Source organism: Paraburkholderia suaedae (assembly GCF_040812055.1).
GTDB lineage: Bacteria > Pseudomonadota > Gammaproteobacteria > Burkholderiales > Burkholderiaceae > Paraburkholderia.
In genome coordinates this window covers 1-112,616 of record NZ_JBFOAH010000005.1, presented here as the reverse complement: position 1 = coordinate 112,616, position 112,616 = coordinate 1, and the positions used below count along the sequence as shown (strand labels likewise).

The 112,616-nt window shown below is 63.6% G+C and carries 99 protein-coding genes and 4 pseudogenes (1 of these 103 running past the window's edge); 49 read left to right on the top strand and 54 right to left on the bottom strand.

Translation table 11 applies throughout. The features are described 5' to 3' along the window. The 5 genes and pseudogenes from ABQJ48_RS09505 to ABQJ48_RS09485 all read right to left on the bottom strand — a co-directional run. Positions 1-323: the 5' end (the start) of an RNA polymerase sigma factor gene (locus tag ABQJ48_RS09505; protein WP_367837585.1), read on the bottom strand. The gene continues 964 nt to the left of window position 1, outside the view; only the first 323 of its 1,287 coding nucleotides appear in the window; the start codon lies at positions 321-323; the stop codon falls past the left edge of the window. A 4-nt stretch (positions 324-327) separates the two neighbouring features. Further along, a complete protein-coding gene (locus tag ABQJ48_RS09500; protein WP_367837583.1) occupies positions 328-735 on the bottom strand; it encodes a VOC family protein in 408 nt (135 codons plus the stop codon). 80 nt (positions 736-815) lie between these two features. Then, positions 816-1,229, bottom strand: coding sequence for a YciI family protein (locus ABQJ48_RS09495; protein WP_367837582.1), 414 nt, complete (start codon positions 1,227-1,229; stop codon positions 816-818). 148 nt (positions 1,230-1,377) lie between these two features. Next, a complete protein-coding gene (locus ABQJ48_RS09490; protein ID WP_367837580.1) occupies positions 1,378-1,731 on the bottom strand; it encodes a YciI family protein in 354 nt (117 codons plus the stop codon). A gap of 320 nt (positions 1,732-2,051) precedes the next feature. Then, positions 2,052-3,083, bottom strand: a pseudogene (locus ABQJ48_RS09485) (methyl-accepting chemotaxis protein); the annotation flags it as partial. A gap of 157 nt (positions 3,084-3,240) precedes the next feature. Between ABQJ48_RS09485 and ABQJ48_RS09480 the strand changes: the two are divergent. Then, on the top strand, positions 3,241-3,528 hold the full coding sequence (locus tag ABQJ48_RS09480; RefSeq protein ID WP_367837578.1) for a hypothetical protein: 288 nt from the start codon (positions 3,241-3,243) through the stop codon (positions 3,526-3,528). A gap of 986 nt (positions 3,529-4,514) precedes the next feature. Here ABQJ48_RS09480 and ABQJ48_RS09475 read toward each other — a convergent pair. After that, complete coding sequence (locus ABQJ48_RS09475) at positions 4,515-4,787, bottom strand: DUF1488 family protein (RefSeq protein ID WP_367837576.1); 273 nt, start codon at positions 4,785-4,787, stop codon at positions 4,515-4,517. 1,023 nt (positions 4,788-5,810) lie between these two features. Between ABQJ48_RS09475 and ABQJ48_RS09470 the strand changes: the two genes are divergently transcribed. Continuing rightward, on the top strand, positions 5,811-6,161 hold the full coding sequence (locus ABQJ48_RS09470) for a DOPA 4,5-dioxygenase family protein (RefSeq protein ID WP_367837575.1): 351 nt from the start codon (positions 5,811-5,813) through the stop codon (positions 6,159-6,161). A 69-nt stretch (positions 6,162-6,230) separates the two neighbouring features. Here ABQJ48_RS09470 and ABQJ48_RS09465 read toward each other — a convergent pair whose 3' ends face one another. The 4 genes from ABQJ48_RS09465 to ABQJ48_RS09450 form a co-directional block, all read right to left on the bottom strand. Continuing rightward, positions 6,231-6,542 carry a high-potential iron-sulfur protein gene (locus ABQJ48_RS09465; RefSeq protein ID WP_367837873.1) on the bottom strand — a complete coding sequence of 104 codons (312 nt, stop codon included), beginning with the start codon at positions 6,540-6,542 and terminating at the stop codon, positions 6,231-6,233. Positions 6,543-6,797: 255 nt separating this feature from the next. After that, a complete protein-coding gene (locus ABQJ48_RS09460) occupies positions 6,798-7,520 on the bottom strand; it encodes a PepSY-associated TM helix domain-containing protein (protein WP_367837574.1) in 723 nt (240 codons plus the stop codon). Then, positions 7,517-8,200, bottom strand: coding sequence for a Fe2+-dependent dioxygenase (locus ABQJ48_RS09455; RefSeq protein ID WP_367837573.1), 684 nt, complete (start codon positions 8,198-8,200; stop codon positions 7,517-7,519). Before ABQJ48_RS09455 ends, ABQJ48_RS09460 begins: the two co-directional genes overlap by 4 nt. A 67-nt stretch (positions 8,201-8,267) precedes the next feature. After that, the gene (locus ABQJ48_RS09450; protein WP_367837572.1) at positions 8,268-10,520 is read right to left on the bottom strand and encodes a TonB-dependent receptor; all 2,253 of its coding nucleotides are present in this window, start codon (positions 10,518-10,520) and stop codon (positions 8,268-8,270) included. A 363-nt stretch (positions 10,521-10,883) separates the two neighbouring features. Here ABQJ48_RS09450 and ABQJ48_RS09445 point away from each other — a divergent pair, with 363 nt between their 5' ends. Continuing rightward, complete coding sequence (locus tag ABQJ48_RS09445) at positions 10,884-11,879, top strand: aldo/keto reductase (RefSeq protein WP_367837570.1); 996 nt, start codon at positions 10,884-10,886, stop codon at positions 11,877-11,879. A 10-nt stretch (positions 11,880-11,889) separates the two neighbouring features. On the opposite strand, the gene ABQJ48_RS09440 is transcribed toward ABQJ48_RS09445, so the two are convergent. From ABQJ48_RS09440 to ABQJ48_RS09415, 6 genes are all read right to left on the bottom strand, one after another. Further along, positions 11,890-12,456: a YbhB/YbcL family Raf kinase inhibitor-like protein gene (locus ABQJ48_RS09440; RefSeq protein WP_367837569.1), complete on the bottom strand. Its 567-nt coding sequence runs from the start codon at positions 12,454-12,456 to the stop codon at positions 11,890-11,892. 39 nt (positions 12,457-12,495) lie between these two features. Then, positions 12,496-13,305: an ROK family protein gene (locus ABQJ48_RS09435; RefSeq protein ID WP_367837567.1), complete on the bottom strand. Its 810-nt coding sequence runs from the start codon at positions 13,303-13,305 to the stop codon at positions 12,496-12,498. Positions 13,306-13,348: 43 nt separating this feature from the next. Next, positions 13,349-14,962 carry a glucose-6-phosphate dehydrogenase gene (gene zwf / locus ABQJ48_RS09430; protein ID WP_367837566.1) on the bottom strand — a complete coding sequence of 538 codons (1,614 nt, stop codon included), beginning with the start codon at positions 14,960-14,962 and terminating at the stop codon, positions 13,349-13,351. 149 nt (positions 14,963-15,111) lie between these two features. Then, on the bottom strand, positions 15,112-17,910 hold the full coding sequence (locus tag ABQJ48_RS09425; RefSeq protein ID WP_367837564.1) for an MGH1-like glycoside hydrolase domain-containing protein: 2,799 nt from the start codon (positions 17,908-17,910) through the stop codon (positions 15,112-15,114). Positions 17,911-17,961: 51 nt separating this feature from the next. Further along, entirely contained in the window at positions 17,962-19,968 is a 2,007-nt protein-coding gene (locus ABQJ48_RS09420) for an amylo-alpha-1,6-glucosidase (protein ID WP_367837563.1), read from the bottom strand. A gap of 314 nt (positions 19,969-20,282) precedes the next feature. Then, positions 20,283-20,738, bottom strand: coding sequence for a putative periplasmic lipoprotein (locus ABQJ48_RS09415; protein WP_367837561.1), 456 nt, complete (start codon positions 20,736-20,738; stop codon positions 20,283-20,285). A gap of 434 nt (positions 20,739-21,172) precedes the next feature. Here ABQJ48_RS09415 and ABQJ48_RS09410 point away from each other — a divergent pair, with 434 nt between their 5' ends. Beyond that, positions 21,173-22,027 (top strand): oxidoreductase, encoded by an 855-nt coding sequence (locus ABQJ48_RS09410; protein WP_367837559.1) that lies wholly within the window; start codon positions 21,173-21,175, stop codon positions 22,025-22,027. Between the two features lie 69 nt (positions 22,028-22,096). Here ABQJ48_RS09410 and ABQJ48_RS09405 read toward each other — a convergent pair whose 3' ends face one another. The 4 genes from ABQJ48_RS09405 to ABQJ48_RS09390 all read right to left on the bottom strand — a co-directional run bounded on the left by ABQJ48_RS09405 (position 22,097) and on the right by ABQJ48_RS09390 (position 26,418). Next, the gene (locus tag ABQJ48_RS09405) at positions 22,097-22,510 is read right to left on the bottom strand and encodes a rubredoxin (RefSeq protein ID WP_367837872.1); all 414 of its coding nucleotides are present in this window, start codon (positions 22,508-22,510) and stop codon (positions 22,097-22,099) included. A gap of 345 nt (positions 22,511-22,855) precedes the next feature. Then, positions 22,856-24,109, bottom strand: coding sequence for a Rieske 2Fe-2S domain-containing protein (locus ABQJ48_RS09400; protein ID WP_367837558.1), 1,254 nt, complete (start codon positions 24,107-24,109; stop codon positions 22,856-22,858). 201 nt (positions 24,110-24,310) lie between these two features. Beyond that, positions 24,311-25,762 carry a glycosyltransferase family 2 protein gene (locus ABQJ48_RS09395; protein WP_367837557.1) on the bottom strand — a complete coding sequence of 484 codons (1,452 nt, stop codon included), beginning with the start codon at positions 25,760-25,762 and terminating at the stop codon, positions 24,311-24,313. Positions 25,763-25,818: 56 nt separating this feature from the next. After that, positions 25,819-26,418: a cytochrome b gene (locus ABQJ48_RS09390; RefSeq protein WP_367837555.1), complete on the bottom strand. Its 600-nt coding sequence runs from the start codon at positions 26,416-26,418 to the stop codon at positions 25,819-25,821. Between the two features lie 399 nt (positions 26,419-26,817). Between ABQJ48_RS09390 and ABQJ48_RS09385 the strand changes: the two genes are divergently transcribed. The 3 genes from ABQJ48_RS09385 (at position 26,818) to ABQJ48_RS09375 (ending at position 29,007) form a co-directional block, all read left to right on the top strand. Next, the gene (locus ABQJ48_RS09385; RefSeq protein ID WP_367837553.1) at positions 26,818-27,885 is read left to right on the top strand and encodes a DMT family transporter; all 1,068 of its coding nucleotides are present in this window, start codon (positions 26,818-26,820) and stop codon (positions 27,883-27,885) included. A gap of 173 nt (positions 27,886-28,058) precedes the next feature. After that, positions 28,059-28,262, top strand: a complete 204-nt coding sequence (locus tag ABQJ48_RS09380) for a DUF3562 domain-containing protein (protein WP_367837552.1) — start codon at positions 28,059-28,061, stop codon at positions 28,260-28,262. A 283-nt stretch (positions 28,263-28,545) separates the two neighbouring features. Further along, a complete protein-coding gene (locus tag ABQJ48_RS09375; protein WP_367837551.1) occupies positions 28,546-29,007 on the top strand; it encodes a GNAT family N-acetyltransferase in 462 nt (153 codons plus the stop codon). Positions 29,008-29,125: 118 nt separating this feature from the next. Here the strand turns inward: ABQJ48_RS09375 and ABQJ48_RS09370 are convergent. Next, positions 29,126-29,689, bottom strand: a pseudogene (locus tag ABQJ48_RS09370) (MFS transporter); the annotation flags it as partial. A gap of 128 nt (positions 29,690-29,817) precedes the next feature. Here ABQJ48_RS09370 and ABQJ48_RS09365 point away from each other — a divergent pair. Then, positions 29,818-30,865, top strand: a pseudogene (locus ABQJ48_RS09365) (porin). 132 nt (positions 30,866-30,997) lie between these two features. Here the strand turns inward: ABQJ48_RS09365 and ABQJ48_RS09360 are convergent. Continuing rightward, entirely contained in the window at positions 30,998-31,981 is a 984-nt protein-coding gene (locus ABQJ48_RS09360; protein WP_367837549.1) for an IclR family transcriptional regulator, read from the bottom strand. 224 nt (positions 31,982-32,205) lie between these two features. On the opposite strand from ABQJ48_RS09360, the gene ABQJ48_RS09355 reads away from it, so the two are divergent. Together ABQJ48_RS09355 and ABQJ48_RS09350 are read left to right on the top strand one after the other, a co-directional pair. Beyond that, entirely contained in the window at positions 32,206-32,493 is a 288-nt protein-coding gene (locus tag ABQJ48_RS09355) for a hypothetical protein (protein WP_367837548.1), read from the top strand. Between the two features lie 101 nt (positions 32,494-32,594). Further along, positions 32,595-34,283, top strand: a complete 1,689-nt coding sequence (locus tag ABQJ48_RS09350; RefSeq protein WP_367837547.1) for an acid phosphatase — start codon at positions 32,595-32,597, stop codon at positions 34,281-34,283. Between the two features lie 87 nt (positions 34,284-34,370). Here the strand turns inward: ABQJ48_RS09350 and ABQJ48_RS09345 are convergent, their stop codons facing one another. Continuing rightward, positions 34,371-35,045 carry a DUF4410 domain-containing protein gene (locus ABQJ48_RS09345; protein ID WP_367837546.1) on the bottom strand — a complete coding sequence of 225 codons (675 nt, stop codon included), beginning with the start codon at positions 35,043-35,045 and terminating at the stop codon, positions 34,371-34,373. A 163-nt stretch (positions 35,046-35,208) separates the two neighbouring features. Here ABQJ48_RS09345 and ABQJ48_RS09340 point away from each other — a divergent pair, with 163 nt between their 5' ends. From ABQJ48_RS09340 to ABQJ48_RS09315, 6 genes are all read left to right on the top strand, one after another. Continuing rightward, positions 35,209-35,568: a DUF3564 domain-containing protein gene (locus ABQJ48_RS09340; RefSeq protein WP_367837545.1), complete on the top strand. Its 360-nt coding sequence runs from the start codon at positions 35,209-35,211 to the stop codon at positions 35,566-35,568. A 389-nt stretch (positions 35,569-35,957) separates the two neighbouring features. Continuing rightward, positions 35,958-36,707: a DNA/RNA non-specific endonuclease gene (locus ABQJ48_RS09335; protein WP_367837544.1), complete on the top strand. Its 750-nt coding sequence runs from the start codon at positions 35,958-35,960 to the stop codon at positions 36,705-36,707. After that, a complete protein-coding gene (locus tag ABQJ48_RS09330) occupies positions 36,700-36,960 on the top strand; it encodes a hypothetical protein (RefSeq protein ID WP_367837543.1) in 261 nt (86 codons plus the stop codon). Before ABQJ48_RS09335 ends, ABQJ48_RS09330 begins: the two co-directional genes overlap by 8 nt. A 296-nt stretch (positions 36,961-37,256) precedes the next feature. Continuing rightward, on the top strand, positions 37,257-37,631 hold the full coding sequence (locus tag ABQJ48_RS09325; protein ID WP_367837542.1) for a hypothetical protein: 375 nt from the start codon (positions 37,257-37,259) through the stop codon (positions 37,629-37,631). A gap of 312 nt (positions 37,632-37,943) precedes the next feature. Next, positions 37,944-39,803, top strand: a complete 1,860-nt coding sequence (ilvD, locus tag ABQJ48_RS09320) for a dihydroxy-acid dehydratase (protein ID WP_367837541.1) — start codon at positions 37,944-37,946, stop codon at positions 39,801-39,803. A gap of 208 nt (positions 39,804-40,011) precedes the next feature. Then, positions 40,012-40,524, top strand: a complete 513-nt coding sequence (locus tag ABQJ48_RS09315; RefSeq protein WP_367837540.1) for an Mpo1 family 2-hydroxy fatty acid dioxygenase — start codon at positions 40,012-40,014, stop codon at positions 40,522-40,524. Positions 40,525-40,538: 14 nt separating this feature from the next. Here ABQJ48_RS09315 and rarD read toward each other — a convergent pair whose 3' ends face one another. Beyond that, positions 40,539-41,435 carry an EamA family transporter RarD gene (gene rarD, locus ABQJ48_RS09310; protein WP_367837538.1) on the bottom strand — a complete coding sequence of 299 codons (897 nt, stop codon included), beginning with the start codon at positions 41,433-41,435 and terminating at the stop codon, positions 40,539-40,541. A gap of 556 nt (positions 41,436-41,991) precedes the next feature. Here rarD and egtD point away from each other — a divergent pair. Next, on the top strand, positions 41,992-42,972 hold the full coding sequence (gene egtD / locus ABQJ48_RS09305; RefSeq protein ID WP_367837536.1) for an L-histidine N(alpha)-methyltransferase: 981 nt from the start codon (positions 41,992-41,994) through the stop codon (positions 42,970-42,972). Positions 42,973-43,052: 80 nt separating this feature from the next. Here the strand turns inward: egtD and ABQJ48_RS09300 are convergent, their stop codons facing one another. Beyond that, positions 43,053-43,346 carry an acylphosphatase gene (locus ABQJ48_RS09300; RefSeq protein WP_367837534.1) on the bottom strand — a complete coding sequence of 98 codons (294 nt, stop codon included), beginning with the start codon at positions 43,344-43,346 and terminating at the stop codon, positions 43,053-43,055. A gap of 131 nt (positions 43,347-43,477) precedes the next feature. On the opposite strand from ABQJ48_RS09300, the gene hpnA reads away from it, so the two are divergent. Further along, positions 43,478-44,488 carry a hopanoid-associated sugar epimerase gene (gene hpnA / locus ABQJ48_RS09295; RefSeq protein ID WP_367837533.1) on the top strand — a complete coding sequence of 337 codons (1,011 nt, stop codon included), beginning with the start codon at positions 43,478-43,480 and terminating at the stop codon, positions 44,486-44,488. 120 nt (positions 44,489-44,608) lie between these two features. Next, the gene (locus ABQJ48_RS09290; RefSeq protein ID WP_367837532.1) at positions 44,609-45,217 is read left to right on the top strand and encodes a hypothetical protein; all 609 of its coding nucleotides are present in this window, start codon (positions 44,609-44,611) and stop codon (positions 45,215-45,217) included. A 60-nt stretch (positions 45,218-45,277) separates the two neighbouring features. On the opposite strand, the gene ABQJ48_RS09285 is transcribed toward ABQJ48_RS09290, so the two are convergent. Then, positions 45,278-46,450, bottom strand: coding sequence for a glycosyltransferase (locus ABQJ48_RS09285; protein WP_367837531.1), 1,173 nt, complete (start codon positions 46,448-46,450; stop codon positions 45,278-45,280). Then, positions 46,450-47,316, bottom strand: coding sequence for a squalene synthase HpnC (gene hpnC / locus ABQJ48_RS09280; protein ID WP_367837530.1), 867 nt, complete (start codon positions 47,314-47,316; stop codon positions 46,450-46,452). The genes ABQJ48_RS09285 and hpnC overlap by 1 nt, the downstream gene beginning before the upstream one ends. Before the next feature lie 334 nt (positions 47,317-47,650). Between hpnC and ispH the strand changes: the two genes are divergently transcribed. Together ispH and hpnH are read left to right on the top strand one after the other, a co-directional pair. Then, the gene (gene ispH, locus ABQJ48_RS09275; protein ID WP_367837528.1) at positions 47,651-48,595 is read left to right on the top strand and encodes a 4-hydroxy-3-methylbut-2-enyl diphosphate reductase; all 945 of its coding nucleotides are present in this window, start codon (positions 47,651-47,653) and stop codon (positions 48,593-48,595) included. A 10-nt stretch (positions 48,596-48,605) separates the two neighbouring features. Next, positions 48,606-49,760: an adenosyl-hopene transferase HpnH gene (gene hpnH, locus ABQJ48_RS09270; RefSeq protein ID WP_367837527.1), complete on the top strand. Its 1,155-nt coding sequence runs from the start codon at positions 48,606-48,608 to the stop codon at positions 49,758-49,760. A gap of 110 nt (positions 49,761-49,870) precedes the next feature. On the opposite strand, the gene ABQJ48_RS09265 is transcribed toward hpnH, so the two are convergent. Beyond that, positions 49,871-50,476 (bottom strand): MlaC/ttg2D family ABC transporter substrate-binding protein, encoded by a 606-nt coding sequence (locus ABQJ48_RS09265; RefSeq protein WP_367837525.1) that lies wholly within the window; start codon positions 50,474-50,476, stop codon positions 49,871-49,873. A 213-nt stretch (positions 50,477-50,689) separates the two neighbouring features. Here ABQJ48_RS09265 and hpnN point away from each other — a divergent pair, with 213 nt between their 5' ends. Together hpnN and ABQJ48_RS09255 are read left to right on the top strand one after the other, a co-directional pair. Next, a complete protein-coding gene (gene hpnN / locus ABQJ48_RS09260; RefSeq protein WP_367837523.1) occupies positions 50,690-53,305 on the top strand; it encodes a hopanoid transporter HpnN in 2,616 nt (871 codons plus the stop codon). Between the two features lie 2 nt (positions 53,306-53,307). Further along, on the top strand, positions 53,308-54,318 hold the full coding sequence (locus ABQJ48_RS09255; RefSeq protein WP_367837521.1) for an MlaA family lipoprotein: 1,011 nt from the start codon (positions 53,308-53,310) through the stop codon (positions 54,316-54,318). Positions 54,319-54,354: 36 nt separating this feature from the next. On the opposite strand, the gene ABQJ48_RS09250 is transcribed toward ABQJ48_RS09255, so the two are convergent. From ABQJ48_RS09250 to ABQJ48_RS09220, 7 genes are all read right to left on the bottom strand, one after another. After that, complete coding sequence (locus ABQJ48_RS09250) at positions 54,355-55,089, bottom strand: phosphorylase (protein ID WP_367837520.1); 735 nt, start codon at positions 55,087-55,089, stop codon at positions 54,355-54,357. A 3-nt stretch (positions 55,090-55,092) separates the two neighbouring features. Next, positions 55,093-57,150, bottom strand: a complete 2,058-nt coding sequence (gene shc / locus ABQJ48_RS09245) for a squalene--hopene cyclase (RefSeq protein ID WP_367837518.1) — start codon at positions 57,148-57,150, stop codon at positions 55,093-55,095. Beyond that, complete coding sequence (hpnE, locus tag ABQJ48_RS09240; RefSeq protein WP_367837517.1) at positions 57,150-58,415, bottom strand: hydroxysqualene dehydroxylase HpnE; 1,266 nt, start codon at positions 58,413-58,415, stop codon at positions 57,150-57,152. Before hpnE ends, shc begins: the two co-directional genes overlap by 1 nt. Before the next feature lie 4 nt (positions 58,416-58,419). After that, a complete protein-coding gene (gene hpnD, locus ABQJ48_RS09235) occupies positions 58,420-59,268 on the bottom strand; it encodes a presqualene diphosphate synthase HpnD (RefSeq protein WP_367837515.1) in 849 nt (282 codons plus the stop codon). Positions 59,269-59,604: 336 nt separating this feature from the next. Continuing rightward, on the bottom strand, positions 59,605-60,543 hold the full coding sequence (locus ABQJ48_RS09230) for a sensor domain-containing diguanylate cyclase (RefSeq protein WP_367837514.1): 939 nt from the start codon (positions 60,541-60,543) through the stop codon (positions 59,605-59,607). Next, positions 60,540-61,163, bottom strand: a complete 624-nt coding sequence (locus ABQJ48_RS09225) for a chemotaxis protein CheC (protein WP_367837513.1) — start codon at positions 61,161-61,163, stop codon at positions 60,540-60,542. The genes ABQJ48_RS09230 and ABQJ48_RS09225 overlap by 4 nt, the downstream gene beginning before the upstream one ends. After that, entirely contained in the window at positions 61,156-61,524 is a 369-nt protein-coding gene (locus ABQJ48_RS09220; protein ID WP_367837512.1) for a response regulator, read from the bottom strand. Before ABQJ48_RS09220 ends, ABQJ48_RS09225 begins: the two co-directional genes overlap by 8 nt. Before the next feature lie 690 nt (positions 61,525-62,214). Here ABQJ48_RS09220 and ABQJ48_RS09215 point away from each other — a divergent pair. Further along, on the top strand, positions 62,215-64,524 hold the full coding sequence (locus tag ABQJ48_RS09215) for a hybrid sensor histidine kinase/response regulator (RefSeq protein ID WP_367837510.1): 2,310 nt from the start codon (positions 62,215-62,217) through the stop codon (positions 64,522-64,524). A 269-nt stretch (positions 64,525-64,793) separates the two neighbouring features. Next, positions 64,794-65,843 carry a hypothetical protein gene (locus ABQJ48_RS09210; RefSeq protein WP_367837508.1) on the top strand — a complete coding sequence of 350 codons (1,050 nt, stop codon included), beginning with the start codon at positions 64,794-64,796 and terminating at the stop codon, positions 65,841-65,843. 98 nt (positions 65,844-65,941) lie between these two features. Here the strand turns inward: ABQJ48_RS09210 and ABQJ48_RS09205 are convergent, their stop codons facing one another. Then, on the bottom strand, positions 65,942-66,496 hold the full coding sequence (locus ABQJ48_RS09205; RefSeq protein WP_367837507.1) for an NADPH-dependent FMN reductase: 555 nt from the start codon (positions 66,494-66,496) through the stop codon (positions 65,942-65,944). Positions 66,497-66,873: 377 nt separating this feature from the next. On the opposite strand from ABQJ48_RS09205, the gene ABQJ48_RS09200 reads away from it, so the two are divergent. The 3 genes from ABQJ48_RS09200 (at position 66,874) to ABQJ48_RS09190 (ending at position 68,310) form a co-directional block, all read left to right on the top strand. Beyond that, positions 66,874-67,086, top strand: coding sequence for a hypothetical protein (locus tag ABQJ48_RS09200; protein ID WP_367837506.1), 213 nt, complete (start codon positions 66,874-66,876; stop codon positions 67,084-67,086). A gap of 425 nt (positions 67,087-67,511) precedes the next feature. Further along, positions 67,512-68,120 carry an RNA polymerase factor sigma-70 gene (locus ABQJ48_RS09195; RefSeq protein WP_367837504.1) on the top strand — a complete coding sequence of 203 codons (609 nt, stop codon included), beginning with the start codon at positions 67,512-67,514 and terminating at the stop codon, positions 68,118-68,120. Continuing rightward, entirely contained in the window at positions 68,107-68,310 is a 204-nt protein-coding gene (locus tag ABQJ48_RS09190) for a zf-HC2 domain-containing protein (protein ID WP_367837503.1), read from the top strand. Before ABQJ48_RS09195 ends, ABQJ48_RS09190 begins: the two co-directional genes overlap by 14 nt. Positions 68,311-68,405: 95 nt before the next feature. Here the strand turns inward: ABQJ48_RS09190 and ABQJ48_RS09185 are convergent, their stop codons facing one another. Continuing rightward, positions 68,406-68,696 carry a DUF1272 domain-containing protein gene (locus tag ABQJ48_RS09185; protein WP_367837502.1) on the bottom strand — a complete coding sequence of 97 codons (291 nt, stop codon included), beginning with the start codon at positions 68,694-68,696 and terminating at the stop codon, positions 68,406-68,408. Between the two features lie 506 nt (positions 68,697-69,202). Here ABQJ48_RS09185 and ABQJ48_RS09180 point away from each other — a divergent pair. Beyond that, a complete protein-coding gene (locus tag ABQJ48_RS09180; RefSeq protein WP_367837500.1) occupies positions 69,203-70,186 on the top strand; it encodes a sulfonate ABC transporter substrate-binding protein in 984 nt (327 codons plus the stop codon). 53 nt (positions 70,187-70,239) lie between these two features. On the opposite strand, the gene arsC is transcribed toward ABQJ48_RS09180, so the two are convergent. Then, positions 70,240-70,599 carry an arsenate reductase (glutaredoxin) gene (gene arsC / locus ABQJ48_RS09175; protein ID WP_367837499.1) on the bottom strand — a complete coding sequence of 120 codons (360 nt, stop codon included), beginning with the start codon at positions 70,597-70,599 and terminating at the stop codon, positions 70,240-70,242. Between the two features lie 699 nt (positions 70,600-71,298). Beyond that, positions 71,299-71,493, bottom strand: coding sequence for a hypothetical protein (locus ABQJ48_RS09170; protein ID WP_367837498.1), 195 nt, complete (start codon positions 71,491-71,493; stop codon positions 71,299-71,301). Between the two features lie 448 nt (positions 71,494-71,941). On the opposite strand from ABQJ48_RS09170, the gene parA reads away from it, so the two are divergent. Continuing rightward, the gene (gene parA / locus ABQJ48_RS09165; protein ID WP_367837497.1) at positions 71,942-72,604 is read left to right on the top strand and encodes a ParA family partition ATPase; all 663 of its coding nucleotides are present in this window, start codon (positions 71,942-71,944) and stop codon (positions 72,602-72,604) included. Positions 72,605-72,629: 25 nt separating this feature from the next. Beyond that, positions 72,630-73,685, top strand: coding sequence for a ParB/RepB/Spo0J family partition protein (locus ABQJ48_RS09160; RefSeq protein ID WP_367837495.1), 1,056 nt, complete (start codon positions 72,630-72,632; stop codon positions 73,683-73,685). A gap of 91 nt (positions 73,686-73,776) precedes the next feature. Here the strand turns inward: ABQJ48_RS09160 and ABQJ48_RS09155 are convergent, their stop codons facing one another. After that, positions 73,777-75,126, bottom strand: coding sequence for a replication initiation protein (locus tag ABQJ48_RS09155; protein WP_367837494.1), 1,350 nt, complete (start codon positions 75,124-75,126; stop codon positions 73,777-73,779). Positions 75,127-76,981: 1,855 nt separating this feature from the next. Here ABQJ48_RS09155 and ABQJ48_RS09150 point away from each other — a divergent pair. Beyond that, positions 76,982-78,205, top strand: coding sequence for a DNA-binding protein (locus ABQJ48_RS09150; protein WP_367837492.1), 1,224 nt, complete (start codon positions 76,982-76,984; stop codon positions 78,203-78,205). 48 nt (positions 78,206-78,253) lie between these two features. Here ABQJ48_RS09150 and ABQJ48_RS09145 read toward each other — a convergent pair whose 3' ends face one another. The 3 genes from ABQJ48_RS09145 to ABQJ48_RS09135 form a co-directional block, all read right to left on the bottom strand. Further along, positions 78,254-79,336: a tyrosine-type recombinase/integrase gene (locus ABQJ48_RS09145; RefSeq protein ID WP_367837491.1), complete on the bottom strand. Its 1,083-nt coding sequence runs from the start codon at positions 79,334-79,336 to the stop codon at positions 78,254-78,256. A gap of 60 nt (positions 79,337-79,396) precedes the next feature. Further along, entirely contained in the window at positions 79,397-79,795 is a 399-nt protein-coding gene (locus ABQJ48_RS09140; protein WP_367837489.1) for a DUF2471 family protein, read from the bottom strand. A 165-nt stretch (positions 79,796-79,960) separates the two neighbouring features. Further along, positions 79,961-80,599, bottom strand: a complete 639-nt coding sequence (locus ABQJ48_RS09135) for a helix-turn-helix domain-containing protein (RefSeq protein WP_367837487.1) — start codon at positions 80,597-80,599, stop codon at positions 79,961-79,963. A gap of 162 nt (positions 80,600-80,761) precedes the next feature. Here ABQJ48_RS09135 and ABQJ48_RS09130 point away from each other — a divergent pair, with 162 nt between their 5' ends. Both ABQJ48_RS09130 and tdh read left to right on the top strand, forming a co-directional pair. Next, the gene (locus tag ABQJ48_RS09130) at positions 80,762-81,961 is read left to right on the top strand and encodes a glycine C-acetyltransferase (protein WP_367837486.1); all 1,200 of its coding nucleotides are present in this window, start codon (positions 80,762-80,764) and stop codon (positions 81,959-81,961) included. A gap of 12 nt (positions 81,962-81,973) precedes the next feature. Beyond that, a complete protein-coding gene (gene tdh, locus ABQJ48_RS09125; RefSeq protein ID WP_367837484.1) occupies positions 81,974-83,005 on the top strand; it encodes an L-threonine 3-dehydrogenase in 1,032 nt (343 codons plus the stop codon). Between the two features lie 38 nt (positions 83,006-83,043). Here the strand turns inward: tdh and ABQJ48_RS09120 are convergent, their stop codons facing one another. Next, positions 83,044-83,694: a YceI family protein gene (locus ABQJ48_RS09120; RefSeq protein WP_367837483.1), complete on the bottom strand. Its 651-nt coding sequence runs from the start codon at positions 83,692-83,694 to the stop codon at positions 83,044-83,046. Between the two features lie 107 nt (positions 83,695-83,801). Between ABQJ48_RS09120 and ABQJ48_RS09115 the strand changes: the two genes are divergently transcribed. From ABQJ48_RS09115 to ABQJ48_RS09105, 3 genes are all read left to right on the top strand, one after another. Then, positions 83,802-84,533: a TetR/AcrR family transcriptional regulator gene (locus ABQJ48_RS09115; RefSeq protein WP_367837482.1), complete on the top strand. Its 732-nt coding sequence runs from the start codon at positions 83,802-83,804 to the stop codon at positions 84,531-84,533. A 13-nt stretch (positions 84,534-84,546) separates the two neighbouring features. Then, positions 84,547-85,026 (top strand): nuclear transport factor 2 family protein, encoded by a 480-nt coding sequence (locus tag ABQJ48_RS09110; protein WP_367837480.1) that lies wholly within the window; start codon positions 84,547-84,549, stop codon positions 85,024-85,026. Between the two features lie 208 nt (positions 85,027-85,234). After that, positions 85,235-85,753, top strand: a complete 519-nt coding sequence (locus ABQJ48_RS09105; protein WP_367837478.1) for a hypothetical protein — start codon at positions 85,235-85,237, stop codon at positions 85,751-85,753. A gap of 72 nt (positions 85,754-85,825) precedes the next feature. Here the strand turns inward: ABQJ48_RS09105 and ABQJ48_RS09100 are convergent, their stop codons facing one another. Continuing rightward, a complete protein-coding gene (locus ABQJ48_RS09100) occupies positions 85,826-86,626 on the bottom strand; it encodes a YkgJ family cysteine cluster protein (protein ID WP_367837477.1) in 801 nt (266 codons plus the stop codon). An 875-nt stretch (positions 86,627-87,501) separates the two neighbouring features. On the opposite strand from ABQJ48_RS09100, the gene ABQJ48_RS09095 reads away from it, so the two are divergent. Next, on the top strand, positions 87,502-87,675 hold the full coding sequence (locus ABQJ48_RS09095; RefSeq protein WP_367837475.1) for a hypothetical protein: 174 nt from the start codon (positions 87,502-87,504) through the stop codon (positions 87,673-87,675). A 671-nt stretch (positions 87,676-88,346) separates the two neighbouring features. Here ABQJ48_RS09095 and ABQJ48_RS09090 read toward each other — a convergent pair. Together ABQJ48_RS09090 and ABQJ48_RS09085 are read right to left on the bottom strand one after the other, a co-directional pair. Then, positions 88,347-89,105, bottom strand: a complete 759-nt coding sequence (locus ABQJ48_RS09090; RefSeq protein WP_367837473.1) for an SDR family oxidoreductase — start codon at positions 89,103-89,105, stop codon at positions 88,347-88,349. 101 nt (positions 89,106-89,206) lie between these two features. Continuing rightward, on the bottom strand, positions 89,207-90,169 hold the full coding sequence (locus tag ABQJ48_RS09085) for a GlxA family transcriptional regulator (RefSeq protein WP_367837471.1): 963 nt from the start codon (positions 90,167-90,169) through the stop codon (positions 89,207-89,209). Positions 90,170-90,570: 401 nt separating this feature from the next. Here ABQJ48_RS09085 and ABQJ48_RS09080 point away from each other — a divergent pair, with 401 nt between their 5' ends. The 4 genes from ABQJ48_RS09080 (at position 90,571) to ABQJ48_RS09065 (ending at position 95,202) form a co-directional block, all read left to right on the top strand. Further along, entirely contained in the window at positions 90,571-91,542 is a 972-nt protein-coding gene (locus ABQJ48_RS09080; RefSeq protein WP_367837469.1) for a LysR family transcriptional regulator, read from the top strand. 104 nt (positions 91,543-91,646) lie between these two features. Then, positions 91,647-92,840 (top strand): CaiB/BaiF CoA transferase family protein, encoded by a 1,194-nt coding sequence (locus ABQJ48_RS09075; protein ID WP_367837467.1) that lies wholly within the window; start codon positions 91,647-91,649, stop codon positions 92,838-92,840. Then, on the top strand, positions 92,837-93,790 hold the full coding sequence (locus ABQJ48_RS09070) for a hydroxymethylglutaryl-CoA lyase (protein WP_367837465.1): 954 nt from the start codon (positions 92,837-92,839) through the stop codon (positions 93,788-93,790). Before ABQJ48_RS09075 ends, ABQJ48_RS09070 begins: the two co-directional genes overlap by 4 nt. A gap of 83 nt (positions 93,791-93,873) precedes the next feature. Continuing rightward, the gene (locus ABQJ48_RS09065) at positions 93,874-95,202 is read left to right on the top strand and encodes an MFS transporter (protein WP_367837463.1); all 1,329 of its coding nucleotides are present in this window, start codon (positions 93,874-93,876) and stop codon (positions 95,200-95,202) included. A gap of 414 nt (positions 95,203-95,616) precedes the next feature. Here the strand turns inward: ABQJ48_RS09065 and ABQJ48_RS09060 are convergent, their stop codons facing one another. Beyond that, positions 95,617-96,342 carry a GntR family transcriptional regulator gene (locus ABQJ48_RS09060; RefSeq protein WP_367837462.1) on the bottom strand — a complete coding sequence of 242 codons (726 nt, stop codon included), beginning with the start codon at positions 96,340-96,342 and terminating at the stop codon, positions 95,617-95,619. Positions 96,343-96,506: 164 nt separating this feature from the next. Between ABQJ48_RS09060 and ABQJ48_RS09055 the strand changes: the two genes are divergently transcribed. From ABQJ48_RS09055 to ABQJ48_RS09040, 4 genes are all read left to right on the top strand, one after another. Beyond that, positions 96,507-97,727 carry a pyridoxal-phosphate-dependent aminotransferase family protein gene (locus ABQJ48_RS09055; protein ID WP_367837460.1) on the top strand — a complete coding sequence of 407 codons (1,221 nt, stop codon included), beginning with the start codon at positions 96,507-96,509 and terminating at the stop codon, positions 97,725-97,727. 250 nt (positions 97,728-97,977) lie between these two features. Beyond that, positions 97,978-99,264, top strand: coding sequence for an MFS transporter (locus ABQJ48_RS09050; RefSeq protein WP_367837458.1), 1,287 nt, complete (start codon positions 97,978-97,980; stop codon positions 99,262-99,264). 46 nt (positions 99,265-99,310) lie between these two features. Further along, complete coding sequence (locus ABQJ48_RS09045; protein WP_367837456.1) at positions 99,311-100,060, top strand: 2-keto-4-pentenoate hydratase; 750 nt, start codon at positions 99,311-99,313, stop codon at positions 100,058-100,060. 56 nt (positions 100,061-100,116) lie between these two features. Beyond that, on the top strand, positions 100,117-103,137 hold the full coding sequence (locus tag ABQJ48_RS09040) for an FAD-binding and (Fe-S)-binding domain-containing protein (RefSeq protein ID WP_367837454.1): 3,021 nt from the start codon (positions 100,117-100,119) through the stop codon (positions 103,135-103,137). A gap of 34 nt (positions 103,138-103,171) precedes the next feature. Here ABQJ48_RS09040 and ABQJ48_RS09035 read toward each other — a convergent pair whose 3' ends face one another. Next, a complete protein-coding gene (locus tag ABQJ48_RS09035) occupies positions 103,172-104,062 on the bottom strand; it encodes an AraC family transcriptional regulator (RefSeq protein WP_367837453.1) in 891 nt (296 codons plus the stop codon). A 192-nt stretch (positions 104,063-104,254) separates the two neighbouring features. Here ABQJ48_RS09035 and ABQJ48_RS09030 point away from each other — a divergent pair, with 192 nt between their 5' ends. The 3 genes and pseudogenes from ABQJ48_RS09030 (at position 104,255) to ABQJ48_RS09020 (ending at position 106,273) form a co-directional block, all read left to right on the top strand. Then, positions 104,255-105,157 (top strand): DMT family transporter, encoded by a 903-nt coding sequence (locus tag ABQJ48_RS09030; RefSeq protein ID WP_367837451.1) that lies wholly within the window; start codon positions 104,255-104,257, stop codon positions 105,155-105,157. Positions 105,158-105,686: 529 nt separating this feature from the next. Next, positions 105,687-105,896, top strand: a pseudogene (locus ABQJ48_RS09025) (hypothetical protein); the annotation flags it as partial. Positions 105,897-106,015: 119 nt separating this feature from the next. Further along, positions 106,016-106,273 (top strand): hypothetical protein, encoded by a 258-nt coding sequence (locus ABQJ48_RS09020; RefSeq protein WP_367837449.1) that lies wholly within the window; start codon positions 106,016-106,018, stop codon positions 106,271-106,273. Between the two features lie 112 nt (positions 106,274-106,385). Here the strand turns inward: ABQJ48_RS09020 and ABQJ48_RS09015 are convergent, their stop codons facing one another. The 5 genes from ABQJ48_RS09015 to ABQJ48_RS08995 all read right to left on the bottom strand — a co-directional run bounded on the left by ABQJ48_RS09015 (position 106,386) and on the right by ABQJ48_RS08995 (position 111,758). Continuing rightward, entirely contained in the window at positions 106,386-108,113 is a 1,728-nt protein-coding gene (locus tag ABQJ48_RS09015; RefSeq protein WP_367837447.1) for an FAD-dependent oxidoreductase, read from the bottom strand. Between the two features lie 89 nt (positions 108,114-108,202). After that, positions 108,203-109,195 carry a DedA family protein/thiosulfate sulfurtransferase GlpE gene (locus ABQJ48_RS09010; protein WP_367837445.1) on the bottom strand — a complete coding sequence of 331 codons (993 nt, stop codon included), beginning with the start codon at positions 109,193-109,195 and terminating at the stop codon, positions 108,203-108,205. Between the two features lie 345 nt (positions 109,196-109,540). After that, complete coding sequence (locus tag ABQJ48_RS09005; protein ID WP_035560791.1) at positions 109,541-109,792, bottom strand: hypothetical protein; 252 nt, start codon at positions 109,790-109,792, stop codon at positions 109,541-109,543. 311 nt (positions 109,793-110,103) lie between these two features. Continuing rightward, positions 110,104-110,685, bottom strand: coding sequence for a DinB family protein (locus ABQJ48_RS09000; RefSeq protein WP_367837443.1), 582 nt, complete (start codon positions 110,683-110,685; stop codon positions 110,104-110,106). A 671-nt stretch (positions 110,686-111,356) separates the two neighbouring features. Beyond that, positions 111,357-111,758, bottom strand: a complete 402-nt coding sequence (locus tag ABQJ48_RS08995; RefSeq protein ID WP_367837441.1) for a RidA family protein — start codon at positions 111,756-111,758, stop codon at positions 111,357-111,359. Between the last annotated feature and the right edge of the window lie 858 nt (positions 111,759-112,616).

Below are 112,616 nucleotides of genomic sequence, written 5' to 3'. Positions count from 1 at the left end.
TCGAGGGAATCGACGAAATCCGGCACCACGTGCGCCTCCAGCGCGTCGAGATCGTGGCCAAGCTCCGCGCGCTTGCGAGCGCGCAGCGCTTCCTGCCGCAAGCGGTCGAGCGCCCGGTTCTTCGCGGTCGCCATCAGCCACGCTCCCGGATTGTCGGGCACGCCGGCCTCGGGCCAATGCTCGAGCGCGGCCACCAGCGCGTCCTGCGCCAGTTCCTCCGCGAGCCCGACATCGCGCACGATCCGCGCGACGTGGGCAATGACCTTGGCGGATTCGATTCGCCAGACTGCCTCGATGGCACGATGAGTGGCCTGTGTCGTCACGGCCTCAGCCCGCTGCCTGCGCGTTCGGGTCCATGTGGATCAACTCCCGGCTGTGTCCGTCGATATCCTCGAAGCCGTGTCCGTACATGAAGCCGTAGTCTTGCGGCGCACGCGGCACCGCGCCGCCCGCGGCAAGCGCTCGCGCGACCAGCGCATCCACCTCGCCGCGGCTTTCGCACGACAAGTCTATCGGCGCTTCCGTACTTTCCTTCGGATTGCAAAGCGATTTGCGCGTGAAGGACTTGAAGAGGTCCTTGACCAGCAGCATTGCGTCGAGATTTTCGCCGAGAATCAGACAGGCCGCCTGCTCGTTGGTAAAGCGCGGCTCGAAGCTGAAGCCGAGCGCAGTGAAAAATGCCTTGGACCGGTCGAGGTCATCGACGGCAAGGTTCACGTAGATCTGCTTGTGCATGATGGCGTCCATTCGTCGGATTGGTGTCGGCGGTTCGCGCGAGCAGCATGAGTCGCACGGTCGGCTCGCCGGCGTTGAACTCAGCGGCGCGACGCTTCGGGATTGCGCAAGCGCTCCGGCGCCGCGCCAGACTCCGGGTCGTCGAGTTCGAACAGTTGCCGCACTTCGATCTCGCCGTCGGCCTGCTCACCGAACGGCGCCGGAAAGCGCCGCGCCCACTCCATCGCTTCTTCGCGCGAGCGCACCTCGATCAGCGTGTAGCCGGCGATCAGTTCCGAGGTCGGCGCAAACGGGCCATCGACGACCCTACGCTTGCCGCCGCTGTACCGAACGCGCCAGCCTTTCGAACTCGGCTGCAGGCCGGTAGCGTCGAGCAGCACACCGGCCTGCGCGAGCTGTTCGTGATACGCGACCATCGCGGCCATCACTGATGGCTCCTGCATCTCGCCGGCTTCGCTGGCGGACGTCGCTTTTACGAGGATGACGAAACGCATCGACGTTGCTCCTGTTCGTGGTGTGGGCAGCGCCGCCCAGATTGGCCGGCCTCTTATCCACACGACGAGCGGTGCGCCGCCGGATCGACATGCGAGCCCGCGCTTCAGGGAAAACCCGATCCCAGCGCAACAGCAGCGCGGCATGTGCCTACATGAAACAAGGCCCGAGCTTGCGGACTTCAACCGTGCACCACGACGCCGCCGGGCAGGCCTGCGCGATTGCCACGGCTTCCTCGCGCGTTTCGCAGTCGAGCAGGAAAAAGCCGCCGATCATTTCCTTGGCTTCGGCGAACGGGCCATCGAGGACTTTCGGCTGGCCGCCGCGAACCTGCACGCGCACCGCGTCATTCTGCGACGTAAGCGATTCGACCGCGAGCAGCTTGCCGCGCTCTTTCAGGTCGGCGGCAAAGCGCACCATCTGGTCGTAGACTTCGCGCCCCGCGGCCTCGCCGCGTTGCGCGCGCTGATTCGGGGGTTCGACGACGAGCAGCATGTAAGACATGACGTCTCCAGTGGATCACGCCACCACGCGTGAAGTCAGGTTGGTGGATAAGGGCAGAGGCCGAAAGAGAACCGGCGCGCTTGCGGCGACCAGGTGGGAGCCAGTCTAGCAAGCCGGGATGACTCAGGTAAACAGGCCGAGCGCGGGCGCGGCTGCGGCGCCCGGTTGCTTACGGAGATTCCTAAGCGCGGCACGTGGGGCGGTTGAACTGCGACGCGTAGGCAGTGGTCAAGGGGGCAGCGCGTACGATCACTCGACAAGCAACATTCTGAGCTGAACCGCCACTGCGTTGAGACGCCTGCGTTCGCGCGGTGGCTGTCCTACAGCCTGAATGTACCGACCGCGGCTTTCAGTTTCGCAGCCTGATCGTCCAGCGACTGGGCAGCCGCGGCGGCCTGCTCAACCAGCGCGGCGTTCTGTTGCGTCACGTCGTCAATCTGCGTCACGGCCTGGCGGACCTGCTGGATGCCCTTGCTTTGCTCGTCCGAGGCCGCAGCAATCTCGCCCATGATCTGCGTGACACGTGACACCGCCGAGATGATTTCTTCCATCGTTGCGCCTGCCTGATCGACAAGTGCCGTTCCCACGCCTATACGCGAAACCGAGGTATCGATCAGGCTCTTGACGTCCTTCGCCGCAGCCGACGTGCGCTGTGCGAGCGCACGCACCTCACCCGCGACCACCGCGAAACCTCGTCCCTCTTCCCCGGCTCGCGCCGCTTCGACGGCGGCATTCAGCGCGAGAATGTTGGTTTGAAACGCAATGCCTTCGATCATGCCGATGATCTCGGCGATTTTCGATGAACTCTCCCTGATACCGCCCATCGTGCTCACGGCCTCTGACACGACCCGATTGCCCCGTCCAGCGATTTCCGATGCATTCGCAGCGAGGCCGCTGGCCTGACGTGCGTTTTCGGCGTTGTGGCGAACTGTGCCCGTCAACTCTTCCATGCTTGCGGCTGTTTGCTCCAGCGATGCAGCCTGCTCCTCAGTACGCGAGGAGAGATCGATATTGCCAGCCGCGATCTGCTTTGATGCCACGCTGACCGATTCGGTCGATTCCCGCACCGTCGCCATCGCGTCCGTCACGCGGTCCATAAGACGATTGAAAGCGGTCGCCGCAAGCCCGATCTCGTCCATGCTTTGAACGGGAACCCGTTTGCTCAGATCAAGAGATTCGCTGACCTCTTGCAGTGTGTTGCGCATACGCATTAACGCCCGCTGGATCGAGCGCGACAGCGCATGGAGCCATCCGGCCACCAGCGCGAGCGCCAGGGTCATCACGACGACAACGGTTCTCGCTGCATTATCACTGACGTGCTGCGCCTCATCATTCGCGAGCTGTGCCTGCTTGTCAGTCTCAGTCACGAACTGCTCGAGCAAGGCCTGCAACGGCTGAAAATCCGAATGGTAGAGAGAGGTCACCTGATCGTTCGCTGCTTTCGCGTCCTGAGCAGCGAGCTTGATCGTTTGCCGGGACTTCTGGCCATACGCATTCCATCTGGATTCGATGGCCTGTAGCTTTTGCATTGCATCGGGGGTCGTGAACAGCGGGCGCACGATCGCCGACCATTGGGCAATGTTCCTCTCTGCGTCGCTGAACATCTTCACGGTATCGATCGAGGTCGGATCGAGCTCGATAGTCGACAACGCGCTGGCCTTCATCTCCGTGAGTCCACGAATCTCCTTTTCGGCCACATGTGAGGCGGTCTCCGCTGCGCGGATCGCGTTGAGCGCCATGATCGTCACAGCGATGCTGCCGCCGATAACAAGTAGCGTGACGGCGATCAGGATCTGAAGCTTGAGCTTTATTTTCATCTTGTGCGTTGTCCGCGTTGGAATTCGTATTCGCGTTTACGGCGCACTCTGCATCGCCTTAAGACGGTTCACAAAAGTTGACACGACCTTTCCTGACTGGACCCGATCGGGCTGGGCGCACAAAAAAAAACCCTGTCCCGATGAGGGGACAGGGTCGACAGGATGGAAGAGTCGTACATGCGCGTGGATGCGTGCCGACCTATAGCCATCAAACTCAAAGCTGTTGCTACGTGAGTTGCTTCTACCGCTACAACTGCTGCGCGAAACCGTTGCTTCAAGGTGCTACCACTACTACTACCACTACCACTGCTGATGCTGCCGTTTTATTGAACTGCTGCAATGCAGTCCGGTCCCTCGCCTTCGATTACTGCTGACTGCAACCCCTGATGCTTCGCGCCGATCGCACGGATCGGGCGTTCTTTCCATTGCTTCTACTTCCTACTGCGTAACTGCCCTGCCGCGTTCAACTTCGACCACCACGGCAAACTGCCATCAACGGTACGGTTCAAAACAACGCGGGGGGAGACCGCGTCGATGGGCTCGGTGATTTGTCGCTCCATGGAAAACAGTGTATGCGAGCGCGTCCGATCGCAATTGGCCGAAGCGAAGGGCATTGGCCGGCTAATTTGGCGAATGGATGTAACAGGCGATCGGGTCCAGGATAAGCGGCGACGGTCGCAGCTCCGGCCGACAACCGCATCACGCGGCAGTGGGTCACTTCGACCCGTAGCCGGGCCGACAAGTCGTTGACAGGGAGATGAAAGAGGCGGAAGCGGCGAGGCGCGCTTGAAACAAGCGAGCACCACCGATGCGACGGCTACTGAGGAAAATGAGCGCAGCGCAAGCAATGCATCCGGAGCTGGGCGAGCGACGGCATGCGTACCGTCGCTCCGGCAGCTTCGCGCGTGCCGAGTCTCGCGGACATCGCGATGCAACACCTCGCACGGAAGCTTCGCGTCAGGACCATCATCCGCGCGCGGTGAAGTCGCTGGTTGTCAGCAGTACTTTCTCGCCCTGACGCGCGAGCATCTTTCTTTCCGCAACAGCCGTGATGCGTTTGCGTCCATCCGCAAAGGCTTTGAGCACGCGTGCCGGGCTAGCGTCGGGCTGCAACCAGAAGTGCTGCTCCAACGCTTCGCGCGTGACGGCGCATTCGAGCTCCCGTCCACGCGTCGACAGTTGGAAGATCACCGTGCGTCCGTCGGCCGAGACGCTGGGTTCAAACTCGACAATCTCCATAGCCCACCTCGCAAAGTTCGTTAAGCCGCTCGTCACCTGGACGAACGCTGCTGCGAAAACCGAATGAAACGCGGACCTTCCGCCGGCTTGTTTCGACTGATGAATGCACGCTATCGCGTCGTCACACCCTACGCACATTGAACGATGCGCAAGGCGATGCGTGAATCGGCAAATACGCCGACGCACGATTTGGGCGACCCTGCGCCCGCGCGATCCGCCTGCCGTCAGCGCGGCTGCAGCGCAAAGACTCATGCAACAACACAGTCAGGCCCGCCGTCAAACGTTCTCTTTCCTTGTGCGTTCGATCGCGCACGCGCGACACACGCAAACTATTCTGAGCCACAGATTCGCCGTCTCCGGTTCATGACATTGCCCGCTTGACTACGCGAAATGCGAACTCAGCGTGTCAGGACAGAAGACGAGCGCGGCGGCTTCACCATCGGCTTCCCGCATGACGGTGTGTGGTTTTGCTTTCGACAATTGCGTGATGCTGCAGGTGGGCGCCGCCCGTCGGCGGTTTGCCCGGCGAGAGCGCGCCGCATCGAACCGGCGCCTCGACGAATCCGCGCACGAGGCCTAAGCAAAGCGCGTGCCACCGGGCGTCGGCGCCTCCCGCCGCGGGTAACGCGTCCCGCGCAGGCACAACGATGAAGCACTCGAGGCGACGCGAACGAACGCGGCGTCTGATGCGCGGTGCCCGCTAACAACAGACGCAGCAACCGGACCGACGGATAGCCTTTCGTCGAATCGGAAAGCGAAGAACCCGCTACATAACGCCATGGTAAAAAAGCGCTGCTCACCCGACAATTCACGACAATTGTTACTAGCCAGCCAGTTGCAGGTAATCAAAGGCAATCCCGCGCCACGCCTGTACGACCGGCTCGGTTTCGAGGTCGTCGGCGAGGACAATCAACACTTCCACACGAGGCGCGCACCAGGCGCGCCGGTGGAAACCAAAGCAGAATGAATGTCGGATAACGACTGGCTCATCCTGATACCGGACGCAACGCTATGGACGCTCATATGACCTTTCGCGACACATCAGCCATCGAAAGCTGGCATGCCCACATCTATTTCGACCCGGGCAGCCGCGACGCCGCATGGGCGTTGCGCGAGCAGATCGAAGCGCACTGGAACGACAAGCTGCGAATCGGTCGCTTCCACGAACGCCCGGTCGGTCCGCATCCCATGTGGTCGTATCAGCTGGGATTTGCCCACGCACAGTTTGCCGACGTAGTCGGCTGGCTCGCGCTGAATCACGGGGCGCTGGATGTTTTCGTGCACCCCAACACCGGCGACGCGCTGCGCGATCACCGCGACGCGGCCGTGTGGATCGGCCGCTCACATGAGCTGGTGTTGACGGCGTTGATATGAGCGTTGGGCGGAGCGGACTGCAGACGAGCGACGAAGCGGGCGGCGGACACGCGCGTCCATTGTTGCCGCTCACATATTCGAGTACGAGCTGCACCAACCCCGTGCGGCGACCTGCTTGTCGCCGAACAGTGTACAGCCGCCATAGGCGTCCGTAGCCTTGCCCTGGAATAGCGAGCAGTTGGCGCATGTTTGCCCGGCTGCATAGCTGGGAAACCTGGTTTTGTCGACCTTCGACGCGTCTTCCACGTAAGCGACGGCACGCGCCTTCGGGTCGGCTTCGCTGAGCCGGTCCGCGGTGTCGGCGAAAGCCGTGCGCGACAGCACTAGCGACGAGCTGACGCCCATGCTCAACATCAGAAAGTGGCGGCGCGAAGTTTTCATCATGTTCGGAGGTATGGTGGGGTCAAGGGCCGTCTATTCAGGAACTGCGCTCACACTAACCGCGTGAGCCGTATAACCGGTTCGCCGTCTTTGCGCGGCATGTCGACAGGCGCGTGATCGTCGGCGAAACCAGAGGTAAGTGACTATATACGGGATCGCGCCGCAGTGTAGACGACGATAGCATTTCAGATTGCTCGACCCTCTGCGCGAGCGGTATGGCTTTGATAAATCGGAAGATCAGTTCAGCGCCCGCTTCTACATCAGCCCCATGCACACGGCGGCTGCGATCGATCCCAACACCAGCACTGCGCCGACAGCCTTGCGCTTGTTTAACTCCGTCCACAGCAGCACGCCGGTGAGCGACAACAGGACGAGGCTACCCGCGAGCGTATCGATGAGCAGCACCCAGCCGATGCTCAACCCCACGCCCTTATGCAGATTCGTCAGCAGAGCGAGCAGCGTGTTCTCGCTGCGCTTGATCGTCACATAGCCATTGCCGACCCAATACTCGGCGGACGTGTTTTCGCCCGGCGACGCGAAACTCAGTTGCCAGTGCTCCGGCTGCACGATGCTGCGATCACCCCATGCCACCGGATGCGCGGGCTCTTTCTGCACGCGTCCCGGATTGGCCGTTAGCTTCAGTTCATGCTTGAGCCACCTGGCCAACTCGCGCGGCGTGTCCGGCGCCGGTCGCGGCAACGGCATCTGCAACACCGACACCTGTGGCTCGCCGGTGGACACGCGCAGCGGCCCGCCGCGATGGTTCAGAAAGAATCCGGTGGTGCCGAACAGCAAGCCCAGCGCGGCGCCCCACAAGCCGACCCAGCCATGCACCTTGCGCAGCCATTTGATGAACGTCCCGCGTCGCGCACGCGGCTGCCGCGAATTCGGTTCGCCGCTTTGGATCGGTCGCGGCTCGGGCGTTGCGCGGTCCATGCCGGCAGACGATTGAATCTCGATAGTCTCGGGGACGCTCATGTTTCGCTCCAGGTACGCAGCAGATTGTGATAGCAGCCCACAAGGCTACGGCGCGCGGTATCGTCGGCGTGAGTGGCGTTCAGGCGCTGGATCGCGGTGTCCATGTCGAACAGCAGCGCGCGCTGCATGTCGCCGCGCACGAGGCTTTGCACCCAGAAGAAACTGGCGATGCGCGCACCGCGCGTGACCGGCGTGACCTGATGCAGACTGGTGGCCGGATAGACGATCATGTCGCCCGCCGGCAGCTTCACCTGTTGCACGCCGTAGGTGTTCTCGATCACGAGTTCGCCGCCGTCGTATTCGTCGGGCTCGGAAATGAACAGCGTGACCGAGACGTCGGTACGCAGCTTCACGCCGTTGGGCAGCACGCGCACCGCGCCATCGACATGACTGCCGAAGTGCATACCGCCTTCATAACGATTGAAGAGCGGCGGATACACCTGATTGGGCAACACCGCACTGATGAACAGCGGGTTGCGCTCGATCGCGGCGAGGATCACCTCGCCCAGCTCACGCGCGACCGGCGAGTGCTCGGCGACCTGCTGGTTGCGCTTGACGGGCGCCCCCTGATAACCGGCGGTCGCGCGGCCGTCGACCCACGTGTCGCCCGCCTGTTCGAGCCGCTCGCGCACGAAGCGCAACTGCCCGGCGTCCAGCACCTTCGGAATCTGCAGCAACATAGTGTGTCCTTTACGTCGGCTTGCCGTCGTGAAAACCGCTAAGCCAATGGTTCCCGTACAGCCTGTTTCAAAAGCGATAGTCGAACGTCGCCAACAGCGTGCGTCCGATACCGGGCACCGACCGACCGCCGTCCGATGGAATCAGCGCGTCGAAGTATTCCTTGTTGGTCAGATTGAGCAGATTCAGGCGGACGTCGAATTTTTTCGCGTGATACGCGGCGGTGGCGTCCCAGCGCGTGTAGCCCGGCACCCGCACGTAGTTCGTGTTCGACGCGTAGCGCGGCGACATGTAGATCGGGCCGCCGCCAATTTCCCAGTGCGGCGTGAGCGCGTAGGTGGTCCACAGCGTCAGCGTGTTGCGCGGCGTATTGGCCGGCGTGTGCCCTTGCGTTCCGTCGAGCGCCTTCAGGATCACCGCGTCCATGTACGTATAGCCGCCGAACACCTGCCACTTGTCGGTGATGTGCCCGGTCACGCCCGCCTGAAAACCGTCCACGCGAATGTCGCCGGCGAGCTGGTATTCGGTCGGCGAGACCTGGGTGCGCGCGTTGTCCATTTCCTCGCGGAAGAACGCTGAAGTAACCGAAATATTTCCCCCCAGCAGGTCCCATTTGCCGCCGGCTTCATACGACTTCGTCGATTGGGGCGCGAGGTTTTGCGTCAGATTCGTGACCGTCAGGTTTTCCAGCGACGGGTTGAACGACGTGCCGTATGACACGTAGTACGACTGCCAGTCGGTGGGCTGATAGATCACGCCCGCGCGCACGCTGGTGAAGAAGTTGGTCTGGCTTGCGTAAAGCGGCGCGGTGATGGAGTTATGGATCTGCGCCTGAAAGCGGTCCCAGCGCAAGCCACCGATCACCTTCCAATGCTGATCGAGCGACACGGTGTCATTGATGTACGCCGACAGTTCGTTGGCACCGGAATCTGCATGGTTGCCGACCGTGGTGGTCACATTGGACGGCGTGCCCATGATCGGCGGATTCAGCATCGGCACGATCGGCAAGTTGTTGCGCGTGTACGCCTGATTCGTATAGCTGTCATGACCGAACTCGAAGCCGGCGATCAGGTCATGCTTGATCGGGCCCGTGTCGAACTTGTATTCGAGCATCGTGTCGTTGTAGATCGAGCGGTTTTCGATCACGCGGTCGTGACTCTGCAACTTGATGAACAGTTGCGACGGCGACAGCGTCGTGTAATTGCCGTTGGTCAACGCGGTGCTGGACGCGAGCGGCCCGGTCAGCACGGCTTGCGGCGCGGTCTCGCGCGCGTCGGTCAGCGAGTGCGAGAGCTGCGTCTGGTTGGTCAGCGTGAGCGCGTCGGAGAACTTGTGCTTGATCGCGGCGGTGAAGATCTGCACGTCCTGGATCGTGCGGTCGTCGGTCAAGCCGTAGAAGGTGTTTTTGGGCACCGGCGCGGGACGGCCGTTCAACGCCTGGATGCCGTAGTCGGGCATGTCGTGGTTGTGCTGGATGAGTGCCGACAGCGTCACTTCGGTCGGCGTGCCGATCCCGAAACGGACTTCCGGCGCGATGCCGAAATCCTTGTTCTTCATCACGTCGCGCGTCGAGCCAAGACTCTGGCCGAACGCGTTCAGGCGAATCGCCGAGGTGTCGGTCACCTTGTGATTCACGTCGACGCTGCTGCGATAGCGGTCGTCGGTGCCGATCATCGCGGACACTTCCGCGGAGTCCTTGAGGTTCGCCTTCTTGCTGACCTGGTTGATCACGCCGCCCGTCGACCCACGGCCGAACAGCATCGACGACGGACCGTACAGCACCTCGAGCTGTTCGAGGTCGAAGGTGTCGCGATAGTACTGGTTGCGATCGCGAAAGCCGTCCAGGTAGATGTCGTTCTGCGCGGTGAAGCCGCGCAAATTGATGTTGTTGCCGATCTGGCCGCCCTCGGCCGCGCCGATCGTCACGCCCGGCGCATTGCGCAGCGCGTCCTGGAACGACGTGCCGCCTTGCGAAGACAGCAAGTCCTTGTTGATGACGGTGACGGTCTGCGGAATGTCGCGCAACGCGGTCGGCGTCTTCGCGCCGACGTTCGAACGTTCAGCCTGGAAGTCGTGTTGTTGCGCCTGCGCCGCGACACCGATGGTTGGTAGCGTGCCGCTTTCGGCCACCTGGCTTGCCGCGGCGCTTGCCGGTGCGCTTGCCGGTGCATTTGTCGACGCAGTCCCCGACGGCATTGCCGCTTTGTGGTCGGCCGCGGCTTGCGGTGCGCTTTGCGCAGTGGTCTGCGCAACAGCCGATGTGGCAAATGGAACGGCAAAAGCTAGCGCTAACGCGGTCGCTACCGGCGTGTGGTTGAACATGGAAAGCCCGTCAGGTGTGCGCTTGTCGAATTCGCATGTCTCGGATGCGATCAGTGACAAATCAGCAATTGGCTGGCTTCCGGTCGTCTGACTGGCGCAGAAATGACGAGATGGCTGGCTGGTTGGTAAATGAGAATCGATATCATTACATAAGTATTCGCGCGTATCAATCACGCGTTGTTTTGTTACCGTAAGCCGATCGCATCACACCGTTGCAACACCCTTTCGCGTTGCCTTCTTGCATGGCCAATCGATAAAGCGCGAGCCATGTCTGCGGCATGCATTCGCCACACCGTTTATCCTTGTTGCAACTCGGGTTGAAACCCTGCACCCGGCCATTGATCCACTTACCTTGGAGCCCCAATGCAATACCGTCAATTCGGCCGCACCGGCCTAACCGTCTCCCGCCTGTGTCTGGGCACGATGACCTTCGGTCTGCAAACAGAAGAAGATGGCTCGCATCGCATTCTCGACACCGCGGCGGACGCCGGCGTGAATTTCATCGACACGGCGAACGTATACCCGCTCGGCGGCGGCGAAAGTCTGGTTGGGCGTACGGAGGAAATCGTCGGGCGCTGGTTGAAGGGCAAACGCGAGCGCTTCATTCTCGCGACCAAGGCGGTGGGCAAGATGGGCCCCGCGCCGTGGGACCACGGCGCGTCGCGCAAGCATCTGCTGGATGCGATCGACGCGTCGCTGCGCCGCCTCGGTACGGACTACGTCGACCTCTATCAGCTCCACTCCGACGATGCGAACACGCCGCTCGACGAAACGCTCGAAGCACTGGATGCGATCGTGCGCGCGGGGAAAGCGCGCTATATCGGCGTATCGAACTTTCTTGCGTACCGGCTGGCACGCGCGTTGGGACGCGCCGATGTGTTGCGCGTCGCGCGCTTCGTGTCGGTGCAGCCTCGCTATAACCTGCTGTTCCGGCAGATCGAACGCGAGTTGCTGCCGTTGGCCGGCGAAGAACAACTGGCCGTGATGCCGTACAACCCGCTTGCGGGCGGCTTGCTGACGGGCAAGCACCAGTTCGACGCCGCGCCGGCGACCGGCCGTTTCACCGGCAGCGTCGGCAAAGCCGGCGCGATGTACCACGAGCGGTACTGGCACGAGCGCGAGTTCGAGACCATCGCGCAATTGAAAGCGATCGTGGCGCCCACGGGCGAGTCGTTGGCCCGCATCTCACTCGCGTGGGTGCTGGCCAATCCGCTCGTCACCTCAGCGATTATCGGCGCGAGCCGCGCCGAGCAATTGAACGATACGCTCGCGGCCTGCGAACTGGTGCTCGACACGCAGATCAAAACCCAGCTCGACGAAGCAAGCGTGCAATACCGTTGGGGCGACGCGGCAAGATGAGCCCGACGGCTCATCGCCCATAACGGAGCACCGTGCTCGTCGCCGCCAGCACATGGTCCTTGATGGCCGCGAGCAGCGCATCGCGGGTCAGGCCCGCGGGCAATGCGTCGGGCTGCAGATCGAGCGCATAGACCTGCGCGACATAGTGATGCGGCACGTCGCCAACCGGCGGACACGGCCCGTAATAACCGGGCCTGCCGGTCCGGTTCGTGCCGCCGACGCTGCCAGGCGGCGTCGCGCCGCCCTCAACCACTCCTGTGGTCGACGGCGCAATGCCGTACAGCACCCAATGGACGATGCCCAATCCCTTGGCGCCGTCGGGATCGAAGATCGTGACCGCGAAACTCCTGGTTTCGGCGGGCCCGTTGCGCCATTGCAGCGCCGGCGACACGTTGCCGCCGCCGCAATTATTCGCGCTGGCCGCGTGACTCGCAGCCAATGTGCCGCCGTCGGCCAAACCGGGCGACGCTATCGTGAATGGCTCGGCCGCGTAGCCATGCGAGCTTGCGAAAGCGAGCGTCGCGAACGCGCCCGCCGATAGCAGGCGCCTTGCCATACCAAAGCCATATCGAGCCATGCTGAGCACACTCCTGGATCCTGGCCCGCGAATCGGGCGTTATTTGAAGCGGCCTTGGCGTTCATTCGCTTCCGGCAATTGGCGCGTTTCGCGCACGGACAGCGGATGCCACAAGCGCGCCCCGCCTTCGATACCCGCGTCATTCGAGACCGTCGCCACGTTCGCCGGCAGTGGAAACTTCAGCCGCGCCGCATTGCCGCCGCCGATCCACAGCTTGTCGTAGTTCACCAGCGACTCCAGAATGCCGATCACCTTATAAACGCGCCGGTTCCAGCGTTTATTCCCCGCCTTCTCACGCGCGGCCTCGCCAATGTATTCATCGTACGCGGCGCCCTTCTTGCTGACCGGATGATGCGCGAGTTCGAGGTGCGGCATCAATTCGCCGTCGCGGAACATGGCCGTGCCCGCGCCCGTGCCGAGCGTCAGCACGAATTCCAGGCCGTGCCCTTCGATGGCGGCGAAGCCCTGCATCTCGGCATCGTTGATCATGCGCACCGGCAAGCCGCCCAGGCGCTGCGCCAACGAGTCGGCTAGCGCAATGTCGTGCCAGCCTTGCACGCCGAAGTGCGGCGCCGTGAGAATGCGGTTGTTGCGCACCACGCCCGGAAAGCCGATCGACATCAGCGTGGGCGGCGCCTGTTTGACGAGCGGCGCGACGAGTTGCACTAACGCATCGACCAACTGGTCCGGCGTGCACGGATGCGGCGTCGCTACGCGCACGCGTTCGGTCTTCATCTGGCCTTGCGCGTCGATGACCGCGGCTTTCAAGCCTGTGCCGCCGACGTCGATTGCAAGAATGCGTTCGGTGCTGCTCGTTACTTTCGTGTTTTGTGCTGTCTTGATGGCCACAGGGTCCCCCAGTTATCGTGATATGGATGCACTTGTGCTGGCCTTACTTCTTCTGGACTGCATGTTGTTGCAACGGCCGCCATACGCGGCCGTCGCGCGCAAGCAATGCGTCGGCCTGTGCGGGTCCTTCGCTGCCGGCCGCATACCCGTGCACGGGCATCGCGCCACCGTTTTTCGGATGCAGCACGTCGTCCACTGCGCACCAGCTCGTTTCGATGCTGTCCGCCCGCTGAAACAGCGTTGCGTCGCCGAGCATGCAGTCGTAGAGCAACGTCTCATAACCGACGTTCGCGCGTTCCGCGAAGAAGTCGGCATAGTCGAACGCAGACTGCACTGCGCCGACCTGCATCACCGGGCCGGGTGTTTTCACGTTGAAGTCGAACGTCGTGCCGTGCGCGGGATCGATGCGCAAAGTCAGCACGTTGGGCGTGAGCGCATCGACCGGTGTATCGCGAAACAGTCGGAACGGCACTGGCTTGAGTTGCACCGAAATTTCCGTGCGACGCGCCGCCAGCCGCTTGCCCGTGCGCAGATAGAACGGCACACCGGCCCAGCGCCAGTTCTCGATGAACACGCGGGCCGCCGCGTAGGTCTCAGTCGTGCTGCCGGGCGCGACGTTCGGCTCGTCGCGATAGCCGACGCCCGCCGGCCCTTTTTCGTATTGACCGAACACAGCGTCGTCCGGGGTCAGCGGCTGGATTGCGTCGAAGAGGTCGGCCTTCTTGTCGCGTACGGCTTCGGCGTCGAACGAATTGGGCGGCTCCATCGCGACCATGCCGAGCAACTGAAACAGGTGGTTCGGCACCATGTCGCGAAACGCGCCCGTCTGCTCGTAGAACTTGCCGCGTCCTTCCACGCCGATCGTTTCGGCCGCGGTGATCTGCACGCTGTCGATATACTCGCGCCGCCATACCGGTTCGAATAGCGCATTCGCGAAGCGCACCGCGAGAATGCTCTGCACGGTGTCCTTGCCGAGAAAGTGATCGATGCGATAGACCTGCGATTCTTTCGCGTACGACAGAATGTGCGCGTTCAGATCTTTCGCCGAGGCAAGGTCGTTGCCGAACGGCTTCTCGATCACGATCCGGCGAAAGCCGCCGCTCTCGCCGTCGCCTTCCTTGAGCAAGCCTGCTTTGCCGAGATGTTCGACGATCGGTTTGAAAAAGCGCGAGCCGACCGCGAGATAAAAGATCACGTTGCCGCCGGGCGACTGTTCGAGCTTCTGCTTGAGCTTCGTGAAGGTGTCATCGGTTTCGAACTCGCCCGCCATATATTCGAGGCGCTGCGCGACCCAGTCCCACGCGTGGTCGTCGAGCTTGCCGGCGTGAAAGGTGCTGGCCTTGTCGGCGGCGAACTGCTGCAGCGACGTATGCAGGTCCTCGCACCACTCGCTCGTCTCGCGCTCGCCATGATTGACGCCGACGATTTTCATCGCGCCGTCGAGCAGCCCGTCCACCGCGAGGTTGTACAGCGCGGGCATCAGAAGCCGCCTGGTGAGGTCGCCGCCGGCGCCGAAGATCACCAGCGTGCAAGCTGGCGCGGGCCGCTTGCCGGCTGGCGACGCGGGTGCATCGTGCGGACCTGCGCTGAGCTTGCAGCTCGGTGCCTGAGCGGCGGCGGGATGATCGGCGGCTGGGGGGTTCGGTGTAGTCGACATGGGGGTTCACTCGAGGAAGCCAATCAAACGGACGTGGCGATACATCAAAGACCACGCTGGAACCGACACAGTTCAAAAACGATTCACGCGGCCCGCACGGCATGCGGGCTTGCAGCGTCCCCCGTCAGCCTGCGGCAGGCCGCGGCCGCTTACTTCACCGCGGAGGCCGCGAGCGCCGGCGCGGGTTCAGCCGGTGCAGGTTCAGTCGCGCGGGCCGGCGGGGCAGCGGGAATGGGCGCGCGTTCCGCGTTGCCGGCCAACGGCACGTTGCCCGATGCTGCCATCGCCCGAGGCTGCAGCAGCAGCGCAACCAGTCCGCTCCAGCCGGTCTGATGCGAAGCCCCGACGCCGCGCCCGTTGTCGCCGTGAAAGTACTCGTGAAACAGCACGAGGTCGCTCGAACGCGGGTCGGCCTGCAACAGCGGATACGCGCGCATCACGGGCCGCTCGCCGTCGCGGTTCTTCAGGAACAGCGTGGTCGCGCGGCGCGCCAGTTCGTCGGCGATTTCGCTGAGCGAGAGCTTCTGCCCCGAGCCCGTCGGATATTCGACGCGAAACTCGTCGCCGTAATAGCGGTGAAATTCGTACAGCGATTCGATCAGCAAATAGTTGACCGGCATCCACACCGGACCACGCCAGTTCGAATTGCCGCCGAACACGCGCGTGTCGGACTCGCCCGGCAGATACTTGACGCAGAAGCTGTTGCCGTTGTGATTGAACACGAACGGCTGATCGCGATGAAAGCGCGACAATGCCCGTACGCCGTGATCGGACAGAAATTCGCTTTCGTCGAGCACGCGCCGCAGCAGGGCTTTCATGCGGTGACCGCGCAGCAGCGATAGCAGCAGCGTGTTGCCCTTGCCGGGCTCGTTCCATCGCGAAACCAGCTTGGCGAGATCCGGGCGATGCTCGAGGAACCACACGAGCCGCTCGCGCAACCCCGGCAAGCCGCCATGCAGACGCTCTTCCAGCACATGCACCGCGAACAGCGGAATCAGCCCGACGATCGAGCGCACCCGCATTGGCATGTTGCTGCCGTCAGGCAAGCGCAGCTTGTCGTAGAAGAACTCCTCGTCGCTGTCCCAGAGGCCCGTGTCGCAGCCGTCGTCGCAACTCACGGCCTCGGCGATGTACAGAAAGTGCTCGAAGAACTTCACGCCGATGTCCACGAACACATGGTTGGCGCATGCGAGTTCGAGCGCGATGCGCATCAGGTCGAGCGCATACGCGGCCATCCACGCGGTGCCGTCGGCCTGGTCGATGTGGCCGCCGGTCGGCAGCGGCGACGAGCGGTCGAAGATGCCGACGTTGTCCAGTCCGAGAAAGCCGCCCTGGAAAATATTGCGACCGTCGGCGTCCTTGCGGTTCACCCACCACGAGAAATTCAGCAACAGCTTGTGGAACACGAGTTCGAGAAAATCGCGATCGGCCTTGCCGGTGAGGGCGCGGTCGATCTCGTACACACGCCAGGCGGCCCACGCATGCACAGGCGGATTGGCGTCGCCGAGCGCCCATTCGTAAGCGGGCAACTGCCCGTTCGGATGCTGATAGCGGTCTTTCACCAGCAGCAGTAACTGACGTTTCGCGAACGCGGGGTCGATCAGCGCAAACGCGGCCGCATGGAACGCGAGGTCCCACGACGCGTACCACGGGTACTCCCATTTGTCGGGCATCGATACGATGTCCGCATTGCACAGATGGCGCCAGTCCGCATTGCGGCCGTGTTTGCGGCTCGCGGGCGGTTTCGGCTGCAGCGGATCGCCGTCGAACCAGCGTTGCACGTCGTACTGGTAGTACTGCTTGGACCACAGCATGCCGGCCAGCGCCTGACGCTGCACGAGGCGCGCGTCGGGATCGGCGATCTCGTGCTGAAGCACACCATAGAACTCGTCGGCCTCGGCGATGCGCTGCGCAAACACTGCATCGGCGTCGAACTGCGCGTCATCCGGCGCCGACTCGGGACGCCAGCGCAGATACACCACCGCGCGGCCGTGCGCGGCGAACTGCAGCGCCGCATGCGCGGCCGCCCTGGTACCGGCGTCGTGCCGTATCGCCTGCTGGTCGCCGTGCACCAGATAGTCGTTGAAGCCGTCCTTGAACGGACCGGCGCCGTCCATGTTGTAGAGGCGCTTCACGTTGGTTTCGTTTTCGCAGAAGAGCCACGCGAGTTGCGACGCGTCTTTCGACCACGCGGTCACGACGATCGGCTCGTGACCATGCTGACGCCCGATCAAACGGGTGTTGCCGTTATGGTCCGTACCGGCGACCAGCGACGGCTTGTCCTTGTTCTCCTTCCACGACCACGAGTTGCGCGCCCAGATTTGCGGCAGCACGTCGAGCGTTGCGGCTTCGTCCGCGCGATTCTCGATCGTCACGCGCATCACGATGTCGTCGGGCGCGTGCTTGGCGTATTCCACCTGCACGTCGAAATAGCGCAGATCGTCGAACACGCCGGTGTCGAGAATCTCGTACTCCGGCAGGTCGCCGCCACGGCGGGCGTTCTCGTGCACGAGGTCTTCGTAGGGAAAGGCGGCGTGCGGGTACTTGTAGAGCATTCGCATGTACGAATGCGTCGGCGTGCCGTCGAGGTAGAAGTACAGCTCTTTCACATCCTCGCCGTGGTTGCCCTCGGCGTTCGTGAGGCCGAACAGGCGCTCCTTGAGGATCGGATCCTTGCGATTCCACAGCGCGAGCGACACGCACCAGCTCAGCTTGTCGTCGCCGAATCCGGCAATGCCGTCTTCTCCCCAGCGATACGCGCGGCTGCGTGCATGGTCGTGCGGAAAGGAGTCCCAGGCGGTGCCGTTCGCACTGTAATCCTCACGCACCGTGCCCCATTGACGCTCGCTCAGATACGGCCCCCAACGCTGCCAATGGTCGCAAGCGGCCGAATGCAGGCGTGAGCCTTCAATGGTGTCGAGCAGATTCGCAGCGCGCAGCGGTGGCATGACTTCGTCCTTGCTTCAGGCTTGGCGTGAGGACACACATCGTAGCGCGGATTACGCGGCGATGGGCTCCGACCCGGCAAGCAGACTTTCGATGCGCAGCAATTCGCCCAGCGACCACGCCTGAAACGGCGCGCCGGCGGGCGTATGCGGCGCGTCGCCGTCGGCGATTTCGGACAGATGGTCCAGACCGGCGTGGTCCAGCTGCGCGTAGAGCGGCTCGACAAACCGCGCTCGGGCTTGCGCGAGCGTGTCCGTCGTGGCGCCGTGAACCCGCAGCCAGGCTTCGACAAACGGCCCCAGCAGCCACGGCCAGACGGTTCCTTGATGATAGGCGCCATCGCGCGCAAGTGGCGGCCCGCTGTAGCGGCCGCGATACGCGGGATCGGACGGCGCGAGCGTTCGAAGGCCGAGCGGCGTGAGCAACTGCGTCTCGACCTGTTCGAGCACCGCGCGCGCCGCCGCGCCATCGAGCAACGGGAACGGCAGACCGCCCAGCGCGAAAATCTGGTTTGGCCGGATCGAGCGATCTACCGTGCCTTTCACATGATCGACGTCGACGTTGTCGGCCAGCGTTTGGGTGGACGGGTCGACGAAGCGTTCGCGAAACGCTTGCAACGCCCGCTCGGCGGGTGCCTGCCATTGCGGGTTCCACGTTGCTGCGATGCGCAACGCGTTGATCCACAGCGCCTGCACTTCGACCGGTTTGCCGATGCGCGGTGTGACCACCCAGTCGCCGACCTTGGCATCCATCCACGTCAGTTGCACGCCCGGGACGCCGGCGCGCAGCAGGCCGTCGTCGGCACAGGCCTGAATGTTGAAGCGCGTGCCTTGCGTATAGCCCGTGAGAATCGATTCGACGGCCTCTTGCAAGCGCGTGCAGGTCGCGGCACTGGCGTGACGCGTGGCCAGGTAGTCGTGCACGGCGACCATGAACCACAACGACGCATCGACGGAGTTGTATTCCGGCGTGTCGCCGTTGTCGGGAAACCGGTTCGGCAGCATGCCTTCGGACAGCGTGCCCGACCATTCGATGAGGATCGCTTCGGCCTCATCCAGGCGGTTCGATGCGATCAAGAGGCCGCGCATCGCGATGAAAGTGTCGCGGCCCCAGTCGGTGAACCACGGGAAGCCGGCGAGGATCGTGCGGCCCTGGTTGCGCGACACGACGTAGGCATCGGCGCAGCGCTGCAGGCGTGAGCCCAATGCGTTGCGGCGGTGTTGCTCGATCTGCGCGAGTTCGCACGCGTGCGCGACGACGGCTTGCGCGTTCTCACCTCGCGCTGCAAGGGCGGAGCTTCCCGCGCCGCTTGAACTCGATGCACTGAGCACCATCACGGCTTCAGAATCGGCAAGAGCGAAGCTGAACACGCCGGGCGCTGCCAGGTCTTCGCTGAAGTCGAGGCCGCGCTTCTGTTCGCGCGTGTAGCAGAAGTTGCGATACCAGTCCGGCGCGTGCGTGTATGCGCCGTTCGTCGCCGCATGGATCACCGGCACATCGCCATACGGTTGCCAGCTCACGCATGCCTGGTCGTCGCTGATCTGCGCGCTGAAGTTGAACGCGGGGTTCTCATGATGCAGCGCGTGGTAATCGCGTCCCGATAGCAAAGGCCTGACTTTCAGGATCGGCGCGTACGTTTTCGTATCAGCGGATGTCGCCGCGCCCTCCAGCCGCCAACGCAGTACCGTTTCACACGTCGCCTTGCTCACGAGGACTTCGGTGCACAGCGCCATTTGCGCATCGAGTTCGATGCGCCAGGTCGGCCACGGCATGGTGTCGAAAGCTACGAGGCTCGCGCCCAGATCCGGGTAGATCACATCGGGCAGATACCGCTGCATGGTCAGCGGATAGCGCCGTCCGCCCGCTTCGAGCCAGGCCTCCACTCCATTGACCAGCACCATGCGCCCGCCCGGCGCGCGCGTCGCGCTCAACAGCAACGCGTGGTAGCGGCGCGTGCGCAACATGCCCACGGTGCCCGACGCGAAACCGCCATAGCCGTCGGCTTCCAGCCATTCGTCTTCGAGACGCGTGATGTCGCAGGGTTTTTCGATGCGTGTCATGGACCCACCGGTGGTGCGAGGTCGTGAAGCGTCAGCCAAATGGCGGAATGATGAACATTGTCCCGTTAATCACTTTCCGTTCCCTTTCGAAAAACCGGCGAGTCGTGAAAAGGCGCCGACAGATTCCCACGCCGCGATCGCCCATCCATAGCCTCGGGCTGGCTCTCGTACGCAACCCCGTGCGCGCCGAGCGGCGCTAGGGTCGCTCCCACGCTTCTCGGTGACCGCCATCGAATACAGGATCGCGTCGATCTGCGCCATTCGAGTCAAAGCGATTGGCCGCGCAACAACGGTGGCCGCATTACCCAAGGCACTTACTGAGCCGACGCATGCGACCTCAGAAACGCCACATAGCCATTCTGCGTGTTGAGGATCTTCTCGGCGCACTCGTCGTAATCCGAGCCCTTCGCGCCATCCGGCCCGTACATGCCCCGGCATTGAGCGAAAAGCGTGAGCGTCGCGCCCGTGCCTTTCGCGTCGCGCGTCGCCGAGAAGGCAGCGTTGCCTGAGCTGTACGGTACGTCGGTCTCGATTGCGACTGCGTCCGCGCGTGTCACAGACGTCTCGGAATGCTGCTCGATATAGCGCTTCGTCAGCGCCCATGCGGCATCGCAGTTCTGCGGTTGACAATCGACCGTCGCATTGCGTTGGGCGGCGGCAAGACTGGCTTCGTTGTGGACGAATCCCTGCGCTTTCAACGCCTGCTTTTCGGGCGATGAGCAAGCAGTGAGTCCAAGCGCGATGAGCGCACATGCAGCGATCTTTTTCATGAGTACGTTCCTGGACATGATCGAGCGCGATTATAGCTGCGTGAGGTAAGCGGCCAGGAGAGGGGCGCGGACCGGTATCGCCGCAAGCGTCGATTCATGGGTGTCTCGATGTCGATCGACACAGCCGGCTGTGATCGCTCGCGCGGCGCGCGGGCAGTGCAAGCGAACCCGCCGCGCTGCGACTACAATCGAAAAGTCTCACAGGTCCGTGGGCGATATCGCGGACAACCGTACTGATTGCGGTCCCCGCAACAACCCCCGTCGCCGGACTTACGCACGTTCGCGCTAACCGTCGCGAATGCCATGCGTAAGGGGGCGGGCACGCTTCACGGTAAGCCCACGAGCAAACCGATTGCGCAAGCGAACGCGCACACTGCGGGTTCGCTTGCATCGTCGTCCTTACATGTCGTAGACCATCAACAGGAGTTTCTTAAATGATGAATCGAGACAACCCCGTCTGGCTGATCACGGGCTGTTCCACCGGCTTCGGCCGCGAATTGGCGAAGCTGGTGCTCAAGCGCGGCTGGCGTGCAGTCGTCACCGCGCGCGACGCATCGAAAGTGCAGGACATCGCCGAAGGTCACGGCGACCGCGCACTGGTGCTGCCGCTCGATGTGACCGACGCCGCGCAGGTCCAGGCGGTGGTCGCGCAGGCGAAGCAGCGCTTCGGCCGCATCGACGCGCTCGTCAACAACGCGGGTTACGGTTATCTGGCCGCGATCGAGGAAGGCGAGGACCATGAGGTCCGCGCCATGTTCGAGACCAACGTGTTCGGTCTGATCGACCTGACCAAAGCGGTGCTGCCAATCATGCGCGCGCAGCGCAACGGCCTGATCGTCAACGTATCGTCGATTGGCGGCATTGCGAGTTTCGCGGCGACCGGCTATTACCACGCGACGAAATACGCGGTGGAAGGCCTGTCCGAATCGCTCGCGCTGGAGGTGAAGCCGCTTGGCATCGGCGTGCTGATTGTCGAACCGGGCCCCTTCCGCACCAACTGGGCAGGGCCGTCGATCAAGCAGTCGGCCACCGTGATCGACGACTACGCGGGCACGGCCGGCGAGCGCCGCAAGCAGACCGAGGCACGCAGCGGCAAGCAGGCGGGCGATCCGGTGCGCGCCGCGCAGGCGATCATCGACGCGGCGCTGTCGGACCAGCCGCCGTTGCGCCTCGTGCTCGGCAAGATCGCGCTCGATCTCGCGTACAAGAAGCTCGACTTCATGCGCAGCGACTTCGATGCGTGGAAAGCCACGACGGAAGGTGCCGATTTTCCCGAAGGGACTGCCTGAGCGTGGTCGTGAACGGCGCGTGCCCGGCGTGGGAACCGGCCGTGGCCGCATGGAAACGTTCGGGTGCGGTCAGAATTCGACCAGCGCGAAATCTTGCTTGCCCACGTCGCACAGCGGGCAACGCCAGTCGGCCGGCACGTGCGCCCAGCGCGTGCCGGGCGCGATGCCTTCTTCCGGCAGACCGGCCGCCTCGTCATAGACCCAGCCGCAGATCACGCAGACCCACTGCTTGAAGTCATCCGCCGAGGCGGCTTTGGCGGGCGCCGGGTCCGCCGCGCTCGCGGCTTGCGGCGCCGATGTCTCGTCGAGGCTCACGACCAGCGGCGCAATCGTGCCGCCGCCCGCGTCAAGGCTCGCCTGCAGGCTTTGCAGCAGGCGTCGCGCTTCGTCCTGCGTGAGATCGATCCAGTACGGATCGCCTGCGCCGTCGTTGAGTCGGTCGGGGGAAAACTGCAGCTCTACGGCTACGCCCTTCTTGTACATGGCAATCGGAATATCGATGAAGCCGGCGACCCGCGCCGGCATAGCGCCGCTCGCGTGCCGCGGCGGTGCGGCAGTGTGGGGGTGTGACAGCGCGACTAGACGAGCTGATTCAGCAGGATGGCGGCGATGAGTCCCGCGGCGCCGATGAGGCCGAGCATCTGGATCAAAGTGAACGATCGACGTGATGCGGTAGAGACTTGTTGAGTAGACACGAGCGTTTCTTGAAGATTGGAAAAAGCGAAATACTACACGGTGTGAGCGCGGCGCATGCCGATTGGCGCAAAGTCGCGTGAGTTGGCCAGCATGGAGGGTGTGAGCCCGCGCGGCGCCGGCAAAGCGCGCATCTCACGTAGTCGCGAGCGGGTTGCCGCGACGTGAATCCCAGAAACGGATTACCGCGGTGTCGCCGGTGCCGGCGCCGACCACCTGTTCCGGCGCGCCGCATTCGCGCAGCAACGCCCGCAATTCGTTGATGACCGGAAACACCTCGTGATTCCAGTCCGCGCCTTGGGAATCGTGTGCGCGCTGTTCGGCTTCGACAATCTCGCGGTCTTCCTTGAAGATGCGCTCGGTGAACCACACGAGCAGCGGCCACCCGAGATTCAGCACGCCTGGAATGCCGGGCTTGCGGATCGACAGCAGGCCGAACGTCCGGTTGGTACGCTGCTCACGATCGAGCGGCACATAGACGATCCAGAGATCCATCACCAGCGTCTGTTCGGACGTGCGAATCTGCAGCGTCTGATACGGATACTCGGTGCGGATCGTCATCACGTCCTTGTCGTTGTTGCCGCCCGCCGTCTTGCGGCTCTGGCCGAACACGATCGCTTCGCCGATCGGCTGCTGACCCGCCATACGCGCAAACGTGTAATCGACTTCGACCCAGCCTTCGCCGCGCCGCCGACCCAGCGAACGCGCCCGCATCTGGCCCATCTGCCTGCGATGCAGAAACTGATGGTTCATGTCCATCAGGTTCTCGTGCATGAACGAATAATGGCAATTCACCGGACGGCCGAAACGGCGCGTCTTGTACTTCGCATCCGCCACCGAACCGAGCGCGGGCAGCGGCCGTTGTTCGGCCAACTCGGCATTGCCCGGAAATACGAAGATCAGCCCTTCGACTTCCTGGCACGGATAGGAACGCACGCCGTTGGGCAAGCGGTCGCGGCCTAGATATGGCACGTCGATGCACTTGCCCGAGCAGTCGTAGGTCCAGCCGTGGTAGCCGCAACGAATCGCTTCGCCGTCGACCACTCCTTGATGCAACGGCACCTGCCGATGCGCGCAGCGGTCCTCCAGCGCGAAGACCTTGCCGGACTCCGTGCGCGCGAGCACGATCGGGTCGCCGGCGAAAGTTACGCCATGCGTCTTGCCACGCTTGACTTCATGCGACCAGGCGAGCGGATACCAGTAATCAGGATGAATGCCGACGCGGCGCAGGTCGCGTACCGGCACATCATTGACGGCGTGGCCTGGCGCGCGCGGGTGCGCGGAGGTGGTAGGGATGGCATGTGCAGTGGTTTGCGTCGCCGCATGGGCTGACGACGCAGCGGCGGTCGCGCCGTCGATGTCCTGGTCGAGCGGTGGAACAGCATGCATAGGTGAAGCCTCCGTGCACGAGCGGATAAAAGGTCGCCGTCCTGCAAGCTCGCGGCCGGCATCGTTGCCAGTCTACTCGAAGCGGCCCTCGCCTGGGTCGGAGGGCGGCATATCGCGGTCTGTCCTCGATGCGTTGCTCCCGTGCCGGCGCGCCGGCCCGCGAACGGGAACGTGGAATGCCGCGCGGCGGGCGCCGCGCGCTCAGCTACGGTCGTGCGCCACGAGCCCCGAGCGGCGCTGCACGCCCCACGCGCGTCCGCCGCGCAAAAAGTGCAGCCAGCCGAGCGCCGCACCCACATGCCGCAGGAGCTGAAAGCTGAACGGCTCCGCAAGCGCCGCGAGCATCGCCATTGCCAGGCTATTGCCGCTGCGCTCGCCGGTCCAGCGGCGATACAGATGAACGCTCCACAAGTAGAACGCGAGGTCGATCGCCGTTTTCAGGCCGATCACGCTGAAGATCGACAAGACGATCGCGCCATGTCCACCGAACAGAAAACCGAGCAACAGCGCGAACGCGGTCAATCCGTAGATCGGCTGCATCGTGTCGATCGCCTTGACCGGCAGCATCAGCATGCCCAGCACGCCGTAGCGCGGATTGCCGGTCATGTCGCGGTTCCAGTACTGCGTTTGCAGGAAGCCCGCGAACCAGCGGCGGCGCTGCCGCAGAAAACTGCCGAGGTTGTCCGGCGCGTCGGTATGCGCATGTGCGTCGCCGACCACCCGCACATCCCAGCCGAGGCCGTGATCGACGGAATAGCGGCGCAGCCGGTGGATCAGCTCGTAGTCTTCCACCAGACATTGCGGATCGAAGCCGCCCACGGCCAGCAGCGCGTCGCGTCTGAACGACGCGAACGCGCCAGAGATCAGCAGCAGACTGTCGGCGCGCATCCACGCGAAGCGGGCGATGAAATTGCGCATGTATTCGTAGGTCTGAAACCATTGGAACACGCGGCCCGCCGCCGACTTCCCGCACACCGGCACGAGAATGCCGGCCGCCGCCACCAGCTTCGGCTCGCTCGCGAACGCGGCGCGCATCGCGTGGGTCGCGTCGTCGTCGAGCAGCGTGTCCGCGTCGACGGTCATCACGGTGTCGGTGGTCATCACGCCGATCGCGGCGTTCAGCGCGCGCGCCTTGCCGCCGTGCGGCACGCGCAGCCAGAAAAGGTTCGGATGCAACGCGCTCGGCGCGCTCAGCACGCCGTCCGCGCAGGCCGTGAGACCGAAGCGCTCGGTGAGCAGCTGGCGGGTCGCGTCGGTGGAGCCGTCGTCGGCAATCACGATCTGCGCCGGGCCGTGCGTCTGACGCAGCAGCGCAGCGAGCGTCACCGGTAATACCGCCGCTTCGTTGTGCGAGGCCACGATCACGCCCATGCTCGGCAAACTGCGCTGTTCGTCGCCGGCATGGGGCGGCGGCGTGCGACGCAGCAGCGGCAGCGATTTCCATGTGACGAACGCAAGCAGCAGCGTGTCGTAGACGACATACGCAATGCCGGTCGACCACGCCAGCGCGCCATGCAGAAAGAACGCGCGCGCGAATAGCAGCAGCCACAGCGCGACGATGCTGAAGTGAATCAGCGTGCTGGAGAGCGTCGTGGGACGCGGCACGATGCGCGGCGATGCGAGGGCGAGGGCTTGCTCCAGGGTTTTCTTCAAAGTGGCTGCCGGGTTGGTCGATGCTGTCGGAGGAAGGGAACGGCGGGCGGATGGGTTCACGGCGCCATGCGCTTTAAAACCGATTTGCGATCGATCCACTCGTGCTTGAGCGCGCCGCCGATATGCATGGCCAGCAACACATAGAGCGCATAGCCGAGCCATGTGTGCAATGCGCCGAAGCGGTGGTGCAAGCTTTCCTTGAGCACGGGATCGAGGCCGGTCACAAGGCCGATGCGCGGCCACGGCACGAGGTGGAACAGATACATCGGGTGAGTCGCCGCGTCTTTCCACGCGGAGTCATGCAGCCAGCCGGACAGCGGCAACGCGATCATCAGCACGTACAGCACAAAGTGCGCGGCGTGCGCGGCAAACTTTTCCCACGACAAGAACTCGCGCGGCAACGGCGGCGGCTTGTGCGAGATGCGCCACAAGATGCGCAGCAGCGCAAGACCGAGCACCGTGATGCCGATCGACTTGTGTGTGTCGATCACCGGACGCACCCAGTCGTCGGGCAGCGCGTCCGCGCTCAGACCAAGCACGACGTTGCCGATGATCAGCAGCGCGATGAGCCAATGCAGCGTCATCGCGGTGCGGGTGTAGCGCGCCTGCGGCGGCGCGCTGGTGGAATCGGTCAGGGAATCGGCGGGAGTGTTCATGCGTCTGTGTTCATGATTGTTCGTCCGCCAGTGCGTAACTGCGAAAGCTGTTTGAAATTCGTCCCGGCCGAAGCAGGTTGGAACGCGCCGCCAGTGTCGGACTAACGCCGTAGTTTGCCGTTTTATTCCCTTAGGCGCTTAACGCTTTGTTTCGGATTATTTCCGGCTGCGCCGACGGATGTGAGCTCGAAACGCGCATGCGCATTGGCCCCCGCACGCCGGACCGGGTTCGGTGTGGTCGCCGCTGAGCCATCCACGGTCGCGCAGGCCGCGCGCCTTCATGGAATTCCGGCCGAACGGTTGTGCCGCGAAACGTAAGGTCCGCCGCGCGCGTCGGCATGGCTTTGCCGATAGCGCTATCGTGTGCGCATCATCTCCGTTCTCACGCAAGGTCCGCGCATGCGTTCTCGCCACAGCGCTGCATTCACCGCTTTGCTCGCCGCCGCGCTGTTCGGCGCCACCACGCCGCTCGCCAAAGCGCTGCTCGGATCGCTATCGCCGTTCCTGCTCGCGGGCTTGTTCTACCTCGGCAGTGGCAGCGGCCTCGCCGTCCTGATTCTGGCCCGGCGCTTCAAACGACGCGCCGCCGCCCAAGCGCAAAGCGATCACCACCGTTTTCCGTTGCGCGACGCGCCGTGGCTGGCGGGCGCCATCGCGGCGGGCGGCATCGCCGGGCCGGCGCTGTTGATGCTCGGCCTTCAGACGACGCCCGCCGCCACCGGCTCCCTGCTGCTGAATCTGGAAGGCGTGTTCACTGCGCTGATCGCGTGGATCGTGTTTCGCGAGAACGTCGACGTCCAGGTGTTTCTCGGCATGGCCGCGATCGTCGCGGGCGGCGTCGCGCTGTCATGGCGGCCGGGCGCCACCGGTCTGCCGGCCGGCACGCTGCTGCTGGCCGGCGCGTGCGCGTGCTGGGCCGTCGACAACAACCTCACCCGCAAGGTGTCGGCACACGACGCGATGTTCATTGCGTGTACCAAAGGACTGGTCGCCGGTTCGGTGAACGTGGCGCTCGCGCTGGCTTTGGGCGCGCGATGGCCGCATCTGTCGAGCGCGGCACTCGCGATGCTGACCGGTTTCGCGGGCTACGGCGTGAGCCTCGTGCTGTTCGTGGTTGCGCTGCGCAATCTCGGCACCGCGCGCACCGGCGCCTATTTCTCGGTCGCGCCGCTCTTCGGAGTAACGCTGTCATGGCTGCTGTGGCCGCAATGGCCGCCGCTGCTGTTCTGGGTCGCCGCCGCGTTGATGGCGCTCGGCGTGTGGCTGCACATCCGCGAACGCCACGAGCATCCGCACACGCACGAGCCGCTGGAGCATACGCATCGTCATCGGCACGATGCGCATCATCAGCACGAGCACGACTTCGCGTGGAACGGGATAGAACCGCACACGCATGCGCATCGCCATGGGCCGCTCACGCACGCTCATGCGCATTTTCCGGACATTCACCACCGGCATCGGCATTGACTTGGTGCACTATCCGACCACATGGGCGTTGGGCGCAGCGCAAGACAAAAATCTCTGTGGAAGCCGTCGGGCGATAGGCCGATTCAATTGGCATGCTCGCGGATCGCATCCTGTAATGGACAGCTGTTGGGGCGTTCCATCTGTTCAACCTGACGGCCCATCCGGAGAGATCCATGTCACAGCCCGAGCCCGATATAAACGAAGTGGTGAGAAGCATCGCCGAGGAAACCGACACGCCGACCGAGACGGTTTCGCGGATGTATGCGGACACCCTGGCCGATTACCGGCAGGACGCGCGCGTCTTCGATTTCGTGCCGCTGTTCGCCGCGAAGAAGGTGCGCAATCAGCTGCGCCACAGATCGGACAGCAAACACTGACACGTTGGCGCGCTGAGCGCCGCGTTTGCGATGATGCTTCGCTTGGGCGGTTGACTGGCTAGCTCACGCGAATCTCGCTGAGGCCGCGTGCCGATTGCAACCAACTGGCGGCAACGGGACGCGCAGCACATCTACGCGACGTCACCGGGGGTGACTCACGCCACTTTTTTGTGCAGCTTCATAACGAGGGTCCAGCGAGAATGGCGCGGGCCGATCGGTTAAAGTGTGGCACGTTCAGCCTCACTCATTCGATCGCAGTTTCATTCAGCAAGGAACCTCGCTCATGTCCGACTCGCTCCAGATTCGCCCCGTCACCCGCGAAGACTTCCACGCATGGCTGCCGCTTTGGGACGCGTACAACGCGTTCTATGGCCGCTCGGGCGAAACGGCATTGCCGCGCGAGATCACGGAAATCACGTGGGGACGTTTTTTCGACGGCTATGAACCGATGCACGCGATGATCGCCGAACGCAACGGCCAGTTGGTCGGTATCGTGCACTTCCTGTATCACCGCCATACGACGATGGCCGGGCCGATCTGCTATTTGCAGGACCTCTACACGCTCGACACCGAGCGCGGCAAGGGGGTGGGCCGAGGGCTGATCGAAGCGGTCTATGCGCGCGCGAAAGACGATGGCGCGCAACGCGTCTATTGGCAGACCCACGAGACGAATCAGACGGCGATGCAGCTTTATGACAAGGTGGCGGACAAGTCGGGGTTCGTCGTTTATCGCAAGGCGTTGTAAGCGGCACAGGCCCCCAGGCTGCAGGCTGCCAAAAACCAAAGGCGCACCACCCAGTGCGCCCTTCGTCTCTTTGCTATCGCGGCACTCGACATCGACCGCCCACCCAACCCAGCACAGCTCAGGCTTCCAGTTGCTCGAGCACTTTGCCCTTGGTTTCGATACCAAGAAAATGCACTGCAATCGCCGCGAGTAACGGCACGGCTGCGAGAATATAAAACGCCGCTTCCAGGTTGCCGCCGATCATCGTCTTCGAGACGATGGCCGGGGCGAAGATCGCCGCCCCCTTGAGCCACGCGCCGCCGACGCCGCAGCCCATCGCGCGGATGCTCGTCGGATATAGCTCGGGCGTATACACGTAAGCGGTAATGAAGCCGCAAGCGAGGAAGCCGAGCGCCAGCGCGCAGCACGCCGCGACCACATAGACCGACGACGCGTGCAACACTCCCGCCATCGCCAGCGACAGCGCGCACGCGACGAACGACACGTTGATGATGGGCTTGCGTCCCACCTTGTCGACCAGCAACGCGCATGTCAACGACCCCAGCACGCCGAGCACCGAAGCCGCCACCGCCAGATTCAGCGCGAGTTGCAGCGGCGCGTGATAAATCGTGCGATAGATGGTCGGCAGCCACGTCGACAGACCGTACTGGATGAAGCCGCAAGTGATCCACAGCATCGCCAGACAGCTTCGGTGCCTGGACCCCGAACTGCATTCAACCCCCTAGCAAGGATCAACGACGACAACTTCGGCGCGGGCCGAGCGTCGTTTGATGAGGAGAACCAAAGGTGAAGCACATCATTGCGGCCGGCATGGCGGCAATTTGCGCAACGACGGGTGCCTGGGCGCAGAGCAGTGTGACGCTCTACGGCAGCCTGGATGCCGGTGTCGCGTATATCAGCAACGTTGGAGGCAGTTCCAGGTGGATCCAGGAGCAGGGCAACATGCAGCCGGACCGTTGGGGCCTGAAGGGCGTGGAAGACCTGGGCGGCGGCCTCAAGGCCGTTTTCCAGCTGGAAAACGGCTTTTACACCAGCACGGGAGCATTCGCGAAACCGGGCGTGCTGTTCAATCGCCAGGCGTTCGTCGGCCTCAGTTCGGACAAGATCGGCACACTGACATTCGGCTATCAGACTCCGTTCAGTTTCGACGTGCTAGGTCCGTTGAGCACCGGGTATCTGGTCGCCAGCTGGTATGCGTTTCACCCGGGCAATATCGACGCGCTGGCCGACACGGGCGTCGTGCCGTTCGACAACTCGGCGAAGTTCCGTTCCGCGAGTTTCGGCGGCTTTACGTTCGGCGCGATGATGGGACTCGGCAACACGACCAACTTCTCGACCGGCAGGACGCTGAGCTTTGCAGTTAGTTATGCTAACGGACCGTTCAAAGCCGCTGCGGCCTATTCGAACGAGCACGACCGTACGCCGTCGATCGTGACCACCGGCATCGCCACGTTCCAGGGTGTGCCGGCCGCGACCTACGTCGCGGACAAGCTTCAGAACATGGGCGCAGGCGCGTCGTATCAGTTCGGCAAGCTGCTGGTGCACGGGCTGTACACGCGCGTGAAGCTGGAGTCGGCGGGACACTCGGACACGTTCCAGAGCTACGACGCGGGCGCGAATTATCAGTTCACGCCGGCCAATTTAGTGGCTGGCGGCGCCGCGACCACCACGCTGGCAGGACATCGCTGGACGCAGTTCATGATCGGCGATGTCTACGCGCTGTCGAAGTCGACAGTTGTATGCGAATGCGCTGTATATGCGCGCGGGTTCGGGTTCGAATGCCGCGTTCTTTACCGCGGGTGTGTCGAGTGGCCGGAATCAGACGATCTTGCTGACTGGCATTCATCACTCGTTCTGAGCTTTGGGCGTTCGGGCCGTCGGACCTATGGGCTCCGAGAAAGATGGCGCGACGCAGCGCACGAGTCCGGCCGCGTACGCAGCCGGACTTGCGAAACAGCGGAAAGACAACAACGGCTAGTTAAAAGCCAAATCAGTTTGCCGCAACTGACTTGCGGCGCGCCCGCGCCGCGGTCGGATCATCCGGCCGCGGCCGGTAGCTCAGACGCTCGGACAATTCGAGCGCCGCCTGGCAAACGGCGATGATGAGCGGTTCGCGCTCTTCCGCTTCGCCGATATCCGAACGTGGAATCGTCACGGTCAACGCGGCCGCGATCTTGCCGCTTTGATCGCGCACCGGCGCGCTCACCACCGAAATGCCGCGCTCGAACGACGCTTCGCTCAGCGCATAGCCGAGCGCGGCGCTTTCCCGCACTCTTCCATACAGTTCTTCGACGGTGGTTGGCGTGCGTTCGGTGAACCGTTCGAGCTGCGGCTCGGGATACAACTGGCGCAATTCCTCGAAGCTCAGATCGCCCATCAGCACCTGGCCGTGCACCGTCGCATGGGCGGGCAGCCGCGTGCCGACGTGCACCTTCACGGAACTGAACATCGGTTCGCGGGTTTGCGCTTTGGCGACGAACACCACGTCGCGCTGATCGCGGATCAATAGGTGCGTGCTCAGCCCGGTGGCGTCGCGCAGGCGTTCGAGAATCGGCGTGCCGACATCGGTCAGCTCGAGCGAACTCAGATATTCGAAGCCGAGCCGCAGCACCGCGACGCTCAGGCGGAAATAGCGGTCGCCATTGACGCGTTCGAGAAAGCCGAGCGCTTCGAGCGTCTGCAACAGGCGGAAGGTGGTGGTGCGCGGAATGCCGATGCGCTTTGACAATTCGGGTGCGCCGAGCACCGGCTCGCGCGCGCTGAACTCAGCGAGGATGCGCAGGCCGCGTTCGAGGCCCGGCACCAGATATGTCGATCCGCCGGCGCTCTCTTCGTCGGCGGGACTGGTGAGAACGGCTGGGGCTTGTGCGCTGTGCGCAGCGGGCGGCGAAGTGTCGTCGCGTGAAGCCGCGACGGCCGTCGCGCGTGCCTTCGTCGACTTGCGTCCCGCTCCTGTCTGCTCTTCTTTTGCCATCTTGGCTGCCGTTTCTGCTGTTCGTCATGGTCAGACAGCATGATAGCGCGAAGCGTGCGGCGCTCCGTCATCGCGCCGCCAGCGTCATGCACGACGCGCCGCGCGACAAATCGCTTTTGCTGCGCTGCCACGACGACACGCGGTGCTATGCTTTGATCGGTCCATTTGCGCGGCGCAGCGACACCGCCGCGTTCTCGCTGCGCCAAGCGTATGGAGGCCACGTCATGTCCGATTCCATTCAGATCAAGGTTGCCGATTCGCATCTTTATCCGGGCTGCGCGGTGCGTATTGCGCATCTGCCCGAGGCCACCCGCGGTGCGGCCGCGGTCGTCGAATTTGCGGATGGCTCCGGCGCGCGCGCCACCTGCAATCTGCGCGCGCATGACGAACTGGAACTGACCGTCGACGGTTATGCGACGCAAAAGCGTCATCCGGTGAATGCGCGGCATTGGCTGCTGCTCGCCGTCGACGCAACGCACCACAGCTGGCGCGTGAAGCGTCGACTGCCTTAGACCGTGAGCCCGGCCCGCCTCTTCGCATCCGCAACCGGTGACGGGCGAGCCGAGTGCACGCGGCACTCAGGCGCCCGCTCAACAAACTTCGGAACCTGCCGATGACCCACCACGATTCCAGCCTCCCGCCCGGCGACGACCGCAACGCTCCCGACGATCCCGAACGCCGACGTGTCCTGACCGGTCTCGCGGCGGTCGGCCTGGGCCTCGCGTTGACGGGCTGCACGACCGAACATGGCGCGGTGAGCAACGCGCCGCCGCGCAGCGCCGCGGACCTGCGGCTCGACGCCGCGCTGCACGACCAGGTCAAACACATCGTCGTGATCTACGCGGAGAATCGCAGTTTCGCCAATCTGTACGGCAACTTCCCGGGTGTCCAATATCCGCTCGACGCGGTGAGCGCCGAGCGCTCTCTGCAACTCGACCGCGACGGCAAGACGCCGCTGCCGCGCTTGCCGGCTATCTGGGGCGGGCTCGTGCCGCAAGCGCAGGTCGTCGACGGCCGCCGTTACATGATTGGCCAGGACGATCTCGATCACTTGCGCAACCGCCCTTTCCAGATCGCCGACGCCCACGGTGCGCCGCTGCCGACCGGCGTGATCACGCGCGACCTGATTCATCGCTTCTATCAGAATCAGATGCAGATCAACGCCGGACGCAACGACCAGTTCGCGGCGTGGGGCGATTCCGGCGGTCTCGTGATGGGCCACTACCACAATTCCGCCGACTCGCTGCGGCTGTGGAATCTCGCGCAGCAGTACACGCTGTGCGACAACTTCTTCATGGCGGCTTTCGGCGGCTCGTGGCTGAACCACATCTTTCTGATCTCGGCGCAGGCGCCGTTCTATCCGGATGTGCAAAACGGCCCGGCGAAAAAGCTGGTTTCGGTAGTGGAAGGCGACGATCCAACTGGCACGCGCCTGAAGCCGGCGGCGGATTCGCCCGCGTCCGCGCTCGACGGTCCGCCGAAGTTCGTCAACGACGGCTTGTTCACTGCCGACGGCTATGCGGTCAACACCATGGCGCCGCCCTTTCAGCCGAGCAACGTGCGCCCCGCCGAAGGGGGCGATCCAGCCTTCGCCGACCCGTCGAATCCGCGCGTGCTGACGCCGCAGCACTATGCGACGATCGGCGACCGGCTGACGGACAACGGCGTGGACTGGGCGTGGTACAGCGGCGCGTGGCAATACGCGCTGCAGCATCGGGAGACCGGCGCGGTGCCCGACTTCCAGTATCACCACCAGCCCTTCAACTACTTCGCGAACTACGCGCCGGGCACCGCCGCGCGGCGCACGCATCTGCGCGATGCGGGGCTCGGCAGCGACGCGTCGTCGAACCATCTGATCGCGGATATCGACGCGGGGCGCCTGCCCACCGTCACGTTCTATAAGCCGCAAGGCGATCTGAACATGCACGCGGGGTACGCGGATGTGGCCTCGGGCGACCGGCACATTGCCACGGTGGTCGAGCACATTCAGCGCGGCCCGCAGTGGGCCAATACGGTCGTCATCGTCACCGTCGATGAAAACGGTGGGTGGTGGGATCCGGTTGCGCCACCCCAGGGCGACCGCTGGGGTCCTGGGTCGCGGATTCCGGCGCTCGTGATTTCGCCGCTCGCAAAGAAGGGATTTGTCGATCACACGGTGTACGACACGAATTCGATTCTTCGCTTCATCAGCCGCGTGCACGGATTGGCGCCGCTCGACGGCGTGCTTGCGCGCGATCGCGCGTTTGCTCGCAATGGCCTCGCGCCGCTCGGGGACTTGACGGTGCCGCTGGATCTCGCGTGAATGTTTTGTTTGGCGGGCTGTGCATCGGTCGCTGTCTACGATGCCTCGGGCAAGCGAGGTTCGCAAACCATCGCGTCTCATTGCGTCTCATTGCGCGGCGGCATGCAGCTTCGCGATCACCGCATCCGCGATGTCCTGCGCGGTCTTGCCAATCGTCTTCTTTTCGTCGCCGCGCGCCATCACGAACTTCGCCGCGATCACATAAGGATTCAGCTTGATCGCGGCACCCGGCAAGTTCTCGCCGCCGGCTTCTTCGATTGTCTGGTAGAGCGGCGGCAATCCGGCGGCGCTCAGGCTGTCGCACGAAACCGCCACCTGAATGTCGTTCTGCCCGGCGCCGAGCCCGACTATCGCGCGCCGCACGCGATTGCCGTCGTCGACGCTCAGAAACACACCGCGCACTTGCCAACCGACGCTTGGCAATGGCTGTCCCGGCGCGACACGGCGCGCATCGGCGCCGCCTTTGCGCAGGTTTTGCGTCAGCGCGTCCGCCATCTCGTTCACGATGTGCCTTGCGTGCGCCTGCGGATTCTTGTCCTGCCCCATCGCTGCGGGTCCGCTCGGCAGCAAACCGCGCAGCCGACGCACGCGTTCGCCCGCGCCGCTGTCCGGGGTCAGGTTCGCCACGTCGAGGTCGAAATCGGCTACATAGACGACCGGCGGCGGCGCAGCAAACGGTGCGTTATCCGCTGCGATGCCTAATGGCGGCATCGCGCTCAGCCACGTTACCAACACTGTGAACGGCAGAAATCGACGCAGCATCGCACGCCTTTGCGAACACCGAAGTGACGGCATCTATCGTACAGGCAGCTGCCACGCAGGTGCGGCTTTTTCACGCACGACAGCCGTCAGCATTTGCCTTGCATAACGCGCGGCGCGGCATAGACTGATAAAGCAGTGACTTCGCAATTTGTACGGGACTGCCATGCGACTAACCATTCTGATCAACGGTTCTGATCCCACCGTTAGCCACGATTACGCCGTGCTGTGGCTCGACACCGAGCAGCATAGGTGGTCGAGAGAGGCACATCAAGGGATCGATCTGCCCCCGTGGGGTGAGCTGCATGACGAGGACGGCGTAACCACGCTATGCGCACCGAGCGCCGATGCGCCGCTGTGTACGCTGCGGGGCTTGCACGTCGACCGCAAACAACAAGTCAGCGCGGCACAAGGCGCCGCCGCGTGGACTGCCCTGCCGACCCGCGCGCAGGCAAAAGGCTTTTGGCGGCTGCAAGCCGTCGACCGTCAAACGGTATGCGCCGAAAACAGCGTATTCGGTAATTAGGTTTTAGGTTTTTTCCTCACCCGTCTTTGATCGGTCGAAAATTCCATTGGCGAGGGAACGTGCGCTCGCTGATGCCAGGCCAATTTCGTTCGTGCGCTTTGACACATATTTTGACTCTGGGCTGTTCGCGCTTAAGCCGATCTTAAGCATGCGTGAGTAGAGTCGAAAGTCCACGCATTAGGGTCGCTGCAAAGCGGCCCATTTTTTTTGCCCGCGCATTTTTGCGCGTGTCCTTTGGCGGCTTTCATTTGCCGCGCGCCGCTGTCATTTTCGTTGCGACGTGTCATCGGCGCGTGCGCTTTGTTGATTGCATCGGCCCCACATTAGGGGTCGCTCGATCCAGGCTCGCAACGATATACTCGCAGCCCCATCCTTCGAACGATCGACACATGAAGCAGTGGCTTGCCTGCCTGTTATTCGCCCTGGCCGCTCATGCGAGCGCGGCGCCCTCGTGCACCCAGTTCACCCCGAATGCGCAATGGCCGGTTCTGAGCAATCAGAAGATGGCGCCCAAAACGCGCATGCTTTGCTATAGCGATTTCGCGGTGCTCCATTCGGGTATTACGCACGGCCCCCTCTGGTCCGCCGAGCATCTGACGCGCGATCATATCGACGCCGCCAAAGACATGGTGCGCACCAACAAGTTTTTCGAAGATGCGCGACTGCCCGAAGGCGAAGGCGCAACACTCGCGGACTACAAACGCAGCGGCTTCGATCGCGGCCATATGAGCCCGGCAGGCAACCGCTGGAATCAGCAGGCCATGGCGCAATCGTTCTCGCTCGCCAACGTGGTGCCGCAGAATCGCGAGAACAACCAACGGCTGTGGTCGCGCATCGAAACAGCGGTGCGCAGGATCGCGCTGGCGTACGACGATACTTATATCGTCACCGGACCGATCTTCAACGGCCAGCAGTTGCAGACCATCGGACCGACGCGGGTGTTCGTGCCGACGCAATTGTTCAAGGCCGTCTACGTGCCGTCGCATCAACTCGCGTTCGCGGTGGTAGTCAACAATGTCTCGACCAATCGTTACGACATCAGGACGATTCACGAACTCGAAACAGCATCGGGGATCCGTTTCCCGGGCATTCCGGAAAACCTCAAAGACCAGCGACCGGGAGGACTGAAAGGTGTTTAAACCCTATTCGAACGATGACGACGTGCTCAACATTCAGGGCGATGCGCTCACGCTAAGCAATGGCACCACGCGTGTGGTGCTGAACGGCACGTTGGAACTGACCCGCGACCAACGCGGACTGAAAGCGGCGCTTGCGCTCAAAGAGGCGGTGGATGCGATTGTCGCCAGCTTACAGGCTCAAACCGATCTGCCCGCGAAGATCAAAGAGGAGCCGGACGCGACGCCAGGCATCGTACAAAATCCGTTTAAGTGATGCGTGAAGGCGTTTAGTCTGAACCATGTAATGCGAAGGCGGAAGGGTTGCTCACCTCCGCTCTTTATCTTCGGCCTTCCGTCGCGCGCCGCCTTATCGCTGCATCTCAGCGCGAATGCACTCGCGTCTAAAGTACCGCCCCGCCCCACGTTGATTTAGTACGCCGACATGTTTCGGCGGTTACGTTTTGTCACCAAAGCATCGTCAACTGCGGGCCTCCCCTCCACGTTAAACCGGCAGCGCTGAAAAAATTCAGGCGCGCCAGAAGGTCTACCGGTTCTACAAGGAGTCACACCATGAAGACGCTTTTCGCCGCTCTCGCTTCCGCTTTGCTCGTGTCGACCGCATTTGCTCAAACGGCCGCACCGTCCACCGCACAGTCCGCGCAACCTGCACAGCCCGCGCAAATGCAGAGCGCCGGTCAAGCGAATCTGAAGGCGAACACCGCCGTGCAATCCGGTGCGACTGACGGAGGCGCAGCTGCCACCAAGACGCCGGCCAGGACCACGAAGGCGCATGTGAAAAAGACTTCCGCCACGCATACGGCCAAGACGCACAAAGCAGTGAAGAAAACCAGCGCCGCAAAGCCCGCAACAAATAGCGCGAAAGAGGCCAGCAATGCCCCGGCAAAAGCCGACGGCGCACAAACCGACACGACAAAGACGCAATAACATGGGGTCGGTTTCGGCATGTAGCGGCCACGCATGACTGGGGAATCGAAGCCGAACCATGCCGTTCAGGGAGGGCGAGTCGCATGACTCGCCTTTTTTTATTCTTCTTCCAGGCGCGCACAAAGTGGCGCTTGCTGACGAGTACATCACTGACAGCGCTGCGCGGAACCGGTCCGCAGCAGGGGCCGGTGGGTATGGGATAATGCGCCGCTTGCCCAAAGCGCGGCTCAAAAGGTTGTTCGCACGGGCGCGAGAGCGGCCTCTATTCGCGTGGCCCACTTCCTTTCTGCGATATTTCATTACCAACCCACAATGCCCGCATACCGTTCCAAAACTTCCACTGCCGGCCGCAACATGGCGGGGGCACGCTCGCTGTGGCGCGCCACCGGCATGAAAGACGAAGACTTTTCCAAGCCGATCATCGCGGTGGTCAATTCGTTTACGCAGTTCGTACCTGGCCACGTGCACCTGAAGGACCTGGGGCAGCTCGTCGCGCGCGAGATCGAGGCAGCCGGCGGCGTCGCCAAAGAATTCAACACCATCGCGGTCGATGACGGCATCGCGATGGGTCACGACGGCATGCTCTATTCGCTGCCGAGCCGCGACATCATCGCGGACTCGGTGGAATACATGGTCAACGCGCACTGCGCCGACGCGATGGTGTGCATCTCGAACTGCGACAAGATCACCCCCGGCATGCTGATGGCCGCGATGCGGCTCAACATTCCGGTGATCTTCGTGTCCGGCGGCCCGATGGAAGCCGGCAAGACTCGCCTCGCCAATCCCGTCACGAAGACGCTCGAGTTCAAGAAGCTGGACCTGGTGGACGCCATGGTGATCGCCGCCGACTCGGCCTATTCCGACGCCGACGTCGCCGAAGTAGAACGCTCCGCCTGCCCGACCTGCGGTTCGTGCTCGGGCATGTTCACGGCCAACTCGATGAACTGCCTCACCGAAGCGCTCGGCCTGTCGCTGCCGGGCAACGGCACGGTAGTGGCCACCCACGCGGACCGCGAGCAACTCTTCAAGCGCGCCGGCCGCCGCATCGTCGAACTGGCCCGCCAGTACTACGAGCAGGAGCAGGCGTCGATCCTGCCGCGCGCGGTGGGCTTCAAGGCGTTCGAAAACGCGATGACGCTGGACATCGCGATGGGCGGCTCGACCAACACGATCCTGCATTTGCTGGCCATCGCGCGGGAAGCGGAAATCGACTTCACGATGACCGACATCGACCGCCTGTCGCGGACCGTACCGCAGCTGTGCAAGGTCGCGCCCAATACCAACAAGTACCACATCGAAGACGTGCACCGCGCGGGCGGCATCATGGCGATCCTCGGCGAGCTGGAGCGCGCCGGCAAGCTCCACACGGACGTGCCCACTGTGCACGCCGCCACGCTGAAGGACGCGCTGGATCAGTGGGACATCACCCGCACCCGTGACGAAGCCGTCAAAACCTTCTACATGGCTGGCCCCGGCGGCGTACCCACGCAAGTGGCGTTCAGCCAGAATGCGCGCTGGCCGAGCCTGGATCTCGACCGTGCCGAGGGCTGCATCCGCTCCTACGAACATGCGTTTTCCAAGGAAGGCGGCCTCGCGGTGCTGACCGGCAACATCGCGCTCGACGGTTGCGTCGTCAAGACGGCGGGTGTCGACGAAAGCATCCTCGTGTTCGAGGGCACGGCTCACGTCACCGAATCGCAGGACGAAGCGGTGGAGAACATTCTCAACGACAAGGTCAAGGCGGGCGACGTGGTGATCGTTCGTTACGAAGGCCCGAAGGGCGGCCCCGGTATGCAGGAAATGCTGTATCCGACGAGCTATATCAAATCGAAAGGTCTTGGCAAGGCTTGCGCGCTGCTGACGGATGGCCGCTTCTCGGGCGGCACCTCGGGGCTGTCCATCGGCCACTGCTCGCCTGAGGCTGCAGCGGGTGGCGCCATCGGCCTCGTTCGCGACGGCGACAAGATCCGCATCGACATTCCGAATCGCACGATCGACGTCCTGCTGTCCGACGAGGAACTTGCGCGCCGCCGCGAGGAGCAGAACGCCAAGGGATGGAAACCGGCCAAGCAGCGTCCGCGCAAGGTGTCCGCTGCGCTCAAGGCGTATGCGAAGCTGGTCATGTCGGCTGACAAGGGTGCAGTGCGCGACCCGGCGCTCCTGGACGATTGATTGATGCTGAGGCGGCCCGGTGCCCGACCGCTCTACAAAGCCGCTCTTCGGAGCGGTTTTTTTATGCCGGTGAGAGGCGGCGACGTATTGATCGCATCTGCCTGGCGGCCGAGCTTTTGGATCGCATCCGCGCGAGATCGACCGGCTGCCCGCTGGTTTTAAATTTCGCGACCCACGGTTATGCTCACTTCGACGGAGGAACGCCATCATGAGAACGCTGACGCAACAACTGTCGCAATACGCGGCTTACCATCGCGACCGGCGCAATATCGCCACGCACTTCATCGGCATCCCGCTGATCGTGCTCGCATTGGCCGTGTTGCTGAGCCGTCCCGCTTTCACGATGGGCGCCCTGCCAGTGAGCGTGTCGGCCGCGTGGCTGCTATTCGCCGCATCCACCGTCTACTATCTCTCGCTCGACGTGCCGCTCGGCTTCATGATGGCATGCGTATCGGCACTTTGCGTCGCGTTCGGCGAGTGGCTCGCCAGGCAATCGACGCTGGCGTGGGCCGCCACCGGCATCGGACTCTTCGTCATCGGCTGGCTGTTCCAGTTCATCGGCCACCTCGCGTATGAACATCGCAAACCGGCCTTCGTCGACGACGTGATCGGCCTGTTGATCGGACCGCTGTTCGTGCTCGCGGAAGCGTTGTTCGCTATCGGCTGGCGCCCCGAGCTGCGCGACGCAATCGACGCGGACCGGGCGGCCGCGCATCGCTGATCGTCGCGGGCAATTCAGTTCGGCGCGAGCCGAACGAGGCGAACGCCATGCAAGGCCGTGAACGCGACGGCGATCCAGATGGGGATATAGGTGGCCAGTTGCGCGGCGCTCAGCGATTCGCCGAGCAACGTGACCGACACCAACACGAGCAGCACCGGCTCGACATATCCGAGAATGCCGAACAGCGCGACGGGCAACAGACGGCTCGCCTTCAGGTACGACGCCAGCGCAATCGTGCTCAACGCGCCGAGACCCGGCAGCAGCAGACACCACATGTCCGCGCGGCCGGCGATCGCCGTCAGCGAACCGCCGCTCACGATGAACACTAAAGCCACCGGCAAGAGCAGCGCCATTTCCATCGTGAACATTGCCAGCGAATCTTCATTGATCTTGCGGCGCAACGCGAGGTACGGCGGATAGCCGAGTGCGACGAGCAACGTCGGCCACGAAAATGCGCCCGTCATCCACAGTTCGTGGCCGACCCCGACCGCCGCGCAAATCACCGCCAGCCACTGCAATCCGTCGAGGCGTTCCCGATAGCCAAAGCGACCCACCAGCACCATCGCCAGCGGTAGCAGAAAGTAGCCGAGCGACACTTCGAGCATCCTGCCGTGCAGCGGCGCCCACAGGAACACCCACAGTTGCGCACCGAGCAAAGCCGCGCTCACGATCATGGCCACCGCGAGCTTCGGCTCTGTCACCATGCGGTAAGCAAGCCGGCGCAGAATCGGCAGGCGCTTGCGTAACGCGACGAGCAGCAGCGCACCCGGGACGGTCCATACGATGCGCCATGCAAAGATATCGAGCCCGCTCAGCGGCGCGAGCAAGGTCGCGTAGGCGGACAGCAAGGCAAACATCGCCGACGCGCCAACGGACAACGCAATTCCGCGCCTGGGTTCATACTGCGTCATTGCGCGGCCTGTTGCGCAGATGTTCCGCGTTCAACGCGAGCATCGGCGCGGCGGTCGGCACGGCAGCATTCGCTCGCGGCGTGGGTTGTTGTCATGGGTAGCGAGATCTCACAAGCGGGCAGTGCGAATCGGACAAGCGCTGCATTTTCGTTTGCAACCCGCAGCGCAAGCCCGCATTCTAGACGGGTTGTCGGGAACGGGCGTCTGTGGCTTTGCGTCGCCTCGCGCAAGTTGTCTATGCGCATCGCACGCGGATGCACTCGAACATAGCGTTCGTGCGCGGCACCCGAGTCCGCGCTGTTGTCCCTGTTTCGATCGACAACGCGCTGATAACGTCGCTACCCGCGACTCAAGCGCGAATCTTGCTGAAGAAGTCTCGCACGCTGTTTGCAGTGAAGTTTGCGACAGCTTTCGCAGCATGAATCAGTCGGGTCGGCATAGGCAGTCCCACGGACCAGCCAGCCTCTCTCCCACGACATGCGTCACCTGCGTTTCACTGCGCATGTCGCCGCCCGGCAAGCAATCCCGCTTATCGTATGTGACTACTGGAGCCAGCATGACCCAGCCAGCCCTCTCGCACGACGCGTCACCCGATCTGCGCGCCGCCTTCGCCGCTGATGTGCGCGCCGGACTCAGCCACACGCCGCAGAAAGAGCTGCCGTCGAAGTACCTGTACGACGAAGTGGGCTCTGCCCTCTTCGAAGTGATCACCGTCTTGCCCGAATACGGTGTCACGCGCGCCGAGGAACGCCTGCTCGCGGCGCACGCGGCCGACATCGTCGAGCATCTGCCGCATGACGTGACCGTCGCCGAACTCGGCAGCGGCAGCGGCCGCAAGACGCGTCGCATTCTTGAAGCACTGTGTAAAAAGCGTCCCACTTCTTACTGCCCGATTGAAATTTCGCGCAGTGCATTGCAGTTGTGCAGACGCGAACTGGGCGACATCGAGCGGATCTCGATCGTCGGATACGAACGCGATTACCTAGCCGGTCTCGCCGAAGTGAGCAAGCAGCGCTCGGCAAACGAACGCTTACTCGTGCTGTTCCTTGGCAGTACGATCGGCAATTTCGGCCGACTCGCGGCGACGCGCTTCCTGCGTGAAATCCGCAACATGCTCGCGCCCGGCGACGCGCTGCTCCTGGGTACCGACCTCATCAAGCCGACGCCGATGCTGGTGGCCGCCTACGACGATTCGATCGGCGTAACCGCGTCGTTCAACCTGAACCTGCTTGCGCGCATCAATCGCGAACTGGACGGCAATTTTCCGCTCGACGCGTTCGAGCACGTCGCGCGCTTCAATCCGGACGCGCGCAGCATCGAAATGCATCTGCGCGCCAAGCGCAAGATCACGGCGCACGTGGGCGCGGCGCAGTTGACGGTGTCGTTGAAGGAAGGCGAAACGATCTGGACCGAGAGCAGCCACAAATACCGCGCGGAGGAAGTGCCGGCGGTCGCTGGCGGCGCGGGCTTCGTCTGCAGCCATCAGTGGATCGAAAAGGAATGGGGCTTTGCGGAGAGTCTGCTCGTGGCGCAATAGGCCCATCGCCGGTACCGACGACCAACGCGGCGCGCCATCGTATCGGTGGCGCGCCGCTTTTTTTGGTCGGCTTGCCGTGCTCAGTGCTGCTCGAACCGCTCATAACGCTTTTCGGTCGGGCGTTCTTCGCCGGTCACCTCGGTCACGCGCGCCGCTGGCGGCCCATGGCGCAGCCACGACAGCATGCGGTCCACCTGGTTGGCCGAGCCCTGCAAGATCGCTTCGACGGAGCCGTCGTCAAGATTCGCCACCCATCCCTTGATGCCGAGCGCGTGTGCCTGCCGCACGGTCGCATGGCGAAAGCCGACGCCCTGCACCATGCCGCGCACCCGCACGTAGTATGTTTCGATCCGCTGATCCAGATCCGGGGCCATGCCGCCTCCTCGTCAAAACTTTCAAGCCGGCATTCTAGACGCGTCGTCGCGCGCCTGCTCGCCAGAGCCACGACACGCGGCGCGAGCGACACGTACAATCCGTCGACTGTCATGGGGGGAATGGAATCAGAATGATCGAACAGAATCGCGATCTCGTGCTCGTGACCGGCGCTTCGGGCTTCGTCGGCTCGTCGGTGGCGCGCATCGCGCAGCACAAGGGGTTCAAGGTACGCGTGCTGGTGCGCGCCACCAGTTCGCGCCGGAACGTCGAGGCGCTGGACGCGGAGGTCGTCGTCGGCGACATGCGCGACGAAGCGTCGATGCGCAACGCGCTGCGCGGCGTGCGCTACCTGCTGCATGTGGCCGCCGACTATCGCCTGTGGGCGCCGGACCCGAGCGAGATCGAGCGCTCGAATCTGGAAGGCACCGAAGCGACCATGCGCGCGGCGCTCAAGGAAGGCGTCGAGCGCATCGTCTACACGAGCAGCGTGGCGACGCTCAAGGTGACGAGCTCCGGCCAGTCCGCGGACGAAACCGCGCCCCTCAAGGCAGAGCAGGCGATCGGCGTCTACAAGCGCAGCAAGGTGCTGGCCGAGCGCGCGGTGGAGCGGATGATCGCCGAGGACGGCCTGCCGGCGGTGATCGTCAATCCGTCTACTCCGATCGGTCCGCGCGACGTGAAGCCGACGCCGACTGGGCGGATCATCGTCGAAGCGGCACTCGGCAAGATTCCGGCTTTCGTCGATACGGGCCTGAATCTCGTGCATGTGGACGACGTCGCGGCAGGCCATTTCCTCGCGCTCGAACGCGGCAAGATCGGCGAACGCTATATTCTTGGCGGCGAAAACCTGCCGCTTCAGCAAATGCTCGCCGATATCGCCGCGTTGACCGGCCGCAAGGCACCCACGCTCGCGTTGCCGCGCTGGCCGCTCTACCCGCTCGCGATGGGCGCGGAAGCGGTCGCGAAGATCACGAAACGCGAACCGTTTGTCACCGTCGACGGCTTGAAGATGTCGAAGAACAAGATGTATTTCACGTCGGCAAAGGCGGAGCGCGAGCTCGACTATCGCGCCCGGCCCTACCGCGACGGTTTGCGCGACGCACTCGACTGGTTCAGGCAAGCCGGCTACCTGACGCCCTGAACGCGCCGCCCCCGAGAATCCGCCGCAGCCGTGAGCATTTTGTTACAAGTCCCGTCTTTGCGACGAGTCAAAGCGCGCGCGTAGCAGGTAAAATCGCGGGCCTTACCAGAGAAAGCTCGCATGAACCTTCACGAACAGCTCGGCGCGCTGGAAATGGGCGTCGATCAGCTCATCCAGGCTGTCGTGGCCACGCAGGCCGAAAACCTCCCAGAGAGCCGCGCACAAGCAGCTGCGCCGAGTGCGGCAGCGGACACGGTTGCGTCGGACGTGCCATCTGACTCCGCAGGCGGATCGGCTGGGGCCCGTACCGCGGAAGCCTTCGTCGAAGACATTGCGCCGGCGTCGGATGAACCCGCCCACACGCCCGCCGCAGAACCCGCAGCCGAACAAGCGTCCGCGCCGCTCCAGCCGACGCTCCAGATCGACCGGCCCGCGCGGGACGAGATCACGATGACGATCGGCGACCAGAAGGTCGCGCTGCGCCCGGACCAGATCGGCAAACTGATCGAGGAATTGTCGAATGCGCGCGCGTCCATGACGCCGGAGCAGCCACCGGGCATTCCGCCGGGCTGGCGCTTCGTCTCGACGAAGAATCCGGTGATGGCAGTGCAGAAGCAATCGAACGGCGACCGCTTGCTGGTCATGCGTCACACCGGCCACGGCTGGGTGCCGTTTACGTTCTCGCCCGATGTGGTGATTCAGCTCTACATGATGCTGACCAACGCGTGATGTCAAAAGCGGCGCCTGGCGCCGCTTTTTTTTGTCCGCCTCACCCACCGCGCACGCGCATCAGCGCTCCTGCACGGGCGCCTGCACGCGCGCCTTCCACTGACCGCCCTTGCCGCGCCAATAGCGCACCGCCGACGCAAACGTCGCGCCGACGTAGAACAGCGCCACCAGTGGCAGAAACGGCGCCCACAACGGCGAGCGGCGGTAGTAGCGAAGCATCGGCGCATAGGCGCAGCACATCGCCGCCCAAGCGAGCCACGCGGGCCAGCCCAAGGGACCGAGCAGCAACGCGACAACGGGCGGCACCAGATAGATAATCGTCATGCCGGCCAGCGTGCCCGCCAGCAGCAGCGGCGAATAATGCAGCTGCGTAAAGGCGGTACGCGCGATCATGTTCCAGATGTCACGCCAGCTATCGTACGGACGCAGCGACACGCTGCGCGCCGCCACGTCCAGCCGGATGGGATGACGCCCGGTGCCGCGATGCTTGATGCGCGCGGCGAGGCTGCAATCGTCGATCAGCTCGGCGCGAATCGACTCGATGCCGCCCGCTTCCTCCAGCGCGCTGCGCCGCGCGAGCATGCAGCCGCCTGCCGCCGCCGCGGTGCGATTGCGCGGGTTGTTGACCCACGCAAACGGGTAGAGCTTCGCGAAGAAAAAGACGAAAGCCGGTATCAGCGCTTTTTCCCAGAACGAGTCGCAACGCAGACGGACCATCAGCGAGACCAGGTCGCGCTGTTCCGCGTCCGCGCGAGCGACGAGTTGCACGAGCGCATCGTCCGGGTGGCCGATGTCGGCATCGGTCAACAGCAGGTAGTCGGCGGGCAAGCCGAGGGTGCGCACCGCCTCGATACCCTGCGACTGCGCCCACACTTTGCCGGACCAGCCCGGCGGCAGCGGCTTCGCGCTTAGCACGCTCAGGCGCTCTGGGCATTGCAGTTGCAATGCGGCGGCGCGCGCGGCGTCGGCGGTGCCGTCGGTGCTGTGGTCGTCGACGACGATCACGTGAAAAGTGCCCGGATAGTTTTGCTGAAGCAGCGTCGTGACCGCCTCGCCGATTACGTCGACTTCATTGCGGGCCGGCACCACCGCAGCCACTGCGGGCCAGGTCACGCGCGGCGCGACGGTGAGCGGCGCGGCCGGTCGCGCGCGCCAGAAGCCGCCTCGCGCAAACAGCAACACGCACCAGATCAACAGAGAGAGACACGCAAGAACAAACAGAACCGCCGCCATTAAGCATTACCCTCGATTGAACCCGCCAGCACCCCGACCCGTCGCGACAGCCACATCGCCACGGTACGCAGCGCGACCACGCACCAGTCGAATGCGTTGAGCACGGGACGCTTGCGAAACACATCGTAGTCTGCATTCTCTATCCGTTCGAGAAAGCGCAGGCCGCCATGCACGGCGGCGCACAGTTCGATGCCCAGCCGCCCAGGCATTCGCAACGCGAGCGGCGCCCCGCGCACCAAGGTCTGCCGCGCGAATGACACCTCGTAGGCCATCAACGCACGCCAGGCGTGGTCGGCCACGCCGTCGGCGATATGCGCTTCGGTTACGTTGAAGCGCCGCAGATCCGCAAGCGGCAGATATACGCGGTCCTTTTTCCAGTCGGCGGGCACGTCGAGCCAGAAGCCGATCAGCTGCGACGCCGTGCAGATCGCGTCGGCGTCGGCGAGATTCTCCGGCGTGGCCGCATCGAGCAGATGCAGCATCAGGTGCCCCAGGGGGTTCGCCGAGTGACGGCAATAGTGGAGCAGCGCGGCGCGGTCGCCGTAGCGGCTGGTGTCGATGTCTTGCGCACAGGCCTCGAGCAGATCGTAAAACGGCGCAAGCGGCAGTTCGTAGTCCGCCACCACCGCGGCGAGCTTGCCGAACAGCAGCGGATGGACCGGCGCCGCGCGCCGCTGCGCCACCGCGTCAAGGCCCGCGCGCAGGTCGGCTAGACGGGCGTGCCGGCCGGCAGCGGTCGAGCCGCATTCGTCGGCGATGTCGGCGGCGGTGCGTACAACCTGATAGATAATGGCGATAGGCGCGCGCAGCGCCTTCGGCAGCAACACGCTCGGGATCGGAAAATTCTCGTACTGTTCGACGTCCATCCGGCGAGCCTCGAAACCATTCTGTAATGCGGCTCACGATGCGCGCCGCAGGGAGCCCCGTAGTTTAAGCGTTCCGTCAAACCGGCGCAGCGTGCCAGGATGGCGGCACGCTGCTGGAACGCGGCGCCGAAAGGCAAGCCACGCTTGCGGCTAGCGCCCAACATAAAGGGCGCGCCAAAAGCAAAGCTGGCCTGATAGCGTTAGAATGCGCGTTTGGTTTTGCCGTACCGGCTGGTCGCCGGGGCTCAAGACGTCAACTAATTAGACGATCGCGGCGATAAAGTCACGCGTATGGACTTCTTCGCAACCCGCGTCAGTCGGAGTTCGCCCATTTATGCGAGTCATCCTTGCTCAGCCGCGCGGGTTTTGTGCGGGTGTTGTTCGTGCAATCGAGATCGTCGATCGTGCTTTACAGCAACACGGCGCGCCCGTGTACGTTCGTCACGAGATCGTCCACAACCGGCATGTGGTCGACAACCTGCGCCGCAAAGGCGCCCGCTTCGTCGAGGAGCTCGATGAAGTGCCGCACGGCGCCGTGACCATTTTCAGTGCGCATGGCGTGGCTCAAACGGTCGAACGCGACGCGCAAGCGCGTGGGCTCGACGTGCTCGACGCAACCTGCCCGCTGGTCACGAAGGTCCATGTGCAAGGCCGGCAATATGTGGCCGCTGGCCGTACACTGATCCTGATCGGCCACGCGGGGCACCCTGAAGTGGAAGGCACGATCGGCCAGATTCCGGGCAAGGTGTTACTGGTGCAAAGCGAAGCCGAAGTCGCGCATCTGGAGCTGCCGGCCGATGCGCCCCTCGCTTATGTGACGCAGACCACGCTGTCGGTGGACGATACGCGCGGCATCATCGACGCGCTGCTGCGCCGCTTTACCAACATTGTCGGTCCGGATACGCGCGACATCTGCTATGCCACGCAGAACCGCCAGGCGGCGGTGCGTGAACTGAGCAAGCAGGTCGACGTGCTGCTGGTGGTCGGGGCGACCAACAGTTCGAACTCGAACCGGCTGCGCGAGATCGGCAGCGAAAGCGGCGTGGCGAGCTACCTCGTCGCCGACGGTTCGGAAGTGAAGCCGGAGTGGTTTGCCAACGTGCAGACCGTCGGCATCACGGCCGGCGCTTCCGCGCCGGAAGAGATGGTCACGAACGTAATCGATGCGCTGAGCGCATTGGGGCCTGTCGATGTCACGACGATGGCGGGCCGTGAAGAAAAGGTCGAATTCAAGTTGCCATCGAAACTGATGCAACCACTCGCTGCACGCGAAGTTTAAGGAGGGCGTCTTGTCTATTCCGCTACTACAGAAAGTCCGGGTCGGCGCATACATCATGCGTCAGCACCTTTCCGGCAACAAACGCTACCCGCTCGCTCTGATGCTGGAGCCGCTGTTCCGCTGCAACCTCGCCTGCAATGGCTGCGGCAAGATCGATTATCCCGATCCCATCCTGAATCAGCGGCTGTCGCTGGAAGAGTGCCTCGGCGCTGTCGACGAGTGCGGTGCGCCGGTGGTCTCCATCGCAGGCGGCGAGCCGCTGCTGCACAAGGAAATGCCGCAGATCGTGAAGGGCATCATCGCGCGCAAGAAGTTCGTTTATCTGTGCACGAACGCGTTGCTGATGGAAAAGAAAATGGACGACTACGAGCCGAATCCGTACTTCGTCTGGTCGGTCCATCTGGACGGCGACAAAGAAGCGCACGATCACTCGGTGTCGCAGGAAGGCGTGTACGAGAAGGCCGTGGCCGCGATTCGCGAAGCGAAGCGCCGGGGCTTTCGCGTGAACATCAACTGCACGTTGTTCAACGACGCGGTGCCCGAACGCGTGGCCGCGTTCTTCGACACGCTCGGCCCGATGGGCGTGGACGGCATCACGGTTTCGCCGGGTTATGCGTACGAGCGCGCGCCCGACCAGCAGCACTTCCTGAACCGCGACAAGACCAAGCATCTGTTCCGCGAAATTTTCAAGCGCGGCAACAACGGCAAGAACTGGTCGTTCAGCCAGTCGGCCATGTTCCTCGACTTCCTGGCCGGCAATCAGACCTACGAGTGCACGCCGTGGGGTAACCCGGCGCGTACCGTGTTCGGCTGGCAGAAGCCCTGCTACCTGGTCGGCGAAGGTTATGTGAAGACCTTCAAGGAACTGATGGACACCACCAACTGGGACGACTACGGCACGGGCAACTACGAGAAGTGCGCCGACTGCATGGTGCATTGCGGCTTCGAAGCGACCGCCGTGATGGACACGGTTGCGCATCCGCTCAAGGCATTGAAGGTCAGCCTGCGCGGCCCGAAGACCACGGGTGCTTTCACCACGGACATCCCGCTCGACAAGCAGCGTCCCGCTGAATATGTGTTCTCCCGCCACGTGGAGATCAAGCTGGAAGAGATTCAGCGCGCGGGCAAGGGCAAGAAGGTGCAGACCGCGACCGCGGCGCACTGACGGCTCGACCGGCGGTTCGCCCGCCGGCTGGCGAATAAACAAAAAGCAAAAAAAGCGCGGTGGCTAGATGGCCACCGCGCTTTTTTTATGGCTTCGAAAACCGCCGGGCTCTAACCCGCGCCGCGCGCATTGTGCGCGGTCAAAAACTTGATCAGCCCGTCGATTCCGCCTTTGGCGATCTGGTCGGCGAACTGGGTCTGATACACCTGGATCAGCCAGGCGCCCATCATGTTGATGTCGTAGATCTTCCAACCCGAGGGCCCTTTGGTGAGCCGGTAGTCGATCGCATCGTCGCCGCCGTTACTGATCACGTGCGACTGGACGACGACATCGGCGGCGCCGGCCGGTACGTTCACCGGCACAAACCTGAACTTCACGTCCTGGTCTCGCAACTGCGAGAGCGAGGAAGCGTAGGTGCGCACCAGCAGCAGCGTAAACTGCTCGTACAGCTGCTTTTGCTGCTCGGGAGTCGCGGTCGACCATGGCTTACCGACCGCGATCCGCGTAGTGCGCTGGAAGTCCGTGGCGGGCACGAAGCGCGTCTGGACCAGATCGGTGATCTTCGCCATGTCGCCGCCGCGCGCCTGAGGGTCGGCCTTCATTGCCGCAACGGTACCTTCCACGGCACTTTTTACCACCGCATCCGGCGCGGTTTGGGCGTACGCCGCCGTGGACATCACAGCCGCAGCCAGAAAAGCAGACAGATAACGTTTCATACGGTCGCCAGAACTTGAGAGAAGTGAACGCCAACGGCCTTGCGAGCCCGGGGCGAAAGCAGGATAGACCAGTATACCCAGATTGCGTTCCCGCCCCTGATAGCGTCGCCGGGAGCCGCACTTGCTAGCGAAGTGGGGTTGGAGGCGCCAGGCTCTGTATACTTGTGCACTTTCGTCAAAAACAACACCCGTGATAAGGCCGCGTTCGCCTACATGCTGAAGTCATCCATCGTCCGTCTCGTCGCCTCTTCGTTGCGCCATCCATTCCGGATCATCGCACTGTCGATCGTGCTCGCCATTTCGAGCAGCTTCTACGTTGTACATAACTTCAAGATCAACACCGACATCAGCCGTCTCATCCAAACGGACAAGCAATGGACGGCGCTCGACAATGCGCTGAACCAGGCCTTCCCGGATCGCGGCGAAACCGTGCTGGTGGTGGTTCAAGCGCGCGCGCCGGAATTCGCCGACGCTGCCGCCAATGCGTTGAGCGCTGCGCTCAAAAGCAATCCGAAGGAATTCGTCACGGTCTCGCAACCCGCCGGCGGCCCGTTCTTCGAGCACAACGGCCTGCTGTTCCCGTCGACCGACCAGGTGATGTCCACGACCTCGCAGCTCGTCCAGTCGCGCCCGCTCGTCAACGCCTTGGCCCATGATCCAAGTCTGACCGGCCTGGCCGGTACGCTCACCACCACTCTGCTGCTGCCGTTGCAACTCGGCCAGGTGAAGCTCGGCGACATGAGCTATCTGCTGTCGCAAAGCGCGAACACGCTCGACCGTGTGCTGGCCGGTCAGCCGGCGGCGTTCTCGTGGCGCGCGCTGGTCGACAGGAGCATCGCAACAGATCCGGCGCGCGCGTTCGTGGTCGTACAGCCGGTCGTCAACTATGGCGCGCTGCAGCCGGGGGCGATCGCATCGAAAGCGATTCGCGACACGGCCGCGTCGCTGCATCTCGACACCCGTTACGGCGCGACGATTCACCTGACCGGCGCCCAGCCGCTCGCCGACGAAGAGTTCGCCTCCGTCCAGGACGGCGCGGTGCTCAACGGCATCGGCACCTTCGTCGTCGTGCTGGTGATCCTATGGCTCGCGCTGCGCTCGGGCCGAATGATCGCCGCTGTCTTCATCACGCTGTTCGTCGGACTGGCGATCACCGCCGCGCTCGGCCTTTTGATGGTCGGTGCGCTCAACATGATCTCGGTCGCCTTCATGGTGCTGTTCATCGGGCTCGGGGTCGATTTCGGCGTGCAGTTCGGCGTCAAATACCGCGAGGAGCGCAACCGCGACGATCGGCTTTCGGCCGCGCTGATGCACACCGCGCACAGTATCGGCGTGCCGCTGACGCTCGCGGCGGTCGCGGTCGCGCTGAGCTTCTTCTCGTTCCTGCCGACGGCCTATCGCGGCGTGTCGGAGCTGGGCGAAATCGCCGGCGTCGGCATGTTCGTCGCGTACTTCACGAACATGACGCTGCTGCCGGCGCTGCTGAAGGTCTTCAACCCGCCCGGCGAATCCGCGTCACCCGGCTTCAAGCAACTCGCGCCCGTGGACGATTTTCTCGCTCACAACCGCAAGCCGGTGCTGATCGGCACGCTGATCGTCGTAATTGGCGCCTCGCCGCTGCTCACGCACTTGCGCTTCGACTTCAACCCGCTGCATCTGAAGGACCCGAATACGGAGTCGATGGCGACGCTGCTGTCGTTGAAGGACTCGCCGGAAGCCGAGGTCAATAATGTCCATGTGCTGGCGCCCTCGCTGGCCGCCGCAGACGAGATGGCCGCGCGCTTGCGCGCGCTGCCGGAAGTGGGCCGCGTCACCACGCTGGACACGTTCGTTCCGGGCGATCAGCAGCAAAAGATAATGCTGATCGCGAGCGCCGCGCAGCAACTGTTGCCCGCGCTGCAGCAGCAGCCCGCGCCGCCGGCCACCGACGAGGTGCGCGTGGCCGCGCTCAAGCGCGCGTCGAACCAGCTCGCGCTGGCCGCCGAGGATCATCCGGGCCCGGGCGCGGCCGAGGCCGAGCATTTGTCGGCGACGCTGCACAAGCTGGCCGCCGCCAACGCCGCCACGCGCGACCGCGCGGAAACCGCGATGTCCGCCACGCTGCGCATCGCGTTGAAGCAGTTGGAAAATCTGCTGCAGCCGACCGAAATCACCCGCGAGAACCTGCCCAAGGCGATCTCCGCCGCGTGGGTGTCGAAGGACGGCCGGGCGCTCGTCGACATTGGCCCGAAGGTGAAGCCCGGCACCGATCCTGGCGACGACGCGATGCTCGCGCGCTTCGCGCATGCCGTGAAGAAGGCAGAGCCCGGCGCGATCGGCGGCCCGATTTCGATCCTGCATTCGGCCGATACGATCATCAGGGCGTTTCTGCAGGCCGCCCTCTACGCGCTGGTGTCGATCGCCGTTTTGCTGTGGATCGCACTACGGCGAGTCGGCGACGTGCTGCGCACGCTGGTGCCGCTACTGGTCTCGGCGCTCGTCACGCTCGAGTTATGCGTGGTATTCGGCATGCCGCTGAACTTTGCGAATATCATCGCGTTACCGCTGATGCTGGGCGTCGGCGTGGCATTCAAGATCTACTTCGTGATGGCCTGGCGCAATGGGCAGACCGGCCTGTTGCAGTCGAGCCTGACGCACGCCGTGCTGTTCAGCGCGGCCACCACCGCAACGGCGTTTGGCAGCCTCTGGCTGTCGCATCATCCGGGCACGTCCAGCATGGGTCGGCTGCTGGCGCTGTCGCTGTTGTGCACGCTCATTGGTGCAGTGGTGTTTCAGCCCGTGCTCATGGGCAAGCCGCGCCAACGTCGCGCGAAGCAAAAAGGAATATAAGCATGAATTTGCGTAACACTGCGCTCGCGCTCGCCGCCGCGGGTCTGATCTCGGGCTGCGCAACCGGTCCCGACCGCAAGCCCGGCGATCCGTTCGAACCGATGAACCGGGCCGTGTTCAAGTTCAACGACGGCATCGACCGCTATGTGGCCGTGCCGGTCGCCAAGGGCTACCAGAAGGTGACGCCGCAGCCGCTGCGCACTGCCGTCAGCAACTTCTTCTCCAACCTCGGCGATCTGACCAACGCCGCGAACGCACTGCTGCAATTGAAGATCACCGACGCGACCGAAGACATCATGCGCTTCGCGTTCAACTCGGTCTTCGGTCTGGGTGGCCTGCTGGACTGGGCGACGCCCGCGGGCCTGCCCAAGCATCACCAGGATTTCGGTTTGACGCTCGGGCACTGGGGCATTCCGTCCGGTCCGTACCTCGTTCTGCCGCTGTTCGGGCCGAGCACCGTGCGCGACAGCATGGGACTTGTCGTCGATGTGAAGTTCAATCCGTTGAACTACATGGAACCGGCGGTGCGCAATCCGCTGTACGTGCTGCAGTTCGTCAGCACGCGCTCCGACCTGCTCGGCGCGACCGATCTGTTGCAGCAGGCCGCGCTGGACAAATATTCGTTCGTGCGCGACGCGTACACGCAGCAACGCCGCGCGCGTCTGCGCGGCACGAGCGACAATGCCGCGCCACTGCCGAATTACGACGATCAGGGCGACTCCGGCGCGGCGGTGCCGGCCTCGGGTGCACGGGCTGCGGGGGCGCCTGCCGTGCTGCCGAACTACGCCGACCCGGGCGACGCGGGGCAAGCGCCGAACGCGGCCTCTGGGGCAGCCACCGGCGCCCCGGCCGGCGTGCCCAATTACACGGACCCTGGCGAGACGCCTGCCAGCGGCGCAGCGGGCGCGGTCGAGGCGCCGCCCCCGGCTGCCGCACCGAACGCACCGGCGCCGATGCCTCAAACCGCGCCGGCCGACGACAAACACCCGGCTTCGGCACCGGTCCCACAATAGGATTTGAACAAGGCGTGCGGCGCTGCCGCGTGCCCTTCAGGCCCCGGCCATCATGCGCAAAGCCCCGGCCTCGGCCATCGCCTGCCGGGCGCGCACCAGGGAAGCCCTCGCGGCACGCGCGTCGGTCGCAAGCTGAATCAACGCACCGAGTTGCGACGGTTGGCGCAGCAGCTCGCGCACAATCGGCCCGAGCGCCGTGCTGCCGTCGTCGCGGAGCCCAGCCGTCGCGGCGGAGGGCAGCGTGCGCCATGCCGGGTCGACGATCGCGCGGCACACGGCGAAGGGCAGCCCATGGGCGGCGGCCGTCGCGCCGGCCATGTGCGACTCCATATCCACCGCCAATGCGCCCGCCGCACGATGCAGCGCACGCTTGTCCCCGGCTGTCACCAAAGGCGCGGCAACCGCCGCCATCACGCCGCGCCGTAGACGCCCGGCGAGCGGCCCTGCGGCCAACGCCGCCGTGAGCCTGTCAGCCCATTGCCGATCGGTTTGAAGCCGCCCAAATGGCCCTTCGACGGCGTCCGCGACGATCAGCGAGCCCGGTTCGAGATCCGGCGCCAGTCCGCCCGCGGTCCCAAAACTGACGATGCCGCAACAGCCGCGCGCGATCGCGGCAGTCAGCGCCCGTTCGAGCAGATCGGCGCGCGCCGCGTACACTACCTCGACGCCCTCGCCGCGCGCGATTCGCGATTCGAACGCCATGCCCGACACCATGATCACCGGCAGGCTGCTGCGCGCGGCATCGGCGGACGACGTTGCGGAAAGCGGCATCCGTTACATCCCGACCGTGACGCGCGTGAGCCCGTTGCGCTTCAAATGGCGGAAGCGCGCCAACGCCCACAGCGGAAAGAACTTGCGATACCCGTGATAGCGCAGATAGAACACGCGCGGGAAGCCGGTCGCGGTGAAGCGCGTTTCGTCCCACAAGCCATGTTCGCGCTGTTCGCGCTGCAAATAGTCGACGCCGCGCGCGAGCGCCTCGTGATCGACCTCGCCCGCCGCCATCAGGCCGAGCAGCGCCCACGCGGTCTGCGACGCCGTGCTCGGCGCGCGCTCATAGCCGCGATAGTCGAGCTTGTAGCTCTCGCCGCCCTCGCCCCAACCGCCGTCCGGGTTCTGGATCGACAGCAGCCATTGTGCGGCGCGCCTCATGCACGGGTCGTCATGCGGCATACCGGCGGCGTTCAGCGAACACAAGGCGGTCCACGTGCCGTAGATGTAGTTCAGGCCCCAGCGGCCGTACCAGCTGCCGTCCGCTTCCTGTTCCCGCAACATGTAGGCGAACGCGCGCTGCGCGGGCTCGCTGTTCTGCGGCAGTTCGCCCAGCTGCGCGAGCATCGAAAGACACCGGCCCGAGACGTCCGCTGTCGGCGGATCGAGCAACGCGCCGTGATCGGAGAACGGAATGTTGTTCAGGTAGTACTGGGTGTTCTCCGGTTCAAATGCGCCCCAGCCGCCGTCACTGCTTTGCATGCCGACCACCCATTCGCGCGCCCGCGCAATGGCTTGCCGATCGACCGTGGATTGCGTGAGCGCCGCCGAGCGATGCATCGCCATCGCGACCACCGCCGTATCGTCGACGTCCGGATAGTGCGGATTGTTGTACTGGAAGGCCCAGCCGCCCGGGCGCACGTTCGGCCGGCGCGAGATCCAGTCGCCGCGCACGTCGAGGATCTGCAGGGGGCGCAGCCACGCGAGCCCGCGTTCGGCGGCCTGCTCGGCACGCGCTTCGCCCGTTTCGAGCAGCGCATGCGCCGCGAGCGAGGTGTCCCACACCGGCGACAGACACGGCTGGCAATATGCTTCGTTGTCCTTGATAACGAGCAGCTTGTCGATGGATCGCCGGGCGATCGCGCGCTTCGGGTGATCGGCCGGATAGCCGAGCACGTCGTACATCATCACGGCGTTGGCCATCGCCGGGAAAATCGCGCCGAGGCCGTCTTCGCCGTTCAGCCGCTCATCGACGAACGCTACCGCCGCGCGCACCGCGCGTTCGCGCGTGGACTTCGGAAACAGGCCGTCGAGTGCGCGCAGCAGTCCGTCGACGCCGCGGAACAACGCAAACCAGCCGGCGTGCTGATGCGGCGCCCGCTGATTCATGCCGGTGTTGACCGGCGCGCCGCGGAACAGCTCGTCGATGCGCACCCGGCGCGGATTGCGCGCGAGCGGCCGCCTGGCGTTGAGCACGAGTAGCGGCACGATCACGGTACGCGCCCAGTAAGAAACCTTCGACAGATGGAACGGGAACCACATCGGCAACAGCATGATTTCGACGGGCATCATCGGCACGGCGCGCCACGACACGACGCCGAACAGCGCGAGCAGAATCCGCGTGAACACGTTGACGTGTTCCGCGCCGCCGTGGGCCAGAATCGCCTCGCGCGCGCGCACCATGTGTTCGGCGTCCGCCGGGTCGCCGATCATTTTCAGCGCGAAATACGCCTTCACGCTTGCACTGATGTCGAGCGCGCCGTCGGTGAAGAGCGGCCAGCCGCCGTCGGGCAACTGGATACGGCGCAGATAGCGAGCGATCTTCTGCTCCAGTTCCAGGTTCGGCGCTTCGCCCAGGTAGTGAACCAGCAGCACGTATTCGGCAGGGATCGTCGCGTCGGCTTCCAGTTCGTAGACCCAGTGGCCGTCCGGCTTTTGCGCGGCGAGAATGGCGTCGGTCGCGCGCGTAATCGCGGCGTCCAGCGTGGCCGCAGAAGCCACCACCGGCTGCGGTTCAGTTTGCGGCTGCGCTGATGCAGCGGTAGCCGGTGCGGCGCGCGCTCTGTCGACGGATTCGGGCAGATCGGCGTCCAGCGCCCGGGCTTGTGATAAATCGTTCATCAGCGTTCCATTGGTTCCTTCAGCAGCATATCCGCGGCCTTCTGGCCGGAGCGGATCGCGCCTTCAATCGTCGCGGGCAGGCCGGTGGCCGTCCAGTCGCCCGCGAGCATCAGGTTGTTCCAGCGAGTGCGCGTGCCCGGACGCAGCGTTTCCTGGTCGGGCAGCGCGGCGAATGTCGCGCATTTTTCCATCACGACCTGCCAGTCCGGCATGGGCGCGGCGGGAAGTTTGGCGGCCTGCGCCACCTCGGCCCAGACGGTGCTCGCCAAGGCTTCGTGCGGCACGTCGAGCAGGCGCTCGGCCGAGTTGACCGTGACCGACAGCCGCTCGTCGAACGCGACCAGCCATTCGGCCGTCGCGTTGAGCAACCCTGTGACCGGCGGCAAACCGAACGGCGGCTCGACCGCGAAGTGCACGTTCGCGGTCGCCGCAAAACGCGTCGGCGCCAGCAGACCCGGCACGAGGGTCGGTGCAATCTCCGGCGGCAGCGCGAGAATCACGCCGTGGTTCGCGTCCAGCGCCACGTCGCCGTCGATGAAATTGAGCGCCTGCACGCGGCCACCGTTGGCGGCAAAGACGACTTGCCTCAGGCGCGACCCCAGCTTGATCGCCGCGCCGCCATGTTGCAACAAGCGCAACGCGGGATCGACGAACGCACTGCCCAGACCGTTGCGCGCCACCAGCGGCCGGCAGGCGAGACCGCCCGCCAGCAAAGCCTCGCGCACCATCGCGCCGGCCAGTTCGGCCGACGCGTCACGCGGCTCGACATTCAGCAGCGCGTGCAGCAGCGGCCTGAGCAGCCGGTCCCACAGCGGCCCGCTGCAGCGCATGGTCTGCGCGAGGCTGCGCCCGGGCTTTGCGAACAGCAGCGGCACGAGCGCCAGATAGTCGCGAGGACTGGTATTGGGCACTCGCGCGTTGGGGTCGAAAATCCACCACGGCAGGCGCCCCGGCGACAGGCGCACACTCCAGCGCGCCCGCGTGGCCAGGTCCACAAACGGAAACTCGGGCTGCTGCGGGCCGACGAGTTCGTCCGCGGCGCCGATCGCGCGCGCATAACCGAGCGTCGCGGCATTGCCCGACAGCACCATGTGATTGCCGCTGTCGATGGTCGCGCCCAGCTTCGCGTCGTAGTACGAACGGCAGCGCCCGCCCGCGTAGGCCGCTGCTTCATGCAGCACGACGCGGGCGCCGCGCCGCTGGAGCTGCACTGCGGCGGCCAGGCCGGCGAGGCCCGCACCGACCACATGTACGAGCTTCGGCATCAGTTCAGAAGAGCGCGTAACGCGCGACGATCCACAGGATGCGCAGCTTCGGCTTGCTGACCTTCGTGCGCGGAATGTCGAAGCCGCGCTCCAGCGTACGCTCCAACAGCAGCCGATAGACTCCTGACATGATGCGCGGCGCCCGCACCTGGCTGCGCGGCTCGCGGTCCATGATCGCGTCGGACGCGGCGAAGTGCTGCCGCGCGCGCTCGGCAAGCGTCGCGCAAACGCGCGGCAGCGACGGATCGTCGGCGATCTGCGCGGGGTTCATTACCGCGATGCCTTCGCGCGCGAGCAGTTCGTAGGGCAGGTAGCAGCGGTTGATGCCGGCGTCTTCATCGATGTCGCGCAGGATGTTGGTCAGTTGCAGCGCGCGACCCAGGTGGTGCGCGAGCAGCCGGCCGGGCTCCTCACCCATCCCGAATATCCTCACCGATAGACGGCCCGCCGCGCTGGCGACCCGATCGCAATAGAGATCGAGCGTGGCTTCGTCCGGCCCGCAAATGTCGGCGGCGGCGTCCATCGCCATGCCGTCGATCATCGCGTGAAAGTCTTCGCGCTGGAGCGCAAACGTGTGGATGTGCCGCGTTAGCGCGCGCAACGAAGCGCGCGGCGCGCCGGCATAACACGCGTCGATGTCGGCGCGCCAGCGTTCGAGCGCGGCGGCGCGTTCTGCGCGCGGCATGTTGCTGTCGGCGATGTCGTCGACTGCGCGGCAAAAGGCGTAGACCTGATACATCGCATCGCGCTGCGCAGCCGGCAGGATGCGCATGGCGAGATAGAACGAGCTGCCGGACGTAGCGGCAGCGGCGTCGATTTCTGTATCGTCCACGACAAGATTGGAAACAGCCAAGACGATCTCCGCTGGAGGCGCCCGCTGAAAGGCGTTCAAAGAGGTTTTATGCCTACTCGCAGGGCAGCTGGCCCGCGCGCGCGTAGCCGCGCGAAGCACCCGGCCCGCATCCCGGAAGCCCGGATGCCGGAGGCCCGGATGCCGGAAACGGCGAAAAGTATAGCAACGTTTGCAAGCCGCCGCAGTGTCGGGGGTGAATTGGGGCAGGAAGGCAAAGGTGGCGGTTTTGCGAAACGGCTGGCGATACCGCTGTGTCGCGCGATGGGCGAAGGCTGCGGGCTGTGGCCCGGCCGCGCGGCCGCCGCTCGCGCGCTGCCGGTCCCACGTGGCGCCCCGTCAGCTAAACGAGACCGAGCGGTTGCGCCCTTGGCGCTTTGCACTGTAAAGCGCCGCATCCGCTTCATTGATCAGTACGTCGTACGCCGGCACCCCCGCGCGCGCTGACGCTCCGCCGACGCTCGCCGTCACCGGCACGCTCGTGCCCTGCACTTCGACCGGCGTATCGGCAATCACGCTGCGGATCTTCTCCGCGACGCGCATCGCGTCGGCAAGCGGCGTACACGGCAGCAGCAACGCGAACTCCTCGCCGCCGAACCGTCCGAAGGTGTCCTGCACCCGCACCACCTCGGCGACGCGCTGCGCCATTACCCGCAGCACCGTGTCGCCGACGCCGTGGCCGAACTGGTCGTTGATCTTCTTGAAGTGATCGAGATCGAACAGCAGCATCGACATGTCGCCGCCATAACGCTGCCAGCGTGTGAATTCATCGCGTAGACGCGCTTCGAAGAAGCGGCGGTTGGCGATGCCCGTCAGACCGTCGCGGTCCGCATATTCCTGCAGCTTGGCGACCGCCTCCTCGCGCTCGCGCTGCACGATGCTCACGTGCGTCACATCGCAGATGGTGACGCACACGGCGACCACTTCGCGATCGCGCGTGAGCGGCATGAACGTGACGTCCTGCTGCATGAAATCGACGCCGCCGGTGATAGGCCTGTCATGGTCGAACCTGAACAGATACGGCCGCTGCTCCCATGAACTGAACGCGAAACTGCCGAGCTGAAACACGCTTTCGAGCTTGCGCGACAGCCACACGCGCGGCAGCTCCGGAAAATGCGTGAAGAGCGACTTGCCGACCACCTGTTCCGACGACAGCCCGCTGTGATCCTGCATGAAGCGGTTCCACATGAGTACGTTCGATTCGCGGTCGAGCACGAAAATGCCGAAACCGACGCGCTCGACCACCAGATCGCTCAGCGACTCCATGGGGACCTTCATAGACTCGACAGCAGCGCGTCGAGCGCCGCGCTCATGTGGCGGATCGACTCCTCGGCCATCAGCATCACGAGGTGCGCGCGGAACGTCTGATCCTCCAGCGCGAAATTCACTTCCACCAGCAGCGCGACTTCCCATTGCAGGACGCCGGGCTGGAACGCGTCGTCGAGCGTGATCGCTTCGCCGAGCAAGCCCGGCGCGGAAAACACCGGCGTGCGGCCCAGCTGGTCGAGAATCGACGACACGCATGCGCCGGTCAGCACATTGGCGACGTCGAACATCAGTTCCCTCTGGCTCACCGCCTCGTAGCTCGAGCGCGCATAGGGATCGCTGACGAGCGAGCACAGCTGCGCGATGCAGTCGCTGCGGCAGATCACCAGCGCCTCGCCTTTGATGTCGGAGCGAAAGCCCTGGCGCACCGCGCTCACGGTGTCCTCGATCCCGGTCATCTCGCGCAGCGCCTGGGCTGCCTCGCTGACCGCCACCAGCCTCACGCGCGGCACCGACAATTCGATGAACGAATCGAGCAGCCGCGCAAGCCGCGTCGCGGCCTGGCCCATCGCCAGATTGGCGACCTCTTGCAGCGCGTCGCGCTGGTCTTCGGTGAGGATTGGCTCAGACATACAACCCGAACTCCTTGAGGATGGGCAGTACCGCCTCGGGTGTGACGGGCTTGGCGATGAACGCGGCGGCGCCCAGCGCCCGCACGCGCGCCTGGGCCATCGGCTGGACATCGGCAGAAACGACGATGACGAACGTGTTCAGATCCTCATGCTGCAATGCTTCCAGTACCTGATAGCCGGTCATGTCGGGCATCGTCAGGTCGAGGAACATCACCGACGCCTTGCCTTCGCGATACAGAGCAAGCGCTTCACGCCCATTCGATGCGTACGACACCTCTACCTCCCAGTCCGGCGGCAACGCCCGGGTCAGCACCTTGCGGGCGAGCAGCGAATCATCGGCGATCACAACGGGCAAAGACATGGGCGGCTCGAAAAAGCGGAATGGTCTGTTACGCATTAACGGCGCGCCGGGACGATTTCTTTAGCGTGAGCGCGGTCGACTCGCGGCAAAGCGCGCTGCGTGGTGCCGGGACGCCGGTTGCTGCTTGCGACCGGGGAGCGGGCGCGGTGGGTCGCCTTCGACGGACCGCATGGGCCTGCAGGAATACGGGCGTGCACTGCGGAGGACGGCGGTGACCGGCATGTTCGAACCTACCCCGTAGATCGATCGACGCGGCTTCGGGGGTCGGGCTGGCCTCCTGCCGCGCGTGGCTCCGCGTGGCTCGGCGCACGCGTGTGACGCATGCTCGAGGCGCCCTCGCGGCGAATTCGTCCGGACATGGCGGACGGATCGTTATCGTCGACGGATTCTCGAAGCAAAACGGTGCAAAGGCAACTCGCCAAATCGAGTTTCGTTGCAGGCATTTTCCGGTCCAACGCGATTTATAAAAATGTTTTAGTGGATCGGAAAGCCTTTCTTTTATATTTATGCTTTTGAATACGTTTGCGCTTCGGGATTCGTCGCTGTTTAAACAACAGACGAATATGCGTGCCAGCGCTAGAGTATTCGTCGGGCCCGCTTACCCGCCGCCCTGGGTATGCTTCGGGTGCGCAACTCCTGGACGCAGCCGGCGCCGGCCTCCCGGTTCCAACCCTCCTGGCATTATCGAAAATGACACCCGACCGCCACGACCCGCCTCGCGGGAGCCGCTTGCTCCGCGGATCCCGCCGTGCGGGCCGCCCGACTGCCCCCGCGGCCGAGGCGTCGTTTCCCATCGTGCCCGAGCACAATTTCCATGTGCGGCGCATCACGCTGATCGCGCTGCTGGTCGCGGCGATCGTGCTGCCGTGCGTGTATGTCGCGGCAATGGCGCTCACCGATCTGCGCTCGCGCGAGGCCGATGCCACCGACATGACGCTGCGCACCGTGCGGGTCGCGGAAGAGCACGCGCTCAAGGTGTTCGACATGAACGTCACGCTCGACTCGCGCATCATCGATCTGACCGAGGGTCTGGACGACGACGGCATCCGCGCGCGCGAAGCGCAGATTCACGACAAGCTGCGCACGATGGGCGGCGGCTACCCACAGGTCGCCGCCGTGTCGATCTTCGGGCGCAACGGGGACTTGCTCGTCAGCAGCCGTTACTATCCGTCGCCGATCTATTCGATCGGCCAACGCGACGACTTCGCCGGCATTCGCGGCGGCAAGGGTCTGGAACAGGTATCGAAGGTGATGACCGGGCACGTGGCCGGCGAACAGGTGTTCAACATGGGGCTGGAGCGGCGCGCGGCCGACGGCTCTTTCGCGGGGATGGTGTCGGTCGCGCTGCGGCCGAGCTACTTCGACGCGTTCTACCGTGAACTGCTCGGCGGCAGCGACAGCACGCCGATGACCATGAGCCTCGTGCGCACCGACGGTGCGATTCTCGCGCACTACCCGCGCAGTCCGCGCGAGCCGGGCGCGATGGCGCCGGGCTCGCCGTTTGCCGAAGCGCTGGCGCAGGGCCGGCGATCCGGGGTCGTGCGGATGCGCTCGAATGTCGACAACGACAAGATGATCGTCGCGTTCAGGCATGTCGGTTCCTATCCGGTGTATGTGCTGTGCGGCTATCGCACGTCGGCGATCTGGGCCGCGTGGTACCGGCACCTAAGCGTGCTGATGCTGTCGATGTTCGCGCCGTCCATCGCACTCTGGTGCGTGATCTGGCTGTCGCTGCGGCGCCTGGGCGCTGAAGAGCAGGCGTGGGAGCGCTGGCAGGCCGAGGCGTCGATGCGCCGCTCGATCGAATCGGCGTATCGCCAGTCGCGCAAGATGGAGGCGCTCGGCACACTGGTCGGCAGCGTCGCGCACGACTTCAACAACTTGCTCATGATTCTCTCGTCGAACGTGCAGATCGCACGGCGGCTGGGCGCGGCCGGGCTCGACCGCGAACTGTCGGCGATGGAGCGCGCGCTGAAGAGCGGCCAGTCGCTGACCCGGCAATTGCTCGGGGTCGCGCGCAAACAGCCGTTGCGGACCGAGACGCTGTCGCTCGAACGCTGGCTGCCGGCCTGCCGTGAATTGCTGCGCGCGTCGCTCGGCGCCAAAGTGTCGCTGGTGATCGACCCCGGCGTCGGCACCTGGCCGATGTGCGTCGACGTTGCCGAGTTCGAACTGGCGCTGATCAACGTCGCCGTGAATGCGCGCGACGCGATGCCCAACGGCGGGCGCTTCACGTTGCGTGCGAGCAATATCACCTTCCGTCGCGAGGATGGCTTTCCGCTGACCGGCGACTACGTGCAACTGTCACTCGAGGATACCGGTGCGGGCATGGCGCCGGAGGTGCTGGCGCGCGCCTTCGAACCGCTTTTCACGACCAAGCCGAAAGGCATGGGCACCGGCCTCGGCTTGCCGCAGGTTTTCGCATTCGGCGAAAGCTCGGGCGGGCTCGCAGCGATCGACAGCGCGGTCGGCGCGGGCACTTCGGTGCGCCTTTACCTGCCGCGCGCCGCCGCCGCGCCCGAGGCGCCCGCACCGGCCGAAGCGAGCGCCGACGAAAGCGCCGCGGCGGCGGGGCTGCGCATCCTGCTGGTCGAGGACAACGCGGACGTCGCCGCCGGCACCGAAGCGCTGCTGCAGATGATGGGTCACCAGGTCACGTGCGTGTTCAACGCCGACACGGCGCTGCATCTGTTCGACGATGCCCAGGCGCGCCGGGCGCGCACCGGCGAGCCGCTGCCGTTCGATCTGGTGCTGTCGGACATCCACATGCCGGGCACGATGAACGGCATCGATCTGGCCGAGACGATACTGGCCTTCGACGTGAAGCTGCCGGTGATTCTCGTGACCGGATACGCGGAAGAACTCGACCGGGCGCGGCGGGGCGATGTGAGGGTGCTGCCGAAACCCTTCGATATCGGCTTGCTGGAAAAGCTGCTCGAATCGATCCAGCGCGAGATGGCGCAAACGGGCAGCGATCCCGCGACGCAGCCTGCGCAGTAGGGGCGGGGCCGGTGCGCTGGGGCGGTGCCCGCGTCGGCACGCTCACCGCAGGCCCGTGTCATTTACCTTCATTTGTAAAAGCGCAGCGGCTTCGCGATGCGTTTTGTGCGCGGGCTGGCACCTCCGGCTCTGCCCAAGCTCGCGGGCCGGGGCGCACCGCGCGCCGCCGCGCTGCCCGCGTGCGGCATGATTGTTGCGGCACCTATCCGATGAGGAGAGCGGCGCGTTTGCGCGTCGCCCGTTCCGCCGAAAAACGTCGGGAGACAGCCATGCAACATACCGTGATTGGTTTATTCGACACCTATACGCAAGCGGAAGGCGCCCGCGATACGCTCGTCCAGATCGGCCTCGCACGCGACACCATCGAGTTGCAGGCGAATCCCGAGCCATCGGTCGGCTCCGCCACTGGGGAAGTCGCGAACGCCGGTGTGCTCGCGAATATCGAGCGCTTCTTGTCGAACCTGTTCGCCAGCGGCTCGCGCCAGCAGGACACCGCGCGCTACGCCGAAGCCGTACGGCGCGGCGCGGTGCTGGTGTGCGTCCACGCGACGAGCGAAGCCCACGCCGAACTCGCCCGCGATACGCTGACAAGGCTGGGCGCAACCGACATTGGCGAACGCCTGCCCGACTGGGACACGCCAACGGCGGGCAGCCGTGACCACTCGGTCCTCGACGAACTGGGCATCGGCGCAATGACCCCGGGAACGCCGCGGACCTCGAGCGCGACGACTGCCATGCCCGGCACGTCGACCCGCAGCGAAACTGCCGCCGGCACGAGCCCAACAGCCGCGCGGCCGGCCGGAACAGGCGATCCGCTGTATCCGGTGCCTCCGGCGACCATGCTCGCGGAGCCGTTCGTGCCGCCGCCCGTCAATGTGCCGCCGGCCGTCGGTCCGGCAAGCGAGCCGGCGAGCGCTCCTCTGACCGGCGACGCGGATCGCAGCGCGATCGCCGCTGGCTCGGTGCCGGGCTCAGGCGCGGTGATGCCGCCTTCGGAAGGGGTCTCGGAAGCGGGACAGCCAACCGCCGCTCCGGGCGGCCAGATGCCCAACGAATATCTGGAATACGAAGAAGACTTTCGCTCGCATTATGACCAGCAGTACGCAGCCGAAAGCCCGCGCTATGAAGACTACGTACCGGCATATCGGTACGGCGCGGAAATCGGCAACGACGCGCGGTTTCGCGATCGTCGCTGGGAGGACATCGAGCCGGAAGCCCGGCGTCATTGGGAAACCACGTCGCCGGACAGCACCTGGGAGCGTTTCAAGCTGGCGGTGCGTCACGGCTGGGAACGGGTGACGGGTCATCACCACGTATAAAGAGATTCGCGCGGCGGCGCTGAGCGCAGCGGGCGCTGCCGCTTGCGTCGCGCGCGGCAAGCCGCTCCGCGCGCCATGCAGGTCTCAAGGGAGTTCGGTCACGCAGTCGTGTGCTGCTTGACCCAGGCGACATAGCGGTCGACAAAAGTCTGCAGGAACTTGCGCGTACCGTCGTTGACGATCTCGCCTTTTTCGTTGATGACCGCCGGGTCGTGCTTGATGAACACTTCGGGCTGCCCGAGGGTCGGGACATCGAGATAGGCGAGCACATTGCGCAGATGCTGTTGCGCGAGCGCCGATCCGGTCGCGCCGACCGACGTGCCGATCACGGCACCGGGCTTATCGCGCCATGAGTTCGTGCCCCACGGACGCGAACCCCAGTCGAGCGCGTTCTTCAGCACGCCGGGGATCGAGCGGTTGTATTCGGGGGTGACGAACAACAGCCCGTCGGCCGCCTCGATGCGCTCTTTCAACTGCTTGCCGGCCTCGGGATAGTCGGCATCGTATTCCTGGCTATAGAGCGGCAACGAGCCGATGTCGATGAATTCGAACGTGAAGTCGGACGGTGCCAGCGAGGTCACCGCTTGAGCCAATTGTCGGTTGAACGACTCCCGGCGCAGGCTGCCGACGACGACTGCAATGTGATAGGCCATGGTTCGCTCCCTTGATAAAAGGCGCTGGAGGCGCGAGGGTACGACTGCACATGATAGGCAAAAAGCGGTGCGAGCGGGCGACCGGGGCAAGTGCCACTGTCCGGGCACACCGCAAGCGTCGCATTGCAATGCGTGGTGGATAACCTCACGGACGGCGCAGTTATCCACAGATAATCTGCATAACCTTGTGGATAACTGCGACTTTTGCCTTGCCAATCAAGCATGCTTTCGGTCAAAGAGGTTTTGGGGCAAACGTGTGCAACGGGGCTTCCGACCGCGGACGGACCGCAGCGGCGGACACGGAGCTAACAGAGGCGTTGCTATGTGCGCCAACGCACATTGAACTTCGCCTGGCCGGTTTTTAGGAGGAACTAGCCATGAATTCCAATTACGCAGGGAAATCCCACGACGAAGCGGTGGCTGCTCGCAAGAAGGAAAAGCCGCGCGCCCAGGATCAAGCGGGCGGCGAGATGGCCGTCGACGGCACGCAAGCCGACCAGGCGCACAGCAGCGGTGAGCTGTCCGAGCGCGGCAAGGAAGCGTGGCGCAAAGGCAGCGGGATGGACGGGGGCGGCAAGACCGAGCCGTGAGCTTCGGTGCGGACTCGAGTCCGCACATTGTCTAGCCCAGGTCGAATGCAAACGGGCGCCGAATTCGGCGCTTTTTGCCTCCAGAAACTTGTTCGACGGCGAACGTTCGTCGTCGGCGCGACCGTCTGTCGGCTCGACGTCGAGCGGTTCATCGGCGTCCGACATGTGGCCTATGAGGCCGGCTCGTTGCCCTAAGCTGGGGCCGCCGGGTGGGACCGCTTTATCATGCGTCCGCCAGCGCCACCAACGTTATCCGGTTATCGGTCTGTCGACGGCGCATGTTCAACATCGGTTCGCTTATTCACGAACGTGAGAGACAATGCCGCACGCAGGCGCACCCCGCGCCTCTACAACCCCACGTTCATGGACCACCACGTTTCAAGAGACCACGCGCGTCAACCGGGGCTGCCTCGACGGAGCATCTCATGGCGCAGGTAGGCGCCGCCGCGCTGGACGATCCCGTTTATTTGACGCAATTGCGGCAGCAGCTGGTGCGCTTCGCCCGCTTGCAGTTGCGCGACCCCGCGGCTGCCGAAGATGCCGTGCAGGAGGCACTGGCCGCCGCGTGGACGAACGCCGACCGCTTCGGTGCGCAGTCCGAACATAAGACCTGGGTGTTCGGCATCCTGCGGCATAAGCTCGTCGATACCTTGCGAGCCCGGCAACGCACGATCAACCTGTCGGCGCTCGAAGCCGAGCTCGACGGCGAAGCGCTGCTGGATCGCGAACTATTCAAGGACAACGGGCACTGGTCGCGCGAAACCAAGCCGCGGCCTTGGCCGACGCCCGAGACCGCATTGCGTCGGCAACAGTTCTGGACCTTCTTCGAGATGTGCCTGGACAATCTGCCCGAGCATATCGGACGAGTTTTCATGATGCGCGAATTCCTCGATCTCGATACCGAGGCGATTTGCGCCGAACTGCAGATCAACGCCAACCACTGCAGCGTGCTGATCTACCGTGCGCGCTTGCGCTTGCGCACTTGTCTTGGTGAAAAGGGCCTGGCTAGCGAGGATGCCAATGGGGAAGTGTAAGCACATCACACGTCTGCTATCTGACGCGCTGGACCGTTCCTTGACCACCGGCGAATGGGTGGCGATCCGGCTGCATCTGCCGACTTGCAGCGGCTGCCGCAATTATCGCAAGCAGATCCGCCTGTTGCGCGTGGCGGCGCATTCCGTGAGCGGGATCGAGACGGTCGATGGCGTGGAGCACGGCGAGTGAAGCCGGCACAGGTCCGTGGGTAAGCGTCGACAACACCGCCGCATGTCAAGCGTGGATCCGCGCGCACGTTGACATTTATGCACGCGGCTTCGGCGTCAACGCTCGGCCGCGGGTGTTTCCCCATAGCGGGCGAAAAATCGCGCGTGTGCCGCTTCGTCGATCGCGACAGTATGGGCGTGGGTGCCCGCGGGATGTTTCTCCAGCTGCGCGCGCGTGCGAATCGGCCGATGCTGGAAATTGCCGCCGCAATTTGGACAAACATTGCGCAGCCTGCCGAGCGCGCAGACTTCGCAGAAGGTGCATTCATAGGTGCAGATCATCGCGTCCGACGCATTGGCTGGCAATGACTTGCCGCATCCTTCGCAGGACGGCCTCAGTTCTAGCATTGCGGTGACTCCGGTTTTGAAAGGGCGCGAGCTGCGGGTGCGCGTCGCTTGCCGGCAAGTGTAACGGGCACGCGTCGCGGGGAAAAGACGCGGGCATCGCGTTGCGTTGACGCGCTGATGGTCGCAGCAAGTCGTCAGCCGATGGGCTTGGCCACATCGGCGTGAGGGCGAGCGGCATGCAAACGGCGCGAGGTTTAGCGCGCGGACGATAACGATGAGCAGTGGCAGTCCAGCCGCAGGCGACAGCGCCAGTCGAGTGCCGCGGGACGGGTCACGGCGTGCGTGTTGCCGTCGCAGTCTCCGTTCGATGCAATGACGCAGCCGCGGCGCTGATTGTCGCGGCCAGTCGGCGTGTGAGACGACGAGGCGTCCGGACGGCGGCCACGGCGCTTTGCCCCGAAGCGTCATTTGCTTATGCGAATTTATCGGTTCGTCCAAGCGTGCGGGCGAATTATCGTCGGCGCCAATCGGTCCGTTTCGCGTCCGTCTTTTCAACGAGTACTTCCATGTCCCCTCCTTCGCCGCTCTCACGCCGCGCGTTCCTTGCGAGCGCTGGCGCATCGCTGGCCGCTGCCGCTTTGCCCGTCATTCCCGGCTTCGCTTTTGCCGCCGACGCGCACGCCAGAGAACTTCGCATCGGTTATCAGAAAGCGGCCAGTACGCTGGTGTTGCTGAAGTTGCACGGTACGCTCGAAAAGCGACTCGCACCGCTGGGCGCTGGCGTCACATGGACCGAGTTTCCGGCCGGCCCGCAATTGCTGGAAGGGCTGAACGTCGGCGCGATCGACTTCGGCTACGTCGGCGAGGCGCCACCGGTGTTCGCGCAGGCAGCCGGCGCGAATTTCGTCTACACCGCCTATGAAATCCCGACGCCGCATGCCGAAGGCATCCTCGTGCATCCCAGTTCATCGATCAAGACATTGGCCGACTTGAAGGGCAAGAAGATCGCGCTGAACAAAGGCGCGGACGTGCATTGGTTTCTGGTGGCCGCGCTGCAGAAAAACGGTGTGAAGTTCGGCGAGATTCAGCCGGTCTATCTGGCACCCGCGGATGCGCGCGCGGCCTTCGAACGCGGCGCCGTCGACGCATGGGCTATCTGGGATCCGTTTCTCGAAGCAGCGAAACGGCAATCGAGCGCGCGCCTGCTCGCGGATGCCGACGGTATCGTCAGTCACCATCAGTTTTTCCTGAGCGCGCGGCCGTTCGCGCAGCAAAACCGCGAGGTGCTTGCAATCGTGATGGACGAAGCCGGCAAACAGGGAGAGTGGGTCCGAGGTCACTACAGCGAGGCAGCTGCTCAGCTCGCGCCAATTCAAGGACTGGACGCGGACGTGATCGAAGCGGGCTTGCGGCACTACGCGCATGTCTACAAGACTGTCGATGCGAACGTACTCGCGCAGCAGCAACGTATCGCGGATGCGTTTAGCGAGCTGCGCCTTATTCCGACGAAGATCGTCACCAAGGAAGCCGCGCTTGCGGCGAAGGTCTAGCCGCGCTGGCGGTGATTTGCTTGCCGGTTGCGCGATTCGCCTCGTTCGGACGCTCAGCAGAACAGCGCGGCAACGTTCTCCGGCGGGCGGCCAATCACGGCCCGTCCGTTTCGCACGACGATCGGTCGTTGCAGCAGGACTGGATGCTTCGCCAATGCTTCGTATAACTGAGCGTCCGTCAGTGTTGGATCGGCGAGTTTCAGTTCAGCATATTCGGCTTCGGTCTCGCGGATCATCGCTCGGACCGGGCCGCCCAATTGAGCGTTCAGTGCTTTGAGTCGTTCGACGGTCAACGGCTGTTTCAGATATTCGATGACTTCAGTCGTTTCATTCGCGCTGTTGTAGGTGCTTTTGATCAGGTCGTAGGTAGCTCGGGATTTCGAGCAGCGCGGGTTGTGGTAGATCGTGATCATGGCTGTGAAGGTGGGCGTTATTTTTCGCTGAGGATTATCCGTGGTGCGGCGATTTTAGCGGGTGATGGACAGATCGGGCGGCGCTTTCAGTGGCAAGCGGATGGTTGATTACAGGGATCAGGAGTGCGTCGGGATGGCGGGTGCGTTGACGAAGGGTTTTCGCTGTGAGGGCATTGAAGGTTGGCGGAGAGGATTGGCTTTCCAATTGCCCTGTGAGTTGTTATGCGGCCGCGTCAAGGAATTAGTTGTCGCTATGGCTTGCTATGGTTCCGATTGCAGCTTCATTTAATGAACGCGGCCGAAAGCGGATTGGCATGGAGAGGTGTGAAGCCGCGGTCCTTTTGCAAGCGACCCGGGTCCTGCTCGCACGATCGCTGGCGGGGAAAAGATCAAGTTAGACGCAGCGGGCCGTTCGTTTGCATCGGTAGCGGCCTAGCCGACTGGTCAGACGATGTCAGCGTAGATATCGTCCACTGCTGAGCGGTGAAATATTCTTCGGGGCGCGCGCACGCCTGGGGCTGTGGCGCCCGCTTCGCGGCTTCGCGCGCGAGGCTTTCTCGCTGCGGACAACGCAGTTGTCCAAGCCAGGAAGGAGGAAATGAGCGGACGCTGCCTGTCCAGTCGGGCGCTTCTGCTTACGGTTTATGCGCATAAACTGCGGCCGCGGACTATTCGCACTCAGTGGACTCCGGCGATCGCTCAAGTGGCCAAGGCCCCAATCGGGCCTTCGCCTTCGCCTTCGCCTTCGCCTTCGCCTTCGCCTTCGCCTTCGCCTTCGCCTTCGCCTTCGCCTTCGCCTTCGCCTTCGCCTTCGCCTTCGCCTTCGCCTTCGCCTTCGCCTTCGCCGTTGCCGTTGCCGTTGCCGTTGCCACGCCAATCGCGGAAGACACCCATGCTTCACGCGCGCTCCCTCACTCCCATTCGGCAGTTGCGACTGACAGAAGCCCCCTCCATCGCGCCGAGTTTATGCGCATAAACTCGGCCGCTCGCCAAGTGACGTGGCGCCCCCTTTCACCGCGCTAGAGTCCTTCATTGACCGAAACGCATCATGAGGCGTCGGCAGTTAAATTGAACGATGCATGCTGAGCCCAGCAAAGCAGCGGACGCAGTCAAAGACTGAACCTTGCTCGCCCCGCCCGCTACGCGTTTTAGCATTGGTTCATGTCCGAGGATCCCCCGCCCCGGGAACCTGCCCTGACAGCCCGGATCCAGCCTGCTGACCACCCTTTATGCGCATAAACCTTATCCGAATGGCTAATTCTTATCTTGTTTTCTACAAAACGATTGAAATACGAGTTCATCCCGGTAAAATCCATTTGCGTCTAAAAAGAGGAGGTGAAATTTGGCAGCTGAAATCATCGCGGTAACACAACAAAAGGGCGGGGTTGGCAAGAGCACCCTGGCGATGCATCTCGGTGCTGCGTTTCACGAGAAAGGCAAACGCGTCCTCGTTGTAGACGCAGACGGGCAAAACACACTGATCCACTGGGCCAGTGCATCGTCAGACGGCGACACCGGCATTCCATTCCCGGTCGTCAATCTCTCCGAAGCGGGCAGCCAAATCCATCGCGAGATCAAAAAGTTCGTCGCTGACTACGACATCATCATCGTCGACTGCCCGCCATCCATTACAGAAAAGGTTTCCGGTGTTGTGTTGCTCGCCGCCAGCGTCGCAGTCATCCCGACATCGTCATCACCGGCGGACTACTGGTCGAGCATCGGGCTGGTCAAGCTGGTACAGCAAGCGCAAGTAATGAACGAGGATCTGCGCGCAGTCTTTCTGCTCAACAAGACGGAAGAGAAACGGATGTTGACGCGCGAACTCAAGCGCGCTTTGGAGGAACTGGGCTTCCCTCTGCTCAAGACGCAGATCCCTACGCGCGAAGCCTACAAGCAGGCAATGGCGTTAGGACAAACGGTGCTTCAGATGAATGACCGCGGCGCAAAACTCGCGGCCATAGAAATACGCGCATGCGCGAACGAAATCGCAGCGTTGCTCCCGTGAAGTTTATGCGCATAAAGGACCCCCAATGAAACCCTCCCAATTCGCCAAAGGCTTTCAAGCACGTCCTGACACGGCGAGCAGCGAAAAGCGAACTGCCCTGGACCGCTTGAATGCCATCGACGGCCTTGTCAAGAACAGCCCCACGAACAGCGAAGCCGCAGGCCGCGCAATGTCGGCTATCGTGCCGGAGCAGCTCCCGCAAGCCGACTCGGCGGAAGCACTCACTGAATCGGCAGCCTATCGTGCGTGGAGAATCCAGCATGGATACCGGCCGAACCAGGTCATAGAACTGCCGTTGAAGAGCATCAAGCCCAGCCCCTTCAATCCCCGGCACTTCTATCTGAAGGCGTCGATTGCGGAGCTCGCCGTCAATCTCGCAAAGCAGGGGCAGCAACAGGCCATTCACGTCATTCCGGACTACGACAATCCCGGCACTTACTTTGTCAGCGATGGTGGCCGGCGCGTGCGAGCGCTGAAAGAGGCGAACAAGGAGTTGGTCAAGGCGATCGTCATCGATCTGCCGGTCGGCATTCAAAGCTACAAACTCGGCTATGACCTGAACGTCCAGCGGGATTCGCAAACGGTATTCGACAACGCAGTAGTCTGGAAACGCTTTCTCGACGATCGCCATTTTCAGAGCCAGAAGGACCTTGCCGAACATCTGGGCCTGGACGAATCGACCGTCGCGGTCGCCCTGTCCGTCGCCAAGTTGCCGGAGGCCATCATGCATGAGATGGTGGCGCGCCCGGACCGCTTCGGCTCGAACATGGCGTATCACGTCGGTCGCTACCACACCGCCCGAGGTGCCGACGCCACGCTGCGCCTGATCAACAAAATCCTCTCCGACGATCTGAGTACGCGGCAAGTCGCGGACATCGTCAAGGGAAGGGCAAGCGCGCAGGAAAGCGTCAAACCGGCGGGCCGGCAGCGCTACGCGCAGCGACTTGAAATCAAGCTCGATGGTGTGCCGGTCGGCGATCTGAAATCGTATGGAGACGATCGGATCGAACTGCGTTTGAAAGGCCTCACGCGCGAGAAGCGCGATGACATCCTGCGGCAGATCGAGAAGATCCTGAAATAACCGGCAACAATGAGAGATGAAAGGGTAGTGCGGCACGCAGGTGCCGCCGGCGCTCGGTCAGGGCGCCGAGCCCGCGCAACGACCCGATCGATCAAGCCGCGCGCGATTGGCTCAGCGTGAAAGCGAGCAGATCTCCGTCGGTCGGCTCGCCCCATGTCTTACGCGCCAGCCAATCGAAGAATGCCGTTCCGACAATCTTCGAATCGAGCCCGCGCCGACGCCAGTCGTCCCGCAGATGTGTGCCGAGCGTCGGCAACTGTTCTTCCTCGAAAGATTGCCGCGCTGCTTCCCGCTCGGACTCACCTTGTTCGTTGTACAGCTCGTAAGCTTGTTTGCGACGATGCGCCGAGTATTCGTCCAGCAGTCGCGCCTTCAGGTCGTCGGCGGGCGCCGCGACGGCGGCCTTGCCGCCACCGCCTGACGGCAAGGCCTCGACGGGCGGCGCGTAGCCTTTCTTCAAGGCATCCTTGAACAGCGCGGGCGCGCTGCGCACAGGCGGCAACGACGTGCTGCGCATGCGTTGCTCGGTCATCTGCAAAGCGGCGCGAATACGATTTTCTTCACTGTCGGCATACAGCGTTTGAGCTTCTTTCAGCGGAATGCCGATCTTGACCATTCGGTCGACCAGCGTGCTGTCGAAAACGTTCGGATGCTCGTCGAGCGCGAGCATGGGTTGCTTGCGCTCAGTCACCCGAAACTGGATTTCCGCAACCCGCCGGCCCTCGCGATGCTCGATCAATTCAACGAAGATATTGGTGACCGCGTTCACTTCGGCGATCGCCGGGCGCAGATAATCGCGTTTGAAATACTTATATTCGCGCTTCGCCTCATCGCCTGCTTCCGTGTCCGGCGTGCCCGACAGAATAGGGCGCCACCATTCCCACGTCTCACGCATCGTCAGATGGCTCGGGTTCGTCAGATAGCGCACGCAAATCTCGTACAACGCCAAGCCGGCGCTGCTGCGCAACTGGCTCTGGAACTGCAGACTCAGGCGCGCATATTGAACCGGATCGAGCAGCTTTTTCTTGATCTTCGGCGCAAAGGAGAATTCCACCCACACACGGCGCGTCGTAGGATCTTCCAGGATTTCCGCGTCGGCGATCAGCGTGGAAATGCCCCACTTACGACCCGGCTTCTGGCTCGACGTGCCGGTGCTCCATTCGACCTGCACGGACACCATGCGCCGCAAATGCTCTTTGACGAGCGCAGTGTCGTTGGAATCGAAAGCGGAATTGGCGACAATGTCGGACAGCAACGCCCGATACGTGTCGCCCGATTCGTCGGCTTGCTGCGCTACGGCCAGCAGCACGTTGAAAAGCTTGCGAGTAAGCAGCGTGATTTTGCCGCTCTTTGGCTGGATGGCGATCGCCTCTACGGCCTTGCGCAATTCGGCCGAGCTCGGGCTGACTACATCGGTCTTCTTCGCGCGCTTCGTGGCCATGCGTCTGGTCAAGGAGGGATTTGGCGAGAGCATACCGGCTGTGGTGATACGCGTCTATAGCGTGCTTCTCACCGTTGCGGGTGAAGCGCTTTTGGCAAGCGCGACTCACCTCCGACAGGTCCCGAAAACCCTCACCTCAGCCGTTTCACACAGCGTCGTGCCATCCTTGCAGGTCGCGGCCTGCGCACATTCCGGCTCTTGGCCGGCGCGCGCGAACGGGATCATTCGATCCCGAACCTTCTCACCGTAAAAAATTTTCGCGACCTTCTGTCCGCATACGGGGCGCCGGATGGGCAGTCGCCAGCAACGATTCGTGAAGTGCCGCCCACCGGCTCATCGGCGGGGGAGGGTAGCAACGCGATATGCACCGCCAGCGGACCGCAAGCTAACTGACGCCGCTGGTTGTCCGAGTTTGCTGCACCATGCTTTTAGTGGTCGCTGATTTGAGGCTCCGTCGAAGTTGAGGCTCCGTCGAAGGTCCCCTGAAAAAGCTCACCTTTGCTGCGCCCGACGACTTGGCATGACGCGGGCTCGCGACGTGTCGTGCCTTTAGTCGAGCGAAAAATCCTCCCGAAAAGCCTCACCATGACCGGCACGAGCGGTCATCACCGCCCTAAACACCACTCCCGAAAAATCTCACCGTTGAATAGCAAGCACGACAATTTTATATGTATTCAATGGGTTAGGCATGGTGTGGCAGCAGCGCCGCATCGTGCGCTCCCGTTTTCTCTCACCTCGAGCGGCTTCCTCGTCGAGCGCCGCGGTTCCGATTGCGCTCCGGACGGTCCCGAAAAGCCTCACCAATAGAACGCTAGTGCTGCCGCGCAGCCGTCCTGGCGACGGCGTCTGTGGGGCTTTTCGGGCCAACCCAAGTCATTTTGATCGCGCATTTCCGCACTTTACGGCCAAAAGGCGTTCCCCTGGATCCCGAAAATCCTCACCTTTGACCAAAACGCGCGCGTGCGCGGGAAGGAGTAGTCGCCTCCCAACGCAAGTCCCGAATCTTCTCACCTATGTCCTGCGGGCTCCATGAGCCCTTGGCGATCGTGGGGCAGAATGCTGAGTGGAGCGCAGTCGATGTATCCCGGAAAGTCTCACCTTTCGCGGACGAATGCCCAAATTCAGGAAGAAATACCGCTCCGCCCCCGCAAATTCTCACCTTCAGTGCGCGTTTTCTCCTGTCTTGACTCACCTTTGGCATTTTCCGCATCCAAACCGGCCCATAAGTCGGCGGCCCACACCGTCCCGAAAGCCCTCACCTCCGGACCGCCCCGCTCGCGAACGGACTTTCGCGTCCCATCGGCGCTTCGCAGCCATGAACTCCTGCAAAATCTCACCTTTGGCCAAACTGTATGCAGGCAGGGTTTCCTGAACCCGCTCACGTTGCTTCCTGCACCGGCTCACCGTGGTCCCCGAACCTCATCACTCGCGCGTCCCGCAACGCCTCACCATGTCTCCCGAAAAGCTTCACCTTCCCCGCCCGAAACGCCCACCACGTAAGGCTTTGCCGTGGCGTTAACGTTTTCAACATGGTTCAAGGGTGTTTACTTTTATTACTCTCTAGCCCGCCCCCGCGAGTTGTCTGAACACAATCATTTGCCCCACGTCGCTATATCCCAGCGGCGTGAAACAGTCCCGGATTCACTGGCTAAGCGTAAAAGCTCTTTCGGAACAAGACGTTATGGGCTATTCTTCGCTTTGTTTCACGACACCGATTACCAAGCGTCGGTCAATTGACATGCTCAACGCCCAAAAGCACGCCTATGCCCCTATGCATCCGTGACACGAATAAATAGGTAGCGGACACTACGTAAATTGTTATGATCCATCCAATTCGAGCGACATCGAGGTTGACATGAATCTAGACCAGGAACGGCAAGCCATCCGTGATGAGCTTGAGGCCCTGCGCGCTCAGGGGGCGCGGCGGCAGGACTTGTCGCTGCATGCGTGCAAGAGGCTGTTCTTCGACCTCGGGATCCGCCCGTCCATGGCCGCGGTCCGTGATCTGACGCAAACCGGCAGCGCTAGCGACATCCCCAAGGACATCGACCATTTCTGGGAACGTATCCGCAGCGCGTCGCGCGTCAAGGTTGGCGCCGGCGCGATCCCGAAGGCATTGGAAGAGCGCGCCGGCGAACTGCTCGGTGCGCTGTTCGAGGAAGCCGTGGCGCATGCGCGAACGGCCCTCGACGGCGAGCGCGACGAAATGCGCGCGCAAATCGCGGCCGCGGAGCAACGCGCGCGAGACGCGGAAATCCGGCGGGAAGCCTCGGACGAAGCAGTCAAGCGCAGCGAACTGCGCGCCGAAGCCGGCTGGGAACGCGTTCGCGTGCTCGAAAACCAGTTATCCAGCGCCACCACGCATGAAAACGTCCATCAGGAAGGCTTGCAGGCAACGGTGCGGCGGCTGGATCGCGAAAACGAAGCGCTCCGTCAGCGTCTGGACGGCGAGCTCGCCACGAATGCAACACTGCGTGACCGGATCGACGCCCTACACATGGAATTGCGTCAAAGCACGGAACACTATGCGCAGCAGATAAAAGACGCGGTCGGGGAAGCCGAACGGCGCGTCAAGCCGATGCTCGTCGAACTGGACTCACTGCGCAGCATGGCAGCCACATACCAATCGGGCGTGCGCGACGCGAGTCGCAAGGAATTCGAGTTCATTCAGCAAATTGCCGCCGCCAAAGCGCGGGGTGACCGGCTCGAGGCGCAACTGCGCGAGCAATCGGACGAAGTGGACGCGCTGACGAAACAAGTCGCGGTCTTGCGCACCCAGCAAGGTATTGACCCTGCGATCGCCAGCCTGCTTTGCTCGCTGGTGGAAGCGGGCCGGCTCACGAGCGACGAATTGAACGAAGTCGGCACGGCAGCGGACGGCCATGTGTCGCTCCCGCTGCGCTGTCCAAAATGCGACGAGGGTGAGCCCGAGTTGTCGCAACTCGATCACCGTTTCGAATTGCTCTGCCCCGAGTGCGAGCACTCGTCCGGGCTCGGCCCGTCAAGGCTGGCAGCGCTCAGCCGGTTTCTTTCGCGCGACGCGGCAGCTGCGGCCCGGCAATTCGACGCAGTGCGCTAGCAGGTAAAACGTCAAAGGTGAGGAGATTCGGGACCCGGCCAGTGAGCTTCAGGGCCCACCCGCCTCCGGTTTTCTCGTCGAACGTCCGTCGGTTCGCGGCGCGTGTAATGGCGGCGCAGCCGGATCGGGCACATCTGCGGCGGGCGACTCCTGCTGGCCCACCCACGTTTGCCACGCGCGATACAAACGGTTGGCCGACACCGCTTGCATAAATCCCAGCCATTGGCCGACCTGTTCCGCCTCCACCCCGCTCTCGAACAGGTCCGCAGCAAAGGTGTTGCGCAGTGTCTGGGGACTTGCGCGAGACTTGCGCGACGCGGCGACCCCGGCGCCGTCGACCAACGCGTCAACCGCGCGCAGCATGGTGGCCTTATGCATCGGCCGCCCCGACGGCGAGGCCGGAAACACCAGATTGCCGGCGAGTTCCGCAAGACGCCGTTCGGCAAGCCACGCGTCGAGAATGGCAGTCGCGAATGGGGCGAGCCGGGTTCGGCGCGTGAGCAGCGGATTGGCCGATTCGATCGTCACCCACGGAGAACCCGCATTGACGCAACTAACCGTAAGCGCTGCAGCTTCGCCGGTTTTCAGTCCGCCGCCGAGAAACAGCGCAATTAACGCGCGATCGCGCCGCTCTCGCCAGCGCTGCGCCGCCGACAAGACCGGCAACGGAGCAAACAGCTGCGCGATCAGTGCGGTTCGTTCGGCATGCGTGAGAAAACCGGTCGGTTCATTGTCGCGCGCGTTGCGCCACGCTGCTTCGCCGTCCTGAGCAATGAAGCGTGCCGGATTGGTCGACGCGGATTCGATTTCGCGCACATGATCCAGCACCCGCTCGATCAGCCGCAAATACCTGACCCGCTGGGGCTTTTTGATCTCGAGCCCGGCGACGAATTCGGCGATCGCCTGCATCTCCACCGTGACGAGATTCTTCTGACGGGCACTGAGCCAGTCGAGGAAAAGTCCCCACTGCGCGCGGTACACGTCGGCGGAAGAACGTCTGAAATGCTGCCTGGCCAGCCACGCGTCGAAAGCGATTTGCGGGTCGCGGCGCCAGTCCTCGCGTTGCTGATCGAACAGATCCGTTGAGGGGGCGCAGCGGCTAACCGGCTCGGACAGATGAGGAGGTGACATGAGCTATTCTTCCGTTAGTTGCAGCATTGTAGGCGGCAACCTGGGAAAACGCGGCGACGTTCAGCCGCCCCACGCCTTGGAACGCTTGAACCCTTGATGCTGCGGCGCCGGCTGAGCGGCGCGGCGGGCAGCTTCTTCATAAGCGCTGACGGCAAAGGCGAACACCGCGGGCAGTGCGGTGGACGTGCCGAAATCCACGGCTTCGTCCGTTTCCGGGTAAGGCAGGTCCGAGGGACGCTGAAACAGGCCCAACAGCAATGCGTCGTGCCGACTGGCGAATCCGAGGTCGGCCAGCGCTTCCGCTTCGATGGCCTGAAGCAGGCGCCATGTGAGGGGCACCTGCTGCACGATGTAGCGCGCGGCAATGTTGCGCACGATATGTTCGAGATCGCGCGCGGCGGTTTGATAGCGCAGCGCGGCGAGAGTTTGATCGGTAGGATCGGCTTTCAGATTGTTCATTTTCGGCTCCCTCCACAGCCTCTACTGTACAAACATACAGTATCTCGCGCAACATTGGCCGAACGGCCAATTCGGCCAACAGCTAGCGCCGCGATGCGCCTCAGGTGCCCGGCGCGCACAGCGTCGCAACGCGCAGCCGCAAGCCCGAGCGAAGCAGACCGGGCCTCAACCGTGAATCACCACCAGCAGCGCTTTCGCCTCGCTCTTGCTCACATTGCGGATCGCGTGCGGTTCGTCGGCGACATAGCGGGCGGTATCAGCAGCCTTGAGCCGTTTGATCGCGCCTGCCGCCTCGATTTCGACCGATCCCTGCAGCACGGTGAGATGCTCGCGCGTGCCGGGCTCATGAGCGTTCGACACCAGTGCGCCGCCCGCCTGCAGGGTCAGTTCATACCATTCGAACTTGCCGGCCAACTCGATCGGCCCCCACACCCGCAACTGGTACCTGGCTTCATGCCCATTCAGCGTGGGTATCTCGTGCGGCCGTGACACAGCGATCGCTTCCGGGGGCTTCGGAGGCGTGAACAGCGAGTCGAGACTGACGCCCAGCGCATTGGTCAAGCGCCACGCAACCGCGATCGTCGGATTGGCCTTGTCGCGCTCGATCTCCGATAACATGGATTTCGACACGCCCGCCGCACGCGACAGATCATCGAGTGTCATGCGCCGCTCCGCGCGCAGGCGCTGAATTCGCTCGCCGACGCGCGGCGGCGCGGCACTTGCCGGCACCGAAGTTGTCTCTGACGTAAGCGCCGCGCCGGCCGCCACGCGGCGGCTACCCGAACTTGCCATTTGCTGACCCATCGTTTAGAGTTGTTCGATATACCGGATTTTAGTTCGAAAAAACGAAAAATTCCGATAAAACTGATAGCCGACTATAACAGGCCGCCTGGCCGTCGCTCGCGCCCGATCATTGACGTTAAGCTGCATGCGGCGGCCCTGTCACTCTATCCAGGAGTCCCATCCATGCGTGAGCACTACCTTGCCCATTTACGCGGCACCCTCGAACAGATCCGCGCCGACGGCTTCTACAAGAACGAGCGGGTGATCGCGAGTCCGCAGTCGGCCGACGTGCGTCTTGCCAACGGCACGGAGGTGCTCAATTTCTGCGCGAACAACTACCTCGGCCTCGCCGACGACGCCAGGCTGATCGAGGCCGCGAAGCAAGGTCTGGACAACGACGGCTTCGGGACGGCGTCGGTGCGGTTCATTTGCGGCACGCAAACCGTGCACAAGGAGCTCGAACGTGCGCTCGCGTCGTTCCTGCAAACAGACGACTGCATTCTCTACTCGAGCTGCTTCGATGCGAACGGCGGCCTGTTCGAAACGCTGCTCGACGAAAACGACGCGATCATCAGCGACGAGCTGAACCACGCGAGCATTATCGATGGCGTGCGGCTCTCGAAGGCCAAGCGCTTTCGCTATAAGAACAACGACCTCGCCGATCTCGAAGCGCGTCTGAAAGAAGCGGATGCCGCCGGCGCGCGATTCAAGCTGATCGCGACCGACGGCGTGTTCTCGATGGACGGCATCATCGCCGACCTGGCCGGCATCTGCGATCTGGCCGATCGCTACGGCGCGCTGGTCATGGTCGACGATTCGCATGCGGTGGGCTTTGTCGGCGAACACGGACGCGGCACGCCGGAGCGTTGCGGGGTGCTCTCACGCGTCGACATCATGACCGGCACGCTCGGCAAAGCGTTGGGCGGCGCATCGGGCGGCTATGTCGCCGCGCGCAAGGAAATCGTCGAGTTGCTGCGACAGCGCTCGCGTCCCTATCTTTTCTCCAACACGTTGACCCCGAGCATTGCCGCCGCGTCGCTGAAAGTGCTCGAACTGCTCGCAAGCGATGAAGGCGCGCAATTGCGGGCACGTGTGCGCGAAAACGGCGCGCACTTTCGCAGCAAGATGAGCACGCTCGGCTTCACGCTCGTGCCCGGCGAACATCCCATCATTCCTGTGATGCTCGGCGACGCACAACTCGCTTCAAAGATGGCGGACGCACTGTTGAAGGAAGGCGTCTACGTGATCGGCTTCTCGTTCCCGGTGGTGCCCAAAGGCCGCGCTCGCATTCGCACGCAAATGAGTGCCGCGCATACGCCCGAACAGATCGACCGGGCCGTCGATGCCTTCGCGCGCGTCGGCCGGCACCTCGGTGTTATCTGAAAAGAGGCGCACATGAAAGCATTGGCAAAACTCGAGCGCGCACCGGGCCTCACGCTCACCGACGTCAAACAGCCCGAAGTCGGTCACAACGACGTGATGATCCGCATTACCCGTACCGCGATTTGCGGCACCGATATCCACATCTGGAAGTGGGACGACTGGGCGCAGAAAACGATTCCGGTGCCGATGCACGTCGGCCACGAGTATGTCGGCGAGATCGTCGAGATGGGTCAGGAAGTGCGGGGCTTTGCGATTGGTGACCGCGTGTCGGGCGAAGGACACATCACCTGCGGTTTTTGCCGCAACTGCCGCGCGGGGCGCCGGCATTTGTGCCGCAATACGGTCGGCGTCGGCGTGAATCGGGAAGGCGCGTTCGCCGAATTCCTGGTGATTCCGGCCTTCAACGCGTTCAAGATTCCGCCCGAGATCTCCGACGATCTCGCGGCCATCTTCGATCCCTTCGGCAACGCGACTCATACGGCGCTTTCATTCAATCTGGTCGGCGAGGACGTCCTGATTACAGGTGCCGGACCCATCGGCATCATGGCTGTGGCAATCGCCAGACACGTCGGTGCACGCAATGTCGTGATCACCGACGTCAACGATTACCGCCTCGACCTCGCGCGCAAAATGGGCGCGACGCGCGCGGTGAACGTGTCGCGCGAATCGTTGCCCGATGTGATGAGCGAGCTGCACATGACCGAAGGCTTCGATGTCGGGCTGGAAATGTCTGGCGTGCCGAGCGCGTTCACCAGCATGCTCGAAGCGATGAACCACGGCGGCAAGATCGCGTTGCTCGGCATTCCGCCTGCGCAAACGGCGATCGACTGGACTCAGGTGATCTTCAAAGGCCTCGAAATCAAGGGCATATACGGACGCGAGATGTTCGAGACCTGGTACAAGATGGTCGCGATGCTGCAAAGCGGGCTGGATTTGTCGCCGATCCTCACGCACCATTTCAAGGTCGACGATTATCAGCAGGCATTCGCGACGATGCTTTCCGGCGAGAGCGGCAAGGTGATCCTGGACTGGACTGCTGCGTAAGCCGACATCGGCGCGCCCCACCCACGCCCGCACTGCGCTCACCCACCTGCGGGCGTTTTCACGAACTCTGCCTGAATGCGCACGTGAATCTCGTCGCCGACGGCGGGATACCACGTCGACAAACCAAACTTCGCGCGGCTCAAGCGACCGTCCGCCGAAAAACCTAGCGTATCTTTCTTCGTTAGCGGATCGGGCGCAAAGCCGTTGAACGTGACATCGAGTGTCACCGGTTGCGTGACGCCGTGAATCGTCAGATCGCCGGTCAACGTGCCCCGCGATTCGGCGGTGCGCTCGAAGCGCGTGCTCACGAAGCGAATCTCCGGATAGCGCGACACGTCGAGCAGGCTCGCGCTCTTCACCATCTTGTCCAGCAGCGGCACGTTCGTATCGATGCTGGCAGCGTCGATCGTGACCGACGCCGTGCTCTGTTCGAGACCGCCCTCGTTCCAGTCTAATTGCCCGTGCTTGCGATCGAAGCGCATCGTAAAGCGCGAGTATTTGAAATGGTCGATGTCGAACACGATGCTGGAATGGTCGGGGTCCATCTCGTAGCGGCCGGCCGGCACACGCGCTTCGTTCTGACTGACCGAATGCGTGAGCACCCGCACTGGCGTGCAGGCCATGGCTGTAAGCAGGCTCGCGCTGAGCAGCGCGCGCACCAACATGACGCGGACGGACGAGAGTTTCATGAAGTGCTTTCCGGTTGACCGATCGTCAGCACGATAGCAGCAAGCGCGCTTGGCCGTCCAAACGCAGGAAAGCTTGACGAAGGAGAACGATCGTTCTACCTTATGTCATGGCTAGCGAAACGCTCACTGAAGCCGCGACACCCGGCAACGCGCGGGAGCGTCTGCTGGACGCCGCCGAGGCGTTGATCTACGCCGGCGGCATTCATGCAACCGGTGTGGACGCGATCGTCAAGCAGTCGGGCGCCGCGCGCAAAAGCTTCTACACTCATTTCCAATCGAAAGACGCGCTCGTGGTGGCCGCGCTCGAACGGCGCGACGAGCGCTGGATGAGCTGGTTTATCGCGGGCACGCAGCGCTGCGGCAAGACTGCGCGCAAGCGTCTGCTCGGCATGTTCGAAGTACTGCGGGAATGGTTCGCGTCTGAAGATTTTCGCGGCTGCGCCTTTTTGAACGCGGCCGGCGAGATTGCCCCGGCGAACGACCCGATCCGGATCGTCGCGCGCAAACATAAGGAACGCCTGCTCCGGTTCGTGCGCAGTCAGTGCGATGCGTTCGCGGCGGAGTCAAACATGGATACGCGCCGCGCCGCGCGTTTGTCTCGCCAATGGCTGATTCTGCTCGATGGCGCAATCGCCGTCGCATTGGTGAGCGGCGAACCCGATGCCGCGCTCGACGCGCAAACTGCAGCGGGCGTCCTGCTCGACGTCGTCACGCCGGTCACCCGCGAGCGCCGCGCGAGCGCGCGCAAGGGCACCACCGCTGCGGCAAGCGCGAGCACAAGCAAGCCCACCAGCGCTTGCGCAAACAAACGAGCGCCAACCCGGCGCACCGCAACCTGACTGAGGAGCCATGATGTCCGACATCATCGAAACCCGCCCGCCGCTGCCGCCGTTCACCCGCGAAACCGCGATCCAGAAAGTGCGCGCCGCGGAAGATGGCTGGAATACCCGTGACCCCGAGCGCGTATCGCTCGCGTACACACCCGATAGCATCTGGCGTAATCGGGTCGAGTTCGTGCAGGGCCGGGCGGAGATCGTCGGCCTGCTGCGCCGCAAGTGGGCGAAAGAGCTCGATTATCGGCTGATCAAGGAACTGTGGGCATTTACCGATAACCGCATCGCCGTGCGTTTCGCGTACGAGTGGCACGACGATTCCAACAACTGGTTTCGCTCGTACGGCAACGAGAATTGGGAGTTCGATGACCGTGGGCTGATGGCGCACCGTCACGCCTCTATCAACGATCTGCCGATCCGGGAGGCCGATCGCCTGTATCGCTGGCCGCTCGGCCGCCGCCCCGACGATCATCCGGGGCTGTCGGACCTGGGGCTTTAAATCTTCTTCGAAGATGGCCGCGGTGCATGCGCATGCCTTCACCGCTTTGCCATCGGTTCTCCGTTATTGTTGTGGCTTCGTTGGGTGCTGTTCGTGCGCCCCAGCGCATCGTTGACATTGCGTATGCCGGTTGCGGTACAGTGCGCGACGGGCGGCGCACTCATTGCCATAGGAAAGACACCGGCGCTGCAGAGGTGACGGAGAGAACATGCATTTTCGGCAGATCAAGAAGAACATCCGGCGTGCTGCAGTGGCGCTCGTCGCGAGTCTCGCGGCGGCGTCCGCCGCGCACGCGGGCAACTGGTGCGAGGGCGGCATATGGGTCGATGCCATGCTCGGCTCGTACCACATCAACCCCGATCCGAATACCGATTTCGAACAGTTCAACCCGGGCCTGGGCGTCGAATGCTGGCTGAACAACCAATGGGCGCTCACGGCCGGGGGGTTTCGCAACTCGTTGCGCCGGCCTTCGTACTATGGCGGCGGCGTCTGGGCGCCGGAGTTCACGCACTGGGGCATCGTGCGGATTGCGGCGATCGCCGGCATTATCTCTGGCTATAACTACGGAAACTGGGGCTTAGGCCACAATCACACGATCGGTCCGGTGGTCGCGCCGATCGTGATGGTCGAATACAAGCGCGTCGGCGCGAACTTCATCGTGATCCCGCCGATTCCATCAGACAACCTGCCTTTTACGATCGGGTTTCAGTTGAAGGTCAAATTCTGAGCGACATGCCGGTTCGCAAACCTCGTCGGCTCGCTGGCCTGAGACATGACATTCACGCCCCGAACTTGCCCTTCAGTGAGCGATCGTGCCGTGGCCACCGTTTTCCGCGACATCGTCCGGGAAAAAGCCCAGGAAGGCGGCTGCCTCTGCTTGCCAGGCGGACGTTCTCGATACCACGGCATCAACTGAACTCAAGACCTTGGCCGTCGCATTTCGATTTGAAACGAATTGCCACGAACCTGGCGTCGCCTCCGTAGCCATTTGCGCCCCTTCAAGAGCGCTTAGCAGACTGGACTGCTCTGGCGTGTGCACAACGAACCCCTCGTCGCTCAGGGCCGCACGGTTTATTCCGAGCTTTTCGCAAAGGGAAGCTTTTGCCCAGACATCGGCAGCATCCGTGTTGCGCGACTGGGCCGCTAGCGCGGCGATTCGCGCGTCGACGATTTGTCCTTGCCGCAACAGTGGGGAGCTCGCGCTCGTCCATGCCTCGGGTGGACATGCCTTCTGCGCTGGGTCCATGGAAATGAAAGGGCTGATTTCGGCAGGATAGATCCGGCATACCAGAGGCCGGCTCTCGTAGGCTCCGCATCGCATGTCTTCCAGAAGGTTCGGACATGGGCCGTCGAATGCCGCAACGATGATGACCACCACCCGTATCGGCAATGAACCGCTTACAGCGGGAAACGAGCGCCGGCGTTTGTGTGCGGCTACCAGGTCGTCCTCCGGCGGCGCTTCGGGCCACGGGATCGCTTCGACAAATAGTTGAACGTGATGGCCTGCCCTGAGCCACGCGATTGCTTCAGATACCGTCAGCGGCAACCGAAGGTTGTGACAACATTTGCCGCACATCGTACAGTCGAAGTTCATATCCATCCATCAAGCTCCTTAGGTCCATCAGTCTCCCCATGTCGGATCGGATGGCTCGGACGCTGTCGCGCTATCCAACGGGGCATGATGTCGGGCTTAGTCGCGACAGCAGCGAAAACCTGACAGTGCCTTCAAAAAAAAATCTTGTGCGGTGCCGATTTCGTCACAGCCAGCACGCGGATCGACTGCTCGCCGTGCTGCTCAAAGCCCGTGCGCTTACTTTGCGCACGTGAAACGCGCTCACATCGGCGCGACGAATTCACGAAGCTTGTCGAGTCAACCGAGCTGTTCGCCGACCATCGCGATGAGCGGCGCTCCAACGTTCACGCTACACCTCGGACTGCATTCGACCGCTTTCTATAACTGCCGCAACGGGCAACGTTGCCCAACGGTGAGAATTTCCAGGAGATGACGGCCTCGCGCCCAACGGTGAGCGTTCCCAGGAGACGTTCCCACTGCGCGCAAAAGGTGAGGAGTTCCAGGAGATGTCTCGCGAGCGAAATGCGGAAACTGGGTGACAATGCGCGACCACCGCTGCGCATCGCGCGGACCGCTCGCCTCTACGACCGGCGCGCGATAGCCGAGGCTAAAGTCAACGGGCCAGAAGTGCTTGGCAACTGAACAGACCTTCGCTTCTCGCCGCGCAGCAGGTCGAGAACTCGCTCGCCAGCGGGCCCGACTGCCCCCGGGGCTTACCCGCGCGCGGTGGTGCGCTCGCGCAGAACAACGACGGACCGGCGGTCGCGCTCGGCGCGGCGTTGGGTCACGACCCCCGCCGCCACTGCACCAACTCGACGACGAGTGCCTATGCGCCGGGGTCCGTGCCGCTGTGCTGTCGCTGCTGCCTACGCATCGCTCTCTCACGATCCAGGCGGCTCGACGTGATCGGCGACACTCTCGCGGTCAGCGAAGAGAAGCTGCAGCGTCTCATCCAGAACTCGGCCAAAACGGCCGGCGACAAAGCATGGATCGCGAAGCCATTCGAGCGCGATGCGGTGCTGGAAATGTTCGGTAAGCCTGTGAACCAAACGGAGCAAGCGCGGCGAGGCTGTTGAACGGTGAGCGTTTTCGGGAGCGGCGCGCGAGGCTTGTCAAAGTCCGTTTGACTGACTGCGGTCGTTATGAAAAGCCCTTGATTTTGGGGGTAAATTGCTCGACGCCACGAGCGCAGCCGGGTCTGGAATGCAGTCTGTTCGCGCAAAGGTGAGGGTATTCGGGAGCGTGGTTGCGACCCGCGATACGTGAGCACGCACGCTGCGTTGCGCCTCACCCTTCACCCTCTTGCGATGTTCCGGCAGCGAACTCGCTGAACAGTGCCGAAGACGTTGAGGGCGCGTCAACGCATCGTTGCTTATGCTATGCAAGCCCGCGTACCTATGCGCTAATCGCTCACCTGGTTCAACGCATCATCAGCGAAACACGGCGCACGCCCGCGAGTTGCGCGATGGCGCCGCGCTACGGCAGCCGCGCGCTTTCTACAACGCGCAAACGCCGCGACCTCTTACCTGGTTATGCAGACTACCCGGCCCGCGCCAAAGGTGAGCGTTTGCGGGAGGAGCGTATTTCGACCCCTCCGTGCCACGCCCAGCATGTCTTTGCGCTGTGCCCCCAACCGCGAAAGGTGAGGGTTTTCGGGAGTAATCCGACGGACCCTGGCACCGGGCCCGCACCGCTTCGCGTCAAAGGTGAGGTTTTTCGGGAGCCGCCGACAGCGCCTGGACGACCATCACACCGGCTTTGCGATCTCGCGAATGTCGGCCACCGGCGTCTGCCCGAACGCATCGCCAAGCGCGTAGTCGACCACTTGAGCGGCGCATTGTTCCGGCGACCACAACTGCCCGTTGCGCTTGAGGTCTTCAAACTTCGCGCGCATCGGGAACTGCGCTTCGCCGCTGCCGCGAATCTCCGCCTGCATGTCCGTATCGATCACGCCAGGTGCGAGACTACAGATACGCAGCGCGCGATTCGCGTCGAGCGAAACGGCACGCGCATGATGATCGAGCGCGGCCTTGGTCGCGCAGTAGATGCTCCAGCCAGCGTACGCATTGCGGGCCGCGCCGCTCGAAATGTGCACGATGCGCCGGTCGCTCGCATCGGCCGCGGCGCTCGCAAGCGCGCTTGCGAGCATCAGCGGCGTGGCCACGTTCAGGCCCACCGCACTCGCGATAGCCGCCGCGTCCTGCCCTTCGATCGGACCGATGGGCTGCACCATCCCCGCGTTGTTGAACAGTACGACCGTTTGCACGCCGCTGACGAACGAGCGCAGCGCACCGGTCGCGATCCATTGCGCGACGCGCGCGGGCTCGGCCAGTTGGAGTTCGATTTCTTCGAGCTGCGTCGGGAAAAGCGTGGCGAGCGTGGGATGGCGCGAGCGCGACAAGCCCAGCACCGCGACGTTGCGCGCAAGCAGTTGTTCGGCGAGCGCCGCGCCCAGGCCGCGCGTGTGGCCGGTGACGATCGCGCGAATCGGAGCAGTGGAAGTCATGTCGGTCCTCGTGTAGGTTGGCTTGCAAAGGTCATGATTTTCGCACGCAGCGTTTGATGCCTGCAGCGGCGCGCTCCGACAGCTTTGCTTGCGAGCCGCTTTCAGGCCGAGCGAAAGCGCTCGCGATACTGCATCGGCGTCACCCCGATGCGCTTGCTGAACACGATGCGCATGCGGTCCGCTGTGCCGAAGCCGCAGTCGTATGCAATCGCCTTGAGGGCCGCGCCACTGCTTTCCAGCAGCTTGCGCGCCGCATCGACGCGCGCCCGCTCGACGAACTCGTGCGGGGTCACGCCGGTCTCCTGTACGAACACGCGCGCAAAGTTCCGTGCGCTCATGCCCGCGACATCGGCCAGTTGCTTCACGGTGAAGCTCTCGCCAATCCGTTCCATGACGTGCGCCTGGACGCGCGCGACCGGCGAGGCGTCGTCGGCGGGCGCGGTGAGGTAGGGGCTGAACTGTGACTGGCCGCCCTGGCGCTGCGCGAACACCACCAGGCGTTTGGCGACGGCGAGCGCGATGTGCGTACCGTGATCCTGCGCGACCAGCGCGAGCGACAGATCGATGCCGGCCGTCACGCCCGCCGACGTGACAAGCGGCCCGTCACGCAGATAGATGCGATCGAAATCGACGCGCGCGTCGGGAAACTGCGCGGCCAGTTGAGCCGCATGCTGCCAGTGCGTCGTGACGTTGCGTGCGTCCAGCAAGCCGGCGTGACCGAGCGCGAACGCGCCGGTGCAGATCGAGCCGTAGCGGTCGCAGCACGCGGCCACGTTCCTCAGCCAGTCGAGCAGGCGCGCATCGGGCGACTGATTGTCGGGCAGCGTGGGGCCGCCCGCGACCAGCGCGAGATCGACCGGCTCGCGCGCGTCGCCGAACGTGGCATCGGCGATCAGCGTCATACCGTTCGACGCACGTAGCGGCGCCAGGTCCATGCTGAGCAGTTTCACTTCATAATGCTGCTCGCGAGCAATGAACTGGTTGGCTTCGGAGAAGACATCGACGGGACCGGCGACATCGAGCGCTTGCACGCCGGGGAAGATCGCGATCGCGACAGTGGGCATCGAAATACTTCCTTTCACGAGGGCGGAATCGGCGCGTAGCGGCAGTCAACGTGGTGCGATCGCCTTGCGCGGCCTGTTGCCCAATACTGCAGTTGATCGGACGCGCGGCCCGCTTCGCATCGAACGCCCGCAACCAGCATACCAAACGCGCTCTGAAGTCGCGAGGATAGCGCATGCAGTTCATTCGAATCCGTCACTGGAGCACGTCTCATGACCACCATCGCAGGCATTCGGATTGAAGGCGGATGTGCTGGCGCTGAAGGACCCGCATCGCTTTGGCGAGAACTTCTGCACGATGATTCTCGACTCCTCGTGAAAGGACTGACCGATCGGCAGGGCGCCGCCCCATCCCGCGCATCTGGCCTCAGAATAGCCGGGTCGCAAACCACGCTGCGCCCGCTATGGTAATCAAAAACCTTCTCCGAAGGCTCGACCTCACCACGCTGCAGCTTTTTCTCGCCGTCTATGAAGAAGGCACGCTCACGCGTGCGGCCGAGCGTGAGGCGATTGCCGTGTCGGCCGCGAGCAAGCGTCTGCTCGAACTCGAACAGGCGGTCGGCGCCACGCTTTTCCAGCGCAACGCGCGCGGCATGACGCTGACGCCGGCCGGCGAAACGTTGCTGCATCACGCGCGCCGCGTGATGCGCGACATCGAGAACATCGGCATCGAACTGGCCGGCCATGCGAGCGGCGTGCGCGGCTACGTGCGGATGATGGCCAATCTGTCGGCGATCGTCGAATTTCTGCCCGAAGACTTACGCGCGTTCCAGTTGCAGCACGAGCGTGTCAAGCTCGACCTCGAAGAGCGTCCTAGCGGCGGCGTGGTGCAAGCCGTCGACGACAGCCTCGTCGATTTGGGCATCTGTTCCGGCGACGCCGACACGCATGAGTTGCACGTCGTGCATTATCGGCACGATTCGCTGGTGGTCGTGATGCGCGACGATCATCCATTGGCGCGGCGCGCGAGTATCGCCTTTGCCGAAACGCTGGACGGCGATCATGTCGGCCTGCACGCTGCCAGCTCGATCAACGCCCGCACCCATCTGGCCGCGCGCCAGGCCGGCAAGCCGTTGCGCTTGCGCATCCACGTGCCGGGGTTCGACGCCGTGTGCCGGATGGTGCAGGCCGGCATGGGCGTCGGCGTGTTGCCGCTCAAGGTGTTCGAACTGATGGGTGCGCCGCTCGGCCTGGTCGGCACACCGCTCGACGACGACTGGTCCGCACGCAGCCTGGTGCTGGTGGTGCGCGATGTCGATGCGCTTTCGCCGGTGAGCCGCCTGCTGTTCGACCATTTGCGCTCGGTCGAAGCAGCGGACGCCACCAGCGCCACCAACGCATCCCCCAAAGCCCCGCCTGCCGCCGCCACGCCCTGAGCGTTCGCGGTTGGCGAACGGTCGTTGGCGAATTGCGGTTGGACGCCGCCAGCGCGCCGCTCCTAAGCTGTCTCCCAATACGAACCCGCTTCGGAGACAGCATCATGGGTGGACCCCTTCAGGGTATTCGCGTCGTCGAGATCGGAACCCTCATCGCCGCGCCCTTTGCCGCGCGCCTCATGGCCGAGTTCGGCGCCGACGTGATCAAGATCGAAGCGCCCGAGACCGGCGATCCCCTTCGCAAATGGCGCAAGCTGCATGAAGGCACCTCGCTCTGGTGGTATCTGCAGTCGCGCAACAAGAAGTCCGTGTGCGTGAATCTGAAGTCCGCGGACGGCGTCGAGATCGTCAAGCGGCTCGCCGCCGAAGCGGACGTGGTGATCGAGAATCTGCGGCCCGGTGCGCTCGAAAAACTCGGCCTTGGCTGGGACGTGCTGCACGCGATCAACCCGAAACTGACGATGGTCCGCATCTCCGGCTACGGCCAGTCCGGTCCGTATCGCGACCGGCCGGGCTTCGGCGCGATCGGCGAAGCGATGGGCGGGATCCGCTATACGACGGGCGATGTCGACGGCGCGCCGGCGCGCGTGGGCGTGAGTCTCGGCGATTCGCTCGCTTCGCTGCACGGCGTGATCGGCGCGCTGATGTCGCTGCTGCGCGTGAAGACGGGCCAGGGAGAAGGCCAGGTGGTGGACGTGTCGCTCGTTGAGAGCGTGTTCAATCTGATGGAAAGTCTCGTGCCGGAATACGATCTGCTCGGCCATGTGCGCGAGCGCAGCGGCGGGGCATTGCCGGGCATTGCGCCGTCGAACACCTATCGCACCGAAGACGACGGCTATGTCGTGATCGCGGGCAACAGCGATCCGATCTTCAAGCGCCTCATGGTGCTGATCGGCCGCCCCGATCTCGCCGACGATCCCGCGCTCGCGCACAACGACGGCCGCGTCAGGCAATGCGGGCTGCTCGATCAGGCGATCGGCGCGTGGACCTCGCATCACGCAATCGACGACGTGCTGGCTGCGCTCGAACAAGCCGAAGTGCCGGCGGGCCGCATCTATTCGGTAGCCGACATCGTTGCCGATCCGCACTACGAGGCGCGCGACATGTTGCTGCAGACGCAATTGCCGGGCGGCGCTTCGGTGAAGATGCCGGGCATCGTGCCGAAGCTGTCGGACACGCCGGGCGAAGTGCGCTGGCAAGGGCCGTCGCTCGGCGAGCACACCGGCAGCGTGCTTGCCGAACTGGGCTTCGCCGACGCAGAGATCGAGCGGCTGCGCCGCGAAGGAGCCGTGCAATGAGCGCCAACGTCAACGCGACGCAATTCCACAAACTGATCGTGCAGGAAGTGTCGCCGCGCGACGGCTTGCAGATCGAGCCTACGTGGGTCGAGACCACCGACAAGATTGAACTGGTCGACGCGCTATCCACCGCGGGATTCACGCGCATCGAGGCCGGCTCGTTCGTCTCGCCCAAAGCGATTCCGGCGTTGCGCGACAGCGAGGCCGTGTTCCGGCAGATCGAGCGGCGTCCCGGCGTGATCTACGTCGCGCTGGTGCCGAACCTCAAGGGCGCCGAGCGCGCGCTCGCCGCGCACGCCGACGAGCTGAACCTCGTGATGTCCGCGAGCCAGACTCATAACCGCGCCAACATGCGCATGAGTTGCGAGTCGTCTCTGCTGGCGTTCGACGATATCGTGCGGCACGTCATGGGTTCAGGCGTGCTGCTGAACGCGACGGTGGCGACCGCATTCGGCTGTCCGTTCGAAGGACGGATCGACGAAGACCGCGTGCTCGGCATTGTCGATACATATCGCGAGATGGGCATCGAGGGCATCACGCTCGCCGACACCACCGGCATGGCCAACCCTCGCCAGGTGACGCGGCTCGTGACCCGCGTACTCGAACGGCTGCCCGCCGGGGCGCTCACGCTGCACTTTCACAATACGCGCGGGCTCGGCCTCGCCAACGTGCTGGCCGCATACGAAGCCGGCGCGCGGCGCTTCGATGCGGCGCTCGGCGGCCTGGGCGGCTGCCCGTTCGCGCCGGGCGCGTCCGGCAACATCTGCACGGAAGATCTCGTGAATCTTTGCGACGAGATGGGCATCCCGACCGCGATCGATCTGGAAAAGCTGCTCGCGCTGTCGCGCGGCTTGCCGGGTTTGCTCGGCCACGAGGTGCCGGGACAAGTCGCGAAGGCGGGCCGCAATCGCGACCTGCATCCGGTGCCCGAATACGTTCAACTGATTTGACCATCCCCAACCGACTAACCGACTAACCGACTAACCGATCAAACGGCCGGACGGCCTCGCCGAATCCGGCACTGGAGACAAGCATGAGTGACCTGGGCGCAGTCGCAAGCGGCAGCCGTGAGCACAGCGCGGACGATGCCGCGGCGATCATCCGTAAAGTTGCATGGCGGCTGATGCCGCTCATCATGGTCTGCTATCTGTTCGCGTTCTTCGACCGCATCAACATCAGCTTCGCGAAGTTCCAGTTGCAGAGCGATCTCGGTCTGTCCGATACCGCGTATGGTCTCGGCGCGAGTCTGTTCGTGATCGGCTACGTGCTGTTCGAAGTGCCGAGCAATCTGTTTCTATACAAGGTCGGCGCGCGGCGCTGGATCGCGCGGATCATGATTTCGTGGGGACTGGCGACCGCCGCGATGGTGTTCGTCAACAACGAATGGCAGTTCTACGGACTGCGTTTCGTGATCGGCGCGATGGAGGCGGGCTTTGCACCCGGCGTGCTGTACTACCTGACGCTCTGGTTTCCGCCGAGCTATCGCGGGCGCATCACGTCGATGCTGTTTCTCGCGTCGGCATTCTCGGGGCTGGTCGGTGCGCCGCTCGCGGGTCTCGTGATTGGGCATATGAACGGTGTGCTCGGTATGCCGGGCTGGCACTGGCTGTTTCTGCTCGGCGGCCTGCCTTGTGTCGTGCTCGGCTTCATGGTGTTGAAGCTGCTCAAGGACCGTATCGAAGATGCGGGCTGGCTCAGCGCGTCGGAGAAGACTTTTCTCGCGGGACAGATTGCGCAACAGAGCCGTCATCACGAGGTGGGACGTTCGCTGATCGGGGCGATCAGGACCCCGGGCTTTCTCACGCTCGCACTGGTCTACTTCCTGATTCAGGTGGCGTCGTACGGATTGAATTTCTGGGCGCCGCACCTGATTCGCGTGTCCGGCACGCACAACCCGACCTTCATCGGCTTGCTGACGGCGGTGCCGTACGTGTGCGGCGCGATCTGCATGGTCGTGGTGGGCCGCCTGTCCGATGCGAGCGGCGAGCGGCGCAAGTTCGTGTTCGGCTTGCTGCTGATGTCGGCGATTGGCTTCTTTGCCGCGGGTTTCTTCGACAAGCAGACCGGCTTGCTGGTCGTCGCGCTGGCCATCATGGGCGGGGGCGTGGTGGCGTCGATTCCGGCGTTCTGGGCACTGCCGCCCAAGCTCCTGACGGGCGCCGGCGCGGCTGGCGGGATCGCGTTGATCAATACGCTCGGGCAGCTTGGCGGGATCGTGAGCCCGGTCATGGTGGGACGTGTGATGGACCTGACCGGAAGCACCACGCCGGCGCTATACGTGATCGGCGCGATGAGTGTGTTCTGCGCGCTGATCGTGTTGTATGGATTGCCCGAGTCGCTGCGGCGCAGGGAAGTCGCGTGATTTGAATGAGCGCAGGTGTCCCGCTGGCGTTCGGAAAAAACGATGCGCCCGGGGGACTGCCCGCAAGTGCGCCGGCGGACGATAGCCGTGCGGCATCAATTACTTGTCCCGGATATGCGCATGTTGTCCACAGCGTTGCCAACAAATGGTGTGGACAACTGGTAGTGAGGCAGGCCGCATCTCACGTGGCGCTCTTGCTGAACGGCCGGGGCGGTGTCATGAAACATATAGCGACCCGCCGTGCCTATACATGAGCCGCAAGCAGATACCGCTGCTGCATCAACCACTTGGCCCTGATATGCGAACGTTGTCCACAGGCTTGCGAACAATTTAGGTGGACAAGTCCTGGCGGTCGATGCGAGTACGAGGCGCAGCCCGTCATCGCGACGCCGAAGGCAAACCCTCTCGTGGTGCTTACGTCTTCAACGGCGAACCCGCCAGCGCTTCCTGCGACTGCACCTGCAACACGGCGTCGCGCTTGTCGAGCAGATGCTGCCGCAAAATCGCGCTCAGCTTCTTGCCATCGCGCGCTTCAAGCGCCTTGAGCATCTCATCGTGATCGTGGATCGCACGGTCCCACTTGGGAACCTGAAAGTTGGAGCGGAACCTCAGTGCCTGCAAGCGCCGGTTCACCGCGATGTACATCTGCCGCAGCGCTGAATTGCGCGCTGCCTCATTGATCTTGTCGTGGATCGCCTGGTTGCGGCTGTAGTAGCCAGGCAGATCGTTTTGCGTGCGGCACGCGAGCATTGCGTAATGCAGCGCCTTGATCTCGGCAAGCTCGGCCGCGGTCATGCGTTCGGCTGCCAGCTCACCGGAAAACGCTTCGAGCCCGCTCATCAGTTCGAACGTCTCGCGCAACTCGGCCTCGGACATCTTCGACACCGACGCGCCGCGATTCGGCGAAATCTCGATCAGCCCTTCCGCGGCCAGCACCTTCAGCGCTTCGCGCAGCGGCGTGCGCGAAATGCCCAGCGTTTCGCACAGCTCCCGCTCATTCAGTTTCTTCCCCGGCGCAAGCGTCCCCTCGACGACAAAGCGGCGGATGTGCTCCACCACCGTGTCGTGCAGGCGCTGGCGCTCGACTTTCGGCATCAGCGGGGAAGCGGCCGCACCCGCAATAAAATCCGAATTTTGCATACAAAGATCCTCATCTTGCGTTAGATTAGATTTTAGCGGACCGCGTGCATTTAGTTAAGAGCGGGGGTAAACCCCGGTTCGACGACGCAAATTTTAGCTTGGGAATACAGCCCTTCGTCTGATATAGTTTTTTGCATGCAAAATTCAATTGGAGAGGACCCCTCATGCTGAAGCTAGACTTTCATCCCGCTGGCCGTCACTTTTTGCAGATTCCGGGTCCTAGCCCGGTGCCCGACAGAATCCTCCGTGCGATGAGCTATCCGACCATCGACCATCGCGGCCCGGAGTTCGGCGAACTCGGTCTAAAGGTACTCGACGGCATCAAGAAGATCTTCAAAACGCAGCAACCCGTTGTGATTTATCCGGCGTCCGGCACGGGCGCATGGGAAGCCGCGCTGTCCAACACGCTCAGCCCCGGCGACCACGTGCTGATGTACGAGACTGGGCACTTCGCGACGCTGTGGAAGAAGATGGCGGAGAACCTGGGGCTGAAGCCTGAGTTTCTCGGCTTGCCCGGTATCGAAGGCTGGCGGCGTGGAGTGCAGCCGCAGATGATCGAAGAGCGTCTGCGCGCCGACCCGCAACATGCGATCAAGGCGGTGTGCGTTGTGCACAACGAAACCTCCACCGGCGTGACGTCGGACATTGCCGCCGTGCGCCGCGCAATCGACGCCGCCGGTCATCCGGCGCTGCTGCTGGTCGACACCATCTCGGGCCTCGCGTGTGCCGACTATCGTCACGACGATTGGGGCGTCGACGTGACGGTTTCGGGCTCGCAAAAAGGCCTGATGCTGCCGCCGGGCATCAGCTTCAACGCGATCTCGCCGAAAGCGATGGCTGCCAGCAAGCACGCAAAACTGCCGCGCGCCTTCTGGGACTGGAGCGAGATCGTCGAGATGAACAAGACCGGCTACTGGCCGTACACGCCGAACACGAATCTGCTGTACGGCTTGCACGAAGCGCTGGAAATGATTCTCGGCGAAGGGCTCGACAACGTCTTTGCCCGTCACGAGCGACTCGCGGAAGCAACCCGCCGCGCGGTGCGCGCGTGGGGGCTGGAGATCCAGTGCACGGACCCGGCCGTATATAGCCCCGTGCTGACCGGCGTGATGATGCCCGAGGGCGTGGATGCCGACGCGGTGCGCAAGCTCATCTACGAGCGCTTCGACATGTCGCTCGGCACCGGTCTCGGCAAGATGAAAGGCCGGATGTTCCGCATCGGCCACCTGGGCGATTGCAACGATCTGACGCTGCTCGCCACGCTGGCCGGCTGCGAAATGGGGCTGCGTCTCGCGGGTGTGCCGCTCAAGGAAAGCGGCTTGCCTGCCGCTATGGAGTGGTTGAGCCAGCCGACCGAAGCCTCGGGCCTCAAAGCCGTGGCCTGAAAGCACCGGGCGCAATCGCACGGCGCGGGCTGCAATCGCCGCGCCGTCAGCCTCAAAACAACAAACACTAAATAGGCAACAGCAAGAGGCGAAGGAAGGCGGGGAACAATTGCCTCGGCATTAGAAAAACCGCGCACAGAACGCGGGCTGAACATCATGCAGGAGGTCGGCAGCGACGTGTGCCGCTGCCGGTCAACGACGTAGCGCGCCATTCCAGACGCGCCGTCGACATATGCAATGGAGAGAGACGATGAAGCGGTTTCGTTTGACGCGTGCAACCAGTATCGTGCTAGTGATGCTAAGCATCATGTACTTCATCACGTACCTCGACCGCGTGAACGTCAGCACCGCGGCTGCGGGCTTCGGCAAGGAATTCCACCTATCGCATACGGAAGTCGGGCTGGTGTTCTCGGCCTTCGCCTACCCGTATCTGCTCTTTCAGGTGATAGGCGGCTGGGTGAGCGACCGCTTCGGTTCCAAACGAACCTTGCTGTGGTGCGGCGCGATCTGGGGTGCGGCCACCGTGCTGACCGGTCTCGCCGGCGGCCTTGCGTCCTTGCTGGCAGCCCGGGTGCTGCTCGGCTTCGGCGAAGGCGCCACGTTTCCCGCCTCTACGTCCGCGATGTCGCGCTGGGTCGCGAAGGAAAAGCGCGGCTTCGCGCAGGGCATCACGCATGCGGCGGCGCGCATCGGCAATGCGGTGGCGCCCGCGCTGATCGTGCTGGTGATGGCCAAGTGGGGCTGGCGCGAATCGTTCTACATCTGCGGCGTGCTCAGCCTCTTGTGGGTCATGGTGTGGGCGTTCACCTTCACCGAACATCCGAAAGACCATCCGCGCATCACGACTGAGGAACTCTCCATGCTGCCCACGCCGAAGCCGAAAAAGGCCGGCGTGCCGTGGAGCAAACTGTTTCGCCGCATGGCGCCGGTCACGGTCGTGTACTTCTGCTACGGCTGGACGCTGTGGCTGTTTTTGAGCTGGATTCCGCTGTACTTCCTGCACAACCAGCATCTGCAATTGCAGAAGTCGGCGATCTTCGCCTCGGTGGTGTTCTTCGCCGGGGTGCTCGGCGATACGCTCGGCGGCCTCGTGACCGACTGGATCTTCAAGCGCACCGGCAGCCTCAAACGCGCGCGCAGCTGGATGGTGTCCGTCTGCATGCTGTTTTGTCTCATCTCGCTCGTTCCGCTGATGTTCACGCAAAGTCTGTATCTATCGATTGCATGTCTGGCGTCGGGCTTCTTCTTCGCCGAAATGACCATCGGTCCGATGTGGGCGATCCCGATGGACATCGCGCCCGAATTCGCCGGCACAGCAAGCGGCATGATGAACACCGGCTCGGCGCTGGCGGCGATCATCTCGCCGGTGGTCGGCGGTTTTCTGATCGACTACTTCGGCAACTGGGATTTGCCGTTCGTCGGCAGCATACTGTTGATGGGCGTCGGCGTGGTACTCGCATTCCGCATGCAACCGGAAAGCAAGTTCGCACTGGATGCCGCGGACCAGGCGCACGTGTCGAGCCATTTGGGCGCGTGAGCGCAATCCAATGTTCAGTCACCGTTTGCGACCCTACATTAAAAATATGACCTCATCACTGAGCCCCCGTCTTGCCGATGCCCGCCGCAATCGCGTCACGCTCGCCGCCTTGCCGCCGCAGCAGATACCCGCCGACGCCGGCGCCGCGTATGCGATACAGCACGAGATCCTGAGTGCGTGCGGCGCGCGGATCGGTGGCTGGAAGATCGGCGCGAAGTCGGCGAGCGGGCCGATTCAGGGGGCGCCCTTGCCCGATGTCGACCTCCACCCAGACGGCGCGCGTTTGTCGCGTGCAGGCTTCGCGCCCCTCGGGCTCGAACTGGAAATCGCATTTCGGTTTGAGCGCAGCTTCGAGCCGTCCACCACGCCTTATGGCGAAGACGAAGTGAAGGCGGCAATAGGTTCGATTGGCGCGACCATCGAAGTCGTCGCGAGCCGCTACGCCGCGTGGCCCGACGTCGACAAGCTTGCGCAACTCGCGGACTTGCAAAATCATGGCGCGCTGATCGTCGGCGAGTTCATTCCCTATCGCGAGGACTTTGCGTTCGTCGCGCCGTCTTTGCGTTTCAGTTTCGACGAACAGGACGTGGTCGAAATGGAGCCCGCGAATCCGGCTGGCGATCCGCGCCGCCTGCTCACGTGGCTCGTGAACCACGCGAGTTCGCGCGGCATCGCCGTCACGCCGCAGATGGTGGTGACCGCTGGCTCGTACACCGGCATGTATTTTCCGCGCAAGGCAGGCACGGCGAGCGGGTGCATCGAAGGACTGCCGCCGGTCAGCGTGACGTTGTACTAGGTCGCTGCGCCCGCTTTCCAGCTCCCTGGTTCCCCGCTTGCCGATCAGCCGACCCTATGACGAAGCCCACTGCCGCTTTACTTGTCAAGCCGATTCATCTGGTGCCGGCCGCCGCGCGCCTGACGAGTCCGCTTGCACAGCATCTGCGCAAGTCGCTGCGCGGCGACGTGCTGTTCGATACCGCGAGCCGCGGCCGTTATGCGACCGACGCGTCGATCTATCAGATCATGCCGGTCGGCGTGGTCGTGCCGCGCGATCAGGACGATCTGCGCATGGCGCTGGAGATCGCGCGCAGCGAGAAAGTGGCGCTGCTCGCGCGCGGCGCGGGCACCAGCCAATGCGGGCAGACGGTCGGCGAAGCGTTGGTGATCGACACCAGCAAGTGGTTGAACAACATCGTCGCATTCGATGCGCAAGCGCGCACCGTGACGGTCGAGCCCGGCGTCGTGCTGGACCATCTGAACGCGTGGCTCAAGCCGCATGGCCTGTGGTTTCCGGTTGACGTATCGACGGCCGCACAGTGCACGATTGGCGGGATGGCCGGCAACAACTCGTGCGGCTCGCGCTCGATCGAATACGGCAACATGGTGCACAACGTCGAGGCGATCGACGCGATTCTCGCCGACGGCAGCGAGGCGCGCTTCGCGTCGCTGCGCGAAACCCCGCAAGGCGAGCGCTTGCAGCAGATTCTGGATGGCGTGACGCGCATCGCGCGACGCGAGCGCGATGAAATCGTCGCGCGTGTGCCGAAGGTTCTGCGGCGCGTGGCGGGCTACAACATCGACCTCTTCGATTGCCAGAATCCGCGCGCTTATACGGACGACGGCGTCGCGAATCTCGCGCATCTGCTGGTCGGCTCCGAAGGCACGCTCGCGTTCAGCCGGCAATTGACGCTCAGGCTTGCACCGCTGCCCGCGCATAAAACGCTCGGCGTGGTCAACTTTCCGACGTTCCGGCAGTCGATGGAACTCACCCAGCACATCGTCAAGCTGAAGCCTGTGGCGGTGGAACTGGTCGATCGCACGATGATCGATCTGGCGATGAGCAATCCCGCGTTCCGTCCGGTGATCGGCCGCGCGCTGGTCGGCGAGCCGCAAGCCATCCTGCTGGTGGAATTCGCAGGCGAGGACCGTACCGCGCAGCTCGCGTCGCTCAGGCGGCTCACGGAACTGATGGCCGACCTCGGCTTGCCCGGTTCGGTCGTCGAGATGCCGGAGGCGAACGAGCAAAAAGCGTTGTGGGAAGTGCGCAAAGCCGGGCTCAACATCATGATGAGCATGAAGGGCGACGGCAAGCCGGTCTCCTTCATCGAAGATTGCGCGGTGCCGCTCGAACATCTGGCCGACTACACGAGCCGGCTGACCGAAGTGTTTCATCGGCATGGCACCGAGGGCACGTGGTACGCCCACGCGAGCGTCGGCACGCTGCATGTGCGGCCCATACTCGACATGCGGCGCGACGGTGCGCTGAAGATGCGCGCGATCGCCGACGAAGCGGCGGCGCTGGTGCGCGAATACAAGGGTGCCTATTCGGGCGAGCATGGTGACGGACTGTGCCGCGGCGAATGGGTCGCGTGGCAATACGGGCCGCGGCTGAACCACGCGTTCAGCGAGATCAAGGCGCTGTTCGACCCCGACAATCGCTTCAATCCTGACAAGATCGTGCGTCCGCCAAAAATGGACGACGCGCGCAACTTCCGCTTTGCGCCGGGCTACCGGGAGCGGCGCATCGATACCGCACTCGACTGGTCGGCATGGAACGTCGAACGTGATCCGCTGAGCGGGCAGCAGACGCCGCCGGGCAGCGGCAACGATCTGTCGGGCGGGCTCGCGAAGGCCGTGGAGATGTGCAACAACAACGGCCACTGCCGCAAGTTCGATGCGGGCACGATGTGCCCGAGCTATCGGGTGACGAAGGACGAGCAACACGTCACGCGTGGCCGTGCCAACACGTTGCGTCTGGCGATTTCCGGTCAGCTCGGCGAAGCGGGTCTGGCGAGCGACGACGTCAAGGACACGCTCGACCTGTGCGTGTCGTGCAAGGGCTGCAAGCGCGATTGCCCCACCGGCATCGACATGGCGAAGTTCAAGATCGAGGCGCGGGCGGCGCGCGTCAAGCGGCATGGTCTGCGCCTGCGTGACAGGCTGGTCGCGTTCATGCCGCGCTATGCGGCCGCCGCGAGCCGTATGCCGGGTCTAATGGCGCTGGCCGACAACGTGCCGGTGCTGTCGGCGTGGTTCAAGCGGTCCGTGGGCTTCGCGCCAAAGCGCAGCTTGCCGCGCTTCAGGAAGTCGTTTCTGTCTGGCGCGCTGCCCCGTCAAGCCGCCGCAAGCGGCGCATTGAAAGAAGTGCTGCTGTTCGTCGATACGTTCAACAACAACCTGGAGCCGGATAACGCGCGTGCCGCGCAGCAAGTGCTGGAGGCGGCCGGCTATACCGTGCACTTCAACCGGCGCCAGGGCGAGCGCCCGGTGTGCTGCGGCCGCACGTTCCTCGCGGCGGGTCTGGTCGATGAAGCGAAGCAGGAAGCGCGGCGCATGCTCGATCTGTTCAGGCCGTTCGTCGAGCGAGGCGTGCCGGTGGTCGGGTTGGAGCCCTCGTGTCTGCTGTCGTTGCGCGACGAGTTTCTGCATTACGGCTTCGGTGAAGAAGCGCAGCGGCTTTCGCAACATGCGTTTCTGTTCGAGGAGTTTCTCGTGCGCGAGCAAAAGGCCGGCCGCCTGCAGCTCGCATTGAAGCCCTTGGCCGCGCGAGAGGCATTGGTGCATGGCCATTGCCATCAGAAAGCGTTCGACGCGTTCGCACCCGTACCGACCGTGCTGAAATGGATTCCCGAGCTGAAGGTATCGACGGTGGAATCGTCGTGCTGCGGAATGGCCGGCAGCTTCGGCTACGAAGCAGAACACTATGCGAGCTCGCAGGCGATGGCGGAATTGTCGCTGCTGCCGGCGGTGCGCAAGATGAACGCCAATACGGTGATGGTCGCCGACGGCACGAGTTGCCGGCATCAGATCCACGACGGCGCGGGCGTCGAGGCGATCCACGTGGCGCGCGTGCTTGCCATGGCGTTGCAGTAATTCCGCTCGCGACGCCCGGCCGCGTTAGCCGGGCTCAAACGCCGACGACCTGCCGGAACACAGTGGGCGCGACGCCGACGCTCTCGCGAAAGCGGTGGCTGAAATGACTGGCGTTTGCATAGCCGCATTGTTCGGCGACCTGCGCTAGCGGCAGCGCCGTGCTGCGCAGCAGTGCGCGCGCGCGTTCCAGCCGTTGCTGCGCGATCCACGCAGCGGGGGGCAGACCGAACGACGCGCGGAACATGCGCGCAAGGTGAAACTCCGACAACGCCGCGACCCCGGCCAACTCGCCCAGCGTGAGCGGCTGTGCGAGATGGCTTTCGATGTAATCGGACAGACGCCGCCGCGTCGCCACCGACAAACCGCCCTTGAGCGACCCACCGGTGCGGCGCACGCCTTGCGCGCGCAGCAACAGGCTGAGCACTTCGTGCGCGGTCTCGTTGGTGCGCAGCAGGCCGTCGGGAGTCAGCCACGCTTCATTGACGAGCGTTTGGCACAAGCTGGCGATGCGGGCATCTTCGAAATAGGTGCGATCGGCGAGCGTCAGTTCGCGCGGCTCGCGGTCGAGTTCCTGCACGGCACGCTGCGTGAAGTGCTCGGGCAGAAAGTACAGGTGCATGAAGTGCATGTAGCCGCGCACCCACCAGCGCGACTCATGTTCGCCGGGCAATGCGCAAAGCCGCGACGGCGCGCCATAGTGACCTGGCATTTTCTGACGCTCGGTGCGATAGCCGCCATCCAGATAGCACGACAGCGTGTGGTGGCCTGGCTGCTCGTAGACGGTCTCGGCTTCTTTCGTCTCGCGGGTCCATAGCGCGATTGCGAGCCCGTCGCCGAGCCACGCAAAGCGGTCAAGATGCGCATTTGCGCTGCTCAGCGTGTGACACACCGACTGAAGGCCGAACGGCGTTTCGGTAGCGGGCATCTCAGGGACGGGCGGGGTGGCGGTCACGGCAAAGAGGCAAACGGGCTTCGATGACAGGATGAGCACGAGTATACGTGCGCGCGCGGGCGGTGGATCACCGGCGCGAAGAAGTGCGCAATCCTGGACAAGTGCGGCGGCTTGCGCGGCGGCATACTCGAGCCTTCTTCCACATCTGCTGCCGCAGGCTCGACCATGAATCTTTTGCTGTATGTCACGACCGTTCTGATCTGGGGCACCACGTGGCTCGCGATCAAATGGCAACTTGGCACGGTGCCGCCGCCGGTGTCGATTGCGTGGCGCTTCTGGATCGCGGCGCTGCTGCTGTTCGCGCTGCTGCGCATCATGCGCCGGCCGCTCTGGCCGCCGCGCGCTGCCTGGCGCTTTCTGTTCGCGCAAGGCTTCGCGCTCTTTTGCCTGAACTTTCTTTGCTTTTACTACGCCGAGCAGGTGGTGCCGAGCGGGCTGGTGGCGGTCGTGTTCTCCATCGCGCCGCTGCTGAACTCGATCAACGGACGCCTGTTCATGGGCCGGCCGCTGCAACCCACGGCGATTGCCGGCGCATTGCTCGGGCTCGTCGGCATTGTGTGCCTGTTCGTTCAGCAGATGCAGGGGCACCTCGGTAATCGCGCGGAGTTGCTGGGGCTTGCGATCGCGTTTCTCGGCACCTTGTGCTTCTCGACTGGCAGCCTGTTGTCGAGCCGGATGCAGTCGATGGGCTTGCACCCGTTAGCCACCAATAGCTGGGCGATGCTGATCGGCGCGAGCATCCTGACGCTGGGCAGCCTGGCAGCGGGGTTTTCTTTTACGGTCGAGCCGTCCGTGCGTTATGTCGGCGCGCTCGCGTATCTCGCGGTGTTCGGCTCGGTGATCGGCTTTACCACGTATCTGATGCTGGTCGGCCGCATGGGCCCTGAACGGGCCGCGTATTGCACGGTGCTGTTTCCGATCGTGGCGCTGGCGGTATCGACGGTATTCGAAGGCTACCGGTGGTCCCCGTTGGCGGTGGTGGGACTGCTGCTGGTGGTGGCCGGCAATCTGGTGGCATTCGATTTGACACGGCGTATTTTCGTGCGGCGAACGCACGCACGGTCGTGATGCGGCACATCACCGCGGGTGTCGCGCGGCGTGACATGCGACCAGGATGAATCGGAAACGACGGCCGCTGCGGCGGCTGTCATAGGTGAGGATTTCCGGGAGCCGCAACGCGCAAAAAGACCGGAGTGGTGAGGGTTTGCGGGAGGCGATCGGCGAATCAAATGAAAGCCGCGAATTATTGCCGCGTAATTCTTTGCCCATCGTATGGATTAACGAGGCTAAAAGCGTATCAAGAATTTTTTTAGAATTCTTTACGCTTTTTCTATGAGAGGATAAAACATAAAGTTCTCCATATGCGCGCGAGCGGGTGCCTGCGCATATTCGCGAAAACGTACCAGGCACGCCTGCCGTGCGCGCTTCGCGACGCGCAAGGAAATATCGCCGTGAACCTCCTGTCTCGCGTAGTCCTGGCTGTGGTGCTGTTCACAGCCTTATGCCGCTGAATACTTCCGAGCGCAATCCCAACTCAGCTACACCACCACATGGATCGGCAATAGCTTCGGTCTCGGCGACGGCAAATGGATGCAGCAGGCTGTACACGGCGAAAGTCGATGTCTACGACGCACGCTCCGGCCACGCGGTCGGCTACATGACGCCAGGCGCGAGCGTCGGCAATACAAGCGGCTGGGTCGACGTGTACCTCGGAATCAGCGCGGTGCAACGCGCCAACGGCGAGTACGTGGTGCTGCTGGAAGACGACGCTCGCGCGAAAATCCTGATGTATCGGTGGACGCCTTGATGTGTGCGGGTGTGCGCCTGTGACTCGCCCATCACGAATGGACGGCGGCGCATGATCGGTATATAACAACGTGAAAGGACGACTTGTTCACGTTGCATCACCCGGAGCGAAGTTTGATCATGACGCAAGACGTTTCGCCAAAGCCGCCGACGGGCGACCGACCCGACCTGGACAATCTCGACGCAGCGCTTAGTCACGTGAATCAGCAGGTATCGTCCGGCAGCATTGCGTCGGGCGCAGCAAAGGGCATTCTGTACAGCCTGATTGAAACGCTCGGCGCGTTCGTCGGCGATCCCGATCTGCCGGAGCACGCGCGCTCGGGCTATGAAGGGCTGCTGGAAGCTGCGCGCGAATTGCGCGCGAAGCTGGATCACTGAGGCGACGGCGCGCCGCCCAGCGTGGCGTCGTGGCTCACCTCGACATAAGCATCGGTAGCTCATTGGTAGCTAAGCCGCTGGGCAGCGCGTCCCCCGGTGACACGCCTTCAGCTCAGGCGCCGAGCGCGACGGCTTCCCCAGCCGAAGCAGCCAGCCGTTGATGAATCTGCGCGACCACCGCCGCGCCTTCGCCGACCGCTGCCGCCACCCGTTTCGTCGAGCCGGCGCGCGCGTCGCCGATCGCGTACACGCCTTCAACCGACGTCGCGAGATCGCAAGCGGCCGCGCCGTCCGCGCCGGTACCGGTCAACACGAAGCCCTTGGCGTCGAGTTTCACCCCACAGGTGCGCAGCCAGTCGGTGTTCGGGTCCGCGCCGGTGAAGAGAAACAGATGCCGCGTGTCGAAGTGATCGACGCCATCGGGCAACGGCTTTTTCAGGCCGACCCATGCGAGTCCGCTCTCGTCCGCTTCGAGCCTCCCGACCTCCGAATGCGGATGCACGAACACATTCGGCAGCGAGCGGATACGGTCGATCAGATAGCGCGACATAGTCGCTTCGAAGCCGCTGCGGCGGATCAACACGTGAACCTTGGCCGCGTGCGCCGCCAGATAGACGATCGCCTGGCCGGCCGAGTTGCCGCCGCCCACCAGCACGACGTCCTGGCGCTTGCACAGCTTGGCTTCGACCGGCGACGCCCAGTAGTAGACGCCGCGTCCGTCGAAGCGATCGAGGCCTTCGAGCGCGGGCCGCCGGTAGACCGCCCCGCTCGCGATCACGATGGTGCGCGCGCTGATATGCCCGCCGCACTTCAACTCCAGCCGATACGGCGACTCCGCGCATTGCAGCGCCTTCACATGAACTGGAATCGCGACGTGCGCGCCGAACTTCTGCGCCTGCACGAACGCCCGGCCGGCCAGCGCCTGGCCGGAGATGCCGGTCGGGAAGCCGAGGTAGTTTTCGATCCGCGAGCTCGCGCCCGCCTGGCCGCCCGGCGCGCGGGCGTCCAGCACGATCACCGACAGTCCTTCGGACGCCGCGTAGACGGCCGTCGCCAGTCCCGCCGGTCCGGCGCCGACGATGGCGATGTCGTAGACGTGCGAGTCGTCGAGGTCGGGCAGCAGGCCGAGGCAGGTGGCGAGTTCCGGCATGCTCGGATGATGCAGCACCGAGCCGTCCGGGCAGATCACGAGCGGCATGTCGTCCCGCTGCGCCGCGAACTGCTCGATCAGACGCAGCGCATCTTCGTCGCGCTCGTCGATCACCGAATGAGGATGGCCGTTGCGCGACAGGAAGCCTTGCAGCATCACGAGCCGCGCGTCGCTGCTATTGCCGATCAGGATCGGACCGCCCGCGCCCTTTTCGATCAGCGAGACGCGCCGCAGAATCAGCGCGCGCATGATGCGCTCACCCAGTTCGGCTTCGGCAACGAGCAGCGCACGCAGGCCGATCGGCGGAATCAGCAACGCTTGCACTGCGTCGAGCGCCATGCCGTTTACCAGCGCCGGGCGTCCCGACAGCTGGCCGACCTCAGCGAGAAAATGCCCCGCGCCGTGTTCGCCGATAACCACTTCCCGTCCGATGCCGTCGCGCTGATAGACCTTCACGCGTCCCTCGAGCAGCACGAACATGCCTGGGCCGGTCAGGCCCGTCTCGAACAGCAATTCACCGGCTTTCCAGTGGCCGATTTCTCCAAACCGGCGAAGCCGGTCGATTTCCGCGCTCGTGAGCGCGGGAAACATTTGATGCATACGCGTGGACAGCGACGAAAAAGGCGCGTCGGCGACAACCGTCTGCTGTCCTTCAGCTTCTTGCGTCGAAACTTCCTGAGTCGAAAGCATTGAACCGCTCCTTCGGTGTTCATTGATGGTTGAACGGGAGGCGAAGCGGCGCCGCGCGCGAGGCGCGCCCATACAGATGCGCCGCCGCGTTATACGGCCTTTGGCGCGATCTCGTCGACCGCGACTTCCGGCGGCGGCATGTGGGGCAGCGCTTCCACCGGCTTGCCCGTGTCGCGCCAGGCTTCCATGCCGCCGCGCAGCGGCAGCACGTCGGAAAAGCCGGCCTCGTTCAGTTGCTTGGCCATCCATGCCGCGGAAATCTCATTCGGGCAGGAACAGTAGATCACCAGTTTCTCATCGTGCGGGTAGGTTGCGACGATCTCGTCGAGTTGGCGCTCGTCGGCGAATTGCGAGCCCGGAATCACGTACGGGTCCAGCTTGCGCTTTTCCTGCGAACGGATGTCGAACAGCACCGGCGGCTTGCCCGCCGCGAAGAGCGCTGCGAGTTCCTCGACTTCCATGCGCGCGGACGCAAGCTTCAAAATCAACTGACGGCGCCGGATCCACCGGTACGCCGCGTACAACAGCAGCAGCGCAACCGCCACCAGCGCGGCGGTCCGGCCGAGCCGCCCGGCGATCGCGAACAGCATGTCGATCTGCCGCGCGAACAACGCGCCGACGATCAAGCCCGTGCCCGACCACAACGCGGCGCCGATGCTGTCGTACGTGAGAAATGTGCGGTAGCGCGTGCCCATGGCGCCCGCCATTGGAATGGACACGATCGACAGGCCCGGTACGAACTTGGCCACGGCCAGCACGCGCACGCCCCAGCGGCCGAAAAAGCGCTCGGTTTTTTTCACGCAGGTGTCGCGCGAGAGCGACAGGCGGCAGATCGTCTTCAACGTATTGCCACCGTACACGCGGCCGGCGAGATACCACGCGCTGTCGCCGATCAGCGTGGCGAAGATCGACAGAATCAGCACCGGCAGCAATTGCGTGCCGACGGAGCCGGGATGCATTGCCGCCATTGCGCCAAACAGCACGAGCGACGGCATTGCCGGCACCGGCAGCCCGAGAGAGGCGGCCAGCACGTTGGCGAAGACGAGCGCCGGCCCATATTGCTCGACGAGATTATGTAGCATTGGCTTACAACTGCGGCCCTTTCGGGCGCGGCTTGAGTAGCGGGAGCAAAGGAGAATTAAAGAATTATGGACGCATTTTCAAGACGTGCAACCGGCTCTGAAAGGTGTCCGATATGCGGGAAAGGGCTAATGCCGCACCCCGAATGATTCGAGACTCCGATTAGCGGCGCAGTCGAAACAATCGGAAAAGAATTGAGTGCCTCGGGGCAATCAAATGTGCAAGTCGTATGGGTGGAGCGCCGCGACTTTGCGCACCGGCATTTCGCCATTCGCCACTCTCGCAGGCAGAGCCGGCAACGATGCGGCATCTCGCGCACGAGCGCAATACCGCATGTGTGTGTTATTTCATTGACGATGATTATGCTGTTCGCCGGGCAATTCCGCGCCGTGCGCGCGAATCGCCGCAATGAGTTCGGCGGGCGTGATTTCGTAGCGCACCTCGCGGTGGATGCCCGGTTTGCGCTCGTCGACCTCGACCAGAAGAATGCCTTTGCCGTCTTCAGTCGATTCGAGGCGCAGCGAGCGGAGTTCGCGCGCCGTTGCGTCGTCGTATTCGGTGAGCAGGGCCATTGACCCGGAGGACCCGGTAGTGCGCATCGAAGTTGTCCTTGTTCCGTTGTTGATCGAACCATTGTACGGGCAGGCTGGCGCGCCGTGTTTCAGCCAGCCTCGCGCCGCGCGCGAGCGCCTGCTTTGCCCCGACGTCCGCGCGGTACCGCCGCCCGCATATCGCTTGCGCAGTGCCCGGCGAGATTAGCCGGACAGCGTTTGCAGTGACAGGCCACGTCTTCCAATCAGTTTAACGCGACTCCCCGCCATGACGGATGCATTTTCGTGCCCCATCGCGGGGCGGCGCTTCTGCGTTGCTGTCATGCTGCTGACGCATGTTTTGGTTATAGCGGCGCAGGTTAGCGGAGCGGGGTCGCGCGTTCGAGCTCGCCGAGCTCGGCGACGCGCAGCGGCGCGTCGGCGGCAAGAAAAAATTCGTCGAGTTGCGGCGGAGTGGCGGTGGTGCCGCTGAGCATCGCGTGGACCTGGCCACGATGATGGATCTGATGGACGAACAGATGTGGCAGTACGCTCCCGATGGCTTCGTGCTGGATACCGACCAGCGGGCCACGGTCGATCTGGACGTCGCGTTGCAGATCTTCGTCGGCGAGCGACGCGCAGAAGGCGACGAGCCGCTGGTCGCTTCGCGCTTGCGCGGTCCACAAGTCGGCTGCGCGCGGATAGGGCAATTCGTCGTCGAAAATGGTGAGGCCCTCGCCGGCACCGGTCAGCGCGTCGAAGTAATAGCGGTCGACCAGCAGGATGTGATTCAGCGTGAGCTGCAGCGATGGAAAGAAGCTCACCCGGCGCTCGGCGAACGCGTCGTCGGTCAACGCGAGGCACGCGCGGTATAGACGCAGGTTCGACCACGCGTTGTTACGCGCCATGGCCAGAAAGTGCGCGGCAAGCGGGCTCGCGCACGGCGAGTCGAGAGCGGTCACGTCGGCCTCCTGGTGGTTGCGCTCAGCATAGAGCACACCCAAGTGTGAGCGGACTCGCGGCGCACGGCAACCGCGGGAGCAGCGTGTCCTGTATCGGCTCACCTTTGCAGGCTGTTCCGGCGAACCGCACACGCTACTGGCGAGACTGACCCTGCCCGATGTCAACCCTTCGCCGGTGCGCAACCGTGCAGGCAAAAAATAGCCCGTCCGCAAATGGACGGGCTGCTTAACGCCGTTGTTACTGGGGTCAACTGCCCTACCAACAAGTGGGCACTGACTGTTGCATGGTCATGCGCCAATTGTTCGCTGTCGAGGTGGGAGTAATGCCAATCCATCAGACCAATGTCGATTGTCGGTCGCGAACGATTGAAGTGTGCGCGATCGTTGCGGGCGCTTGTCGGTGCCCGGGAGCGGCCCGGAGTCCGCGCTGCTCGCCGTTCGCACCACGCGGCACGTGCGCGGCCTGCGCGACCGAAAACAGACGCGCCGCCTGGTCGAGCACGTCGGCCGGTGCGGAGGTGTCGGGGTTGGCCGCCGCCGCTCGACGAGCGCGGCTCGATGCGGGCTCGCGCCGTCCAGATGCGAAACCGCCAGGTCAGTTCACGCCCGTCGGCCTCGGCGACGATCGGCTGCGCTGCCGCGCCGCGGCACGTCCGGCCGGCTCGCCCACTTCAACCTGGCCGCTTCGCAACGAAGTCGATCTCGACGAGCGCATCGCGCGCGAGCCCGGTGACGCCAATGCACGTTCTGGCAGGCAGCGCGTCGGAAGAAAAGTACGCGCGGTAGATGTCGTTCATCGCGGCATAGTCGCGCTTGAATTCGGTCAGGAAAATTCGCGCGGCGACCACATGCTGCAAGTCCATCCCCAGGCCTTGCAGCACCAGCACGAGGTTATCCATCACGCGCTGCGTTTGCGCGACGATGCCCTCGGGCAAGGGCGCGCTGTCGTCGGTGGGCGAGGTCGGCATCTGGCCGGTCAGGAACACCCAGCCGTCAGTTTCGGCGGCGTGGGAGAAAGGCCCGACGGGCGTTGGGGCCTGAGGAACCATCCAGAAAGTGGGGCTTGAGCTCATCGGAAAGGCGGGCGCGTTTAGATTGTCGAAACGCTACCCTAACCGATCAAAACTCGTGATGGCGAGCCGTGCGGGTGATGGAGGTGCGGACTCAGGCAAGCAGCCGCACACACGATGCTGACGTCGGTGAAGTTTGAGTTTGACACCCCGGGAAAGGTTGACACTCTGCCATGTAGGAATTGCTGATAACGCGCCCTCGCGGCTCTGCTGATTTCTCGAAGTTTGACAGTCTGCCGAGAATCGGTTCGAAGTTTGGCGAGTGCCAGAATTGTCGAAAGTTCGGTGAAAGAAAAAGCGCTTTCCAGGCCCAAGTGAGAGGAGGGGCTCATCGCGGCGACGTCACAGCAAAACAGCGGGGTACGGTGAGAACGAGCGCCGCGCCTTGGCTCAAGGCTATGGAAAGGGGAGATGAAGTAGACTAAATCGAGAAGACGCGTCGGGCGCGCCCAGCATGCGACTGCTGGTTCGTGACAATAAACTTGCGAAACAATAAAGTTGCGAACTTGCTCTTCCGCGCGGTCAATAAAGTTGCGAACTGCACTGAAGCACCGTGGAGAACCCTATCAATATCGGTTAGCGGCTTCGGAATTGTCCGTTGACGCCATAAGCCGATTTCCCGCAAGGACCTTGCTGGACGTGGGGACGGAAACTTCGTGCGTTTGCTTTTGGGGTGTTCCGTCCCGTGAACTGCTGCAGAAATCCTGGACACATTGCAATGTTAGTGTCAGGCCTTTTTGAACCGCTTGGGTTTCCTGGACACATTGCAATGTTAGTGTCAGGCCTTTCATGAGCCTTCGGCCGTAGGCCGAAGGCTGTGCTGCCGGGCAAACTCGCCCGGCGTCAAGTCGTTGAGCGCCA

What these genes read in the sequence shown, in the direction of transcription:
- ABQJ48_RS09020 (WP_367837449.1), top strand. Translation starts at nt 106,016, where the DNA reads ATGACGCAAGACGTTTCGCCAAAGCCGCCGACGGGCGACCGACCCGAC.
- ABQJ48_RS09265 (WP_367837525.1), bottom strand. Translation starts at nt 50,476, where the DNA reads ATGAAACGTTATCTGTCTGCTTTTCTGGCTGCGGCTGTGATGTCCACG.
- ABQJ48_RS09200 (WP_367837506.1), top strand. Translation starts at nt 66,874, where the DNA reads ATGAATTCCAATTACGCAGGGAAATCCCACGACGAAGCGGTGGCTGCT.
- ABQJ48_RS09120 (WP_367837483.1), bottom strand. Translation starts at nt 83,694, where the DNA reads ATGAAACTCTCGTCCGTCCGCGTCATGTTGGTGCGCGCGCTGCTCAGC.
- ABQJ48_RS09080 (WP_367837469.1), top strand. Translation starts at nt 90,571, where the DNA reads ATGGTAATCAAAAACCTTCTCCGAAGGCTCGACCTCACCACGCTGCAG.
- ABQJ48_RS09440 (WP_367837569.1), bottom strand. Translation starts at nt 12,456, where the DNA reads ATGGCTCGATATGGCTTTGGTATGGCAAGGCGCCTGCTATCGGCGGGC.
- ABQJ48_RS09050 (WP_367837458.1), top strand. Translation starts at nt 97,978, where the DNA reads ATGAAGCGGTTTCGTTTGACGCGTGCAACCAGTATCGTGCTAGTGATG.
- ABQJ48_RS09375 (WP_367837551.1), top strand. Translation starts at nt 28,546, where the DNA reads ATGTCCGACTCGCTCCAGATTCGCCCCGTCACCCGCGAAGACTTCCAC.
- ABQJ48_RS09255 (WP_367837521.1), top strand. Translation starts at nt 53,308, where the DNA reads ATGAATTTGCGTAACACTGCGCTCGCGCTCGCCGCCGCGGGTCTGATC.
- ABQJ48_RS09130 (WP_367837486.1), top strand. Translation starts at nt 80,762, where the DNA reads ATGCGTGAGCACTACCTTGCCCATTTACGCGGCACCCTCGAACAGATC.
- hpnE (WP_367837517.1), bottom strand. Translation starts at nt 58,415, where the DNA reads ATGCCGAAGCTCGTACATGTGGTCGGTGCGGGCCTCGCCGGCCTGGCC.
- ABQJ48_RS09030 (WP_367837451.1), top strand. Translation starts at nt 104,255, where the DNA reads ATGAATCTTTTGCTGTATGTCACGACCGTTCTGATCTGGGGCACCACG.
- ABQJ48_RS09035 (WP_367837453.1), bottom strand. Translation starts at nt 104,062, where the DNA reads ATGCCCGCTACCGAAACGCCGTTCGGCCTTCAGTCGGTGTGTCACACG.
- ABQJ48_RS09100 (WP_367837477.1), bottom strand. Translation starts at nt 86,626, where the DNA reads ATGGATATGAACTTCGACTGTACGATGTGCGGCAAATGTTGTCACAAC.
- ABQJ48_RS09325 (WP_367837542.1), top strand. Translation starts at nt 37,257, where the DNA reads ATGAAGACGCTTTTCGCCGCTCTCGCTTCCGCTTTGCTCGTGTCGACC.
- ABQJ48_RS09190 (WP_367837503.1), top strand. Translation starts at nt 68,107, where the DNA reads ATGGGGAAGTGTAAGCACATCACACGTCTGCTATCTGACGCGCTGGAC.
- ABQJ48_RS09170 (WP_367837498.1), bottom strand. Translation starts at nt 71,493, where the DNA reads ATGGGTGTCTTCCGCGATTGGCGTGGCAACGGCAACGGCAACGGCAAC.
- hpnC (WP_367837530.1), bottom strand. Translation starts at nt 47,316, where the DNA reads ATGGACGTCGAACAGTACGAGAATTTTCCGATCCCGAGCGTGTTGCTG.
- ABQJ48_RS09480 (WP_367837578.1), top strand. Translation starts at nt 3,241, where the DNA reads ATGGCCTGTAGCTTTTGCATTGCATCGGGGGTCGTGAACAGCGGGCGC.
- ABQJ48_RS09075 (WP_367837467.1), top strand. Translation starts at nt 91,647, where the DNA reads ATGGGTGGACCCCTTCAGGGTATTCGCGTCGTCGAGATCGGAACCCTC.
- ABQJ48_RS09400 (WP_367837558.1), bottom strand. Translation starts at nt 24,109, where the DNA reads ATGCATGCTGTTCCACCGCTCGACCAGGACATCGACGGCGCGACCGCC.
- ABQJ48_RS09105 (WP_367837478.1), top strand. Translation starts at nt 85,235, where the DNA reads ATGCATTTTCGGCAGATCAAGAAGAACATCCGGCGTGCTGCAGTGGCG.
- ABQJ48_RS09220 (WP_367837512.1), bottom strand. Translation starts at nt 61,524, where the DNA reads ATGTCTTTGCCCGTTGTGATCGCCGATGATTCGCTGCTCGCCCGCAAG.
- ABQJ48_RS09340 (WP_367837545.1), top strand. Translation starts at nt 35,209, where the DNA reads ATGCGACTAACCATTCTGATCAACGGTTCTGATCCCACCGTTAGCCAC.
- ABQJ48_RS09155 (WP_367837494.1), bottom strand. Translation starts at nt 75,126, where the DNA reads ATGGCCACGAAGCGCGCGAAGAAGACCGATGTAGTCAGCCCGAGCTCG.
- shc (WP_367837518.1), bottom strand. Translation starts at nt 57,150, where the DNA reads ATGAACGATTTATCACAAGCCCGGGCGCTGGACGCCGATCTGCCCGAA.
- ABQJ48_RS09160 (WP_367837495.1), top strand. Translation starts at nt 72,630, where the DNA reads ATGAAACCCTCCCAATTCGCCAAAGGCTTTCAAGCACGTCCTGACACG.
- ABQJ48_RS09470 (WP_367837575.1), top strand. Translation starts at nt 5,811, where the DNA reads ATGACCTTTCGCGACACATCAGCCATCGAAAGCTGGCATGCCCACATC.
- ABQJ48_RS09460 (WP_367837574.1), bottom strand. Translation starts at nt 7,520, where the DNA reads ATGAGCGTCCCCGAGACTATCGAGATTCAATCGTCTGCCGGCATGGAC.
- ABQJ48_RS09110 (WP_367837480.1), top strand. Translation starts at nt 84,547, where the DNA reads ATGTCCGACATCATCGAAACCCGCCCGCCGCTGCCGCCGTTCACCCGC.
- zwf (WP_367837566.1), bottom strand. Translation starts at nt 14,962, where the DNA reads ATGTCGACTACACCGAACCCCCCAGCCGCCGATCATCCCGCCGCCGCT.
- tdh (WP_367837484.1), top strand. Translation starts at nt 81,974, where the DNA reads ATGAAAGCATTGGCAAAACTCGAGCGCGCACCGGGCCTCACGCTCACC.
- ABQJ48_RS09225 (WP_367837513.1), bottom strand. Translation starts at nt 61,163, where the DNA reads ATGTCTGAGCCAATCCTCACCGAAGACCAGCGCGACGCGCTGCAAGAG.
- ABQJ48_RS09185 (WP_367837502.1), bottom strand. Translation starts at nt 68,696, where the DNA reads ATGCTAGAACTGAGGCCGTCCTGCGAAGGATGCGGCAAGTCATTGCCA.
- ABQJ48_RS09230 (WP_367837514.1), bottom strand. Translation starts at nt 60,543, where the DNA reads ATGAAGGTCCCCATGGAGTCGCTGAGCGATCTGGTGGTCGAGCGCGTC.
- ABQJ48_RS09195 (WP_367837504.1), top strand. Translation starts at nt 67,512, where the DNA reads ATGGCGCAGGTAGGCGCCGCCGCGCTGGACGATCCCGTTTATTTGACG.
- ABQJ48_RS09495 (WP_367837582.1), bottom strand. Translation starts at nt 1,229, where the DNA reads ATGCGTTTCGTCATCCTCGTAAAAGCGACGTCCGCCAGCGAAGCCGGC.
- ABQJ48_RS09055 (WP_367837460.1), top strand. Translation starts at nt 96,507, where the DNA reads ATGCTGAAGCTAGACTTTCATCCCGCTGGCCGTCACTTTTTGCAGATT.
- ABQJ48_RS09315 (WP_367837540.1), top strand. Translation starts at nt 40,012, where the DNA reads ATGAGAACGCTGACGCAACAACTGTCGCAATACGCGGCTTACCATCGC.
- ABQJ48_RS09250 (WP_367837520.1), bottom strand. Translation starts at nt 55,089, where the DNA reads ATGCCGCTTTCCGCAACGTCGTCCGCCGATGCCGCGCGCAGCAGCCTG.
- ABQJ48_RS09065 (WP_367837463.1), top strand. Translation starts at nt 93,874, where the DNA reads ATGAGTGACCTGGGCGCAGTCGCAAGCGGCAGCCGTGAGCACAGCGCG.
- ABQJ48_RS09010 (WP_367837445.1), bottom strand. Translation starts at nt 109,195, where the DNA reads ATGCTACATAATCTCGTCGAGCAATATGGGCCGGCGCTCGTCTTCGCC.
- hpnA (WP_367837533.1), top strand. Translation starts at nt 43,478, where the DNA reads ATGATCGAACAGAATCGCGATCTCGTGCTCGTGACCGGCGCTTCGGGC.
- ABQJ48_RS09090 (WP_367837473.1), bottom strand. Translation starts at nt 89,105, where the DNA reads ATGACTTCCACTGCTCCGATTCGCGCGATCGTCACCGGCCACACGCGC.
- ABQJ48_RS09455 (WP_367837573.1), bottom strand. Translation starts at nt 8,200, where the DNA reads ATGTTGCTGCAGATTCCGAAGGTGCTGGACGCCGGGCAGTTGCGCTTC.
- ABQJ48_RS09210 (WP_367837508.1), top strand. Translation starts at nt 64,794, where the DNA reads ATGCAACATACCGTGATTGGTTTATTCGACACCTATACGCAAGCGGAA.
- ABQJ48_RS09060 (WP_367837462.1), bottom strand. Translation starts at nt 96,342, where the DNA reads ATGCAAAATTCGGATTTTATTGCGGGTGCGGCCGCTTCCCCGCTGATG.
- ABQJ48_RS09420 (WP_367837563.1), bottom strand. Translation starts at nt 19,968, where the DNA reads ATGACACGCATCGAAAAACCCTGCGACATCACGCGTCTCGAAGACGAA.
- ABQJ48_RS09290 (WP_367837532.1), top strand. Translation starts at nt 44,609, where the DNA reads ATGAACCTTCACGAACAGCTCGGCGCGCTGGAAATGGGCGTCGATCAG.
- ABQJ48_RS09040 (WP_367837454.1), top strand. Translation starts at nt 100,117, where the DNA reads ATGACGAAGCCCACTGCCGCTTTACTTGTCAAGCCGATTCATCTGGTG.
- ispH (WP_367837528.1), top strand. Translation starts at nt 47,651, where the DNA reads ATGCGAGTCATCCTTGCTCAGCCGCGCGGGTTTTGTGCGGGTGTTGTT.
- ABQJ48_RS09335 (WP_367837544.1), top strand. Translation starts at nt 35,958, where the DNA reads ATGAAGCAGTGGCTTGCCTGCCTGTTATTCGCCCTGGCCGCTCATGCG.
- ABQJ48_RS09070 (WP_367837465.1), top strand. Translation starts at nt 92,837, where the DNA reads ATGAGCGCCAACGTCAACGCGACGCAATTCCACAAACTGATCGTGCAG.
- ABQJ48_RS09380 (WP_367837552.1), top strand. Translation starts at nt 28,059, where the DNA reads ATGTCACAGCCCGAGCCCGATATAAACGAAGTGGTGAGAAGCATCGCC.
- egtD (WP_367837536.1), top strand. Translation starts at nt 41,992, where the DNA reads ATGACCCAGCCAGCCCTCTCGCACGACGCGTCACCCGATCTGCGCGCC.
- ABQJ48_RS09425 (WP_367837564.1), bottom strand. Translation starts at nt 17,910, where the DNA reads ATGCCACCGCTGCGCGCTGCGAATCTGCTCGACACCATTGAAGGCTCA.
- ABQJ48_RS09350 (WP_367837547.1), top strand. Translation starts at nt 32,595, where the DNA reads ATGACCCACCACGATTCCAGCCTCCCGCCCGGCGACGACCGCAACGCT.
- ABQJ48_RS09015 (WP_367837447.1), bottom strand. Translation starts at nt 108,113, where the DNA reads ATGCTTTCGACTCAGGAAGTTTCGACGCAAGAAGCTGAAGGACAGCAG.
- ABQJ48_RS09285 (WP_367837531.1), bottom strand. Translation starts at nt 46,450, where the DNA reads ATGGCGGCGGTTCTGTTTGTTCTTGCGTGTCTCTCTCTGTTGATCTGG.
- hpnN (WP_367837523.1), top strand. Translation starts at nt 50,690, where the DNA reads ATGCTGAAGTCATCCATCGTCCGTCTCGTCGCCTCTTCGTTGCGCCAT.
- ABQJ48_RS09445 (WP_367837570.1), top strand. Translation starts at nt 10,884, where the DNA reads ATGCAATACCGTCAATTCGGCCGCACCGGCCTAACCGTCTCCCGCCTG.
- ABQJ48_RS09475 (WP_367837576.1), bottom strand. Translation starts at nt 4,787, where the DNA reads ATGGAGATTGTCGAGTTTGAACCCAGCGTCTCGGCCGACGGACGCACG.
- ABQJ48_RS09180 (WP_367837500.1), top strand. Translation starts at nt 69,203, where the DNA reads ATGTCCCCTCCTTCGCCGCTCTCACGCCGCGCGTTCCTTGCGAGCGCT.
- ABQJ48_RS09355 (WP_367837548.1), top strand. Translation starts at nt 32,206, where the DNA reads ATGTCCGATTCCATTCAGATCAAGGTTGCCGATTCGCATCTTTATCCG.
- ABQJ48_RS09385 (WP_367837553.1), top strand. Translation starts at nt 26,818, where the DNA reads ATGCGTTCTCGCCACAGCGCTGCATTCACCGCTTTGCTCGCCGCCGCG.
- ABQJ48_RS09465 (WP_367837873.1), bottom strand. Translation starts at nt 6,542, where the DNA reads ATGAAAACTTCGCGCCGCCACTTTCTGATGTTGAGCATGGGCGTCAGC.
- ABQJ48_RS09415 (WP_367837561.1), bottom strand. Translation starts at nt 20,738, where the DNA reads ATGAAAAAGATCGCTGCATGTGCGCTCATCGCGCTTGGACTCACTGCT.
- ABQJ48_RS09300 (WP_367837534.1), bottom strand. Translation starts at nt 43,346, where the DNA reads ATGGCCCCGGATCTGGATCAGCGGATCGAAACATACTACGTGCGGGTG.
- ABQJ48_RS09360 (WP_367837549.1), bottom strand. Translation starts at nt 31,981, where the DNA reads ATGGCAAAAGAAGAGCAGACAGGAGCGGGACGCAAGTCGACGAAGGCA.
- ABQJ48_RS09405 (WP_367837872.1), bottom strand. Translation starts at nt 22,510, where the DNA reads ATGTACAAGAAGGGCGTAGCCGTAGAGCTGCAGTTTTCCCCCGACCGA.
- arsC (WP_367837499.1), bottom strand. Translation starts at nt 70,599, where the DNA reads ATGATCACGATCTACCACAACCCGCGCTGCTCGAAATCCCGAGCTACC.
- ABQJ48_RS09205 (WP_367837507.1), bottom strand. Translation starts at nt 66,496, where the DNA reads ATGGCCTATCACATTGCAGTCGTCGTCGGCAGCCTGCGCCGGGAGTCG.
- ABQJ48_RS09085 (WP_367837471.1), bottom strand. Translation starts at nt 90,169, where the DNA reads ATGCCCACTGTCGCGATCGCGATCTTCCCCGGCGTGCAAGCGCTCGAT.
- ABQJ48_RS09005 (WP_035560791.1), bottom strand. Translation starts at nt 109,792, where the DNA reads ATGCGCACTACCGGGTCCTCCGGGTCAATGGCCCTGCTCACCGAATAC.
- ilvD (WP_367837541.1), top strand. Translation starts at nt 37,944, where the DNA reads ATGCCCGCATACCGTTCCAAAACTTCCACTGCCGGCCGCAACATGGCG.
- ABQJ48_RS09115 (WP_367837482.1), top strand. Translation starts at nt 83,802, where the DNA reads ATGGCTAGCGAAACGCTCACTGAAGCCGCGACACCCGGCAACGCGCGG.
- ABQJ48_RS09215 (WP_367837510.1), top strand. Translation starts at nt 62,215, where the DNA reads ATGACACCCGACCGCCACGACCCGCCTCGCGGGAGCCGCTTGCTCCGC.
- ABQJ48_RS09450 (WP_367837572.1), bottom strand. Translation starts at nt 10,520, where the DNA reads ATGTTCAACCACACGCCGGTAGCGACCGCGTTAGCGCTAGCTTTTGCC.
- ABQJ48_RS09145 (WP_367837491.1), bottom strand. Translation starts at nt 79,336, where the DNA reads ATGTCACCTCCTCATCTGTCCGAGCCGGTTAGCCGCTGCGCCCCCTCA.
- ABQJ48_RS09490 (WP_367837580.1), bottom strand. Translation starts at nt 1,731, where the DNA reads ATGTCTTACATGCTGCTCGTCGTCGAACCCCCGAATCAGCGCGCGCAA.
- ABQJ48_RS09045 (WP_367837456.1), top strand. Translation starts at nt 99,311, where the DNA reads ATGACCTCATCACTGAGCCCCCGTCTTGCCGATGCCCGCCGCAATCGC.
- ABQJ48_RS08995 (WP_367837441.1), bottom strand. Translation starts at nt 111,758, where the DNA reads ATGAGCTCAAGCCCCACTTTCTGGATGGTTCCTCAGGCCCCAACGCCC.
- ABQJ48_RS09150 (WP_367837492.1), top strand. Translation starts at nt 76,982, where the DNA reads ATGAATCTAGACCAGGAACGGCAAGCCATCCGTGATGAGCTTGAGGCC.
- ABQJ48_RS09500 (WP_367837583.1), bottom strand. Translation starts at nt 735, where the DNA reads ATGCACAAGCAGATCTACGTGAACCTTGCCGTCGATGACCTCGACCGG.
- ABQJ48_RS09135 (WP_367837487.1), bottom strand. Translation starts at nt 80,599, where the DNA reads ATGGGTCAGCAAATGGCAAGTTCGGGTAGCCGCCGCGTGGCGGCCGGC.
- ABQJ48_RS09140 (WP_367837489.1), bottom strand. Translation starts at nt 79,795, where the DNA reads ATGAACAATCTGAAAGCCGATCCTACCGATCAAACTCTCGCCGCGCTG.
- rarD (WP_367837538.1), bottom strand. Translation starts at nt 41,435, where the DNA reads ATGACGCAGTATGAACCCAGGCGCGGAATTGCGTTGTCCGTTGGCGCG.
- ABQJ48_RS09410 (WP_367837559.1), top strand. Translation starts at nt 21,173, where the DNA reads ATGATGAATCGAGACAACCCCGTCTGGCTGATCACGGGCTGTTCCACC.
- ABQJ48_RS09390 (WP_367837555.1), bottom strand. Translation starts at nt 26,418, where the DNA reads ATGAACACTCCCGCCGATTCCCTGACCGATTCCACCAGCGCGCCGCCG.
- ABQJ48_RS09345 (WP_367837546.1), bottom strand. Translation starts at nt 35,045, where the DNA reads ATGCTGCGTCGATTTCTGCCGTTCACAGTGTTGGTAACGTGGCTGAGC.